We start from the raw sequence: 111079 nt of genomic DNA on the forward strand, positions 1-111079 counted from the left end.
TCGACTTGATGGCGCTGGCTGTGGGATTGTGGGTGGTGAGCTCGGTGGCGGGGAAGGTCGAGATGCGCACGCTCATCAATGTTCCCGACCAGATCCAGGCCCCGCCGCCGCTTCCCGTTTCCGGCGACCCCACGAGGTTCCAGATGCCTGACTACACCGAGACCCCTTCCGAGCCCGAGTATTCGCGCCCGCCTGAGCCGCGGACGCCGTTCGCGCCCGACACCGCTGCCACGGGGAGTCTGCCTGCGGTGCCTACGATCCCGACCGACACGCGTCCTGGCTGGGTCTTCCAGGACCGGGGGACCGGGGCTTTTTATGCCGCGGTGGCGCAGAGCCGGGGCGGGATCAGTCTGCTTGCGCTGGACGACTTCACGATCGCCCGGACGGCTTCTCTGGTTGGGCCGCTTGAGCTCGTGGGGTCGGTGGAGGCCACGGTGTGGCCGCTGGAGAACGGATCGGAAGCGGTGCAGTAGGTCTCAGGCGAGGCGGGAGAACGAACCGAAGTCGTCCGCGCCCGGATTCGGCACGTGCAACTCCCACGGGGTGCCGTCGCGAGTGACGAACTCGTGGACCGAGCCATAGGCGGTCAGGTCGGCGTCGAGATCGGCGGGGACGAGCTCGGTCGCCGCCGTCGCCCGCTCCAGCCAGGTGAGGAACCGCAGGTATCGGCCCCAGCTGCGGAAGCCGGTGACCGGACGCAGCCCGCCGACGACGTCCCAGTCCGAGCCCTGCCCGCTCGCCGCGTCCAAGCGGAACAGGCTGCCCCTGGCCGGCGGCTCCGGCTCCTCAAGGCACCACACCTCGCCCGCGGGGCCCTCGAAGTGGTACAGGTCGGAATAGGCCGCCTCGGGTCCACCGGCCGGGATCGGTTGCAGCGCACCGCCCTCCACGAGCCGGTCCACTGCCCGCAGCGCCTCGCGGTACTCGTCCCAGCCCCGAAACCCATTGACCGGGCGGAGATCGAAAGTCATGATGCAGGCCTTTCGCTAGGGGTGAAGGTGTGGTGGGCTCGTGTTAACGTGTGTTCGAGTTGTCACCATCCAAGGGGGCGTGCCTTGTTCGGTCTCATCATGGTGGAGAGCCAGGCCATTCGCAGTGCCGGGCAGCAGATGAAGCAGTTCGCGTCGCAGGCGGGGAGCCTGCCGCAGAGTGCGGTGCAGGCCGCGCAGAGCGCCGAGAGCGCCAATCGCGGGTTCATGTGCGCCGACGGGGCGAAGGACTTCGCCGACGACCTCGAAGCGGACATGAAGGACCTCCAGGCGCACTGGGAGGACACGGCCGAGGTGCTCGAGGACATCGCCGAGCACTGGGACAAGGCCGATGAAGAGGGCGCGGCCGACTTCAAGCCGATCGAGTCGGACCTGTCCGGGTTCAAAGTCCCCACGATCCAGGGCGGGTAGTCATGCCTACATTCCAGCAGTGCCTCGACGCCAACCCGGCCGAGCTGATGTCCCTCGGCATCTCGATCGGGGCGGCCGCCGCGCAGTTGACCGCGCTGGGGACGAGTTACGGCTCTACGGTCGCGGGGCTGGCCGCGTCATGGCAGGGCGAGGACTACCAGGCGCTCGTCAAGTGGTCGATCGAGGTCGCGACGTTCATCGGGCGCAGTGACGCGGCGATGCTCACCTGCGCGGGCGGGCTCGAAGGCGTCGGGGCTTCACTCATGGCGACGTGCATCGCGATGAAGGCGACCAAGCAGGCCGCCGAGGCCGCCGGGTACAAGGTGCTGCCGACGCCGTTCGTGATCCTCGGGCCGAGCCAGTGGTCGCAGGTGTCGGCGGCCACTGTGGGCGCTCCGGCGGTGCTCGCGGCATACCAGGCCGGGGCGATCGCGTTCACCACCGCGCTGGTCTCGATGTACACGGCGATCATCGCCCAGGACACGGCCGGATACGCGGTGATCAGGACGGCGCTGGCGCTGAGCCCCTCCTAGCCGAAAGGTCGACCTCCCCCGATGACCACCGGCAAGCACGACGGACCCCTTCCGAGTAGCTCGCGCCGCCGTTCGAGCGCGAACCCCGGTTCCACCGCGCCGAGCTCCGACCGAATGAGCAGCGTGACCGCCGCGCAGGACCGCGCTACGCTTCGCCAATCGCTGCGCGACAAGATCGACGAGGTCAGCCAGCCTGGCGGGTGGAGCGGCAAGAAGCGCAAACCCTGCATGAGCGCGGTCATGGACCGCACGACCGGCGACATCTACTACAACCACAACGTCAAGGACGCGGTCGACCCCGACGACCTCGACCCGCTGCTGCGCGAGCGATACGACAAGTGGCTGAACAAGGACAACGGCAGCGGGTGGAGGCAGCTGGAGGAGAACCAGTCGATGCACGGGGTCCCGGGCCAGCACTCCGAGGTGCGCGCGCTCAACGAAGCGCTCAAGAATGCCCGGAGCCAGGGCCGCGAACCGAAGCTCAGCGACTTCATGGTCGAGAACGCCAAGGTGACCAGGGACGACCTGCCTTCGCACAAAGTGCCCATGCCGTGCTGCGCGAACTGCGCGCAGATGGTCGACGGCACCGACGGAGCCTGGGGCGGCTGGACCGAGCCGTTCGGAACGAAACTCGAGATGTGGGACAGGAGTTAGGGTGATCGCGTGAGACCAGACTATGACCCCGTCGCTCAGATGGTGCCCGAGGACGAAGTGGACCTTGACAACGACCAGGTGTACTGGCGGGCGGGGGCGCGGTTGGACGGGGTGCTCGGGGAGAGGCTCGGCAACGGGAACTTCGAGTACCTCACGTACCGCGACGGGATTCAGGACGGGCCCGCCGGGGAGCTGACTCCGGACGGCGACTTCGTGTACGAGGAGTGGTACCGGGGGAACTTCCGGTACGGGATCACGCGCTGGTTCCGGCCGGACGGGACGATCCGGCGCGCGGCCTGCTACGAGTACAGCGTCGAGGTCTGGTCGGTCGAGTTCGCCGAGGACGGGCGGCGGTCGACCACGTTCCGCGACCTGAGCGACGCCGACCGGCGCGTCATCGAGATCTTCCGCCGCGACGCCCCGCTGCCGCCGATTCCGGGGCCGGAAGCGGCCGGGGACCTGGCGGTGCATTGATGATCCGGGAGGGGCGGCTCTCGCCGGAGCTTCGCTCGGCGCTGGTCGAGGCGGGGTGGAGCGCGGGGCGGAAGGTCGACCTCGCGGGGCTTCGGGCGGAGATGGACTCGTACGGGTACCGGATGTCGGGGGCCGCGGCGTCGCTGCTCGAATCGTTGCACGGGTTGAGGATCGAAGGGTATGTCGGCGAGGCCGACCCGCTGGTCGTGGACCCGACCGAGGTCGGGCTGGAAGGCGGGCGGGATACCGAGCGGCTCGAGTCGCGGTTCGGCGGGCACTGGTTCCCGATCGGGACCTGGCTGTACAACGGCGACGTGTACATCGAGGACGGCGGGCGGATGGTCTTCACGTTCAACCTCCAGTGCTGGAACCTCGGCGACACCGCCGAGGAGGCGCTCGAACTCGCGATCTGCCTCGACCGGCCGCTCATGCCAGCGCCCGGGGACTGACCTTGGAGCACGCGAGCGTGGACGAACTGGTGGCGGTAGCCGACCTGGTCACCGATGTGCTTGCGGCAGCGGGGATAAGGTCGACGTTCGACTCCGGCCCGGGCTCGGAGGGCCGGGCGTACCTCATCATCGACGACGGGGACAACGGCCGAGGCGTGTACGTGACCTGGACGCCCGCCGAGGGCGAACCGCGCGCTTCAGGCGGCGAGTCGGTGACGGCGAACGCGGTGGAGCGCCTTCAGCGTGTCCTGCGCGCTGCCGGGATCGACGCCGAGGAGACCGACCCCGACTTCTACCCGTACTACCTCGAAATCCTGAGGGTCCCCGGCCCTGGCGCGGGCCATGCCGGGTGATCAGTCGGGGGCGGTGACGACTTTCAGCAGGTAGGGGTCGAAAGGATTCTCGGCGTCGATGGCTTCGATGGCCGCGTTTCGGAGGGTTGAGCGGAGGCGTTCGGTTGCGGCGGTCATCTCGGCGTCGAGGGCGACGGGGCTCGGCGCAGCGCCGGGGCGGTAGAGGGCCTCGTGCGAGGGGAGTCCTCGATCCCAGGTGACGAAGACGCCTCGGTCGGCGTCGTCGCCGTGGTCGACGGTGATCTGCGCGGCCGCGAAGTCCAGTAGGCGCTCACTGAACTGCCACTGGATCCCGGCGGCCTCCAGCGCGTCCGCGACCAGGTCGCGGACGCGGTCCAGTGCTTCATCGTTCGCGTCGTCGAGGTTCACTTGCGGCCCTTCGGGTCTGGGCCAGGGCGGAGGGGCGATCGCGAGGCGGCGGTATCATCGTGTTCGTCCCCTTCCCCGGCGTGATTGGAGTGGCGATGAGTGAGGCTAAGCCTTTCGCCTATGAGGTTCCCGAGGACTATGAGCGGTTCATCGAGGAAGGCCAGGCCGGGCTCGACAAGGTGCCGCGCAATGAGAATTGGGAGATCGCCCAGCGGGTGCTCGCGGAGGCTCCCAGCCGTGAAGAGGTGGCCGCCGCGCAGCGGCTCGCCGCCGAGGCCATGAGCGCACTCGCGGAGTTCCAGCAGGTCGAGCACACCGGGTACGACCCGGAGCAGCACGTGAAGGTCGTGCTCGACAACACCGGGCGGCTCTCGGGGATCGAGCTCGACGCGCGCGCCGTGCGGATCGGGAACAACGGCATCGCCGCCGCCTTCACGGCCGCTTGGACCGAGGCCGAGACCCGCCGCGAGGAGCACGCCAGCGCGTTTGCCGGGCGGTCCGTGGGCGGCGTCGCGTCCGAGGTCGAGCAGGTCATGCGCGACGCCGAAGCCGCGCTCGCCGCGCGCGAGCACGAGCGGTTCGAGCAGGCCACCGAGGACGGGCTGGGCCGGGTCGCCGTCAACCTGCGCGGGCGGATCAGCGAGGTCGTGTTCCTCCAGAACAACGTCCTCAACCTCACCGACCGCCACACGCTCGCCGAACAGCTGCTCGCGGCCGTGACCGCAGCTCAGGGGGCCGCGGCCGCGGCGGCCGACGCCGTCACCGCGCCGTATTACCACAGATTGGGGTAGATTACGGTCCGCACAGGTTCGCTATCCTCGGAGTGAACTCCACCGAAGTGAGCCCGTATCTTGAATGATCCCGAAGGCATTCTCACCGATCTCGACGACAATGTGAAGTTGCGGGTCGACGAGGGGAAGATCCTCGTCGAAGTCACCGCCGCCGGGTTCCGCCAACCCCTGGGCGTGATCGCCGGACTCATCGTCGAGGTCGCGGCCGAGCTGCCCAGGCCCGGGGCAGGGGCCGAGGGCGCGCTGAGCGCCGGGATCGAGACCATCGGGCGCTTCCAGGAGGCCGCCGCCACCGGCGGGTACGACGCGATGGCCGCGATGATGCGAGGGCGCCTGGGGATCGAGACGCCCGACAACAACCTGGGCCGCGACCCCGAACTCGACCGGATCATCGCCGGGCGGCTCGACAGCGTCCTCAAATCCATGCGCAGCGCCACCGCCGTCCAGGACGAGCCCCGGCGCGAAGTGCTCACCGCCGAAGTGACCAGCGCCCAAGGCGACCTCAGCGTCACCTCCAGCACCGACCGGGTCATCGCCGACGTCCACATTGGACCTGATGCGCGCGGGCGCGGCATCGACGGACTCGGCGAAGCCATCACCGAACTTGTCGCGGCGGCGCAAGATGAACTCAAACGCCGCTCCCAGGCCGCCGTCCGCGAACGACTCCCCGAGGGCATCGCCGAGACCATCGACGCCGCCCCCGCCGCCGCCGAGAGCGCCGCCCGCGAGAGCGCCGACATCTTCGACATCGCCCGAGGCTTCGGCGACGACGTGCAACGAAAGGCAGGCAGGGAATGAGCAGAGTCTTCGACCCCGAGTTCGTGCGCGGCCTCAGCGCCGGCATCGACGCCGACGTGGTGCCGATCCTGGAGTCCACCAACGAGATCCTGCCCGAACTCGGCGCCATCGACCGCAGCCTCTACACCGTCACCACCATCTCGATGGCCGTCGCCTACACCGCCGCCCACGCCACCGTCGCCGAATCCATGCAGGGCGCCGGGGAATGCTTCCGCGAACTCAACGCCGCGCTCGACGCCTGCGTGACCGACATGGAGGACGCCGACGCCGCGTGCGCCTCCGAATTCGGGAGCGCCTAGTGACAGCAGGGGAATCGCTCTTCGCGACGGGAGAAGCCATGTCGCCGTACTTCAACGGCGTCATCAAATCCTGCGCCACCGCGATCATGCCGCCCGCGGTCGTGCTCGGGCCAGCCGTGCAGGCGCTGGCCACGAGCATCTACATGAACCAGTGCAACCCAGGCGATCTGATGAAGGCAGCCGGGGCTTGGATGACGCTCGCGGAGCGGAACTGGGACGCCGCAGAGGCACTCCAGGCGCAAGTGGACACTGTGGACGGGACCAACTGGAACGGGGACGACGCCGACGCGTTCAGGGCCAAGGCCGGGGACTTCGGCGCGCAGCTTCAGGAGCTGGCGCTGAACGCGTGCCTGCTGGCCGCCGAGCTGATCGTCCTCGCGGTGACGTTCGCGGCGTACTGGGCGTACCTCCTGACCTGCACGATCGCGATGGACGCGTACCTGGTGGCGTACCTGTCGGCGATGGCGACCGGGGTGGGCGCGCCCGCGGCGGCGGGCATCCAGGCGAGCGCGAACGCGACCGCGGGCGCGATGGTCGGCTACGCGAAGACCACCGAGGGCGTGATCGCGACGATCTCGCACACGTGCGCGGCGCTGTGCGGGGCTTTCACCGTGTTCACGTTCGCATTCCAGAAAACCAAAGGGAACCCGGCGAACCCGTTGGACATCGCCGGGGCCGGGATCGTGGACATGCTCGAAGGCCTGACCACGTACTACGCGCGCAAGTTCACGATGACCCCGGCCGGGAAGCACCACCAGACCGCTTGGTGGCAGCACGGGGTGCAGGCGGCCACGAATGTGTTCCCGACCTACCAGGGCGGGGACCTGTTCGACTCGGACAACTGGAACGGCGGATTCGACGGCGGCGGGGCCGGACTCGGCGCGGCTGACGGGGCGATGAACGGGCTCGATCAGTATCTGCCCGAAGGGCTTTCGAATCCCGACGAGGTGAAATGGACCTGATCCACGGGGTGAGCCCGCGTTTCCGCGCGCCGCTCTCGGGGTGGGAGATCGCGCCGCTCGGCAAGGGGCCCAAGGAAAGACGCGAGGGCGACGGGGAGCTGCGGCTGCGGGTCGGGTACTGCGCGGCCTATCCGGCCGCGACGATAGCGGAGCGGATGATCCGCGTCCAGAAACTTCGGCAAGACGGCGATCCCATTGTGACGCAAGGGCATCTGCGGTCGAGCCTGGTGCCGGTGGTGCTCGTCGACGGCGAGGCGGTGGCGTCGGGGTGGGGTTCGATCACGGTGCCGCTCGCGCCGGGGCGTCACCTGGTGGAGGTGCAGAGCCAGCATTCGCGGGCGTGGCGGGCCGTCGAGATCTCGGCCGGGAAGGCCGCGCGGATCGACTATGTGGGGATGCTCGGCGACCAACATCGCGCGTACGGCGAGCTTGAGGTGCCGAGGCGGTTGCGGCACTTGAGCGGGCATGCGCTGGGGCCGCGGGGGCGGTTCAACTATTGGCAGTACCTGCCCGCGAACGCGCGCGAGCGGCGGAGCTTCATCGCCGCGATCCTGATGATGTTCTTGGCCCCGTTGACGTTCTATGGTCTGATCCGGGTCGGGGTGTTCGAAGACGGCGCATTGTCGCAGGAGGCCGGGTTCGCGATCGCGTTCGGGCTGCCGATCTTGGCGGTCGGGTTCTGGGGACTGCGGGTGCTGTGGACGTACTTGCGGTACAACCGATGTCGGCCGGAGCCGCCGCTTGAGCGGGCCGGAGGGCCGGTCGTGCTCGATCGCGAGGGCGAGGTGCCTGAACCGAGTCCCGGCGCGGCTGCACTGCTCATTGACGCCCGGTTCTTGAAGGCTGACTTGACCTCTGCTGATCTGGCCAGGCAATTTCCGCAGGGGCAGACGGTGATCGACCGTTCGCAGGCGCGAGCGCTCAATCGGGTGGGGGAGATCGTGCCGGTTGCGCACCGGTTTGCGGTGCCGTCGCCTCGGATCGAGCTCGCCAAGTCTGTGGGCGGCTTGCCGCTTTTCAGCCAGGAGATCGCCGCATCCTGGACTCGCATGTGGATCGAGGTGCCGCCTGGGGAGTACACGATCACTGCCCGCACTCCGGCCGCGCCTTTGCCGGTTCGCGGTGTGACGCGTCCTGAAAACGTCAGGACCGAGATCGTCAAGGTCGGGCCCGGAAAGGTCGCGACCTGCGATCTCGTGGTCGAGGTGACGGCTGTGCCCGATCCTGCCGAGCGCGCGCTTCACCTGTGGCAGTGTGCGATCGCCACTCTCGGTCCACGGGACGAGCCGAAGTCGCGGCGGGCGCCGCGGGTCGACGTGCGCGGCGGGATGCGGCGCATGGTCAACGGGCGGTATTGGGAGAGCGGTGACGGGCGGTGAGGTTCCTTGAACTGGCGCTCTGTTGCTACCGTGAAGGGAACCGCCGGTCCGCTCCAGTCGTGAGGTGTGTATGAGCGACAGCTCCTCCGAGCCCTATCAGGGCCTCGACGGTGCCACGCCCGCCGCGGGCGCGCCCGCTTTCGGGGCCGCTCCGCCCGCGCCGCCGCCCCCGGCGCCGCCGAGCGGGCCGATCGTGACGCTGCCCGGGGAATACCCCGAGGCGCCGCCGTTCCAGCCCTCCGACCCGATCGTGACGCTGCCCGGTGAGCCTGAGGTGTGCCTTCCGGCGCGGATGGGCTGCTCGAACGCCGAGTGCGGCAACCCGACCGCGCATCCGGCCGAAGTGGACTGGCAGCGGCTCGTTTCGGCCGTCCCGGTCGAAGGGCAGCTGTACCGCCTGCGGCCCAAGGAAGCCGGGATGTCGTTCCCGAGCGAGACGGACTTCCGCTCGGCGGTCTCGGCGGTGCGGCCCGAAGACCCTGACGCGCATGCGATCTCGCGACTGCGCGAGGCCTGGACCGGCGAGGTCGCGGGGAGGCTCGCGGACTGGTCGGAGCGGATCAAGTCGAACCTGACCGACCTGGCGGAGGGCTGGTCGGGCACGGACTTCGAGGCGTTCGAGACCGCGTGCGACCAGACGCGCGAGCTGGTCGACGACGTTATCGACGACATCGACGCCACGGTGACCAACCTTCAGTCCACTGAGGAGACGCTGTACGCGATCCAAGGCGGCGACTCCGGCGACATCCCCTATCCCGCGGCGCAGGTGTGGATCGACGGCGACTGGCACAGCTGGGTGTCCGTCCACATCAGACCCGCTTGGTGGCACGGCGACTGCATCGAGTACACCTGCCAGGACGCCGAGCACGTGCTCGCGCTCGGCGGGGCCGAACCCGAGATGGCCACCGAGATCATCGACTACATCGACGAGCGGGTGCTGCACTACGTCGACTTCTACTCCAGCCCTGTGAACATCGACCGCGACGGGCTCGACCCGCGCGGCATCACCGTGGACGAGGCCAAGCAGTTGGCCATTGTGGATGCTATGGAGCAGTACTCCACTCAGGTCACGCAGGCGTTCACCTCCTACGAGGGCAGGCAGAACGAGGTCAACGAAGACATCGGGCAGCGCAGCACCGACACCGACGGTGAAGAGCGCACGATGCGCACGATCCGCAGCGACAAGGACTATCCCGCCGTCGCCGACCCCGCGTACATGGACCTCGAACCCCCGGCGATGGACCCGCCGCACGGCACCCAGTCGCCGCTGGCCAGCGACGACCCCTCGCTCGAACCTCCGGCGGGCGAGGCTCCCGACACGAGCGATCCCGTTGCGCCAGAAGAAGACGACGATGACGAGGTCAGCGGTGGCCTCGCCTCCGGCGGCCCCGGATTCGGCGGCGGTGGTGGGATGCCCGGCTCGCTGCCGTCGGCTCCCGCCGCGACCTCGACTGCCGGCGGCGTCGGGCCCGGGGCGGGGATGGTCGGCTCGGCCGCGGTACCCGCCGCGGCCGCCGGCGGCGCAGCGGCTGCCGCGGGCTCGCGGGGCTCGGCGGCGATGATGGGCGGTGCGGGCGGCGGGATGCGCGGCCCCGGATCGTCCGAACAGGACAGAGAGCCCGATGTGGACCTCGTCGAGCACGAGAACATGTGGGGCTTCGTCAACGAGGACGACGACCCCTACGCCTAGGACAAGGAGCACCGAATGGCAACGCGCGCTTTCGATCCGGCCGCGCTCGAACGCTACCGGCAGTTCCTCGTCGAACTGCTCGAAGAGCTCGAGGGCGACATCATCCCGTCCCTTCGCGAAGGCACCCTCAAGAAGGCCCCGGCCTTCGGCTCCAGCCCCGGCGCCACCGAGAACGCCACCGTCGAATACGCCGACTTCCACGCCACCACCTGGCGCAACCTCCAATACCTCCGAGGCACCCTCCACGGCCTCATCGCCGGCCTCCAATCCGCGATCGAAAACAACGGCACGGTCGACCACCAGGTAGCAACAGACCTACTCCGCCTGACAGAAGGCGACGACCTCTACACCTGACCAGGCGGCATCGCCGGGCGAATGGGGCAGGGGCGGACATCAGTGACGGATGCCACCCCAGAAGGGGCGCGCTGGGGTGTCGGCGGGTGTGGATTGGTGGGTGGAGGGTCGGTTTGACCTGGGTTTTTCCTGCGGTTTGCCAGGACTGCACAGGTTGCGAGCCTTTGCTAACCTGAAAAATGACCTGAAACCCCAATCCCCTGGCCCCGGAGGACCCTAATGGCAGAGCGCAAGTTCGACGCTGACGCGGTAGCCCGGTACCGAGACTTCCTGCTGTATTGGCTTGAGGACGTACTCGAAGCCGAAGGCGGCCCGATCGACACGATCAAGACCGGGGCGCTGAAGAAAGCACCCGGGTTCGGTACCACCAGCGAAGGCATCAAAGCCGCGCAGACCTATTCGACGTCGCATTCAACGGCGTGGGGGAACCTCCAGGCGCTGCGCCAATCGCTGTTCGGCGTCATTCAGGCGCTCAACGCGGCACTCGAAGGTTACGAGACCTCCGAGGACTACACCGTTGACGACTTCAAAACCCAGTACGAAGAGATGTCCGCCAGTAGCAACCTGTTGTCCGCCGGTGAGATCGGTTCCGAAGCGGGGAACAACAGCGCCACCACGGAAGACTACTCGGATGCGCTGGGGTAATCGAGTTATGACCAGCGGGGCGACTCGCCAGTTTCGAAACATTTCAAGGAGTGCTGCATGAAGATCCGCAATGCAACCGGTGCCGCTGCGGTCTCGCTGGCATCCTTGCTGTTTCTCGGAGCCTGCGGCTCGGACGGCGAGAATCCCCCTCCGCCGGGCAGCAGCACCGACGATTCGAGCTCGACTGAAGGCGGGGCCGATACTGATGCCGCTGCTGTCTATTCCGAGATGCGGAGTTGGGACCCTTGCGAGGTTCTCGGTGACACTTACAGCGATCTGACTGAAACGCTTCGCGCGTTCTCCATTGACGAGGATTACATCAGCTCGGCGCCTGGTGGCGGGACACCGCCCGACCACGCCATGTGCTCGAACCTCGTGGAGTGGTCTGAAGAGACTGAGGACAATCCCGGCCTCGCCTCCGGCTACCTGGACATTTCGTATGTGCCTAAGCCGAATGAGGAGGAGGCCTCCGCGCGCTTCACCGAGCTGTCAGACATCGCGCGGGACCTATACGGCGAGGGCAACTATGCAGAGAAGGAAATCACAGGCTGGGACGAAGGTGTGCTCTTCCTGGGGAACTACGGGGTAGGGGATGCCTTCAAGCTTTATGTTCGCGATGGGGCCTACCTGATCGTGATCACGCTGGAGACGGGGAGCGAGCTCGTCACCGGGGGCCCGGGCAACCAAGCCGACTTCACGGTCGACGAAGCACGAGACTATCTGCTTGATGTGGCACTGCCCAGCATTCAGAGCGCCGTATCTGAACGACTGGAAGAGACGGGAGTGAGTTCCAGTGAGTGACAGAGGACCGACATTCGACGACAAGTTCGACGAGGACACTAAGCCGGTCGAACTCGACACCCTCGGGCATTCCGGTGACACGACGACGTTGCAGAACATCAACAACGAATCGTCGAGTTCCACGTGCGGTGAAGACGGATGCCCGCTGAAGAACAACACCGAGGTCGAGCTGGCTTGGCAGAACCTGATGTCCGCCGTGCCGAGGCGGGACGGTGCCGACGGTTCGTATCTTTATCCGGAGAACGACCTCTCCCACGCGATGCCTGATCCGGAAGACCTCCGCCGCATCATTCGGTCCGTCCGCCCGACTGGTGCCGAAGACCATGCCTTGGACAGCCTTTCGGAAGCATGGGACCAGCAAGTCAAAGTTCCGCTGGCGGAGCTTCCCGGCCTGCTTCATACCTATACGACCCAACTCGCCGAAGAGTGGACCGGCGACGACTTCGACGCGCTTGAAAGCAACATCGACGAGTTGAAGAAGATTGCCCAAGAGGTCGTCGACAGCTCGACCGAGCTTAGGGACATGCTCAAGAAGGAGTCTAAGGAGATCTGGGAAGCCCAGGGGGGTGACGAGGGTTTCATTCCCTTCCCCGCGCCCCAGTTGTGGACCAAGGAGCAGAACTGGTTCGTCGGGCTCTTCAAAGACGACTACGCCCACTGCCGCCCGCCATGGTGGAGCGGTGGGGAGTGCACACACATCACTCCCGACTACGCCTTGCAGATGGTCGGTTTCCCTCAAGGAACGATGGAGGAGTACAACAACACCATCGACACCGAAACCAGGCGTCGGCAGCAGGAGAACGAGGCTTACAACGAAGAGGTTCGCCAATACGTCCAAGACGGCGGCAACCCGCTCGCATACCCGCTCAAGCCCACCGACTGGGAGAAGCTGTACGTCGACGTTCGCGACGAGTACCTGCTCGAGAACGAAGAAGCCATGAGCAAGGTCAACACCGACTATGTTCAGGCTTCCGAGGACATCAACAACGACATCGTCGGCCGCGAGTACAACGCGAACACCACGTTCTCCTCGCACAGTGACCCGACCACGCAGAAGACCGCCACCACCGTCACCGACAAGGACCCCAACTTGAACGGCGGCGGCGGTCCCGGTGGCGGCGGTGGCATGCCCGGCGGTGGCGGCGGGCTGCCTGGCGGCGGTGGCGGTCCTGGCGACTACCCGGGCCTCGACACCCCCACTCCGGGCAGCATCGACGGCTCCGACCTCGGCAAGCCCGGCGCGTTCGAGCCCAACCCCAACAAGGACCCCAAGCTTCCCGGGACGGGCGGCTCCAACCCCTGGAGCCCCTCGACCAAGCCCGGTACCGGTGACCTGCCCTCCGGTGGTCTCGCCTCTGGCGGTGGCCTCGGTGGTGGCGGGCTCGGCGGTGGGCCCGGCGGCGGCCTCGGTGGGGGCGCCGGTGGCGGCCTCGGCGGCGGTGCCGGTGGCGGCATCCCCGGTGGTGGTGCCGGTGGCGGCATGGGCGGCGGCATGATGGGCGCCGGCGGCATGGGCCGCGGCGCCGGTGGTGCCGGTGCCGGTGGCGCCAAGGGCATGGGCAAAGGCATGGGCGCCGGAGGCGGTCGTGGCGGCATGATGGGCGGCGGCATGATGGGCGGCGGCGGTCGCGGCATGGGCGGCGGCCAAGGTGAGAACCAGGGCGAGAACAGCACCTTCCTCACCGAAGACGACGACGTCTGGGGCATCGGCAACGAAGACACCGACCCCTACGCATAAGCACCACAAACGATGCCGAGCCGCGAACCCCGCGGCTCGGCATTGCCTTTACCCCCGATCTGCGAGGCGAGTGTGCTCCCGAAGCGGTACTTCCTGCGAGGCTTCCGAAGCCCGAAGACCGCGTACGTCGGGATGAACACCGTGCTCTTCATGATCCCGGCGTCATTCGTCATGTCCCTCGTGCTCTGGTACTTGTCCGCGCCCGCCGACGAGGCTTCCGACCACGGTGCAGTGGTGTCGATCGAGAGCTGCGAGCGCGACATGATGAGCCTATGGTTCGGCAGGTCGTGCCAAGCCGAGGTCGAATGGTCCGAAGGTGAACGCGACTCTGTCGAGGTGAGCCGGGTGAACCGACTCGCCGAAGGCGACCGCGTCGTGGACACCACGTTCGGCATCGCACCCGCCGCCACGATGGAACGGCCCGACCTCAACATGTGGGTGGCATTCGCGGGGATCGGTCTGGTCGTCGGAGTCATCTGGTGGCACGTGCGGCGGTGGAACGCCCAGGATTGAGGAGCGACCCATATGAGCAACTGGGCCTCGCGCAGAAGCCGCCCGGGCAGGAGATATTGATGGTCAAGACCGACCGCAAGGCCATCCCCAAGAATCTGGAGCGGTCCTACCGGCGTTACCCGCACCGGCATAAGGATCTGCGCGGGCGGCGGGTGCGGGCGCGGCCGCTGTTCCACCGGGACCCGGCTCTCGAGGTGCTGCCCTCTCGGTTCGAGACGTTGCAGCGCAACCCGATCGCGACCGAGGACGGGACCGGGCGGCTCGAACTGGTGCTGGACGCGGCGGCCACGATGCCCGTGGCGCTGGTCGACGGCGAGGCCGTCGCGGTCGGGGAGGGCGACGTCCACGTGGTGCTGCCGGTGGGCACGCATGTGGTCGAAGTCCAAGGGGGCGTGGCCAACAGCCCCATCGTGGTCGAGATCGCCGAGCAGCAGAAGACGACGCTCACCTGGCTGGAGGAGGCCGACCGGACCGCCGTGTTCGGCCCCGATGTGGGCGAGTTCCAGCTCCCGGCCTCCAAAGTCTTCCTGTACGAGTGGCTCTCGATCGTGTTCCTCCTGTGTGGACTTCCAGCTGCGGTGGCGGTGAGCTTCGACATCGACCCGTCGCGCCGCCGAAGGTGCGCATTGACGGGCTCGAACAGCCCGCGACCTGGGGCAACTGGTGGTACCCGCTGGACCCTGGTACGCACACGGTCGAGGTCGACTTCAACACGGTGCCGCCCGGGTTCGCTGCGCCGCAACGCATCACCGGACGCTGCGAGTTCGAGGTGCGGGCGGGCGAGGTGGCCGCGGTGCGGGCCGACGCGCACCTCAACGTCGACCGCGGGCCCGGCGAGACCGGTCCCGTCCAGGTCCGGGACGGCCTGCTCTACGTCGAACCCGAAGAGTTCCAAGCCGAATGGATGGACGACCCCGTCAAACGGCTCGCCTATTGGAAGACGCCCGTCTGAATGCCAACGACCGTTATCGTGAGCGAACCCCTTGCACTGCGGTGCTGAACTCGAAGGAGCCCCTCCATGGTCGAGTTGTTGTTCGAAGGACTCGTGACCTCCGGGGTCGACTCGGTCGACCGCCGTGTCCACGCGAAACGAACCGCCCGATTCGCCGAGAAGCACGGCCTGCGTTACGAAGCGGTGGCCGAGGCGCCGCGCATCGCCCAGGCGTTCGGCGAGATCGGGACCGGGGCGCTGCGCAACCTCGTCTCCGGGCAGTTCGACGGCGGGCACGTGCTCGCCTGGGAGCGCACGGTCGCCGTGCCGCTCGGGGAGGACCACGTCGAGCATCAGAACCTGCACCCCGGCGGCGCGTTCATCGCCGTGCCGCTCGCGCGGGCCCGGCCCGGGGTCGTGGTGCGCAAGTGGGTGCCCGTGTTCACCAAAGACGAATGCGGTTGGCTCCCAGGCGGAACCAGGGTCCACCTCCAGGACGCGACCGCCGAGCGGCTCATGCGGGTCTCGGCGGTCGAGCACGCGTTCGCCCGCGCGCTCATCGACGAACGCGCGCTCCTGGCCAAGCCGCGCCGCTCCTGGGCCGTCCTCGGCGGGTGGGTCGTCGCGTGGGGCGAGGAGCGCCTGCGCCGCCGCGGCAAGCGCGGGCTGCACGCCGAAGTCGCGTTCCTGCGCGAGCTGGCGGCCCGCTGCGACCGGCTCTGAGCAGGCCCCCTGGGGGCCGTGGCAGCTTCGTTTTATGCTGGTTCGAACCGGTGGAAGCGCAGGCTCAGCGCTTGCGCGCAGGCACGAACCCCCCTGGAGGACAGCATGTCGGGACTGGGAGTGAACCCGGACGACCTGACCGCCGCGGCCACGAAGCTGCGGGAGGCGATCTCGTACGCGGACAAGGCGTCCGAGTACTCGACCGAAGCCGACCCCGAGTGGTGGATGTGGGGCGTCGCCGGACTGGTGACCGCACCGCTCTACTTCGCGCTCGCCGACGGGTGGCGGGACCTGCTCAAGGAGACCGGGGAGGCCATCGACGGCCTGAGCCAGCGCCTCGAAGACAGCAAGGACGGTTACGTCGAGATCGACTCGACCATCGGCGAGGGCTTCGCTTCGCTGCTCACCGACCTTTCGGGCGCGGCGGGCGACTACAAGAGCAACACCCAGAACGACCCCATGATCACCCAAACCTGAGGATCGGCCCGCGATGAGCGATCACGGAATGCAAGACTTCTCGGACTCCCCGAACCAGGGGAGCTTCGGCGAGGACTCGAACGGCAACGTCGCCGACGTCGGCAACGGCGCCTTGAACGCCCTCGACCACCAGACCCTCGTGAAGACCCCGAGCGCGATGAACCTGGCGATGAACGCCGGGACGTACTCGCAGGGTTTCAAGGACATGGGCAGCGACCTCAGGAGCGGCGGCTTCGGGCAGCTCGGTGCCAACCTCAAGATGGACTGGAACGCCATCAACAGCGGTACCAGCGGCGTCCAGAGCGGCATGGGGGCCAACCAGGGCAAGTACGAGAACTTCCTTTCGAAGTCCAAGGGCGCGGTCGGCCTCGACCCGCTGAAGTGGCTGGTCGGGACCCTCGTGGACTTCCTGGTGCAGACGTTCCAGCCGCTGGAGGACATCCTCGGCGTAGTCACCGGCAACGAGGCGCGCATGAACGTCTCGGCGAACATGTGGCAGGAGGTCGCCGGCGCGATGCCGCCGATCGCCGATTACATGAACACCGTGGTCGACGGCGAGCTGGCCGACTGGGAGGGCGACGCCGGTTCGGCCGCGCGCGCCCGCGTCATGGAGCTCGGGCTGATGATCGACGCGATGGGCTTCCTCGCGTACGGCATGCAGGGCGTGCTCCAGATGTTCGCCGGGATCGCCCAGGCGCTGCGCCAGTTCGTGCAGAAGCTGATCACCGACGGGGTCTGCTGGGTCATCAAGACGATCGCCCCGCAGGTCGCGGCCAGCATCGCGACGCTGGGCGCGTACGCGCCGGTCGCGATCGCCATGACCGTCGCGAAGATCGCCGGGCTCGTGCTCGACGCGATCCAGATGATCCAGGCTGCGATCCAGGTCTTCCAGGGCCTGGGGGACCTGCTGACCCTGATCCAGGACGTCTTCGCGATCTTCAAGCCGTTCATCGCCGAGCTCGTGAACGTGCCCAAATTCCAGGTGACGTAGTGGACTACCCCTACGGGCCGCAGAAGAGCAAGATCGGGCGCGCGCTCGACGTCGCAGGGAAGATCTACGAGCCGATTCCCGATCCGTTCGACAAGCCGCCGCCTACGCCGCAGGAGGTCGCTGCCGCCGCGGTGCGGATGTGGGAGGAGTACTCGCGGGAGCGGGGGCTGGTGTGGCGCGGCGCGCTTCCTGAGGGGGCTATCGCGGCCGACGCTCGGCTCGCGGCGCAGTTCGGGGAGCTGCGGGGGCTTCGGTACCCGCTCAACCAGGTTGACGGGTATTGCGAGGGCGTCTGGCAGGGCGTCCCGTTCTTCAGCTACACGGTGTTCAACCACGGCGAGGGCGGCAGCTTCTGGCCGTACCGGTTCGTGGGCACTCGCTTGCCCGAACCGGTTCCTGACCTGGTGTTCGACCAAGCGCTCGGCGCGAAGCGGCCGTACCACCTCGACTGGTACCCGTCGAATTACGAGGCGGTGCCCGGGCCGGTCCAGCCGATGCCCAAGGCCGATCCGAAGGCGGGGCTGCTCAGCCGGACCGTCGGCCGGGGCATCCAGCGGGCCGTCGACAAGGCGTCGGGCATGACCGCGCCCAGGCTGTACTGCGCGCCGGGGACCGGCTCTGCGGCGCTGGCGGCGCGGCCTTATGTGCGCGAGGTGTTCGTTCGCGGTTGGGGCGCGAGGGGGCACTGGCTGGTGATGTTCGAGCGCGAGGACCGGTATTTCCGGCACGACCGCCACCCGATCGAGACGTACCTCGACGAGTTCCTCGCCGTCAAACGTTTCGTGGACCACCCGTGACCACCGCCGACGTACCGTCCGAATCCGGCCACTGATCGAATCGAGTGGGGCCGCGAGCGCGGCTCCGGGAGGGAGTCCCATGGACCAGGCAGGGGAGATGCGCCAGCGCGCGCTCGACATCCAGCGGATGGCCACCGAGGCGCAGGCCGAGGTGGTGAGCGAGGAGGGCGAGGTGCGCGTCGTGAGCGCCCCGGGCGGGCGCGTCAAGGAGCTCGACCTGCGGCTCAACGCGTTCCAGTTGAGCGGGGTGGAGCTCGGCGAGCTGATCGTGGAGACCCTCCACGCCGCCGACGCGAAGGTCACCGCGGAGCTGACGGCCGCAATCACGAGGAGCATGAGCGGGGTCGACACCCTGCTCGGCGAAGGGGAGGAAGCATGAGCGACAAGCCGGGTCCGCAGGACATGATGGCCCGCCTGGAGGAGATCCAGCGGCAGGCCGAGACCACGCTGCGCCGTTACGAGGACCTTCAGCAGCAGCTCGGCGACCAGCAGGTCGAGGTGTTCTCCGAGGACGGGCGGATCGCGGTCAAGCTCGACAAGGACGGCAAGGTCGCCGAGATCCGCATCGACGAGTCCGCGATGCGGATGCGCCAGACGCTGAGCCCGACCATCGTGCGGCTCATCGGGGAGGCGCAGACGATCCACGAGGAGAAGAGCGCCGAGCTGGCGAAGCAGTTCCTCGGCGGGGACCCGAACCTCGCGGGCTGGCTCGACCGGATTCCCGGCTCGCAGCCGTAGTGCCGCTGGGTGACCGGATGGTTGCCCTGTACCTGTATGTTGCTCGCATGGGTATGAAAGACCGCCTTGAGCAGATGAAGCAGCGCGCGCAGGACGCCGGGAAGATGGTCGTCGACGTGGGCGTCGAGACCGCCCGCGAGAAGCGCGACGCCGCGACCGGGTTCGCGCGCGACAAGCGCGACGCCGCAACGGGTTACGCGGCCGACAAGCGCGACGCGGCGCAGACGTTCGCCTCGGACGCCAAGTCGGCGTTCAAAGAGGGCGACATCGAGGAGCTCCTGGGGCGGCTCCCGCTGCCGATCTCCCCTGTGGCCCAGGAATGGCAGTGGAGCCTTGGCAAGCTCATCACCTCAGGGAACAAGCCGCCCTTGGGAACCGGGATGCTGCTGGGGCTGCTCGACAACTTCGGCACGATCGACATCGGCCCGAAGGAGGTCGGGTTCGACGGCTCGACCGCCAAGTGGCACAAGGTCAAAGCGATCCGTACGCGTTCGCTCGACGGGATCGTGCAGAAGCTCTCGACCGACTCGTTCACCGACACCATCGCCAACCTGCTGCCGCCGGTGCCCGGGCGCGGCTGGGTTTCGGAGAAGGCCACGTCGGCGATCTTCACGATCTGGGCGATGGTCGCCGACCTCGCGATCCGCGACCCCGAAGCCGGTCGCCGCCAAGTGGTGTGCGAAATCGAGTACAAGGGCTGGATCCGCACCAAGGAGGCCGAGACCGGCTACTTCACCGCGCCGGTGATGGCCCTGCTGCCGAACCTCGACCAGGTGTTCCGGGAGGAGGCCCGGCAGCGGGGGATCGTCGTCGAAGAGGCCGAGGAGACCGCGATCGTCAACGCGGAGAACCGGGTCGCCTGGCTGCGTGAGAAGCACGCGGGCATCGTGGCCAAGCGGGAGGCGGCGCGCAAGGAGATCGAGTACTGATCCCCTTGCGGCACCGCTACTTCGGGTGGGTCTCGCCGGGGTAGCGCAGCCCGATCTGGGAGCGCACCTCGTCGAGGATGTCCATGACTTCGAGGGTGCTCTGCGGCGGCACGAGGGTCGACTCCAGGCGGCCTTGACGCAGCGCGCGGTGGACTTCGAGCGCCTCGTGCACGTAGCCGTGGCCCACGTACGGGGCCTCGAACTCGCGCGGCGCCTCGTTGTAGCGGACCAGCGTGTACCCGCTTGGGCGGTAAGCGAAGTCGCGCAGTTCGATGCGGCCTTCGGTGCCGGAGATCGTGACGTCGTTCGCGGCGCCGCCGCGGATCGAGCACGACAGCTGGGCGACCGCGTTCGGGTAGCGCAGGGTCATCGCGGTGTACGCGTCGACGCCCGTCGAGTCCATGACCGCGGTGGCGGTGATCGACTCGGGCGCGCCGAGGGCCAAGTGCGCCAACGTCACCGGGTAGACCCCGAGGTCCAGCAGGGCGCCGCCGGCGAGCTCGATGTTGCGCAGGCGATGACTGGGCGGGAAATCGCCGGAGAGCGCGAAGTTGCCGTGCACGGACACGACCTCGCCGATCATGCCCTCCTTGATGGCGCGGCGCATCTCGCGGATCGCGGGGTTGCAGCGAGTCCACATGGCCTCCATGAGGAACCGCTGGTGCTCGCGGGCGACGGCGAACATGGTGCGGGCCTGGGAGGCGTTGTAGGCGAAGGCCTTCTCGCACAGGACGTGCTTGCCGGCCTCCAGGAGCTGGAGCGTGGGCAGGTAGTGGTGGGAATGGGGGGTGGCCACGTAGACGATGTCCACTTCATCGTCGGCGGCGAGGGCCTGGACGGAATCCCAGGCGTGGGGGATGTCGTACTTCTTGGCGAACGCGGCGGCGCGCTCCGCCGATCGAGAGGCCACAGCAGTGACGCGGCAATCGTCGAGGAGGGCAAGATCTTCCACAAAGGTCGATGCGATTCCACCGGTCGCCAGGATTCCCCATCGGATCGGTTCAACCATGGACGTAAGCACATCACAACTTCCGGCGATCGTCAACACGAGGGTCAGCGGTACTATCTCCGCCAACCGGGCGATTTCCGTGCATCACGCGCACTGTGCGTGATGAGCGGGCACGAGTTGTGTAGTCGGTGTGACGCAGTCGCCGCGGGTTCGAGGCGCGGCCGTGGCCCGATCGCCGCTCGCGGTCAAGGGCAGTTGACCCATTCGTCGGTGCCGTCGTCGAAATGCTGGTGCTTCCAGATCGGCAGGCGCGCCTTGACCTCGTCGACGAGGTCGGCGCACGCGTCGAACGCCTCCTTGCGGTGCTCGGCGGCCACCGCGGCGACCAGGGCCGGGTCGCCGATCGCCAAGTCGCCCACGCGATGCGAGACCACCACGCCGCGAACGCCGGGGCGGGCCGCGATCTCCTCGGCGATCTCGCGGAGCAGCTCACCGGCGGAAGGGTGGCCCTCGTAGGAGAGGGAGAGGACGCCGCGTCCGTGGTCGTGGTTGCGCACGTTGCCCGAGAACGACACGACCGCACCGGCTTCGGCCGAGGCCACGGCCCGCTCGTGCTCGGCGGGGTCGAGCGGGGCGTCGAGGACGCGGGCGCGGATCATGACGAGACTCCTGGGACGGTGGCGAGTTCGACGGCGTCGCCCGCGGCGGCGGACGCGTTCGGGGGGATCACCGCGAAGCCCGCGGCCCCGGCCAGGCCGCGGAGCATCGCCGAGCCGTGGTGGGCGAGGCGGCGCCCGGCGGGGTCGAGCAGCGCGAGGTGGGTGAAGTCGCCGCGGCCGGGCACGTCCTCGGCCAGGTGCGCCGAGCGCAGCGGCGGCAGCGGGAGGCCCCTCAGGCCCGCCAGGAGCGGGGCCACGACCGTGACGACCGCGATCACCGCCGATTGCGGGTTGCCGGGGAGCCCGGCGATGAACTTGCCGTCCGCGGTGCGCGCCAACAGCATCGGGAAGCCGGGGCGGACCGCGACGGTGTTGAGCACGTACTCGGCGCCGATCTCGGCGAGGGCGGCGTGGAGGTGGTCGACCGGGCCGACCATGGTGCCGCCGGTGGTGCACACGAGGTCGGCGCCCGAGAGCGCTTCGCGGAGCGCGGCGACATGTGAGTCCAATGTGTCCTCGACCGGGCCGATGCTCGGCCCCGCGTCCGCCCCTGCGGCCGTGAGCATGTGGGGGATCATCGGGCCCAGCGAGTCGCGCACGCGGCCTTTGGCGGAGACACCGCTGGTCAGGAGCTCGTCACCGAAGACGACGACGCGCGCGGAGGGGCGGCCGTGCGCGGGGAGGGTGAGGTGTCCGGCGGCGGCGGCGAGGCCGATCACCGGGGGCGTGACGGGCGTGCCCGCGGGGAGCAGCTCCTCTCCGGCGCGGGCCTCCTCACCCGCGTCGCGCCATTCGCGCGCGGTCGGGCCGGTGACCAGGCCGTCCTCGACGGTGCCGTGTTCGAGGCGGATGAGGCTCTCGGCGCCTTCGGGGACCTGGGCGCCGGTCGCGATCGTGACCGCGCGGCCCGGTTCGAGCGGGTCGGGAATCTGCCCGGCGAGGACCGCGCCCTCGACGCGCCACGGGCCCGGCCCGGCGACGGCCCAGCCGTCGATCGCGGAGGTGGGGAACGCGGGCAGGTCGGACACGGCCGTGAGCGGCGCTGCCAGCGCCGAACCGGCAGCCTCGGCGAACGGCAACTCGCTCGCGGCCGGCCGGGCCGAAAACCCTGCGGCCCAAGCGGTCTCGCGGGCCTGGTCCCAACGGATCGGATCGGTCATCGGACGCGGGCCTCCTCGGCCGGGCGGACTGTGGGCGTTGCGGTCTGGGCTGTCCCGCTGATGGCGGGGCGGGCAGAGGTTCGGCGGGACGAGGTGATCATCAGGTTTCGGCCTCCGCGCCGGTCTCGCCGCGCGGGTGTTCGCCGCCGTCCTCGGCGCGCGTGTGATCGCCGTCGTGGAGCTGCGTCACCGCGTGGCTCACGAACTCGGCCGTGAGGACCGTGAGTGCGTCCTTCGCCGCGCCTCGCGAACCCGCCAGGTTCACGATCAGCGTCTTTCCGGCCGTCCCGGCGATCGCGCGGGACAGTGCGGCGTGCGGGGTCTTCGTCAGGCCCACCGCCCTGATCGCCTCGGCGATGCCGGGGACTTCGCGTTCGATGACGCGCCGCGTCACCTCCGGGGTCAGGTCCTGCGAGGTCAGGCCGGTGCCGCCGGAGGTGACGACCAGGTCGAAGCCGTCGTCGACCGCGTCGCGGAGGGCCTGCTCGACCTCGTCGCCGTCGTGGACGACCAGCGGGCCCGCAACGCCGAAGCCGCTGGCGGCGAAGCCCTCGATGAGGATCGGGCCCGACTCGTCGGCGTACACCCCGTCGGCGGCCCGGTTCGAGGCCACGACGACCAATGCGCTCACGCTCATGCGTCTCCACCTTCCTGCGGGGCGCGGCGCCAGACGCCGGTCTTCCCGCCGAGTTTCTCCTCGACGCGGACGTCGGCGATCACCGCGGCCGGGTCGAGAGCTTTGACCATGTCGACCAGTGTCAACCCCGCCACCGACACCGCGGTGAGGGCCTCCATCTCGACCCCGGTGCGGTCGGCGGTCTTGACTCGGGCGGCGATGTCGACGCCCGCGTCGGTGACCTGGAGATCGACCTCGACGCCGCTGATGGCGATCGGGTGGCACAGCGGGACCAGGTCGGGCGTGCGCTTCGCGGCCATGATCCCGGCGATGCGGGCGGTGGCCAGGGCGTCGCCCTTCTTGAGCGAGTTGCCCCGCAGCGCGGCGACGACCTCGGGCGTGGTGACGAGATGCCCGGTCGCGAGCGCCGAACGCTGCGAGCGCTCCTTGCCGGAGACGTCGACCATGCGGGCCGCGCCGGTCGAGTCCACGTGGGTCAAGTCGGTCATACGCCGAAGTCTAGTCTTGCGAGCGCTTCCGGACGCGCGTGCGACGCGGGCGCCGCTCACGGTGCGGCGGGCGCGCGGGCGGGGCTCGGCGGGGCTGTATTAGCGTCAGGTGCGTGATCGAATGGCTCTACCTCGCCGTCCAGGGCGCCGCTTTGGCGATGAGCGCCTGGTTCTTCGTGGAGACGGCGCGTTCGCAGCGGGTCGCGCGGCGGCATTTCGCGGGGATCGCGGCGCTGGTGGCGCTGCTGCTCGTGCAGCTCGCGGTGTCAATCGCGATCGTGCCGGGCGAGGCGGGCGGCGGGAAGGCGATGTTCTTCTCTTACCTGGTGACCACGATCCTGGTGCCGGTCGTGGCGAGCTTCTGGGGCTCGATCGACCGGAGCAGGTGGGGGATCGGGACGGTGGCCGCGTCGGGGCTGGTCGTGGCGGCGCTGATGCTGCGGCTGCACCAGATCTGGACGGTGCAGATCCATGTCTGAGGTCGGCGGGTCGCGGCCGCTGGCGGCCGGTTTCGGGCGGTTGATCGTGCTCGTGTACGTGGTGTTCGCGGTCTCGGCGGGGGCGCGGGCGCTGTTCCAAGTGGCGACGAAGTTCGGCGACGCGCCGGTGAGCTTCGCGCTCAGCGCGATCGCGGCAGCGATCTACCTGGTGGCCGCGATCGCGATCATCCGGGGGGCGGCGCGGCTCGCGCTGATCGCGGTGGCGATCGAACTGGCCGGGGTGGTCGCGGTGGGCGCTTTGAGCTTCGCGGTGCCGGACCTCTTCCCCGAACCTTCGGTGTGGTCGCATTTCGGCTCGGGCTACGGCTACGTGCCGCTGGTGCTCCCGGCGGCCGGGCTGGCTTACCTGCTGAAGCGGCGCCGCCCGGCTTAGGGCGTGCCTTGTATGGGGGCTCCCACCGCGATGCGGTGGGAGCCCCATACGAGGCGAGGCCTCAGTCGAACAGGTCCTGGATGCGGTCGATGCTCAGTGCTCGATCGGCCCAGGCTTCTAGCTGGTCGGTGTCGTCGCACTCGCGGATGCGCGCTCGAGAATTCGGGTCGATGACGACGCCTCGTGCGTCAAGGATGCGCAGCAGCATCCTCGCCTCACCCTCGGCCTTGCCCTCGGCCTTCCCCTCGGCCTTGCCTTCGGCGAGGCCCTCTCGGTACTTTTCCCCCAACAGGCCCAGCCTGTACGTGTTGGGGAGCGCGGCGTCGCTCATGATCATCTCCTGCAAGCTCATGAATTGCTCTCCTTGCAGCGCATTCAGCGCATACTCAGCGTATCGCGACCAGAGGGTCCGGTCGAATCCTCGGATGGTTTCGTAGTAGGCGCGCATGACCGCCGGGCCCTGCGGTCCGCTCCCGTGGGCGATGAGCGACAGCAGCGCGACCGAGACGTTGTCGCGGCCCTCGGTCGGATCGGTGATCATCGGGATCATCGCGGGACCGATCACGAGCGGGATGAGTACGAGCCCGGGATGGCCGTAGACGATGGGTTCCCTCGCCCACGCCTCGGTTTTCTCATCGAAGGTAATGACCACCAGGAACACCGGACACCGGAACCGCTGGTACGCCGAAGCGATGTAGTCCAGCCAACTTGAGTGCTTTCTCTTGTCGGGGTTGCGCTGGACCTCGAACAGCAGAACGGTGATCGGTTCTTCACCGTCGTAGAACACGGCCACGTTGTCGCAGTTGCGGATTACGGCCTCGCCAGCGCGGGTCATCGCCTCAGAGCCTGGTTTGACGCTGGTGTAGGAGGGAAGTCTTTGCCCGAGCAGCCCGCAGTAGAGTTCTTCCGCGAACTTCGGGTTGTCCTGAAGCAGCCGCAATGGTGCCTCGTGCTCATATGTGGTCACCCGAATGACGATATGAGGGCTCGTTCGAACACGCGGCGAGCGACACGCGACGGCAGTTCTCGTCACCTGTGGGGAAGGCGACAGCCATTGCGTCTCAGGAGAAGAAGCCCATGAAGGCGACTATGAGGGTCGAGCCGCAGAGGACCAGGCCGAGGCGGTAGTTGCGTTCGAGGCGGGTCGACTCGTCTCCGATTCGGGGGCGGGCGGCGATGCCGATCGTGAGCCAGCCCAGGAAGAACGCCGCGAGCGGGAGGCCGATGAGGAGGCCCGCCAGGGCGAGGGCGGCCAGGATGTCGTCGGCTCGGAATTCGCGGAGCACGAGCAGTTGCGCTGCGATGCAGAGCGCTCCGAACAGGCCGTAGATGAGGCCGTTGCGCTCGTCCGAGCGCCAGCGCGGCAGCCACGGGGGGCGGTGGGCCAGGTAGCGGGCCTCTTCGAAGGACGTTTCGGCCGCCTCGAGGTCGGCCTCGGCGGCCGCGAGGTCGGTGAGGGGGTCACCGGTCGGGGGCGGGACCGCTGCTCGTTGCGGCGGGGCGATCCGGGCGGCTCGGGCCAGTTCTTCGACGGCCGCGCGCTGCTCGGCGGCGCGGTCGCCGAGGCGTTCGGCGCGCTGGCCGAGCGTCTCGGTGGCGGTCGCGGTGCGCGCGGCCGCCTCGTCGGCGGTGCGGCGGGCGTCGTCGAGGCGGCGGATCTGCGCGAGGTAGTCCTCGAAGGCGCTCACTGGCTGGTCCTCTCGACGTGGGCTCGGGCCGCGCGGGCGCGGGCGGTTTCCCCGACGTGGGCGGCGGCGAAAGGCGAGTGCGCAGGCGGCTCGACGGCGCAGGACGTGGTGTCGTGCTTGCTCACGTACGGCGCAGCCGCAGTGCGGGGCATGGCGGCGTACTCGCTCACGGGCGGCGAACCCGCGACGCGAGTCGCGGTGGCACCCACGGGCGGGAATGCGGCGGGGACTGTGGCGGCGTGCTTGTTCATGTTCCCGTCCTCTCCATGCTCGTGGACTCGCCGCTTCGTTGGGGGCCTGGGCCTTGCGGCTCTGGGCGGGAGAAGGGGACCACTAGGCGGCCGTTCGCGTCGGTGTGGCGGTCGATGAGCAGTGCTCTTCCGGCCCTTGGGTTCCAGTGTTGGAACTGGGTGCCGAAGTGGGACATGATCTCGCCGCCGGGGAGGTTGAGCACGAGTGCGCAGGCCACGTCCTCGCGTCCGGCGCTGCCTCCGATGTCGTCGGTGAAGCGGCGGAAGCCCCGCCACCAGCCCAGGACGTGCACGCCCCGCGCGGGGCCGGTGCGCAAGAGGTCGCGGAGGGCCTTCTGGCCCTTGGCGTCGAGCGCTGCCGCGTCGAGGCCCCAGGCGGCGATCACGGTGTCGTCGGGGACCTCGGCGAGTTCGGCCGCGAACGACTCCGGAGGAATCCTATAGGATATATCGTGCACGATCGCGGCGCCGGTGAAGTCGACGGCGCGGATCTGGGAGCCGCCTGCCGCCAGTGCCTCCACGGCCGCTTCGAGGGCTTCGCCGCCGACCGGGTCGGAGCCGAGGATCGCGAGGTTGCGGCCCGGCCTGCGGTCGAGGTCGACTCCGGCCACGTCCAGGCGTAGGGACACGTCACGGCCGAGCAGCGCTCGCCTCGGCGGACGCTCGCCCGGCAACGCGTCCCTCAGATGCACCGGCCGGTATCCATAGAACACGCGCGGCGCTCCGACGCCCGCGTGCGCGGCGCCGAGCTGGTCGCGGAGGCGCTGCATCACCTCGGTGTCGGTGTCGGGGAACCGCGCGATCCGGTCGGCCCCGGCCACGCCGCCCTCGGTGTTGATCACGACCTGCCCCAGCGAGATCCGCGAGGCCGCGTCGTTGGTCGGCTCCAGCACGGTCCGGGCCCCCGGGAGTGCGGCGCGCAGCGGGAACTGCCCGAAGATCGAATCCTTTTTGGACCACAGGGCTTCGATCCCCGAGATCGTCTGCGACGCGAGCACGAGGTGCACCCCGTAGGACCGGCCCTTGCGGGCCAGGTTCTCCAGCAGCGCGACCGCTTCGGTCGCCACCCGGTCGTTCCCGGCCAGGAGCACCTGGAACTCGTCGGCCACGCACACGATCCGCGGATACGCCTCGTGGGCCCGCAGGCCGGCGAACGAGGCCACCCCGTGGCGCTTCATCACCGTCGAGCGCCTCGTCATCTCCTCGTTCAGCGCGGAGAGCACCGCCAACCCGTACTCGCGGTCGGACTCGACGCCCACGGCCCGCGCGTGCGGAATGAACGACGGGTCGCGGTCGGTGGGGATGAACTCGGTGAACGACACTCCCTCTTTGAAGTCGAGCAGGAACAGCGCCAGATCCGCTGGGGCGTAACGGGAGGCGAGCCCGTAGAGCACGTCGAGGAGGAACACGGTCTTGCCGCCGCCGGTGCGGCCGCCCACGAGCCAGTGCGGGGTCGCGTCGTCGAAGCGGAGCCTGACCTCCCCGGCCGCGTCGCGTCCGATGAGGACTTCGAGACCCCTCGACGGGTCGCCCGACTCTGGGGCGGGTGGAATGAGGTCGGCGAAGGTGAGCGTCGCGGCGTCCTTCGCGCGATCGGCCAGGCGGCGCGATTCGCCTGCGGCGTAAGCGGAGTCGATCGGGTCGGGCCAGGCCACCGGGGCGGCGAGGCGCTCGCCGCGGCCGAACGGGGCCGCGGGCGGGTGGGTGATCTCGACGTGGTTGCCCGCGTCGTGCATCACCGCGGCCTGCGGCAGGTCCGGCAGCCCGCAGCCGAGGACCGTGACCCCGTGGGCCAGACCGGAGCGCGCGAGCGCGTCGATGCGCTCCACAAGGGATCGCGGTGCGTCGCCGAGCGAGGCCACCGCCAGGAGCATCCGGTCGCTGCGCCTCCCTGCGATGTGCTCGGCCACTTGGGTTTCGGCCAGGACGACCGCGTCGGCCGCGGCCCGGGTGTCGGTCGCTACCGCTTCGATCACGCCCGCGTCGGCGAGCGGACGCAGCGGCGCGAACGCGGCTCCCAGTGTGGCCGTGTCGATCCCGACCACCCGCAGCCCGCCGGGCTCGCGCGAGGCCACGGCGTGGAGCACGGCCAGGCGCGCCAGGTTCGCGACCCCGTCGACCCGAGCATCCACATTGGTCGCGAGGTGTCCCCTCTCGCCGAAGGGCACCAAGAGCGGCATCCGGCGTCCCTGATGGAGGATCACCGTACCGGCTTGCAGGAGTTCGGGATCGGTGCGCAACTGCTGGGCCGAAGCGGTGGCCGCGTCGGCGATCTGGCGTTCGGCGGCCAGCAGCGCGGGGTCGACCGGCGTCTGGAAGGCCGTGTCGCCGAGGCGTTGGGTCACCGCGGCGAGCTTGGCTGAGGCCGCGTCGCAGGCCGCCGCCGCTTGTGCGAGCACAGTCTGGAAACCGGGCACCGGGCCTCCCCTTCTCGCGGGTCCGCGGGCGGTCGCCGCGGCGGGCCGCCCGCGGGACCGGAGCGCCCGTGCGGCGGCTGTTCAACCGGTCACACCATATCGCGTTGGGGCACTGCGCGGCCGACCCCGCCGCACCGGGAGACGGCCGCGAACCGCCGGAGCGGCGGGACCGGGGTTCGCGGGCGGGGCGACGGCGAAGCCTGCCGGAGGACGACCGGCGGATTCGGCGTCCGCCGGTTCGCTCGCGGTGCTCATCGACGGTTCGGGAGCGGTGTGGAACGGACAGCGAAGCGGGGCAGGGCGACGACCGGGGGCGCGGGTTCGCGGGCGTCGCGAGACGGACAGCGAAGCCGGCCGGGCGATGACCGGGACCGGTGCCCGGCCCGCTCGCGCAACCTTCCACGGATGGGGAGCGTGCATTACTCTGAAGGCAGGGTTAGGCGGTCTTCACGAACCTCGACGGCCGTTATCGGGCCCATTCGCCCGCTCGCTTCGTTGTCGGCCTTCCCGATCCAACACCGGGATCGAAAAGGCCTTCCGCGGCCTCGGCGACGCTTGCGAGCCGTAAGTGAGCCCAGCGAGCGCACGAATGGACTCCGATACCGACTCGCCGCGAGTTCATGAACACCGCCTGCTGACCCTGATGCCCGAGCCCGCAATGACCCGCCCGCCCCGGAGCCCCCGGAGGCGGCGGTAAAGAAGACCGGTCGACGCCCGTGCGCCGTCCGCCGGATCCGCCCAGAAGGACCCGTGCCCCATGACTGAGTTCCTGGACATCGCCCTCTCGTTCCCGCCGATCGTATTCACGTTCGGCCTCATCCTGGTGGTTCTGTACTGGATCACCGTGATCATCGGCGCCCTCGACGTGGACGTGATCGACGTCGGCGCCGAAGGAGGCGAGGTCGAGGGCGGCGTCTGGTCGGCGCTCGGATTCGGCGCGGTCCCGTTCACTGTCGTACTCTCCCTGTGGATCACGCTGGGCTGGATCGTGACCATGCTCGGCACCAGCTGGGTGCGCGGCTCCGAGGGCTTCCTCCCGGCCGCCGCCACCGGTACCGCCGTGCTCGTGGCCGGGATCGGGGTCGGGATGCTGGGCGCGAAACTGCTCACCCGCCCGCTCTCGAAGCTGTTCGAGGACGCCCCGGCGACCTCCCACCGCGACCTTGTGGGCAAAGTCGCAGTCGTGCGCACCGGCACCGTGGCGCTCGACTCGGGCCAGGCCGAGGTCGTCGACGACGAAGGCGCGGTCCTGCTCATCAACGTCCGCCGCTCCCCGCACGAACCCGAAGGGCTCGACGACGCCCAGTTCGAGCGGCACTCGAAAGTCGTCGTGTTCGACTACGACGAGGTCGACCGGGTGTTCCTGGTCGTCCCGGTGGCCCTGCCGCCCGACGTCATGGTCGAACCCTGAGCCCGTCTCCCGGATTCGTGCCGAGCCGCAGCTCGTGTACCCCGGATCCGGCGCGGCCCGGTTATGGTGTGGGCACGCCCGCCCGGCACCGCTGACAACTCCCGTCCCCCCCCCGAAGCCTCGTTAGGAACGATCTATGGTCAACAACTCGACGACACTGATAGGCCTCGTGGTCGCCGCCCTGGCCTTCCTGGGCATCCTGGTCATGGTCATCAGGCTGTACCGCAAGGTCGCGCCCGGCCAGGCCCTGGTCGTGACCAAGCTCAGCAAGCGGAAGGTCTCCTTCACCTCCGCGCTGGTGCTGCCGATCATCCACCGCGCCGAGTACATGGACATCGCGGTCAAGACCATCGAGATCAACCGCGCCGGCAAGGACGGGCTGATCTGCCAGGACAACATCCGCGCCGACATCTCGATCACGTTCTTCGTCCGGGTCAACGCCACCGTCGAGGACGTGCTCAACGTCGCCAACTCGATCGGCACCAAGCGCGCCTCCGACCAGGACACGCTCCAGGAGCTGTTCAACGCCAAGTTCGCCGAGGCGCTCAAGACCGTCGGCAAGCAGCTCGACTTCACCGACCTGTACACCAACCGCGACGAGTTCCGCGACCGCATCCTCAACGTCATCGGCACCGACCTCAACGGGTACTCCCTCGAAGACGCCGCGATCGACTACCTCGAGCAGACCCCGATGGATCAGCTCGACCCCAAGAACATCCTCGACGCGCAGGGCATCCGCAAGATCACCGAGCTGACCGCGCGCGAGTCGGTGACCACCAACGAGCACCGCCGCCACGAGGAGAAGGAGATCAAGCGCCAGGACGTCGAGGCCAAGGAGGCCGTCCTGGAGCTGGAGCGCCGCGAGGCCGAGGCCGAGATCCGCCAGCAGCGCGAGATCGAGACCCTGCGGGCCCGCGAGGGCGCCGAGGTCCAGAAGGTCCAGGCCGAGGAGCGCCTCAAGTCCGAGACGGCCCGCATCAAGACCGAAGAGGCCACCGGCATCCAGCACGAGAACCGCCTGCGCGAGATCGCCGTCGCCGAGAAGAACCGCGAACGCGTCATCGCCGTGGAGACCGAGCGGATCGAGAAGGACCGCATCCTCGAAGTGGTCGGCCGCGAGAGGGAGGAAGAGCTCGCCCGCATCGCCGCCAACAAGGAGCTCGAAGCCCAGAAGCGCGACATCGCCGACGTCATCCGCGAGCGCATCGCCGTGGAGAAGACCGTCGCCGAGCAGGAAGAGGGCATCAAGCGCCTGCGCGCGACCGAAGAGGCCGAGCGCGAGCGCCAGAAGGTGATCATCCTGGCCGAGGCCGAGGCGCAGGAGAACCTCGTCAAGGACATCAAGGCCGCCGAGGCCGCCGAGCAGGCCGCCAAGCACCTGGCCCGCCAGCGCCTCACCGAGGCCGAGGCCGCCCAGCAGGCCGCCGAGCTCGAAGCCCGCGCCAAGATCCGCCAGGCCGAGGGCGACCAGGCCGTGGCCGCCGCGCCGGGCCTGGCCGAGGTCCAGGTCCGCGAGGCCGAGGCCGACGCGATCGAGAAGAGCGGTCTGGCCGAGGCCAAGGCCGCCGAGGCCAAGGGCCTGGCCGAGGCCGAGGCGTTCTCCGCCATCGGCAAGGCCGAGGCCACCGCGACCGCCGCGAAGGGCACCGCCGAGGCGAACGCCCTGCGCGAGAAGCTCGTCGCCGAGTCGGCTGGTCTGACCGAGAAGGCCGCCGCGATGGACGCGCTGTCCGAGGCCTCCCGCGGGCACGAGGAGTACCGCCTCCGCCTGGAGATGGAGAAGGACCTGCGCGGCGCCGAGATCGAGGCCCGTCGCTCCATCGCCGAGCAGCAGGCCGGCGTCATCGCCGCCGGGCTGTCGAAGGCCGACATCTCGCTGGTCGGCGGCGACACCCAGTTCTTCGACCGGGTCGTGGGCGCGATCGGCTACGGCAAGGCCGTGGACGGGTTCGTGTCGCACTCCGAGGTCGCCCAGACCGTGGCCGCCTCGTGGGGCAACGGCTCGACCTCGTTCGCCGAGGACCTCAAGGGGGTCCTGGCGGGCATCGGCACCGAGGACGTGAAGAACCTGACCGTCTCCGCGGCGCTGGTCAAGCTGATCCAGCGCGACGGCGACTCGGGCGCGCTCTCGGGCCTGCTCGACAAGGCCAAGGAGCTCGGCGTGGCCGAGAAGCCGGCCTTGGAAATCGCCTCCCGTTAGTTCGTGACCGGGACCGCGGGCCTCGCAAGGGGTTCGCGGTCCCGCCGCCGTCGCCGCGCTCTGGCGCCGCCCGCCGCGCACCCGCGGTCCGATCGGCACCGCCGGATCGTGCATCATATTTCCTATAGGAAACGCGCCTTACCGGCCTGGATCGCATAGGATATATCCTATAGGATATACGATCCAGATTGAGCCTTCCGACTCCCAACGCTCCCAGGGGAACCCATGGCCGAAGAGACCACCGCCGTCACCGAGCCCGCCGAATCCGCCGCGCTCGACGCGGGGACGTACGAGGTCCTCTCCAAGCGGCTCGCCGACTTCGCCGCCGAGCTGGCCGACCGGGCCGAGGCGCTCAACGGCGCCCGCACCGACGCGTTCGGGTCCACCGAGCTGTCGCTGCTGGGGACCACGCGCATCCGCACCGCGAACAACTGCGTGCCCCGCGACATGGCGCGCGTGGGGGACCGGCTCCTCTTCGGCTACAACGTCCACATGGGACTCAAGTCGACCACCGACGTCGGCGACGTGTTCGCCCTCCACGACTTCGCCCGCGAGGACGGCAACTTCACCTTCACCGAGGCCACCGAGCCCGGGCACCTCTTCGACGAAGCGCGCTTCACCGCCGACTTCACCGAGATGTACCGCTACTACCGCTCCACCGAGCTCCTCCAGGTGCGCGAGGTCGACACCCGCCTCCTGGCGGTCTTCCGCATCGGCGAGAACCTCGCCGACCAACGCGTCATGCGCTGGGAGCTGGGCCCCGACGGCGAAGCGACCTATATGGACGCCCGCGGCGAGGCCGACGCGATCTGGCCCGCGCCGCACGACTTCGAGTGGACCCCGACCTCGCGCGAGCAGCACGTCACCGGCCGATTCCCGCACGTGTCCATCGAGGACGAGATCTTCGTCGAATGCGTGGGCGGCGACCTCACCGTCAAGATCGAGGACAACACCGACTCCGGCGAAGGCGTCTACTCCGAGCCCGTGGCCGAGCCGCTCCAGTCCCTCGCCGACGCCGAGATCGCTTACGCGCGAATCGGACCGCTCATCCTGTTGCGGATCCTCCCCTACAAGGAGACCGTCACCCGCTACCTCGTCTACAATACCCGCACCTCCACTGTGGTCCGAGCCGACGCGATCGGGGCCGCGTGCCGCCGCCTGCCCGAAGACCACGGCATCATCTTCCCCGGCGGGTACTACCTCAACGAGGGCAAGCTCAAGACCTTCGACCAGGACACCGAGGGCCTGCGCTTCAAGAAGGTCATCCGCTCGCCCAACGGCGAAGACGTCCTCTACGTCTTCTACAACCAGGTCGAGGGTCGCTCGCTCCTGTTGCCGTACAACGTGATCCGCAAGGAAGTCGCGGCGCCGATGAGCGTCCACGGCTACGCGATCTTCGACGACGGCACCCTCGTGGCGTTCCGCTTCACCGGCGACGAGGCCACCCGCGTGCACCCCGTGCAGATCTGGGCCACCCCGTTCTGCTCCGAGTCCTATGCCGCCCAAGCAGAATCGGGCGACTCCCCGATCCACCGCATCGGCAACGCCGAAGCCGTGCGCGCCGTCTCCGACGCGTTCTCGGTGGCGCGCATGGTCCGCGAGATGGAACCGGCCCAAGCGGTCTTCGAGGCGCTCATCGCCGCGGCCACCCGCTGCCTCGACGACTACCCGTGGCTCGGCGACGAGGGCCTGTTCGACCTCGACGACACCCTCAAGCGGGTCCGCGACACCGCCGAATCGGTGCTCGACGAGTACGCCACGGTCGCCGAACTCACCGGCGAGGCCGAGAAGTCCCTCGACCAGGCCCGCACCGACACCGTCAAGCTCCTGCGCCGCGCCCGCGGCGAGGCCCCCAAGTCCGCCGAGCAGTGGGTCGAGCTGCTCACCGAGCTGCGCAGCGCCGGCGGCCACCTCGTGACCCTGCGCGAAGTCCGCTACATCGACCTCGCCGCCATCGACGGACTCGCCGCCGACGTGGACGAGTCGCTCGCGTCCACCGGCCGCCGCGCCGTGGCGTTCCTCGAACGCGAGGACGCCTTCACGACCTATTTCGAGCAGATCGCCGACCTCGAACGCAAATCCGAGGTCATCGAGACCGTGGCCGAGGCCAATCCGCTCCTCGAAGACCTCGATGCGAGGCAGCGGGGCCTGGAGAACCTGACCGAGGTCGTGGCCGCCCTGGAGATCGGCGACGCCGTGGTGCGCACCGCGATCCTCGGGCGCGTCTCCGAGGTGCTCGCCGCGGTCAACCGCGCCCGCGCCACGCTCGCCGCGCGCCGCCGCGAACTGGCCGTCGGCGAAGGCAAAGCCGAGTTCGCGGCCGAGTTCGCGCTGCTGGGCCAGTCGGTGACCGCCGCGATCAGCGCCGCCGACACGCCCGCGGCGTGCGACGAGCAGCTGGGCCGCCTCCTGCTCACCGTCGAGAACCTGGAGACCCGCTTCGCGGACTTCGACGAGTTCCTGACCCAGTTGGCCGACAAGCGCACCGACGTTTACGAGGCGTTCTCCTCGCGCAAGCAGCACCTGCTCGACGAGGCCGCCCGTCGCGCCGAGCAGCTCGCGGCCTCGGCCGACCGCATCCTCGAAGCGGTCGCCCGCCGCACCGCCGCACTGTCCTCACTGGACGAAGTCAACACGTACTTCGCGACCGACCCGATGGTCGAGCGCCTGCGCAAGGTCATCGCCGAGCTCCGCGGCCTGGACGACACCGTCCGCGCCGAGGAGATCGAAGGCCGCATCGCCGCCGCTCGCGCCGAGGCCGGGCGCGCGCTCACCGACCGGCTCGACCTGTTCGACGGCGACGCCATCAAGTTCGGCGAGCACCGCCTGCCGATCAACACCCAGCCGCTCGACCTCACGCTGGTCCCCTCGGGAGACTCGCTCGCGTTCTCGCTCACCGGGACCGACTACCGCCACGTGGTCGACGACCCCGAATTCGCGGGCACCAAACCGTTCTGGCAGCAGTTCCTGCCCTCGGAGAACCCGCAGGTCTACCGGGCCGAGCACCTCGCCTCGACGCTCCTGGCCGAGCACGGCCCCGCCAGGCTCGGCGCCGAGGACGACCTCGCGAAGTTCGTCTCGGCGGCAGCTGCCGAACGCTACGACGAGGGCTACGAGCGGGGCGTCCACGACGCCGACGCCGCCGCGATCCTCGCCGAGGTCCTGCGCCTCCACAAGGCCGCCGGGGTCCTGCGCTACCCCAGCGCCGAGCGGGCGCTCGCGCAGCTGTTCTGGAACTCAGGTGGTCTCGAAGGCAAAGAGCGCCAGGCGATCTGGTCGGCGCAGGCCCGCTCGCTCGCGCGCGTCCGCGACACGTTCGGCCGTCCCGACGCGATGGCCGGGCTGATCCAGGACGTCGTGTGCGCGCTGTCCGACTTCACCGCCGCGACCGGCCTGGGCGGCCACCCGCAGTTCCCGCTGGAGGCCGACGAGCGGCTCGCCGTCGAATACCTCGTGGAGGAACTCGCCGCGACCGGGACCTTCGCGGCCTCGGGGCGCGCGCGGGACCTCATCGCCAGTTTCGCGAACCACATCGGACCCACCGCGAAGGCCGGGTTCGACGAGGACCTGCGGGCCGTCGAGAGCGACACGCCTGCCGACCTGCACCGATCCGTGTTCCTCAAGTGGGGGCTGGCCTGGAACTGGCTGGACGCGTTCCTGGCCGGGACCGAAGGCGAGAAGTTCGACCGCACCGACCTGCCCGAGGCGATCGCGCTGCTCATCGGCTCGGTCGAGACCTACGAAGTCGAAGCGGACCTGACCTCCGAGGTCACCGGCCTGCTCGGCACCCACCCGCGCGTCGACAACCGCGTCCTGCCACTGCGCCTGGACGAGTTCCTCGCGCGCACCGGGCACTTCCGGGAGACCGTGCAGCCCGCGTACCGCGCCTACCAGCGCAAGCGCGCCACCCTCATCGAGACGCACCGCCGCAGCCTGCGCATCGAGGAGTTCAAGCCCAAGACGATGGCCGGGTTCGTGCGCAACCAGCTCATCGACGACGTGTACCTGCCGCTCATCGGCGCCAACCTCGCCAAGCAGATCGGCGCCGGTTCGGGCGAGGGCCGCCGCACCGACCAGTCGGGGATGCTCATGCTCATCTCCCCGCCCGGGTACGGCAAGACCACGCTCATGGAATACGTGGCCGACCGGCTCGGGATGCTGCTGGTCAAGGTCAACGGGCCCTCGCTCGGGCACGAGACCACGTCGGTCGACCCCGCCGACGCGCCGAACGCGACCGCGCGCGCCGAGGTCGAGAAGATCAACTTCGCGCTCGAATGCGGCAACAACGTGCTGCTGTACCTCGACGACATCCAGCACACCAACCCCGAACTGCTCCAGAAGTTCATCTCGATGTGCGACGCGCAGCGCAAGATGGAAGGCGTGTGGAACGGGCGCACCCGCACCTACGACCTGCGCGGGAAGCGCTTCGCGGTGTGCATGGCCGGGAACCCGTACACCGAGGCGGGGCAGAAGTTCCGCATCCCCGACATGCTCTCCAACCGCGCCGACGTGTGGAACCTCGGCGACGTGCTCTCCGGGCGCGACCAGGTGTTCGCCCAGTCCTACATCGAGAACGCGCTGACCTCGAACCGGGTGACCGCGCCGCTGGCCGGGCGGGACCGGGCCGACGTGCAGCTGCTCATCCGGCTCGCGTCGGACGACCCGACCGCCGCGCCCGACGGGCTCAAGCACGCCTACTCGGCCGGTGAGCTCGACCAGGTGCTGTCGGTGCTGCGCAAACTCGTGCGCATCCAGAAGACGGTGCTGGCCAACAACCTCGCGTACATCGCCTCGGCCGCGACCGACGACTCCTCGCGTACCGAGCCGCCGTTCCTGCTCCAGGGCTCGTACCGGAACATGGGGCGGCTGACCGAACGCGTGGTGCCGGTGATGAACGACGACGAGCTCGAAGCGGTGATCGACGACCACTACGCAGGTGAGGCGCAGACGCTCGCCTCGGGCGCGGAGGCGAATCTGCTCAAACTCGCCGAGCTGCGAGGGCGACTCGACGAGGAGCGCGCGGCCCGCTGGGAGGCGGTCAAGGAGGCCTACCGGAGGGAGCAGACCCTCGGCGGTTCCAGCGACGATCCAATGTCGAGGGCGGTCGGCGCCATCACGCTGCTCTCCGACCGCGTCGGGGGAATCGAAACCGCGCTGCAACAAAGGAGCAGCACGAAGCCGCAATAAAGTCTCTCCGCTCGGCCGTCCCGACCCGATGACCCGGTACGCTTCTGACAAAAGCTTGGCGCGTAGCCCGTAGTGCCCCTGCATGCCGCTATCCATCGAATAAAGGGAGGTCCCCGTGCCGACGAAGACGGGAGAGAAGGTCCGGATCATCGTTTTGGGTACCGGCCCGGATGCCGAGATCGCTCGCGCGATCGCCGAGTCCGACGCCGATGTCGCGCTCGCCAAACAGTTCACCAAGACCGTGACCCACCTGGTCGCCGACGACACCGTCAAGGCCACCGAAGCCCGCTTGAAGAAGGCCGAGGAGGCCGGCGTCCCCGTCCTCACCGTGGCCGAGTTCCGCGCGCTGCTCGTCGCCGGTGCCGAAGACGAGACCGACGAGGTCGAAGAGGCCGAGGAGGCGACCCCCGCCGCCGAGGTCGAGCCGGTTGTCGAAGAAGCTCCGGTCGTCGAGGCCGAGCCGGAACCGGTGGTCGAAGCCGTGGTCGAGCCCGAACCCGAGCCCGAGCCCGCCGTCAGCTCCATCGAGGAGACCCAGACCGTCAAGGTCGAGGCCCCCAAGGCCGCTGAGGCGGTCGAGCCCGAGCCCGAGCCGGTCGAACAGGCCCCGGTCGCCGAGGCGATCGAGGACCCGGAGCCGGCCGCGGCCGACCCCGAGACGACCGTCCCGTCCCAGGCCAACGCCCCGGAGATCGAGTCCGAAGCCAAGGACGAGACCCCCGCCAAGCCCGGCCTGATCGCCAAGATCAAGTCGATCTTCGGCCTCGCGGGAGCCAAGAAGTAAGCAAGCGACAAGGAGAGCCCCGGGCCCGCGCCCGGGGCTTTCTCGCGTCAGAGGTGGTGTGACGCTTACCGAACCGATGGTGAGCCCCCGCTACTATGAGCGGGAACGACTGCGACCCCATACCCCCTGGAGGCCGTTCTTGAGCACCCCCATCTCAGTCGACCCTGCCCAACTCCGCTCAGCCTCAAGCGATCTCGCAGGTCAAGCGCCCGACGCCGAACGGCTCCCCGACGACCTCGAACGCGAGGCCCGGCAGGCGAGCCGGTCCAACAACGGGTTCATGACCGCTTCGGCGGTCGAGAGCTTCGCCGAAGAGGCCAAGGGCGTCATGGTCCACTACCGCGAGCACCTCGACTTCGAATCCGAGGCGATCGGCGCCTGTGCCGACGCCTGGGAGGCCGTCGACGAGGAGGCCGGGTCCAAGTTCGACGACATCGGCTCCGAACTGGCCACGTTCACCGTCCCCCGGATCGCCGGAGGGGCCTGAGGATGCCGACGTTCCAGCAGTGCCTCGACGCCGACCCGTCCGGGTTCACCCAGCTCGGATCCAAGATCATGTCCACCGCGGGCGAGATCAACTCGCATGCGCAGCAGTACGCGCAGACCATCTCCGGCCTGGAGTCGTCCTGGCAAGGCGACGACTACAAGGCCCTGATGCGGTGGCAGGGGATCGCGACGGCGTTCAACACCATGAACCAGGCCGAGTTCAACGTCGCCGGCGCGATGCTGACCTCGATGGGCGCGACCATGATGGCCAACGTCCAGACCCTCAAGCTCACCAAAGAGTCCGCCGAGGCCGCCGGGTACAAGGTCCTCCCGACCCCGCTGGTCATCCTCGGCCCCAGCCAATGGCAGCAGGTCTCGGCCGCCAACGTGGGCGCCCCCGCGGTCCTCGCCGCCTACCAGGCCGGCGCGATCGCCTTCACGATGGCCCTCATGACCCAGTACGGCGCGCTCATCGCCCAAGACGCGGCCTGCGCGGCCACCGTCCGAATCGCGGCGGGGTCCTGACATGCCACTATCGATCAACCGACCCTTCAAGCACAAGCCCGGAGTCCCCTGGACGCCACCGCCGAACCCGAGCGCCGACCGCGGACCGCAGATCCACAGCAAACCCGCCTTCGTCGAGTCCGACGACGAGGAGTACCGCAAGGGCTGGCCGCCCGAAGGCGAACAAGGCGAGAACTACCGCTGGGAGACGCTGCGTCCCGGCACCACCATCGACCGGTTCGGCAGCGACCAGGGGTCGTGGCTCTCCCCGGTCGGCACCACCTTCGAGAAGCGGGCCATCGAGGAATCCTCGTACGGCAAGGGCTACTACGTGTACGAGGTCGTCCGCCCGTTCAACACCATGAGCAGCGACATCACCGAGGCGCAGGGCTACCCTGGGGGCGGGATCCAGCACGACATCCGCCCGCTCAGAGTGCAGGACCTCCTGAACGCCGACCCCCCGTTCCTCCGCGAAGTCCAAGTGACGAGATAGGTGGCCAATGCGAGTATCTGAACTGCCGGAACGCTTGTCGGCCATGGGCATCGGCACCGACCTCTACTCGATCGGGACCGCCCGCGAGCAGAGCCTGTGCATCGAGCAGGTCGGGCGGGCCTGGGTGGTCTACTACCGCGAGCGCGGCCAGTGGAACAACACGCACAAGTTCGGCGATGAGGAAAGCGCGGTCGAATACGTGATCGCCTCCTTCGAGGAGATGCTCGAATCGCGCCGATCGCGCGGGTTCCCGACCAGCGACTTGGCTCGCAGCAGAACCAGCGTCGAGGACCGCATCCGGGCCCTCGGCGTGGGCACGGCCCACTACCGGATCGGGTCGGTCAGCGACAACGCGTGGAGTCTGGTCGAGGAGCACGGGCGCTGGCTGGTCTTCCGGACGGCGAACGGCGAACGCACCAGGGTCCTCGACTACGGCGACGACTTCGACTCGGCCGAGTCGGGCCTGTTCAAGATGTTGAGGAAGTGGCAGCGGGAGCAGACCGCCGCGGGCGTCTCGGCCGAGGCACTGGCGGCCGACCGGTGACCGCATCTGGTGAAGGAGCCGACCATGCGCATGGATGAAGCCGAGCCGAGACTGCGCGAGCTGGGCATCGGGCGCTGGCACTACTCGATCGGTGCGGCCGTCGAAGGCAAGTTCTGCGCGGTCGGAGCGGGCGACGCCTGGGAGCTGTTCTTCCTCGCCAACGGCCGCAAGGAGGAGCTCTACCGCCCGATCTCCGAAGAAGACGCGGCCCGCTTCTTCGTGCAACGCTTCGAAACCCAACGCGCGCACTACGTCCGCATGGGCATGGACCTGAGAAGACTCGCCCGGGACGAGTAGGTTTTGAACCGGGCAGAGCTTCGGGCGGAACTGGAGCGCAACGGGGTGCCCGAGTGGGCGTACAGCCTGAACGGGGGCAACCGTCCCGAGAAGTACTGCATCGACGAGGGGCCGGACGGCTGGTCGGTGTACTACTCGGAGAAAGGCAACCGCAACGACGAGGTCGTGCTTGAGACCGAGGACGAGGCCTGCCGGAAGCTGCTCGAGTGGGTCCTGGCTGACGACTCGGTCATGGGCCGCTAGCGCGAGGAAGGGCGCCGATGAGAACCGCGGACCTACCGGAGCTCCTGCGCGGCTTGGGCGTTGGATCCGCCTGGTATGCCGTCGGTGTCCCGCACGAGGGCAGTTGGTGCATCCAGGACATGGGATCCTGGTGGGCGGTCTTCTTCCTGGAGCGGGGCACCTGGGGCGACATCGCCAAATTCGGCAGCGAGGACCAGGCGTGCCGGTACCTGCTGGGCCGGTTCACCGAACTCGCCGACGCCGGCACTCCCGGTCTCGGGCGGGACCGGAAGACCCACTCGGAGCGGATAGAAATGCGGGACTAGCGGACACGGAAGGAGACCAATGCAGATCGAAGAGCTCCCGGCCCGCCTGGCCGCAATCGGCGTCGGCCGCTGGCACTACTCCATCGGCGCCGACCAGGACGAGCGGTTCTGCGTCGTCCGCCCCGAAGGCGAGCGCTGGCACCTGTACTTCCGGCTGAGAGGCGAGAAGCAGGACACGATCTGGGCGTTCAGCGAGGACGAGGCCTGCCAGTACACACTCGACCGCTTCACCCGGCTGAAGGAGCGATACGTCAAGTACGGCCTCGATCTTCGCGACCTCGCACGTGACCATTGACCGCCGCACCATCGCCGACCTGCCCGCGTACTTGCGTGCGCGCGGGTTCGGGAGCGCGCATTACTCGATCGGGGTGGGGCGGCGGGATTCGGTCTCGGTCGTGACGGACGGCGACGCGTGGGTGGTGTGCCCCAAGTTCGAAGGGCATATGACCGGCGTGGGCCGGTTCCGGGACGAACATGAGGCGTGCAAGCACGTGCTTCGCCTGCTCCAGGAAGAAGAGCATCGTGCCGGGCCCGACGGGGCCAAAGCGAACGGGTACCTCCAGGAGTACTTCGCGCGTGAGCGCGAGCCGATCGAGGACCGGATCCGGGCGCTCGGCGTGGGCAGCGCGCACTTCAGCGTCGGCAAGGTCCGAGACGGCGCCTGGTGCCTGGTCGACCAGGATGGGCGTTGGTTGACGTTCCTGATGCAGCACGGCCGCCGCACTCGGGTTCGCGACCACCGTTCGGACTACGCCGCCGCCGAGTCGGCCTTCGTCTTCCAGATCAAGCTGTGGAAGCGCGAGCGACTGGCCGCGAGGAAACGCAGACAGCGCTTAAGGAGCTGGTCGAGGACCGCGTGAAGGGGCCCGTCCCAGGGGCGCTCGGGGTGTTCGCGGTTGGTGGCATTCTCGCGTTACCTTGGGATCTGGCCGCATACGCGAGAGGGGCAGCGGATGGATGAATCCCCAGGTCAGTCGCATACTGATGACGACGGGCACGTGACGCTGCGCGTCGGGGGCGACGGGGGCGTCGTCATCGAAGTGTCGCCGACGGGCTTTCGCCTGGCGCCCAGGGAACTCGCGCGGCTCATCGTGGAGACGGCCGATCGGCTGCCGAATCCCGCCGATGAGGGCCGCGACGCACTCCTGTCCGCGACCGACTCGATCGCCGACCTCCAGCACGTCCTGGCCACCGGCGGATTCGAGGCCTTCAACGCCGCGATGCGACGCAAGCTCGGCATCCCCGAGCCCGAGACTCCGCCGATCCGCTCCGGTGAACGCGACGCAGCCCTCGCCGAGTCGCTCGGTTCGACGATCAATGGGATGCGCCAAAGCCCGACCGCCGAACCCGAACCCGACCAGGACCTCGAGGTCGTGGCCTGGTCCGACGAAGGCGACCTCGGGATCGCCACCTCCGCCGGGCACGTCATCGCCAACGTCCAGATCGACGGCTCGGCGCGCCAGCGAGGCGTCGAAGGGCTCGGGCAGGCGTTGACCGACCTGCTGCGAAAGGCCCGCGCCGACCTGCACGGGCAATCCGAAACCAGGCTTCGGGCCGACCTGCCCGAAGGGGTCGCCGAGACCATGGACCAGGCCCCCGCCGAAGGCGCGCGCGCCGGACGCCTCGGCCAGGCGATGCTCGACGACATCGTCCACAAGACCGAAGCCCTCAGACGAAAGGCGGGCCAATGACCGACATCGTGTGCGACACCGAGTTCGTGAAGCAACTCGGCCCCGACATCGAGAACGAGATCGCCCCCATCCTCGAAGAGGCCAGCGACATCCTCCCGGAGCTGCGCGCCCTCGACCGCGGCCTCTACACCGTCGTCACCCTCCCGATGGCCGCCGCCTACACGACCGCGGTGACCACGGTGACCGAGTCGATGCAGGGCGCCTCCGAGTGCTTCAAGGAGATGAACGACGCCATCTCGGGCTGCGCGGCCGACTACGAAGAGCTCGACCGCGTCGTCGCCCAAGCCTTCGGTGGGGAGAGCTGAGCCGCCATGTCGATGGGACAGGACATCTTCGACGCCGGCAATGAGATGTCGCCGGTCTACGAGGACATCATCTCCGGCTGCGCGATCGCGATCATGCCGCCCGCGCTCGTCTTCGGGCTCTCGGTGCAGGCCGTGGCCACCAGCATCTACATGAACCAGTGCAACCCCGGTGACATGTTCAAGGCCGCCGGGGCCTGGATCGTGCTCGCCGAGAAGAACACCGAGGCCGCCGAGGCGCTGGCGGCCCAGACGGCGCGGGTCAACGACGAGAACTGGAAGGGCACCGACGCCGAGGCCTTCAAGAACAACTCCAGCGACGTCCAGGCGCAGCTCCAGCAGCTCGCAATCACCGCGTTCCTGATCGCCGCCCAGCTCATCGCGCTCGGCATCGCGCTGACGGTGTTCTGGGTGTTCCTGCTGGCCGTCACCGTGGTCATGGACGCGTTCCTGGTCGCGTACGTCGCCGCCTACGCCGGGGTCATCACCGCGGTCGGGGCCGAGGCGATCCGCGCGAGCTGCCTGACCGTCGCCTCGGCGCTGCTGGCGACCACGAAGAGCTTCGAGGCGACCATGTCGGCGATCTCCTCCGGGTGCGCCGCGGTGACCGCGCTGCTCACGGTGATCACGTTCGCCTACCAGGACGCGAAGGGCAACCCGGTCACGATCGAGGAGATCGCCAAGGGAAGCCTGACGAACCAGCTGCTCGGCCTCGGCACCTTCGCCGAGCGCGCGCTGCTCATGACGCCGGGCGGGAAGCATGCCTCGCTCGGGGCCACCGAGGCGTTCAAGCACGGCGTCAACTCCCAAGGCGGGTTCGGCATCGTCGACTCGCTCGCCGAGACCTACTACGACGACAACGAGAGCCTCCCCGAGGACTGGCGGGACCCCACCGACGACGAGATCAGCTGGACGTGACCTGCGGTTTGGAGCGGATCATGACGGTCCAGACCGCGGCGGCCCCCGCGCCGAGCGGCAGCGTCCACCACAGGTAGGCGCACAGCCAGTACGGCCAGTCCCAGGTCGCGAACGCGGGCCGGAGCGGGAACCACAGGGCGATCGCCACCGCGGCGCCGATCGCGGCCGAGGCGGCGGCGGCCTTCGCCGAGCGGCGCACGCGGGGTCGCAGGGCCGCATCGCGTTTCGCCCTGCGCAGGTTGCCGCGCAGCGCCAATGCGGTGACGGCCAGGAACACCAGGTAGATGATGGACGCGCCCATGAACAGCGCGCGCGGCACGCCCGCCGGGTCCTCGAAGATTCCCGGCAGCATCGCGCCTCCCTCCTCGGATTCGCCGTCCGAATCCGTTTCAGCATTCCGTTCCCACCCTAAGGGCCGCGTCGCGCCGCGGGAAGTCCAGGCCGTTGCGCGTGTCGGAGGCGGTGTGCCGGTGGGGGACTTACGCTATGAGCGAATCCGAATGGCTTGGAAAGTTGAGCCGGGTAGACTCAACCTCGCACTCGCGTTAGGAAGGCACAGACCTGTGGACGTCAACCGCTTGACCACCAAGAGCCGCGAAGTCATCGCCCAGGCCGCGCGCACCGCCGCGGCCGGGGGCAACCCCGCCGTCGAGCCCTGGCACCTGCTCGACGCGCTCCTGACCGTCGACGGATCGACCGCGCCCGGACTCCTCCAGCTCGTGGGCGTCACCCCCGGCACCGTCTCGGCCGAGACCGAGCGCCGCATCGACGAGCTCCCCTCCGCCACCGGGCCCTCGGTGTCCGAGCCCTCGATGGCCCGCGAATCCCTGCGCGCCATCAACACCGCCGACAACATCGCCACCAGCTACGGCGACGAGTACGTCTCCACCGAGCACCTCCTCGCGGGCCTCGCCCAGGCCGGCGGCGAGGTCGCCGCGCTGCTCGCCGAGCAGGGCGTCACCGAGAAGACCCTCATCAGCGCCATCCCCACCCTCCGCGGCGGCGACCGCAAGATCTCCACCGCCGACCCCGAAGACGGATACAAGGCCCTGGAGAAGTACGGCGTCGACCTCACCGAGACCGCCCGCTCGGGCAAAGTCGACCCCGTCATCGGCCGCGACACCGAGATCCGCCGCGTCGTCCAGGTCCTTTCCCGGCGCACCAAGAACAACCCGGTCCTCATCGGCGAACCCGGCGTCGGCAAGACCGCCATCGTCGAAGGCCTCGCCCAGCGCATCGTGGCCGGCGACGTGCCCGAATCGCTGCGCGACCGCCGCGTGATCCTCCTCGACCTCGCCAGCATGATCGCCGGAGCCCAGTACCGCGGCCAGTTCGAGGAGCGGTTCAAGTCCGTCATGGAGGAGATCAAGTCCTCCGACGGCGAGATCATCCCGTTCATCGACGAGCTGCACACCATGGTCGGCGCGGGCAAGTCCGAAGGCTCCCTCGACGCCTCCAACATGCTCAAGCCCGCCCTCGCCCGCGGCGAACTCCACATGATCGGCGCCACCACCCTCAACGAGTACCGCGAGCACATCGAGAAGGACGCCGCACTGGAACGCCGCTTCCAGCAGGTCTACGTCGGCGAACCGTCCATCGAGGACACCGTGGCGATCCTGCGCGGCCTCAAGGAGCGCTACGAGGTCCACCACGGCGTGCGCATCACCGACTCCGCGCTGGTCGCGGCCGCGCAGCTCTCGGCCCGGTACATCCCCGACCGGCAGCTCCCCGACAAGGCCATCGACCTCGTCGACGAGGCCGCCAGCCGCCTGCGCATCGAGATCGACTCGCGCCCCGAGGAGATCGACCAGGTCGAACGCGCCGTGCGCCGCATGGAGATCGAGGAGACCGCGCTCCAGAACGAGACCGACGACCCGGCCTCGGCCGAGCGCCTCGCGTCCCTCCAGCGCGAACTGGCCGACGACCGCGAGCGCCTCGCCGCGCTCTCGCGCCAGTGGGAGTCCGAGAAGGACCGCATCTCCAAGGTCTCCGACCTCAAGGAAGAGCTCGACGACCTCCGCACCCAGGCCGAAAGGGCCGAACGCGAATACGACCTCGAAAAGGCCGCACAGCTGCGCTACGGGCGCGTGCCCGAACTGGAGCAGCAGCTCGCCGACGCCGAAGCCGAACTCGCCTCGGCCGACACCGACCCGGCCTACCAGCCGATGCTCAAAGAGGAGATCGACGCCGACGAGATCGCCGACGTCGTCTCGGCGTGGACCGGCATCCCCGCCGGCCGCCTCCAGGAATCGGAGACCCACAAGCTGCTCAACGCCGAGCAGCTGCTCGGCGAACGCGTCGTAGGCCAGACCGAGGCCGTCACCGTGGTCGCCGACGCGCTGCGCCGCGCCCGCGCCGGGCTCTCCGACCCCAACCGGCCCACCGGCTCGTTCATCTTCGCCGGGCCCACCGGGGTCGGCAAGACCGAGCTGGCGAAGGCGCTGGCCGAGTTCATGTTCGACGACGACCGCGCGATGATCCGCATCGACATGGGCGAGTACACCGAGCAGCACTCCACCGCGCGCCTCATCGGCGCGCCGCCCGGATACGTCGGGTACGAGGAGGGCGGCCAGCTCACCGAGCCGGTGCGGCGCAGGCCGTACTCGGTGGTGCTGCTCGACGAGGTCGAGAAGGCCCACCCGCGGGTGTTCGACACCCTGCTCCAGGTCCTGGACGACGGACGGCTGACCGACGGGCAGGGCCGCACGGTCGACTTCCGCAACGTCATCCTCATCATGACCTCGAACCTCGGCTCCTCGGCCCTGGTCGACCCGCTCCTGGAGGAGACCGCCAAGCGCGACCAGGTGCTCGCCGCGATCCGCGGCCACTTCAAGCCCGAGTTCCTCAACCGCCTGGACGACATCGTCATCTTCCACGCGCTGGAGCACGACCACCTCAAGTCGATCGTCGGCGTGCAGCTGCGCCACCTGGAGCGGCGGATGGAGGCCCGCCGCCTCAAGCTCACCGTGGACGACGCGGCGAAGGGCTGGCTCGCCGACCGCGGCTTCGACCCGGTCTACGGCGCGCGGCCGCTGCGCCGCCTCATCCAGTCCTCGATCGGCGACCCGCTGTCGAGGGAGCTGCTGGAAGGCAAGGTCACCGACGGCGACACGGTCATCGTCGGAGTCTCCGAGCAGGGAGACAAGCTCATGGTGACCAAGGCCTGAACTCCCCGATCTCGCTTAGATCTCGTCTTAGTAAGATTGAATCTTACTAAGACGAGATCTAAGCACGGTCCCGCCATCGTGGTGCTCGACGAGCTGCCCTGGCTCCTGGAGCAGGACAAGACCCTGGAGGGCGTGCTCCAGACCGAATGGGATCGCAGCCCCAGTCGTCGTCCAGTGGTGCTCATCCTGGTCGGCAGCGATCTTCGGATGATGGAGTCGTTCTCCGGATACGACAGCCCGTTCTACGGCCGAGCCGATCCGATGCTCGTCCAGCCGTTGGACCCGGGAGACGTTGCGCAGATGACCGGGCTCGGCGGCGCTGAGGCCTTGGACGCCTATCTCATCACCGGTGGGTTTCCGGGTCTGTGCAGAGCATGGCCGGCCGGCATGGTTCCCGAGGCGTTCCTTCAGCAGTCCTGCAAGGACCCGTACAGCCCACTGTTCACCTTGGGTGAGGTAATGCTCGCCTCCGAGTTCCCCGCGCCCGACCAGCACCGCAGGGTGCTCACCGCCATCGGCAGCGGCGAGCGGACGTTCACGAACATCGCTCGATCCGCCGGGTCCGGACCGGGAGCGCCGGTCCAGTCCGGCACCCTCGGACCGGTACTGCGGAGCCTGGAGCAGAAGCAGGTCGTCGCGATCGACCAGCCCTTGGCGGTAAGTCCGGGGAACGGTGGCAAGCTGTATCGGGTGAGCGATCCATATCTGCGACTGCATCTGTCGATGCTGTCCGGCGCTCATGAGGACATCAAACGCGGGCGGCCCGAGTTGGCCGTCGCGAAGATCAGACGGCAGTGGAAGAGCTGGCGCGGCCGCGCGATCGAGCCGGTCGTCCGCGAAGCGCTGTACCGTTCCGTGGTCCAGGCGGGGTTTCCCTGGCCCGGGGCCGAAGCGGTCGGCGGATGGTGGCCCCGAAGCTTCGATCCAGAAGTCGACCTGGTCGGAGCGGATCGAGGGCCCGTGGCCAAACGTGTCTTCTATACCGGTTCGATCAAGTGGATCGGGACGCCGTTCGACCGGCACGACTTTGCGGCGCTCGTCAGCGGCTCGGCGAAGGTGCCCGGCGCCGAACCGAGTCAGACCGGTTTGGTCGCCGTGAGCCTCTCCGGCGTCACCGAAGGCATCGAGGCCGACCTCGTCTGGGGGCCGCAAGAGGTGCTCGCGGCTTGGGAGTCCTAAAGTCACCAGCAGCACTGTGCGCCCAGAAGCCATACCACTATGGAATGAATCTGCGCGGTTCGCCGAAATGAGGCGGCACCATTGGTCATAGTGCTCGCATGGCCCTTTTCGGATCTTCGGGCGGATCGGCTCGCCTGACCCGTCGTACCGTCCTCAGCGGTGCGGCGGCCCTCTTCGCCGGCGGGGCGGCTTCCGCCCTCGTCCCAGCTCACGCCCTCGCCGCCGAGCTGCCGCAGCTCCGCGCGGCCGCCACCGGTTGGACCGGGCGGCACGGCGAGCTTCTCGTGCTCACCGCCGACCGCGTGACCGAGACCGACTACGCGATCCGCGTCCTCGACGCCGTCCTGCCCGAAGGCCCTTCGGATGCGAACGGCGCGCCCGAGGCCACCGGCGAACTCGGCCCGCCGCTCGACGTGCCGCTGCCCGCCGGGTTCCACCCGCACTCGATGGCCGCGCTCGGTCCCGCGCTGTGGATCACCGGCGCGCTCGAAGAGGGCCACGACGCTTCCCGGCCCGCGCTCGTGCGCATCGAGGACGGCGCCGCCGAATACGTCGACCTCCCACTGCCTCCGCAGATCCGCTCGGGCATCGCCGCCGCGATCGCGCCCGTCGGGGAAAGCGGGCTGGCCGTGGTCATGGAAGGCTGCCCCGACCCGCACCTGGCCCTCGTCACCCGCTGCCACCTCGCCCTGAGCGAGGACGCGGGCCGCACCTGGACCGAGCAGCTCATCGCCGAGAACCTCGGCGAGGGGTACGGCACGGTGCTCGCCGAGACCGACGAGGGCCTGTTCGCCGTCGTCGGCGACGGCGCCGACTCGCAGACCATCCACGTGGGCGAGCGCTCCGGCGACCTCGTCCTCGCGCCGGTCGCGAACCTGCCCGGGGCCGGGCGGCCGATGGCCGTCGTGGCCTCCGAATCGCACGTCAGCGTGTTCTCAGACCAGGAGGGGGCCGTCGCCGAGACCCGGTTCACCGCCGAAGGCGCCCCGCTGGAGACCGCCGCCGACTGCGCGTGCCGGGGCGAGATCCTCGCCGTGGCCGGGCGGCGCGGCCTGTGGCTCGAAACCGACGGCTCGGCCGTCCGCATCAGAGGCGACCGATAACGAACGGAAGGAGGAATGATGGCGTTTCCCAGCAGTAGCCAAGCGTTCGCCCGCTCCACGTGCGACCTCCCCGACATCACCCGCGACTGGTTGTACAAGTCCGCCTGGAAGATGCGCTACCGCACCGCGTACAACAAGGACGGTTACGGCGTCCACCCGTCCACCACCTCGTTCACGATGCACGAGGAGACCCACACGCAGGCGGGGAAGGTCGCCAACGACCTCCACAACCTCGGCCAGGCCTACGCCCGCAGCGACGGGCCCTGGCCGTACTCGTGGACCGGCATCGCCGGGACGAAGGTCTGCAAGCCCGGCTACCACCGCTACGGCGCGGCCATCGACTTCACGAGGTTCGACTGGGGTTCGGGGCACTATGTGGACACAGCCGTCCACGGCAAGTCAAGCAGTAGGTACCTGAGGCGCCGCTACCTGGCGGTGATCGCCACTTGCCGCAAGCACTTCGGCACGGTCCTGCACTGCCACAACGACCCAGACGGCTCGCACTGGAACCACATCCACGCCGACCGGGGCCGCCAGGCCGTGGCCCTCAACTGGAACTACGGCACCGACACCACGATCATGCAATGGGCCGCAAGGGATCTGGCCGGGATGACCGCGATGGTCATCGACGGGATCTACGGCCCGCAGACCCGCGAGGGCTACAACCTGTTGCGGGACCGGTTCGGGGCCAAGTCGATCGACCCCACCAAGTCGGCGGCGAACCTGCGGCTGTGGCTCACGCTCATCGGCCGACACGGCATGGCGGACAAGGACGCCGGGACCTACAAGGCCACCGAGTCGATGAAGGCCGAAGCCCTGGATGAATGACCGCCCGTCCGGAAGGAGCACGACATGACCCTGAAGCATCGCGCAGTGGCCCGGGCCTGCGCCGCCGCAGCGGTTCTCGTGCTCGCGGGCACGGCGGCCTGCGACTTCGACCCGGTGTCCGGCAACGGGAACGACACCGGCGAAGGGGTCTTCTACGGCCTCGGCGACGACCACAAGCTCTACCGCTGGGACGCCGAGGCCGACCCCGAGGAGGCGCTCGACCTCTCCGGGGTGTGGGAGGGCCTGGGGGACGTGGGCACGGTCATGCGGTCCTCGCTCAGCATCAGCCCGACCGAGCGCTACGCGGCGTGGATCTCGGGCGCGAATCCCGATGCGTCGCTTGAGTTCGGGAATCTCGAGACCGGCGCGATCTCGACCGGGGTCGAGTACCCGCTCGACCACGCCTGCCTCGACCCGTCCTGGCTCGCCGACGGCTCGGCGCTCCTGGTCCACCGCGCCCCGGTCTGGGGCGAGTCCCTCACCCAAGGCGAGATCCCGCTCCCGGTCAAGACCTGGGGTCCCACCGAGTGGTACTCGCCCGACGTGGGCGCACTGCCGACCACTGTAGAGCTTGGTGAGGAAGGCTGCCGACTGCGCTGGTACACCAACGAAGACGGCGAGGCCGAGGGCATCTACCACGACCTCGACGTCCAGAAGCTGTTCCGCGTCAACACGACCGGAGACACGGAGGAGATCATCCTCGTCTCCAGTCTCCACGGCACCGAGTCGCGCACGATCGGCATGTTCGACATCGACCCGACCGGACGCTACGTGTGCCTTGTGGACTCATACGGCCCATACGGAGCCCTCAAGGGCGGCTTCACGATGCGCGCCGAATCCGGCACCCGCGTCATCGACCTCAACACCGGCAACGCAGTCCAAGCCGACGACGCCTCCTGCATCTCCATGCACGAAAAGGGCTTCATCACCCGCGACGGCGCCGAAGTCGCCTTCATCGACTACAACGGCAAGACCCGCTGGGAAGACGAACTCCCCGCCACGATCGCCGAATCCCCAGTGCTCTTCTACTTCCCGCCGAAGGATCAGTAGAGGTTCGACAGCGCATGGAGCACCGGAACCCGCAGCACCGGTCTCGCGCCGCCGAGGAACCGCGTCACGGCATCGGCCAGATGCGCCTCGTCGGTGAACAGCACCGGGGGCGCCCCGGGGTCGACGCGCACGAGCTGATCGTCCCGTTCGGTGGCGGGCACCAGCACGAAGGCGCAGACCTTCGCGCCGGGCACGCGCTGGTCGACCTCGCGCACTTTGGCGAGCGACGCCGCCGCGTCCCGTTCGTCTTCGGCATAGAGGGTCCGGTTGTGCGTGATGTCGTCGAGCCTGCCGCTCAGCCTCCACCGTGCTTGGAACTCCTCGTCGACCACGACGGCGATCCGGTTCCCGTTGGCGATCAGCAACCGGCCCAGGCCGCCTCGGCGGGTCGCGGCCTTGAATCGGGCCGCGGGCAGGCGCAGGACCGGGGTGACCAGGTCCCGCAGCGGCTGCGCCAGGTCGCTCTCGTCGTCGTATCCGATCCAGCGTCCGTGGCGCAGCCTTCGGATCACCCACTGCCGCCGCTTCCGCCGCCGCCGGCCGCGCACGACCAGCACGATCGCGAGCACCGTCAACGCGAGCTGGCCCCCGAACCAGTACCAGAACGCGGGGTCGTCCAGGGGCAGAAACGCGCCCCCCACGATCAGCAAGAAGAAGCCGGGGAAACCCAGCAGTCCGGCGGCCCACCCTTCATCCACCATGATGCCGAAGCCGATGAACACCAGGCCGACGAGCGCGCTCAGGAACGCCAGGACCGTCCAGCCGCTGCCGGTGTTCAACACCAGCGGTACCCAGCCGAGGAGCCAGGCGAGCACCCCCAGTACGGCGGGGACGGTCGCGTTGGCCGGGCCCGGCCGTATGCGCAGGCGCCCGCGCTTCGTCCGCGGCGGCCTCGGCGCGTGCGTCCACGTCGTCTTGGCCTTGAGCTCCCTGGCGCGTTTCGCGGTGCTCTTCTGGGCGGCGTGGCCGAGCGCGATCGAGGCCGCCGCGGCGAGCAGGACGGCGGCGAGTCCGGCCGCGAGCCAGGTGAGCCGCTGCCCCTGCGGCACCGACGGGTCCTGCCAGTACCACTGGGCCGCATAGTTCAAGCCCGGCCCCACCACCGCGAGGACGACCAGTGCCGTGGTGGCGGTCGTGGAACTGAGGGCGCGGACTCGGGCCATCTGCGGTCCTCTGCGCTAGCGGGGGCCAGGGATCGACGCGGCCGAGTGACCGCGCCGCGTCGAATCCCTTTGTAGCAGAGCGATAACGCGTTGTCGACCGCCCGAACCGGCAGAGGTTCGTGCCCGAGCGTTCTAGTTGTACGCAGTGGAGTAGTAGCGGGCCTTGTAGAACTCCGCGCCCGACCTGGTTCGGTTGGCCGACTGGGAGAACACGACCGTGGGGCTGCCCCAGGTGCGGGAGCCGGCGTTGTCGCCTCGGACGTAGAAGTACTCGCCGGACTTCATCTTCACGTACGACTTGATGCGGGTCGTGGTGTGGAGGGTGGTCTTGGCGAGGGTCGACTTGTTGATCGAGTAGACGCCGTGGGTGTCGGAGACGAGGAGGCGCCCGGTGTTGGAGTAGTCGGGCTGGAGGTCGTGGCCCAGGCCCGAGAGGGTGACCTTTTTGGAGTGTGCCTTCAACCGGATGTTGCGGTAGGTGCCGGTGACCGAGTACGCCTGCACGATCTTGTTGCCGCAGGCCCACAGCAGCTTGTTGTTCGGGTCCCACAGGACCCCGTGCGCGCCTGCGAGGTTCACCGTCTGGACCTTCGCGAGCGTCGACGGCTTGGAGATCGCGGTCGGCGCGTAGACGGTGAGGAAACCGTCCGACGAGGCCGACACGAACGCCCCGAGGTCCGGGATGCGTTCCAGCGCATGCGGGTTGCCGCCGGGGGTGGCGCTCCACAACACGTCGTTCAGCTCCTGGTCGAGCTCGGACGTGATGTCCCAGATCCCGACCCTCCCGCCCGAAGCGGCCGCGAGCCCGATGACGCCGAACTGCGCGGTGTTGCGGATGCGGCAGTCCGAGAGGTTCGACCAGCCGCCCTTGCCCGGGCTCCACGACTTGTACCGGTTCGCGTTGCTGAACGACTTGTTCTTGTCGAAGACCATCACCTTGTTGGTCTCCTGCTCGGTGGCCATGATCTTGAAGTTCGCGGTATCAGCCGCCGCGACCCCGATCCCCACCACACCCGCAGCGGCCAACGGAGCCCCAAGAGCCACCGCCCGCAGCAGATTCCTTCTTCTCAAGTTCGGCTTGCTCACGCATCACCCCTACGAGTCAGAAAGCGCCGGAACCGATCCGGTCTCCAGCACCCCCAGTGTGCCCCATCACAACCACCCGCGAATCGCGGGCGGCACGAGGCTCGGTGCGAGGCGATCTAGACACTTTGGGGGAGGGGGTGTGTCTTGCGTTGATTTAGCACAGGAGTTGTGTCAGGGTTGCAAAACGTGGTTTGTGTTCACTCGGGCACGAACCGCAACATCCGAATATCAACGCGGGCCACCGTCCCAATCGCCAAACCAAGTCGGTGGCCCGCTACCAACCAGAGAGGTGAACCTCCCATGGTCAGCGACAGCCTACGCCAAAACGGCGGCGGCACACCAGAGCGAAACCCGTTCGGGCCCGGCGACGAGGACGAAACCGTCTACTCGCCGATGCCCTTCACCCCCGGCAGGACCCCCGCCGGGTGGACCGAGACCCGCACCCGCGAGCGGGGCTGCGACCAGTGGCCGCACCCCGAGAACCCCGGCCTGATCGCCGATTCGGACGGCTATTACGACTGGGCCGGTCGGCGGCTCTTCCTGCCCGACGGCTCTCCCGACCCCGGCGTCTCCGGGGCCTATCGCTACCAGACCCGCCCGGACCTGTGCGACCCGAACGCACCCGACTCCGAACCGGTCTCCCCGCGCTACGAACCGATGTGGCTGCGCCACAAGCCGGGCGACACCTGGATGATCGGCGGCAAGCCGTACGATCCCGACGACCCCGGCCCCTATGGCAACCCGCTGTGGCGGCCCGACCGCCGTACCGGGCGTCACCGCCGTGGCGAACGCCCCGACCCGATCGCGCCCTGGGAGTGGCGGGAGGGCGACCCCGAACCGCCGGACTTCGCCCGCACCCGCATCCGCTGGGACGCGCACGGCGACTGGACCCCCGACCGCATCGAGGCCTCCGGCAGGCCCGAAGACGGCGCGGGAACCGTCCCTGAGCGAGTCGCCTACGCCCCAGCGCCCGGTTGGCTCAGCGGGAGCTGCCCCGACCCCGGCTCCTACGATGCGCGCCAAGGCGACCGACCCGGCCACGGGCCTCGGCGCGACACCGATTGGAAGTTCATCCACCGGTACTCGACCGACTCGGACCAGGCCGAGCTCGATAGGGGCCGCAAGGAGCGCGACACCGACCGCGACGACGAAAACCCCGGGTCGGGCCGCTCCTCCGGTTCCGGCGAGGCACGTCGCGCTTGGGCCGAGCGCGAACCCTCCGGGCCCCAGGAAGCGCCCGCCGAGCGCCAGAGAGCCGCCGACCCCCGGCCCGCGCCGCGTCGCCCCCGCCATCGGGACGAGCGGGAACCGGACCAGGGCAGACACTACAGGTCCGGACGCCCCGGACCGGACGCCCGAAGCGAACCCGCACCGGACTCGAAGGGCTGGAACGCGACCGCCGCACCGGCCGCCGAGGAGCCGTACCGCCTCCCGGGTCTGCGGGAGCGGGCGTGGTCGGAGTTTCTCGCCGATTCCCAGGCTTTCTACGAAGAGCACCTTGAGCCGCCCGAGCCGGATTTCCGCGACCGCTTGGCGTGGCTCTTGCGTTGCCTGGTCTGGATCTTCGCCCTGGGCGTGACGCCGATGCCGCGACTCCGCGCCGAGTCCACCGGTCGCAGGCTCTCGCCCGCACCGCAAGCGACGCAACCCAAGGTGCCCAGGCAGACCCGGACGCTCCCCGAAGCGAACCGGACCGCAGCCCTCCCAGGAGCGGCGGCGGCGATGTTCCGGGCCGGGGCCGCGCGAGGCCGCCTCGCGGCCCGAGCCTCCCAGGCGGGTCCACCCGATTCGCCACTGCCGAGGCTGCACTTCGATCTCAACGCGGGCTACACGGCGACGGCGGCATGACCGTGGACACGCTGACCGCCAGGGCCGAGATCGGCCAACGTCAACTGACCTTTCAGGCGATCTTCTCCCAGCATCGACTGAGGGTCGTCTTCACGGGGATGGAACCGCCCGTCCTCGGATCCGTGGTCTACCTCGACACCGATCAGCCCGGGCTGCGCATCTCGACCCCGCTCCACGTCGAGTGGGCCGCCCGCCACCATGAAGCGATCATCGAAGAGGCAAAACGAATCTGGGGCGTGGCCATCCGAGAATGCGATGGTTAGACCGGTCCGACCGGTCAGTGCCGGACGGCGGCATGCCGGGGCCCGATCGCATCGCGATCGGGCCCCGAGGTCATTCGAGCTCGGCGCGGCCCCGAGAGGCCAATACAATGGGTCCCCTCCCGACCCCAGGAGTTCCCATGGCCGACACGCCGCACAGCGGACGGAAGCTCCGCGAGCGCGCCCGCACGCAGGTCGCTCGTGCTCGTGAGGTGTTGCGGCAGTATGAGAGTCTGGCTGCTGCGCCGATGCGGTTGCGGGGGGCGGTGCGTGGGCATGTCGCGGCGTTGGCGAGTGAGGATGTGTCCGTTCGGCTTGCGACGATGCGGGTCACGGAGCTGAAGAAGGTCGCAAAGGGACTGCGGCTGGCGAAGTTGGAGCAGGCTGGGATCACCACTGTCGCCGATGTGCTTCAGAACTCGCATGAGCAGTTGACGCGGATCCCGGGGGTCGGCGCGCAGACCGTTGACGAGGTCAAGGCCGCCGCTGCGCTGTTCGCTGAGCGGTCGCGCGTCGATGCCGGGCTTCGGTTCGATCCCGAGCGGCGCGACCCGCGGCAGACCCGGATCCTGGCGCATCTTCAGGCCGAGCGGGCCGCGACGGAGGCCGTCGGTGAGCTTCAGAAGTCGGTGTCCCGCTTCAGGGAACGGGCGCTGCCGTATTTCGCGGCGGCCGACCGGGTCGGCAGCAGGCTCGCGATGCTCTTCTCCAGGCGCAAGCGGAAAGCCGAGACGCTGGCCCGCTTCGCGATGCTCGAAGCGGTCTGCGCCGAAGACGAGACGCGGGTGCTGGAGCGCGACCTGGCCGCGGCGCTCGACGAGGCCAGGCCCGAGCGTTGGACCACCGACGAGCTTTGGAGGGACTACGAGCGCCAGGCCGCGAGCGTCAACACGCAGCTCGCGAAGATCACCGGCACCGACGAAGAGGACGCCGAGCGCGCCGAGGACTTCGTCGGGCATGATCTGCGGCAGGCGATCGAGACGCTGCCGTTCGACAGGTCGCTGCTGCGCACCGACCTGCGCTTCTATCAGCTCTTCGGCGCGAAGTACGTGGTCTACCAGAAGAGGGCGATCATCGGCGACGAGATGGGCCTGGGCAAGACCATCCAGGCGCTCGCGGTCGCCGCGCATCTTTCAGCGAAGGGCCAGCGCCGCTGCCTGGTCATCTGCCCGGCGAGCGTGGTTCCCAACTGGCTCAAAGAGATCCGCAAGCACACCCAACTCGAAGCGTTCGGCCTCCACGGGCCGAGACGAGAAGAGGAGACCCGCAAGTGGCTGCGCCGCGGCGGGGTCGCGGTGACCACGTTCAACACGATCGACCGGCTCGAAGCGCTGCCGCCGCGGGCGAAGATCGCGCTGCTGGTCGTGGACGAGGCCCACTACATCAAGAACCCGAACGCCAAGCGCAGCATGGCCGTCGGGGACGCGATCGGCCGCTCCAAGCGGGCACTCCTGTTGTCCGGCACGCCGATGGAAAACCGCGTCCAGGAATTCACCTCGCTCATCGGCCACCTCCGGCCCGACCTCGCCGAGCAGGTCGGCGAGGCCGACGACGTGGTCGGGGCCGAGGAGTTCCGGCGGATGGTCGCTCCGGTCTACCTGCGGCGCAACCAGGAAGACGTGCTCACCGAACTTCCCGAGAAGATCGAAGTCGAGGAGTGGGTCCAGTTCAACGCGAGCGACGAGGACGAATACCGCGAGCAGGTGCGGCGCCGTAACCTCATGGGCATGCGCCGCGCGTCCTCGGCCACGGCCGGATCGGCGAAGCTGGAGCGCCTGGCCGAACTCGTCGAAGACGCAGGGGAGGAGGGCCGGAAGGTCATCGTGTTCTCCTACTTCCTCGACGTGCTCAAAGCGGTAGGAGAACGCCTGGGCGACAAGGCGATCGGTCCGATCACCGGGAAGGTCGCGGCCGCGAAGCGCCAGGCCATGGTCGACCAGTTCGCGCAGCGCGAAGGCCCCGCGGTGATCCTGGCGCAGATCGAGGCCGGGGGTGTGGGCCTGAACATCCAGGCGGCCTCGATGGTGATCCTCGCTGAGCCGCAATGGAAGCCGAGCATCGAGCAGCAGGCGGTCGCCCGGGCCCACCGCATGGGCCAGACCCGCCGCGTCCAGGTGCACCGGCTGCTGGCAAAGGACGGTGTGGACGAGCGGATCCGAGAAGTGCAGGAGCACAAGGACCTCCTGTTCGAGCACTACGCGCGCCACTCCGACGCGAAGTCGACCGGCGCGATGGCGACCGCCACCGCCGTGGCGTCGCCGGGTGACGATTCGATCCCCTTGGAGCAGCGCATCATCGCCGCCGAACGCGCCCGCCTCGGCCTCGACCGCCCGTGAGTGCTCGGGGCGGTTGCGTCCCAAGGTGATCAGAGGGATGATCGGGGCCGCGCCGTCATCTGCGGTCGCGGGGACTTCGAGGTGAAGGGGTGGTTCATGAGACTGCTCGTCCTGGGTGGAAGCCTGTTCGTGGGGCGCGGGATCGTCGCCGATGCGCTCGCGCGCGGGTGGGAGGTGACCGTGTTCAACCGGGGGAGGTCGGGCACTGATCTGCCCGGCGCCAAGGTGATCCACGGGGATCGCTGGAACCGGGCGGACCTGGAGCGGCTCGCCGCGTCGGGGCCGTGGGACGCGGTCGTGGACGTCTCCGGGTACGTGCCGCGGAACGTGCTCGAAGCGGCCTCGGTCCTGGAGCCCGCGACGGGCAGGTACCTGTTCATCTCGACGCTCTCGGCCTACCAGGGCTGGCCGATCGAGCCGTTGTCCGAGGCATCGCCCATTCTGGAGTGTCCGCCCGACGCCGACGATACGTTCGGCGAGGACGTCAAGGACGGGCCGAGCCGGTACGGGTACCAGAAGGCCGGCTGCGAGCGAGCGGTGCTCCAGGTCTTCGGGCCAGGGCGCAGCACCGTCCTGCGCCTCGGAGTCGTGCTCGGCCCCGAGGAGTACGTCGGCCGCCTCCCCTGGTGGCTGCTCCGCATCGCCGAGGGCGGCCGGGTCGTCGCCCCCGAACGCTCCGACCGGAGCATCCAACCGGTGGACGCCCGGGACGTCGCCGAATTCGCCGCCGACGCCCTCGCCCGCAGCCTCGACGGCGCGTTCAACGTGGCCGGATCCGGCGAGGCCACCTTCGGGGACTTCCTCGGCGCATGCGTGAAGGCCACCGGATCCGACGCCGAACTGGTCTGGACCCCCAGCGACGTCCTCACCGACCACGGTGTGCGCCAATGGAACGAGCTGCCGCTGTGGCGAACCACCCCCGGCACCTGGAACACCAGCTCAGCCAAAGCCAGGGCCGCGGGCCTGACGACCCGCCCGATCGCCGACACCGTCGCCGACACCTGGACCTGGGTGACCGAATCCGGCCTGACCCGGGACCAGATCCCCGAAGACATGGGCATCGCACCGGAAAAGGAACGCCGAATCCTCGACCGGTGAACGCTTCAGTCCACACAGGTCACAGCCAGGCGAAGCACACGGTGTACGAGTACTCGGTGAAGACCGCGTTCTGCCATGTGGCCCAGCCGTAACCGTCGCAGAAGGACGTGTCGCGGCCGGTGGTGCGGCCTACGACGTAGACATTGGAGTAGGCGCAATCGGCGAACTCGAAGGTCATGTCGTCGTCGGGACCGCTGGCGTACAGGCAGTGGTCGGTCTGGGCGTATCCGATGTCGTCGGGGTACTGCATGCGCATGCACAGCAGGACCGGAGGCGAGTCGGGATATTCGTGGAAGCTCAGCGACCCGTTGTAGAACTCCCATTCGGAGCAGTACGCGGAGTCGTCCTTCCCCTGGAGGCGCTCCAGGACCAGGAAATTGCCCACGTCGCAGTACGCGGGGAAGTAGTAGTCGTCGCCGTCGGCGGTGACGCACTCGCCGACCGAGACGTCCGCAAGCACATGGGGTTCCGGCTCGGGTTCGGATTCGGATTCGGATTCGGATTCGGAGTGCGATTCGCGCTCGCTCTCGTCGTCCGGTTCGCTCTCGTCTCGGGGCTCGGTGCTCTCCACACCGATTCCCGAGGTGGTCGGGGTGCTCGAAGGGCTGTCTTTCACATCGGTGTCAGCGCCGGGGTCGAGCCCGAGCTTGAGCGAGAGGATCGCGATCACGACTCCCGCCACGACCTCGACGACGATCGCGGTGCCGAGGTGCTTGAACCGGCGGTCGGGAGCGAGTGCGCTCCCCGAACCGGCGGCGCTGTTCGAAGGGGCGTTCATACTGGCCTCGGATTCTCCCGCCCCACCGGCGGGAAGGATGAAGCGGCGCGGCGGTGTGCCTTGGCCGCCGCGCCGCGGTCCCGGTTGCCTCAGGGATGCTGGAGTCGGGACATCACCAAGGGGATGAAGTGGTCGAAATTCGCTTGGAGGCAGGCGAACTGGGCGTGCTTGCCGGTACACCCGGCGGCCCAGTCGCTCCCGTCTCCGTAGTCGAGGAAATCGTGCTCGATGCCCGCGGCGGTGAGGTTCGCCGAGGCCACCGCCGTGGTCTGGCGGGCTCGGTGCTCGACGATCGCCTGGACCGGGTCGACGGCGAGATCACCTCCGTTCCCGGAGTACAGCGCGATCCCCATGCCGCGCAGCGACTCCACATGCTGCGCCGGGCTGCGCTGGTTCCAATTCCAGTCCAGGGGCCAGATGGGCGAGCCGAAGATCGCGTCCGGCGCGACCGTCGGATAGCCGTACGCCGCCAGTTGCGTCGAGCCGACCACGGCCGCCCGCATTTCCAGGTTGAGCAGATCGAGCCCGCCCGAGAAGCTGCCCACATAAGTGAACAGGTCCGGTCGGCGTTCGGCGTAGCTCATCGCCCCGTAGCCGCCCATCGAGTGGCCCGAGATCGCGCGGCCCTCCTTCGCGTCGACGGTCGCGAGGTTCGCGTCGATGAACGGGATGAGCTGCTCCAAGTGGAACGTCTCCCAGTTCTGGAGCCCGAGCGAGCCGGGGTACACCCAGTCGGTGTACCAGCCGCGTCCACCGCCGTTGGGGGCCACGGTGATGAGCGGCTCGTGCGCGGTGGACTCCTCGATCGCCTGTCGAAGCCACGGCGCGTTCGGGTAGTCCCCGCCGCCGTGGAGCGTGTAGTGCACCGGGTAGGACTGGGCCGGGTCGTACCCGTTCGGGAGCGTCACCGACACCACGTGCTCGCCCGAGACCTGCCCCGGCATGACGGTGAACGCCGGAACCTCCTCGGTCGCCACGGTGAAGGTGAACGTGCGGTCGCTGCCCTCGGCCCATTCGGGCTGCGCGATCACGGTGAGCCCGAACGCGTCCGCGAGGTGCGGCGGTGCGATCGCCGCTTGCGCCTCGGGGACCGCGACGATCCCGGAGGCCAGGGTTCCCGCAAGCATCGCGGTCGTCAACGCGCGCGCGTTCATGCCGACTCCTCGCACAGCGCCGCGTCGACGACCTCGTAGCGGGTCGGCGGGTTCTCGTTCGCCGGGAACGCGTTGGTCACCAGCGACGCGAAGCGCCCGTCGTCGGTCGTCATGGTCACCGACGAATGCCCGGTGGTCAGGTTCCCGGCGTGTCCCCACGCCTCGCCGCCGCACGAGAGGTCGAGCTTGAACAGCCCGAGCCCGTAGTCCACGCCCAGCGCGGGAGCGTCGACCGTCGTGCGCATCTGGGCCAGGGACTCCTCGGAGACGACCTCGCCCGCGGCGAGCGCCCGATAGAACTCGGTCAGGTCGCCGAGCGTCGAATTGACCGCCCCGGCCGAGGAGGCGCGCGACATCTCGAAGCTGAAGGTCACCTCGGTCCAGAAGCCCACCGGACCGACCCAGAAGCCCTGGTAGCCAGGCAGGTACGGGCTTGCGAGCGAGTTGTCGCCGGGTGCGGGGAACGAGGTCTCGGCCAGCCCCAGCGGGACGATGATGCGCTCGGTGACCGCCGCGCCCACGGCCTGGCCGGTGACCTCCTCGATGAGCATCCCCGCGATGAGGTAGCCGATGTTGGAGTAGGTCCAGCCCTCGCCGGGCGCGTAGAGCGGCGGCTGGGTCAGTCCCGAGCGTACGAGTTCGGCGAGCGTGAAGCTGCCGTCGGGTTCGGCGGCGGGGTTCTGGGCGTCGCGCGGGAGTCCGGCGGTGTGCTGGAGGATCTGGCGCACCGAGATCGCGTCCTCGTCGTATCCGTCGCCGTCCACGACGCCGGGGAGGTACGCGCCGATCGGGGCGTCGAGGTCCACCGCGCCCTCGTCGACGAGCTGGAGCACCACGGCGGCGGTGAACGTCTTGCTCTGACTGGCGATCCGGAAGTGGTCGTCCTCGGTGATGGGGCGGGTCGGGAACAGCGTCGCGGTGCCGCTGGTGAGCGTCCACGCCTCGTCGGCGTCGCCGGCGTGCACGGCCGCGCCGGGGCCGGCCTGCGCCTGGTACCGGTTCAGCAGCGACTGGGGGGCTTCGTGGTCAGCGGCCTGCACCGGTGTCGCCGGGAGCGTCAACGCCACTACTGCGAATGCGATGACCGGCAGCCATCGTCTGGTCTTTCCTGCCATGTTCGGGCCTTTCCTCGTCGAGGGCGGACCCCGGGCGCCTGCCTGGGCCGTTCGGTCCGCCGCGCCGGTCGTGTGGCCGGCGTCGTGCAACCGATCATGTGGACAAGCCGTGAAACCGACAACGAAGGAATGTGGTCAAAACAGGTGATATCGCTCCGGTCATTTCATATGACCAGCCCGCTGCCCGGGCCTCACCTGCGCGAACGCCTCCGGGCGTTTTCCTTGTACGCCAAGGCCAGGTGCTCCTGAAGCTGGGCGTGGCGGAACTGGTAGACCGCTCCGGAGCGGCGCAGCACCCCACGCGCGCACGCGTCGTCCAGGAACACCGGGAGCGGCCACGGCAGCCGCCCCGTCAGCGGCAGCCACAGCCGCCCGAACACCAGCCACTGACCCCAGCCGGAGAACGCGATCACGTAGCCGATCGTGGCGAACGTCCCGGCGTACCCGCCGAGGATCGCCGCTTCCGCAGGAGCCCAATGCCATTGCCCGAACGAGGGCGGAAGGAGCCGCAACAACTGGATCTGGCTCCAGAGGGCGAAGGGGAACGCGACCGCGAGCACAGGAGCGAAGATCAGGGCCTGTGTCAGCAGCGTTCGACGGCTCGCCCGCATCAGGTCGGTTGGAGTGGGCACCGATTTGAGGTCGAGCGGCCGCTCCAGCAACGCGATGACCACGAGCCCGATCCCACCGCAGAGGCCGCCCGGGATGCCGAAGCCGAGCGTGTCGACCACGGTGTTGACCGCGATCTGTGCCGCGCTGAGTCCGTACTCGGTGCCGAGCACCACCTCGCGGACGACGGTGAAGCCTACGGGCAGCAGCAACCCCGCGAGGAAGCCGAGGCTGAACCGGCGGCCGACATCGCCCCAGCTCAGCGTCGGATTCCCGCGCAGGCGCATCTGCACGCGTGAGGGCCCGAACCCCTCGCTCCGGGACCGGGCGAGCACCCCGTGCGCGATCGCGAACGAAGCCGCGACCGCGAAATCGACCGCGATGCCGACCGGGAGAATCGTCCGGCCGACGACCATCATGGCGATCGAGTCCAGGAACGCCAGGAGCAGTCCCAACACCGCGGTCATGACGGCCATTCGCTCCCAGATCCCCAGGGACGTACCGATCTTCCACCACGCGAGGTCGTGCTCCCCGCGTGACTCCAGGTGGTGGGCCAGGTAGCCGAGCCAGTGTCCGGCCCGCACCGGTTCGAACCGCGCGTCCTCGGTCTGGTCGCGGTACGCGGTGGGCACCAGCCTGCCGAGCAGGTGCCGCTCGACCGATTCGGCGGTCGAGAACGCGCGGGTGTCGAGCAGCTCGACCGGATCGCGCCCGCGGCGACTCCCGTACACCTCCTTCGCGAGTGACACCATCAGCGGGGTCGCGAACGCCCGCGCCAGGTGCCCTTCGGGTTCGCTTCTCACCGCGTCGAGCACCGGCTGCCACCGGCTCGCAGGGCGCGCGGCCCGCGACAGGTATCCCGCGACCTGGTCGGGGCCGAGGTCGACCAGTTCGACGACCGCGCTCCGCGACAGCGGGAGCCCCGTCTCCTCGACGGCACTGACGAACTCACCCGGTCGGCTCGTCAGCGCCAGCGGGCCCGAGCGCTGGTTGAGCTGTCGGAACGCCTTGGGGTGCAGGCCCTCCGCCATCTCGTCGAAGCCGTCCAGGATCGGGAGGACGAGCCCGGCGGTGAGCAGCGCCGCCGCCGTGGTCGAGCGGTTCGGCATGAGCCGCAGCAGGTGCGGATGCTCGTTCTCGAGCTGCGTCGCCAACCACTCCTGTAGGTCGACTCGCGGATTCCAGGATTCGAGCCGGAACACCACCGGCACCGGGGAGGGCGCCTCCCAGGTGTCGAGCAGGTTGAGGGCCAGGCGCGTCGCCACCACGGACTTCCCCGACCCGGCCCGGCCGAGCACCACGAGCCTTCCAGAGGGGATGCGGCCGTACACGGACTCCAGGTCGGCCAGCGACCCGTCGAGGTCGAGCGGCGGGACGGTCGCCCCGGCTTCGGCCTCGGCGATGTTCTCCCAGTGGTCGACCGCGTCGGTGTCGACCGTGCGCCAACCGACCGGAATCGCGGAGGGATTGCGGAGGTCCTGGCGCTCCTCCTCCTGCTCGAGCTTCGCCCTCACCTCGAACGCGAGCTTGTCGGCCGCCCGGTGCAGACGCCGGCGGATGATCGACGGCTCCTCGGTGCGGGAACGGTGAGCGGCGGTGTGGAACTCCTCGTACTCCTCATCGGTGAGTCCGAAAGCGACCTTGAAAAGCAGCAGCGTGGCCTCTCTCGGCCGCGCCACCATGCCGTTCTCGTACCGCCTGACCGTCTTCTCCGCGACCCCGGCATGCTTCGCAAGGGCCTCTTGGGAAAGGCCGGATCGCTCCCGGTGTTGCTTGAACAGCCTGGCGAACTCCGGTTTCAAGACCAAACGGGGTTTTCTCGGGGGCACGGCGACAATTGTAGGTTCGCGGTACACTTCCGACGCCCCTCACAACACCACAGCCGCCCCACCCGCACCAGCTGTCGGGAATCCGACAGGAGCCGCTCAAGTGGAGTCGCGCTCGGCCGTGAAAACGAGAAAAGCCGAGTCCGCAGACTCGGCTTTCTCTCTATGGTGCGCCCCGAGGGATTCGAACCCCCAACCTTCTGATCCGTAGTCAGATGCTCTATCCGTTGAGCTAGGGGCGCATCTTCGGCTCGGTGGTGATCACCTGGCCGGGCATAACCTTACCCGGGTCGGAAACCGGCGTGCAAGCGGGTATGCGGTTGTGGGCTGGGTCATTCGCGTGGTCAGCAGTTGTCGAGGACCGTTCGCGTGAAGTCGCGCCAGGCCTCGGGGAGGCGCTCGGCGCGCTCGGGATGCATGATCGCCGCCGCGGCCCAGACCGCGGTCTCGGCCTCCAGGACCTCCGCTTCGAGCAGGTAGCGCTCGACGGATGCCGCGCGGTGCTCACGGCCGGGGAAGAAGTGCCCGGCCGCGGCGAAGAACGCCACGTAAGCGCGATGCAGCCCGCTGGTGAGCGTCTCGGCCAGCTCCCACGGGTCCTCCGTGTCGCTCAAGCGCTTGGCGATCGCCTCCGACTCGGCCGCGACCGCATCGCGCGCCGCGTCGGCCAGGGCCTGCGGAAACTCCGTGACCTCGGCGCGGGCGCGCGAGCCCAGCTCGGAGTCGTCGGCCAGGAGGATGCCCTCGGCGAACCGGGAGATGACGCGCAACGGCTCGTCGCCCGGCTCGCGCCAGCCCTCGCCGTTCTCGAGCGTCTCCAGCAGCGACTGAAAGCGAGCCACCGTGAGGTTCGTCGCCTCGGCGCTGGCCTCGTCGGGCACCGCGTCCGTCTCCCATACGCACACCAACTCGGCGTCCTCCCCGAAACCGGACAGGGCGGGCCCGTGCGCGTAGGCGAACGCCAGTCGCTCGTCGTCGTTGATGTCGGCGAGCACGTCGGTGGTGAGCCTGAGTATCGCGTTCGGAAGGGACATTCCTAAATTGTGGCGGTTGTTCGCAACCGCGTCTACTCAAGTCAGGAAGGTCATCGAAGGAGTTTCGCGCTACACGATCAGCGGCGCGCCTCTGTCGCCCCCGGCGACTAGCATGAGCCCATGTCGACTCCCAACGGCGACTTGACGCCCGCGGCCATCGCGGCCTGGCGCGCCCGCTCGCAGCGGCTCTGGGGCACCCCGCTCGCCACCCCGATGGAGGCGTTCGCGCACCTCGGGGCGGTCCAATCCCAGGAGATCCAGCCCTCCAAGCTCACCCCCGCGATGCGGTCCGCGCCTGACGGCCCGGGCCGCGCCTTCGCCGGCGTGGGGAGCGTCGACGCGCTGATCGAGAGCGGCGAAGTGATCCGCACGCACGTCCTGCGGCCCACCTGGCACACCGTTCCGGCCCTCGACCTGCGGATGATGCTCGCCGCGACCGGCGCGCGGGTCCAGCAGCTCGCGGCCGGGCAGTACCGCGAACTGGGCCTGGAGGCCTCGGTGCTCGAACGAGGTGACAAGGCCCTCGCGGCCGGGACGGCCGGAGGACGGCACCTCGCCCGCGAGGAGGCCACCGAGGTCCTCGCCGAGGCCGGGATCGCCGACCCGACCGGCCGCAGGCTCATCCACCTGCTGTTCCACGCCGAGATCGAGCAGGCGATCTGCTCGGGCACGCCCGCGGGCGGCAAGCAGACCTACGCGAACTTCGACGAGCGCGTCCCCGGCGGTCCCGTCCCGGTGGACGAGGCGGTCTTGGCGCTGGCGCGGCGGTTCTTCGTCTCGCGGGGCCCGGCCACGCTGAAGGATTTCACCCGTTGGGCGTCGCTCAAGGTCGCGGACGCGAAGGCGGCCGTGGCCGAGCTGGAGCTCAACGAATTCCATGTGGACGGTCGGGTGCTGTACGCGGCCGAGGAGGCGCCCGAGGCGGGCCCGAGCGGGCCGGTGGTCGACTTCGTGCAGGGGTTCGACGAGATGCTGTGCTCCTACACCGACACCAAGGACTGGGTGGTGCACCATTCGATGCCGCGCTCGGCCTACCCGGACCGGCCGCGGTTCAACTCGGCGATCCTGCTCGACGGGCAGGTCATCGGGCACTGGAAGGCCGCGGTGAAGAAGGAGCGGCTCGTGGTCGAGACGCTGCGGGTGCGCGGGTTCACTGCGACGGAGGTCGCAGCGCTGCGCCGCGGCGCGGAGCGCCTGCGGGTCTGGTTCGACGCCGAGGAGCTCGACCTCCAGCTCGACAGTCCCGCTTGAGCGACGCCTTGCGAGGCCGGGCGGCGCGGAAGCGCTGCGAGAGTGGGGCGCGGCCGGGGTTTGGGCGCCCGCGGGGGCACGGCGAGGGAACCGCGTGCGGGCATGCGAACGGGGGCACCGCGATACGGACAAATCCGGAATGCCGGATATGTTCCGAACGCAGCGCCCCCGTTCTATAACCAGTACCTCACGGGTGCGACATTCAGGGCGTGTGAGGACTTTTCGCTACAGGCGCGCCAGTGACTCGGCGAAGGGCGTCAGGCCCATCGAGCCGAGGTTGAGCGCGTCGGAGTGGAACTGCTTGAGGCTGAAGGACTCGCCCTTGCGGGCCTTGTAGTCCTCGCGGGCCTGCATCCACAAGCGCTCGCCGACCTTGTACGACGGGGCCTGGCCGGCCCAGCCGAGGTAGCGGTTGACCTCGAACTTGAGCATGTCGTCCTCGACCGTGCGGGTGTGGGCCCGCATGAACTCGAACATCTTCTCGCCGTCCCAGGCCTCGCCCTCGCGCCAACCGAACGGGTTGCCCTCGGGGATCGTGAACTCGCAGTGGAGGCCGATGTCGACCACGACGCGCGCGGCGCGGAAGGCCTGGGCGTCGAGCATGCCCAGGCGCCCGGCCGGGTCCTCCTCGTAGTACCCGAGCTCGTCCATGAGCCGCTCGGAGTACAGCGCCCAGCCCTCGCCGTGGCCAGAACACCACATCAACTGGCGCTGGAAGCGGTTGAGCAGCTCCAGACGCGCCATCGTCTGCCCCACCTGGAGGTGGTGGCCCGGCACGCCCTCGTGGTACACCGTGGACTTCTCACGCCACTTGCCGAACAGCGCCTGGCCCTCGGGCACCGACCACCACATCGCGCCCGGACGCTTGAAGTCCTCGCTGGGCCCGGTGTAGTAGATCGCCCCGTCCTCGGTCGGCGCGATCTTGCAGTCGATCGCGCGGATCTGCTCGGGGATGTCGAAGTGCGTGTCCGCGAGGTCGGCGATGGTGGAGTCGGCGAGCTCCTGCATCCAGTCGCGGAACTCGTTCTTGTCGGTGAGGTTCTGCGCGGGGTCCTGGTCGAGGAACGCCACGGTCTCCAGGATCGACGCGCCCGGCTTGATCCGCTCGCACGTGGCGCGCATGTCCGCCTCGATGCGGGCCAGCTCCTGCCAGCCCCACGCGTAGGTCTCGGCCAGGTCGATCTCGGCGCCGATGAAGTACCGCGACGCACGCGAGTAGCGCTCGCGACCGACCGCGTCCTTCTCGGGCGCCTGCGGGGCCAGCTCCTCGCGCAGGAACAGCGCGAACTGCGTGATCGCCGCGCGCGCCCAGTTCGCGCCGTTGCTCAAGGCGATCCGCAGCGGACCGGACGTGATCGGCTCGCCGTCGATCGTCACGCCGTTCGCCAGGCCCGCCCAGAAGTCGGTGTCCTTGCCCTTGGCGCCGTTCCAGTTGTCGCAGTGGGTGGCGATCTCCAGCACCTGCCGCTTCGCGGCCACCCGGCCCGCGGCGGCCTCGGCGCGCAGCGTCTCGGTGTACTGCTCGACCGCGGCCGGGACGGCGGCCAGGCGGGCCGCGATGTTCTCGGCGGCCTCCTTGCCGTCCTTCTCCATGAGGTCGAAGATCTGGCGCACGCTGTGGACCGGAGAGGCCAGCACGTTCAGGCTCAGATAGGTGTCGCCGGCCTCGTGACGCTCCAGGCTCAGCCGCAGCCGCTCGAGGATGGCCTCCTTGGCCACGCGCTCGCGCTCGTCGACCGGCTCGGCGGCCTCCAGCGCGGCGATCGTCCTGCGTTCGAGGTCGGCGGACTTCGCCAGCCCCGCGGGGGAGAGGTCGTCCAGCTCGTGATCGTGCCCGGGCACACCCATCGCGGTGGCTTCCATCGGGCTGAGGGCGATCACGTCCTCGACGTACTGGTCGGCGATCTCGTCGATGATTCTTCTCATGGAGTGGACTCTACGCGAGGACGCCGGACGAGCGCGACCTCACTTTCGAAGCCCTCGACCCACCCCCCGGCAGCGCCCAAGGCCACGAGGGCGTCCCGCTCCAGCGGCATCTCCTCGACCTCGCCAGGCCCCGGCGGCCAAGCCGCGCGAACGCGCCGCGAGCGCTCGAACCACTCCGCGACCACTCCGGGCAGGGCCGGTCCGTCGGCGATGCGGCGGCGCGCCTCGGCCAGTTCGGCGCCCAGGTCATCGAGTGCCGCGAGCAGTTCGGCCCGGTTGCCCGCGGCCATCCCGGCGAACAGCCCGGTCGGGCTCGCGGCCACCCGCGTGCCGTCCCGGAACGAACCGGCCGCCAGCGCCAGCGAGAGCGGGTCCCCGGCGACCTCGACCAGCGCCGCGGCGACCGCGTGCTCCACATGCGAGATCCGCGCGGCCGACCGGTCGTGGTCGGCGGCGGTAGCGGGGACGACCCGGGCGCCGACCGAGGTCCACAAGCGGGCCAGCGCGGCCCAGTCGTCCAGGTCGGTGCCCGCTTCCAGGCACAGCACCCACACGCGGCCTTGGAACAGGCCCGCTTCGGCGGAGGCGAACCCGGCGGTCTCCTTGCCGGTCATGGGGTGCCCGCCGACGAACCGCGGGTGCTGCGCGAAGAGGCGCGCGGCCTCGGCCTTGACCGAGGCGGTGTCGGTGACGATCCCGCCGTAGCCAGGAGGGAAGGTCTCGGTCGCGACCTCGGCGAGGCGGCTCATCGGGGCCGCCACGACCGCGATCTCTGCGTCCAGGAGCGCGGCCGGGTCCGAAACCACGGAGAACTTCGAGGCCGCGGCCTCGCGAGTCGCATCGTCGGGGTCGTAGCCGATCACCTCGTGCCCGGCCTGGGCCAACGCGAGCGCCGCCGAGCCGCCGATGAGCCCGAGCCCTGCGACCGCGACGCGCATCAGAGGTAGAGCCCGGTGCCGTCGTTGTCGACGCGCCCCGCCGCGACCGCGTGGATGTCCCGCTCGCGCAGGAGGATGAACGTCTTGCCCTGCATCTCGACCTCGGCCTTGTCCTCGGGGTCGAACATGACGCGGTCCCCGGCCTCGACCGAGCGCACGAGCGGGCCGACGCCCACGGCTTCGGCCCAGTGGAGCCTGCGGCCCATCGCGGCGGTGGCGGGGATGACGATCCCGGCGGCGGAGCGGCGCTCAGAGTCGGGGTCTTCGCGCACCAGGAGCCGGTCGTGCAGGAGCCGCACCGGCAGGCCGGTCGTGGAATCCAACGGTGTATCGGTCACAACGCCCCAGCTTAGCGCTTGTCGCTGACGCACCGGCATCCCGCGCCGGGCCGCCGTGGTCGCGGGAGCACACCTCGCGTTTCCAACGGGCCCCCGGTTTCAAGGCTGCCGGAGGGGTACGACAATCCAGCCCGGGCGACCGGGCGCCGCCTGCCGGAGGTGGCGCCTGCGGGACCGGTCTCGGTGGCGCCTGCTGGATGGGTCCTGTCGCCTCGAACCGGTACGGTACGTGTTGACGTTGCACCCACCTCCTTTCGGAGGAACCGTCCTTGGAGTTACCGTGAGCCGATTCCGCCGCACCACCGCACGTGCCCGACAACTCTGGATCGGCATGCGGCTCAACCCGGTCGCCGAGCGGGCGCTCGCGGCCCGGGTCACGATCGCCGAGGAGCCCCCGCCGCCGGTGGTGGACGACGCGGGCGGCGGCGGCCTACCCCCCGAACTCGACCAGTCCGGCGAAGGCGAAAACCCCGAACGGCGCTACGTCCCCACCGGGCTCGCGATCGGGGCGGCCTGGTCGTGGCGGATGCTCGTCATCGGCGCGGCCGTCGCGGTGGTCCTGTACCTGCTCAGCCAGATCACCATGGTCGTGATCCCGGTCGTGATCTCGTTCCTGCTCGCGGCCATGCTCCAGCCGATCGCGCGCTGGCTCATCGGCCACGGCTGGAACAAGTCCCTCGCCTCGATCGTGGTGCTCATCTCCGGCCTCGCGGTCGTCAGCGCGATCCTCACGTTCGTGGTGCAGCAGTTCATCGCGGGCATCCCCGACTTCTACGACTCGATCGTCAAGGGCCTCAAAGACGCCCAGACCTGGCTCGAATCCGGGCCCTACGGGCTCGACGGCGCGCAGATCGCCGAGTTCCTCGCGGGCATCCAAGGCAACATCACCACCTGGTACAGCGACAACCAGGAGACGATCGTCCAGACCGGACTCGACGTGGCCGGGTCGACCGCCTCGGGCCTGGGCAACTTCGTCACCGGCCTGTTCCTGGTCCTGTTCACCACCTACTTCTTCATCCGCGACGGCCGCCGCATCTGGACCTTCCTCACCGGCATGCTCCCCAGGCCCGCGACCGCGGCGATGCGCTACGCGGGCGGCGCGGGCTGGTCGACGCTCGTCCAGTACATGCGCACCGTGGTCGTCGTGGCGGCCGTGGACGCGATCTTCATCGGCCTGGGCCTGTGGCTGCTGGACATCCCGCTGTGGCTGCCGCTGACCACGCTGGTGTTCCTCGGCGCGTTCATCCCGATCATCGGCGCCACGGTCTCGGGCGCGGTCGCGGTCGTGGTCGCGCTGGTCGGCACCGAGAACGGCCTGATCAACGCGCTCATCGTGCTCGGCATCGTGCTGCTCGTCCAGCAGCTGGAGTCGAATCTGCTCCAGCCGTTCCTGATGAGCCGCGCCGTCAAGCTCCACCCGCTCGCGATCGTTCTCGCCGTGACCGCGGGCGGCTTCGCGTGGGGCATCATCGGCGCCCTGGTCGCCGTGCCGCTCCTGGCGATCGTCAACGGCACCGTCCGGGCCCTCAACCGCTTCCGCGCCGCCCGCCGCGAAGCCCAAGAACGGGGCCTCGACACCGAGGCCGCCACGGACGCCGCGGCCACCGAAGGCGGCACCGACGACCCGATCGACGCGGGTCGACAGGCGGCCAAGGAGCTGTGACCACCGCAACCACCACCACAGCCGCCGACACCGCGCTCGCGATCCTCGACGCCGCCGTCGCGGCCACCCCCGGCGGCCAGGCCCGCGAAGGCCAGCGCGACATGTGCCGGGCCGTGGCCGAATCCGTGCACTCGGGGAAGCACCTGCTCGTCCAGGCCGGGACCGGGACCGGGAAGTCCCTCGCGTACCTGTGCGCCGCGCTCGCCGCCGGCAAGCCCGTCGTGGTCTCGACCGCGACGCTCGCGTTGCAGCACCAGCTCGTCGCCGTCGACCTCCCGCGCCTGGTCGAGGCCGTCGCGCCGGTCCTGGGCCGCAAGCCGTCCTTCGCGCTGCTCAAGGGCCGCCACAACTACGCGTGCAAACGCAAACTCGCCGGTGAAGAAGACGAGGACGACGGCGCGCTCGAAGGCACCGAGCAGCTCAAATGGGCCGGGCAGCAGGCCAGCTTCGCCAAGCAGGTCCAGCGGCTCTTCGACTGGGCGAACGACACCGACACCGGCGACAGGGACGACCTCGACCCCGGCGTGTCCGACCGGGCCTGGAAGCAGGCCTCCACGACCTCCTCGGAGTGCCCGGGCGCGAAGGACTGCGCGCAAGGCCCCGACTGCTTCGCCGAGGCCGCCCGCGCCAAGGCCCACGAGGCCGACATCGTGGTCACCAACCACGCGCTCCTGTCGATCGACATGATGAACGAGCGCTCGGTCCTGCCCGAGCACGCCGTGCTCATCGTCGACGAGGCGCACGAACTGGTCGACCGCGTCACCAACGCCGCGCGCGCCGAACTGCACCCGGCCCGGCTGCGCTGGCTCGCGCAGCGCGGGCGGCGCCTGATCGACACCGACGTGGCCGACCAGATCCGCGAGGCCGCCGACGCGCTCGAAGGCGCGCTCACCGCCGCGGGGGAGCGCCGGTTCTCCGGCGAGCTGCCCGCGCCGCTGACCGAGGCGCTCAACCTGATCAACGGCGCGTGCGTCAAGGCCACCGTCCACTTGGGCTCGCTCGACGCCGAGACGAAGAAGCAGCTCTCGGCCCAGCAGCTCAAGGCTGGGCTGGCCGAGACGATCGAGACGGCCGGGCGCTGCGTCGGCCCGGCCGGGGACGACGTGATCTGGGCCGAACCGAACGGCCCGCAACTGGTGGCCGCGCCCTTGTCGGTCGGCGGCCTGCTCTCGGCGATGCTGTACGAGGACCGCACGGTCATCGCCGCTTCGGCCACGCTCACGCTCGGCGGGAAGTTCGACACGGTCGCGCGCGGCCTGGGCCTGCCCGCCGACGGGCACGGCTGGACCTCGCTCGATGTGGGCTCCCCGTTCGACTACCCCAAGCAGGGCATCCTCTACGTGGCCGCCTCGGTGCCGCGCCCGACCGCCTCGGGGCTCTCCGACGAGGCCGGGAAGGAACTGTTGCGCCTGGTCGAGGCCAGCCGGGGCGGGACGCTGGGACTGTTCTCCTCCAAGCGGGCCGCCGAGGCCGCGGCCGAACTGCTGCGGGCCAAGACCGACTACAGCATCCTCCTGCAAGGCGAGGAGACCCTCGGGAGCCTGGTCAAGCGTTTCAAGGAAGAGGACTCCACGTGCCTGCTCGGGGTCATGAGCCTGTGGCAGGGTGTCGACGTGCCGGGCATGACCTGCCGCCTGGTGGTCGTCGACCGCATCCCGTTCCCGCGCCCGACCGAGCCGCTGACGGCGGCCCGCTCGGAGGCCGCCGACGCGGCCGGACGCTCGGGCTTCGCCGAGGTCTCGGTCCCGGCCGCGGCGATCCGGCTCGCGCAGGGCGCCGGGCGGCTCATCCGCCGCACCACCGACCGCGGCGTGGTCGCGATCCTGGACTCGCGCCTGGAGACCAACCGGTCCTACGGGAAGTTCATGCGCGACTCGCTGCCGCCGTTCTGGTACACCACGAAGTCCGATTCGGTGGTGGGGGCGCTGGGACGTCTCGCGGACACCGCCACAAGATGAACAAAAGATGAACTTCAATAAAATCTTTGTATAACCCCAGCTTAGAGCGGTTTCGTGGAGTCTCACACAGGGGACTTCACAAGCTTGTCTCGTGTTCACCTGGATGTTAACTTCGCGGAGACGATTTCCAGCCGTCCCCTGGGCCGATCGGTACAGTGAGGACAGACAAAGCGACCGAAAGCAGGGGTGCCCAGTGCGGTTCTCACTGAAGCCTCAGGACGACGCGTTCTACGCCTTCTTCAACGAGGCGGCCGAGAACATCCGCCGCGGGGTGGGAATCCTGGCCGAACTGGGCGACGACAAGCCCGACTACCAGAAGATCTCCGAGCGCCTCGTCGATGTCGAGCACGACAACGACCAGCTGACGCACCGCCTGTTCAACAAGATCAACTCCACGTTCGTCACCCCGATGGACCGCACGGACATGTACCACCTGGCCGGCAAGCTCGACGACATCCTCGACCACATCGAGGCCGCCGCGAACCTGGTCTACCTCTACGGCCTCTCCGAGCTCCCGGTCCTGCCCCGCGAGATGATCGAGCAGATCACCGTCCTCTCGGCCCAGGCCGACCTGCTCGTGGAGTACATGCCCAAGCTCAAGGGCCTCAACTCCAGCATGAAGGAGTACTGGGTCGAGTGCAACCGCCTGGAGAACGACGGCGACCGCGCTTACCGCATGCTCCTGGTCCGCCTCTACTCCGGCGAGTACCCGGCCCTGACGGTCATGAAGCTCAAGGAGGTCGGCGACGAGCTCGAGGCCGCCTGCGACTCGTTCGAGTCGGTCTCCAACGTCGTCGAGTCGGTCTACGTCAAGGAATCCTGAACGTGGACAGTGTGTTCATCGCGGTCTCGATCTGTATCGCCGCGGCCCTCCTGTTCGGCTACACGAACGGGTTCCACGACTCGGCGAACGCCATCGCCACCTCGATCTCGACCCGGGCGCTGCGCCCGCGCGTCGCGCTCGGCATGGCCGCCATCGGCAACTTCATCGGCGCCCACCTCGGCGGCAAGGTCGCCGCGACCGTCGCGTCCGGCCTGGTCGAACTCCCCGGCGGCCTCGACGGCATCCTGATCGTCATCGCCGGCCTCCTCGGCGCGATCACCTGGAACTTCATCACCTGGTACTTCGGCCTGCCGACTTCGTCCTCGCACTCCCTGTTCGGCGGCATGGTCGGCGCGACCATCGCCGGCGGCGCGGTCGTGCTGTGGGGCGGCATCCTCGACAAGATCGTGCTGCCGACCCTGATCTCCCCGCTCGTGGGCTTCGCGCTCGGCTTCCTGTTCATGATCGCGGTGTACTGGCTGTTCAAGAAGGGCCGCCCCGACAAGCTCAACCGCGGCTTCCGCCACGCGCAGACCGCCTCGGCCGCGGCGATGTCCCTGGGCCACGGCATGCAGGACGCCGCGAAGGTCATGGGCATCATCGTGCTGGCGCTCAGCGTCGGCGGCTACTACGACCCGTCCGAGCCGATCCCCGAGTGGGTCTACCTCGCCAGCGCCGCCGTCATGGCCGCCGGCACCTACGCGGGCGGCTGGCGCATCATCAAGACGATGGGCCGCCGGATCATCGACCTGGGCCCGCCGCAGGGCTTCGCGGCCGAGACGGTCGCCAGCGCCGTGCTGTACGCGAACACGTTCCTGCTCGGCGCCCCGATCTCGACCACCCACACCATCACGTCCGCGATCATGGGCGTCGGCTCGACCGGCGGCAAGCGCGCGGTCCGGTGGGGTGTGGCCCGCTCGATCGTGATCGCGTGGATCATCACGTTCCCGATCGCGGCCCTGGTGGGCGCGCTGTTCTACCTGCCGATCCAGTTCCTCGGCTGACGCGATCGTGAGTACGGCCCGGCTCCGGCCGGGCCGTCTCCGTTTCGGCCGTTGCGGCCAGTACCTGGGGTTGCGTGGGCTAGCGTGAATGGCATGTCCATTCAGCGCTACGGGAAGTGGGACTTTCGAGCGGTCGACTCCGAGTCGGCCGCTCGCGCACTCACCCGACTCAAGGAGCAGGGCGCTCCGGCCGAGCCCGAGCGCGCCGCCGCCGTCGTCCTCCTACGCGAGGCGCCCTTGCGGGTGTTCTTGCTGCGCCACGCCGCGAAGGAGCCGTTCGGGCTCCCATCGGTCGGCCGGGCCGACCAGCCCGCGATCACCGTCCGCGAGCGCTGGGCGCACCTCGACATCGACGGCTACCAGACCAGCGGCCCCAAGGGCGCCCGCTACGGCTTCCCCGGCGGGCGGCACAAGCCCGACGACCCCGACGTGGCGATGACCGGCGTGCGCGCGGTCGAGGAGGAGACCGGGGCGCTCGTGGCGTTGCAGCGGGCCTGGGCGCGTTGGGTGACACCGGAGTTCGAGCCGGTGCGGTTCGACTCGTGGATCTACGTGGCCACGCTCGCCGAGGGCTTCCAGCCGCGAATCCGGGTTCGCGAACCGGAGTACGCGACCTGGATCGGCCCCGAGCAGGCCGTGTGCCAGTACGGCGGCCAGATGTCGATGCCCGAGGCCACCACGCTCGCCGAGCTCTCCCGCTACTCGACGGTCGGCGAGGTCTTCGCCGCCGCCGAGCAGCGGGACATGTCGCCGATCCTCCCGCGGGTCGATTTCGAGGGGGCGGGCGCGCGCCTGGTCATGCCCGGCGAAGAGGGCTACCCGGCGGACGCGTTCGCCGCGGCCTGAGCCGTCCGCGAGTCGTGTTCGCATTGCAGGGTTGTCGGACCTTCCAGGGATCATTGATTCGGGGGCAGTCGAGTTTCGACACGCCCGACCGCAGGGGCCGACCCCCGCGCTCGGGAGTGTCGCGAAGCAAGCGCCCCCGATGCAAATGATCGCGCGAGCCACCGACACTCCGCCGCCCGGTCTTGCGTCCCTCGGTCTTGCGCCTCACCCGAGCGGCTTCGACCACTGCACGTCGGTTCGCACGATCGCGAAACCCTGCGAGCGGTAGAGCTCGACGGCCTTCGTGTTCGACTCGTCCGCATACAGGTCGACCTGCTGGATGCCGTGCGCCGCAAGGTGGGCCAGGCCCGCCAGCGTGAGCGTCTTGCCCAGGCCCGTGCCCTGCGCCCGGGGATCGACGCCGAGCACGTACACCTCGCCCACCCCTTCCTCCACTTTGGTCCAATGGAAGCCGAGCAGGCCCTCCTCGTCCTCGGCCACGAGCAGCCCGTCGGGGTCGAACCAGACCTCCTCCTGGCGCGCGCGCAGGTCCTCAGCGGTCCAGCGGCCCTGCTCGGGATGGTCGGCGAACGCCGCCGCGTTGACCCGCAGCCACTCCGCCTCGTCGACGCCGGTCCTGAACGGCCGCAGGCGAACACCGTCTGCCAGCGTCGCGGCCGCACCGTCCCCGGTCGGCCAGTTGCGTCCGATGCCCTCCGGCCACGCCGAAGGCCACGCGAAGCCCTCCAAGTCCCGCGAGAACTGGAACAGCGCGCGCGAGCGAGCGAACCCGTTCGCGGTCGCGAACCCTTGCGCGGCGGGCAGGTCGCCGTGCGACCACACCCGCAACTGCGTGATATCCGACTCAAGCCAGTCCAGAATCGAACCGAGCAGCCGCTTCCCGACGCCGCGTCGGCGATGGGCCGGATCGACCGCCAATTCCGCTTCGGCACCGCCTTCGACGACCTGCGCGCCCGCGTACGCGATCACTCCATCGCCAAGGCCCACAACGAAATGGCGCCTGCGCTTGTCGGGGTTGCGGGAGAGCCCGAGAGTGGTCTCCTCGTTGAACGGCGCTATCCCGTCGGCCTCTTCGCAACGACGCGCCATCGTAACGATTCTGTGAATATCCCGACCCGGAAGTGAAGCATGTTGCACCATGGGGTTACCCTAATCGTGGACTCAGCACCGTGCCGGGGTGCTGAGTCCTTTTTCATGCCCGCACCTCCCGCCGAATCCGGGGCGGGGCAGGTGAACAGCGGGCGAACCGGCCGCTCGATGCGCGACCGCCGCGATGGCGGAGAGGGTGGGATTCGAACCCACGGTGAGCTTTGACACCCACGGCGGTTTTCAAGACCGCTGCACTAGTCCACTATGCGACCCCTCCAGGGCCCGTGAAGGCAAACGCCAATCTACCAAACGACCACGCGTGCGCTAGTGCTGCTCGGGGCGGACGCAGCAGGTGGAGCAGGTGCGGCCGCCTTCGATCGTCAACGCCAGGCAGCAGGTGCGGCGCTGGTAGACCAGGCGGCCCTCCTCGTCGGTGGCGATGTCCACGAGGTGGCTCACGTCGAAGGCGTCCAGCAGGGTCTTGGCGATCACGTCGGCCGGTTCGGGCACGACCTGCGCGGTCGAGGCCACCGCGTACGCCAGGCCCGAGGCGATCGAGCCCATCATGGTGCGGCGGCCGACCCGGACCCGGGCGAGGAACGCGTCCAGGACCGGCCCCAGGTGGGCCTCGAACACGTTGGCGCGCATGCGGTCGAGCAGGTCGCCCTCGTTCGCGCAGACCTCGGCGTCGGGGTGGCCCGCGCACGGGTCGTGCGGCAGGACCAGGAACTTGCGGCGGACCTGGCGCACCGAGAACATCGGCACCCCAGGAGGCTGCGCCTCATAAGACACCGTAAAAACAGTGTTCGCCGCGTCCATCACCGGGACGCGCCGCGCGGCCACGTAGCCGAGCACCGCGGGGGCTAGCGTCCAATAGCAGTAGGTCTTCCACGCCAGAGCGGCGTTCGCGTGCGGGGAACCGCCCCACAGCGCCGCGGCGGCGGTCATGAGCTCCTCGACGCGCTCGCCGGCGGCCAGTTCGGCGGCCGGGAAGTCGACACCGGCGACGGCCTCGCCGTCGATCCAGTGGCGCAGACCCGCGAGAGGATGGGGACCGACCTGGTGATCGATCCGATCGGCCACGGCGCGCAACGCGTCCAGCGGCTCGGGAAGCAACGCGAGTCCCGAGCGGCGTTCGATCGCGGTCGCGCTCGGCATCAGCGCGCCCCCGCAGTCGTGGGCCGCATAGGGTACCCCTCTCAGGTAAGGACTGGCTAACCTTACCTGATTCTTTCGAGCGATTGTCAATAAGCCGACAGCCGCCACGCGGGCACTGAGCGTAGGAGAGCGAGGTGCTGTGAAGGTGAGCGTCGCCGAGTGGGATGAGGTTCACAGCACCTCGCCTCGCCTGATGATCATGCCCCTGACAAGGGTCGACGCGTCGCACACGCGGTGCGACCATCGCCTTCGCAGGGCTCTGGCACTCTGGTGCGCATGTCGAACCCCACTGCGTCGAGCAGCCCCGAGGCCCTAGTCCTCGCCCCGCGCGTGATCCGCCGCGAGATCTGGATCGTGCTCGCGCTCTCGCTCGGCGCTTCGGCGATCTGGTCGATCGTCAGCATCCTCGGCACGCTCACCGAACCGGGCGGCCTGGCCGACTCGGTGCAGTCGATGAACACGGCCAAGGCCGAGGCCGAGCGGCCCTGGTACGACCTCGCTCGGCAGCTGGTGAGCCTCGCGCTCGCGATGGCCCCGGTCGCTCTGGTGCTGCACCTGCTGAGCCTCGACCGCGGCGATCCGTTCCGCCGCATCGGCCTCGACCTGCGCCGCCCGGGCTTCGACCTGCTCGGCGGGGCGGCTCTGGCCGCTTGCATCGGCATCCCGGGGCTCGGGCTGTACCTCGCGGCCCGCGAGCTCGGCGTCAACGCGACGATCGCGGCCGCGAACCTCAACGACGTGTGGTGGGCCGTCCCGATCCTGGTCCTCGCCGCGCTCAAGAACTCGATCCTCGAAGAGGTCATCGGGGTGGGCTATCTCATCACGCGGCTCCAGCAGCTGGCGTGGAAACCGGTGCCGATCGTCGTCACCCACGCGCTCCTGCGCGGGACGTACCACCTCTACCAGGGCTTCGGCGGGTTCATCGGCAACGCGGTCATGGGCGCGGTGTTCGCCCTGTGCTTCCTCAAGTGGAAGCGCACCGGCCCGCTCGTGGTCGCCCACCTGCTCCTCGACATCGTCGCGTTCGTCGGCTACCTCCTCGTCGCACCCCACGTGAGCTGGCTCTGAACCACACCAACCCCCTTGGCCCTGCGCCGCGCCTACCGGTATGCTCGATGCTCGTACGTCTCGTGCGGCTCTTGGAGGATTCGCATAGTGGCCTAGTGCGCCCGCCTGCTAAGCGGGTTTCGGGTGATACCCGATCATGGGTTCAAATCCCATATCCTCCGCCACGAAGTGGAGGTCCGAAAGCAGGGCCTCCGCCACGCAGCCCCGCTGAACCTGGTTCGGCGGGGCTTCTCGCTTTCCTCCGCTTTTCCTTGTACCCCAGTGCAAGCGTGAGAACGGTACGATGGCGAGCGCTTTACAAATTCATGAGAAGGAGGCGTTCTGTTGCCTACCAGCACCTCTGGGCACGCGTCCCGCCCCACCCCGGCCGGAGCACACCGGTGAGCGAGATCAGGGTCGATCCCGACGAACTGCACGCCGGTGCGACGAAGACCAAGGCCACCGCACCGAAGATGACCGCGATGACCTCCGCGCTCAACCGGGGGGCGGGGCAGGCCGATCGGGCGAATCGCGGGTACCTCACCGGTGAGGCCTCGCAGCAGTACGCCGAGCGGTTCGACGAGGCCATGACCTCGATCAAGGACAGCGTCGAGACGCAGACCGATCTGATCAAAGACGCCGCCGACGCATGGTCCGAAGCCGACGAGGCGGTCGCCAAGGACCTCAAGGACATCGCATCGAACCTGGAACGATAGGACCCCGGCATGCCGACATTCCAGCAGGCGATCGACTCCAAGCCCGGTAAGTTCGAGGACTTCGGAGGCGACCTCACCGACGCCGCGGACAAGGTCAAGAGCGCCCGCCGCGCCTACACCAAGCAGATCGACAACTTCAGAGGCTCCGACCAGAGCGTCAGATGGAAAGGCGACGACTCCGAGGCCCTGATGCGGCAAGTCGACCGACTCGCCTTGACAGCGAACACCAACCGAGTCATGACCGAGGCCGCGGGAAACGCGCTGAAGGTCCTGGGCACGACCATGAAGGCGACCGCGGAAGCGCTCGACAAGGCCGAGGACACCGCCGACAAGGCCGGATTCCGAGTCCTGCCCGCGCCGTTCGTCATGCCCGGGCCGAGGCACTACCAGCAGGCGTCGCAGGCCGGAGTCGCCGCACCGGGGATCATCGCCGCGTACTGGAGCATCGCGGGCGTCTACACCTCGGCGCTCTGGGCGGGCATGACCGCCCTCCAGACCCAGGACGCGGGCGCCGCCGCGCAGCTGCAAGGCTTCGCGATGTCGCTCGGCACGACCGACGTCCTCTCGCTCGACACCCCGATCGGCGCCTATGTGCCGACCACCGTGCCGCAGAACCCGAGCGACCTCGCAAGGAGCGCGGTCGACTCCTACTGCGAGCAGCAGGACCTGCCCCGAACCGAGGTCGACCCGCGCACGACCGCCGCGATGGTCGACCCCAACGGCAACATCACCTACGGCCCCAGCGTCCGCCACCAGCGGATCAACGACCCGGCCGTCCAAGCCGCGCTCGACAACATCAACCCTGACGATCGGTCGCGGTCCCACGGGTTCTGCGCGGAGATCGGGGCGCTCAACGCGGCCCAGCCCAGCGTCAACGACGTTCGAGGGAGCACCATCGCCACCATGAAGAATCGCGGACCTGCCTCATCCGAGCACCGCACCGCCCACCCGCCTTGCGCCTCCTGCTCTCAGGTGCTCGACCATTTCGGAGTGACCTATGCCGACTAGCTTCGCGCCCCTGTGGGAGAACCAGTACGTGCGCGCCGCATTGCAGATGTCGGGGTGGAGTCCGGAGCGGCGGGTCGACCCGAGCGCCGCGATCGACAAGCTCGTTGACGCCGGCTTCACCAGCAATCCGCACGCCTTCGAGATCCTCCAGAGCTTCCACCGGATCAGGATCGACCGCGAGGAGCCGAAGGTGCCCGGCGCCAAGTTCGGGCGGGCCCGCGTCGCCTTCCGGCCCGAAGGCGACGCCGTCGACTTCGTCGAACTCGTCTCCGGTATCGAACGGGACCTGGGAACGACGCTCTTCCCGATCGCCGACACCGACGACGGACTCGGCTTGCTTCTGGTCGCCGACGACGGCCAGGTCTACAACTCCGGGCAAGGCCAGTTGTTCAGGGAGGGCGTCGACTTCAACGAAGCGCTCATTCGCATGATCACCAGGTTCGACTTCCCGGACTTCCTCGGAGGCTCATTGCCTCCCTGGTGGATCACCAAAGGCCTGGCCAAACCCAAACCGATTGAAGGCAAGCGATGACCGACCACGATGACGACGAGTACTACGACGACCCCTACGAGGACCGGTACCTGCCCGGCGGCTCCCCGGAGGACGCCGCCGCCATCGCCGCGCGGTGGCAGCCACCGACCGACAGCAGCCATGCCGAGAAGCTCGCGTTCATGCGTGAAGCAGCGGAGACACTGCCGCCGCATATGCGGGACGCCGCCATCGCCCAGATCGAGGCCCTGCCCACCGCCGAGGAAATCGACGCGATGAACGCGCAGGCGAGTGCCCTGCAAGAAGCGACCGCGGGACTCGCCGACCGGCGGTACGACGGCTGGGACCAGGCGAGGTCGACACGTTTCACCATCGGATTCGACGGCGAACCGGTGGAACTGGAGTTCACCCAGGTCGCAGTGGCCGCGCGCAGTGCCCAGGCGCTGTCGGCCGCGCTCGTCGAATCCTGGAACGCCGCCGTCGCGAACCGAGACGAAGCCGCAGTCGAGATCAATCGCGAAGTCGCCCGCATCACCGGAGAGAGCCGATGACCGAGTTGGAACGACGGTACCGAGAGTCGATGAACCAGGTCGAGCAGGCCCAGGCGGTCATCGCCGCCGAACACGGCAGGACGTTCGAACGCGTCTCGGAATCGGGCCTGTGCCGCGTGATCGTCGGCCTCGACGGCAACCTGCGCGACGTGATCTTCTTCCGCAACGACGTCTTCGGCATCGAGGAGTCCTCGATCGTGGCCCAGGAGCTCCTGGCGACCATCAAGGCCGCGAGGGCTGACGCGTTCGCCGAAGCCGGGCAGATCGTCGAGCGTTTCGCGCCACCCGAATGAGACGGCACCTCAAGGGCCCCGATGACTTTCGGGCTTGCGGCTCGTCTGGATGAGTGCGGCCCCTGGGCCGCCTGATCGGAGGAGTGGTTCATGGACGTCAAGCTCGGGGTCGAGCACTTCGGTGACTCGGCAGCGCCTTTGGTGCTGCTCGTGGGCGGGGTGACGATACTGTCGTGGCCCGATTCGCTCTGCCGGGCCCTGGCCGACGGGGGACGGCACGTCGTGCGCTTCGACCTGCGCGACGCCGGTGCGTCGACGACCGTCGACCCCGATGCGCCCGCGTACACGCTGCGCGACCTGGCCGCCGACGCCGCCGCGCTCGCCCGGGAACTCACCGACCAGCCTGCACACCTGGCGGGCATCGGGGTCGGGGGCATGGTCGCCCAGGTCGCCGCGCTCGACCACCCGGAGGCGTTCTCGGCTCTCACCCTCGTCGGAACCCGTTCCGTCGCACCGGGTCCGGTCGATGAGGACCTGCCCGACCACGACGCCGCGACCATGAATCGGCAGTTCGCGCTCCCGATGCCCGACTGGTCCGACCGGGAGGCCGTGGCCCGGTTCGCCGCCGCCGACGCGGAGATCCTCGGCGACGACCCGGACGAGGAGCGCACGAGAGCCGAACGCGTCTTCGACCGCGCCGCGAGCACGCAACCGGCCGTCCAGATGGCCAACCACCTGGGCATGGTCTTCGCCAGACTCGACTGCCAACCCCGCTGGCGGGAACGCCTGCCCGAGCTCGCGCTGCCGACCCTGGTGGTACACGGGCGTCACGACCGGTTCTTCCCCGTCGGCAACGGCGAAGCGCTCGCACGCGAGATTCCCGGCGCTCGGCTGCTCGTGCTCGACGCCGCCACCGCGCTCCCCGAAGCCGCCGCCGACGAGGTCGCCGCGGCCATGCTCGCGCTTTAGGGCGTGTTCGGGAACCCCCGACGGCCGCTATCGGGCCCGTTCGCCCGCTCGCTTCGTTGTCGGCCTTCCCGATACAACAGCGGTATCGGGAAGGCCTTCGGCCTCCCGAGCGAACGAATGGACTCCGATACCGACTCGCCGCGAGCCCTAAGCGGCCTGCTTGCGGTAGGCGAGCGGGCTGTCGCCGTAGTGGCGCTTGAAGGCCGTGCTGAAGGTGAACTGGTCGCGGTAGCCGACCTCGGCCGCGACGCGGAAGACCGGCGCGTCGTCGCGGCGGAGCCGGTCGGCGGCCAGGGCCAGGCGCCACGAGGTCAGATAGGACATCGGAGGTTCGCCCACGACGGTGGTGAACCGCCGGGCGAACCCGGCCCGCGACAGACCGACCCGCCGAGCCAAGGACGCGACGGTCCACGGCTCGGCGGTCTCGTCGTGCATGAGGGCCAGGGCCGCCGCGATGACGGGGTCCGCGCCCGCGCCGAGCCAGCCCGGAGGCCGCTGCGCGGGGGAGTCGACCCAGTGGCGGATCGCGGTGACCGTGAGGCCGTCGAGGAGCCGGTCCAGCAGGCTGGCCTGGCCGACGCCCTCGCTCTGGATCTCCTCGGCGAGCACCGCGATGAGCCCGGTGCGGTGGTCGGACCCGTGCACATGGACCGTGGACGGCAGGACGCGCAGCAGCCGCGCCCCGGCCTCGCCCACGTCCGGATAGGTGCCCACGAGCATCGTGTCGCGGCCCTGCGCGGCGTTGCCCCAAGTTCGAACCCCTTGCCGCATAGGAAGTTCCAGGCTCGCCCCGGTGGGCGTCTCGCACCGGCCCCCGGGCCGGATGACCGCCTGCGGCGGCCGGTCGGGCTCGTCGGCGAACAGGTACGGGTCGGGCCTGGCGATGAGCAGCAGGTCGCCCGGGACCAGCCGGACCGGATCGCCTTCGTCAGGCACGTAGCAGGCCGAACCAGACGTCACGGCCACGACCGTCAGCGGCGCCTCGTCCTCGATCCGCACCGACCACGGCGGCGACATCGTCACCCGCAGCAGGAACGCGCCCTGCGCGCGCGGGGCGTCGAGGAGCGCGGTGATCGGGTCCATCCCACCGATGGTAGACGAATTCAAATGAAATCGCGCTTACGTGCCATGGATGATCGCACCCTGACGGGCTTTGATGAGAACATGACAACCGCACCGAACACCCTCACCCGCCCGACCCACCCGCTGCGAACCGCGACCCTGCTGCTCGCCACGATCACGACCGGGCTGACCGCCGGCGTCTACACCGACTGGTCGAACACGATCATGCCCGGCCTCAGCGAGGTCGACGACCGCACGTTCGTCGCGGCGTTCCAGGCGCTCGACGCGGCCATCATGAACCCGCTGTTCCTCGGCGTGGAGTTCACCGGCTCGCTGCTGCTCATCGCACTCGCGCTGATCCTCCACCTGCGCTCGGGGCAGCGCGCCGTGCTGGTGTGGCTGTCGGTGGCGCTGGCGGCCTACCTCGTGTCGGTCGTGATCACGATGGGCGTCAACGAACCGCTCAACCAAGAGCTGCGCTCGATGACCGACCTCAACTCAGACGCCGACTTCACCACAGCCCGAGCCCTACTCGACGAAGCCCGCTGGACCGCCTGGAACACCATACGAGCCCTGGCAACCCTGACCGCCTTCGCCAGCCTCGCCTGGTCCCTGCTCCTCCACCACCGCCGATGACAGGAGAGAATAAGACTGCCAAGCCGAGTGCCACCCCTCCAATACCGCACCCCGAGCAGCGACAGCGGTCGCCTTACCGATTGGATGTGTCCGAATTCCCTCAATCATCCCAATTCTCATGTTCCTGCTTGCGGCATCAGGATCGGCTGTCCTCACCTTCCATATCTTGCCGCTTCATTGGCGAGGGCAATACAGGGAAGGGGATTCGGAGTTGGCATTGATGTATCCGTACAGCGAAGAGTTCCAATCGGGGATTCGGAGGCTGCTGCCACTGATAACTGTTTCGGCATGGTGTGGAACGTATACGGCTATCGGGATCTGCGCCGAAGTGGTTTTCGGAGTCAGCGATGATGTTCTGAAGTTCGTGTATGTACCTGTCGTTTGCGTCGTGTTCGTGATACTCATTCTCGCGCACTTGATCATCTACCGAAATATCCCGAAGTTCTTGGTGGCTCCTATTTACCGAGCTGACTTGGGAGTTGTCGAGGTGCGGCGAATGAAGGGCACGTTGTGGAAGGGTCGAGTCCGAAGTTTTGTGGTTTTGGTAGGTGTACTCACTGTGCTCGTGGGAGTCGCCTTCATTACTGAAGCCTTTTGAGCGCAGTTGTTCAGGCAGTTGGGTTTTCGGTACGGGAGGCTTCTGCCACTGTTAGTAGGGCCAGGGTTTTGTTGTGGCCGTTCGGGAGTGATGTGGCGATGCTTTCGGCTCGGGCGGGGGAGGTTTGGCTGAGTTTCTTGACGAGATCGGAACGTGCCCGTATGCGCTGGTTCTCGTTTTGTATCAGTAGAAGCATTCGCTCGGCTCGTCGGGGGTCGAGGTCCGCCATGGCCAGGATTGCTTTTTTGACGTGCAAGTCGTAGTGCGACCATTCTGAGGGGATCTTCTGCGCGAGCTCTTCGGAGCGCCGCGGGGCCACGGTCGCCCAGGCGATCATGAGGTCGGCGAGGTCCCCTGACCGATAGTCTTTATAGCTGTCTTCGATCGCGTCGGCGTGCCGCTCCGCGGAAGTGAAGAGCCTCGCAGCTTTCGACGTGTCGAATGCCGCATATGCTTCACCGACCAAGCGCGTCACCTCTGCCTTGGTCATCTCGTCATCCGGAAGTTCGTCGAGGAGCCGTTCGGCCTCGGACAGAAGGCTGAGGGCGCGTTTCGAAGAGTGGAGGCATCTCGCTACGGTTGCGAAAGCGATGATTTTCTTGTCGAGGTCGGAGTTTCCTCGGGGAATCTGCCTCGCCAGCGCCTCCGCCGCTTCAGGATCGCTCGGCACGAGCGCAAGTGCGGCGGTGCTGAGCGCGTCGCCGCGGTGGTGCGGCCCTTCGATGCCGCGTGCGACCTCGGCCGCGGCGGCGGGTGAGTCGGGTGCGAGGGCCTCGACGACATTTCCGAGTACGGAGAATCGGTCGAAGTCGTTCTGCAATCGGGAGGCGAGCTTGATCGCCCGATGGGGATCGACCTTGGCGACTCCTATGTAGATGGATGCAATCTGGTCGTCGAGGTCGCCACTCGCTGGGAGTCCGGCGATGAGCGCATCGATCCGCTCCGGTGCGGTCTTGGCGACAACGGCTGCGACGTATTGGAGCGTCACACTGATGCTGGATTCCTGGTACATACTGTTGATGATGCGGAGTGCGTCGTTGACGCTGAAGGCTGCGTAGGCAGTTGCAACGCGTGACTTGGCTCGATCGCGGGCCTTCTGGTCCGAGATCGCGACGGCCGTGCGCTCGGCCAGTGCCGCCATCCTCCTTGCTGCCTCGATGTCGACCGGCGCTGCACGCAGGCAGGTGTCCTCAATGCTGTGCAGCATGCTGTCGTGCTCGGTGAGCAGGAGCAGCCGTTCAGCGATTTTCGGCAGTGTTCCCGCCAGCTCCTCTGCATAGTGCCTGAGCGTCCAGACGGTGTCATCGTCGTCCTCGGCCGAAAGGAGTTCGGCTTCATGGAGCAGCAGTTCGTGAAGAGCGGAGTCGGCAGGGTCCGACTCCTGCAATTGAGACAGCAACGCTTCTATGAGGTCGTCGTCATTGGAATCTGCGTGCATCCGCCGGTTCGCGACCCTGAGCATTCGGTAGGAGTACGACGGGTCCTTTCGGTGGACCGCGGCGGCAGCGGCTACGAGGTCGGACAATGAGGCGTAGGCGAAGGCGGAGTACGGGAGCAGATCCCCGTCTTGAACGAGGAACTCAAGGGCGACACCGGGAATCAGCGGAGCGAGCCGGACCCCGACTTCGGCCAACGCCAAAGGCTTGGTCTCCACCGGCGTCTTCCGGGCCGCTTCACGAAGCCTCGCGAGGAGCACTGGATACCACAGTTCCTTGTCTGTAAACGCGGCCCGCATTGCCAACAACAGTGATGGAGGAAACTGCTCGGGGTCGACCTTGGCCGCGAACCTCGTGTCATTGGCGGCCAGTAGCGCCAAGATCAGCGTGGTCAAGCCGCGGAGGCTGAATCGGTCGCCGTCCATTTCCTTGGTTTCGTCCGCCGCACCTCGCAGCAGCGTCGACGCCATGTTGACCCGGCCGTCGCCGAGGCCGCGAACTGCGGCAATCCTGGCGGTGATGCTGAATGGCCATGTTGTGAGCAGGGAGTATTTGCGAGAGATGCGGTCACTGCCGAGGACGGCGATGCCTTGAACGAATCCCTCGACCGCCGCCTCCTTGATCTCGTTCGGCGGCATGCCGTTCAGGGCCTGGGTGCACCAGTGCTCGTCCAGGACTCCGGCCCGTCGGAAGAATTCGAAGACCGTGATTGGTGCCTGGTCGGCATCCTCTTCCAACGCTGACTCCAGCGCGCAACGGAGCAGATTAGTGGTCTGGTCCCTCGCGGGAGGTAGCACGAGCTCGCTCGGAGCGAGGTTCGGGATCGGCTGAGGGGTAACGGATCGCCGGATCGCCACCTCATCTTCGGTTCGTACCTCTGCCGGTCCCGCATCACGACGGGCCAGGACAATCGAGCCTTCGCCGTCGAAGCGGAACTGGGGTCGCGCGGTTCCCGTGAGGCCGAGGGTGCGTTCTATGTAGTGGTACAGCTGCTGGGCCGTCAAGTGGCCGTTGGCTTCTGCTCTACGCAGGCCCTCGACGAACGCGGTGGTGAAAGGGCTGGGACTGTCAGGGCGCGCTTCGTCCGTCGCGAGCTGGTCGGCGCCGGCGCTCGTCATCACGCAGCGGCCGCGGCCGGTGGCGGTGATGGCGACCTCGCCTCGGAATGCGCCGCTGTGGCAGGAGTCGATGACGGTGACGATGGACGCGGCGGGGGACTGTTCGATGAGGGCTTCGATGTCGGCGGTGTATCTGAGCGAGGTCGAGTAGAGGCGACTCGTCTGCGAGTCGAGGGCGCACAGGTGCAGCCTGCCGTTGAGGTCGAGTTTGCCGTGGCCGCTGTAGTACAGCAGGAGGGTGTCGTCACGAGTGACGTCGTCGAGGAAGAAGCGGTCGAGGTGCTCGCGGAGTTCTTGGACGGGGCGATCGAGGAGCGGGTGGATGTCGTCGGGTTCGAAGAGGCCGACGACGGGATCGGTGAGCGCTTCATAGAGCGCGGCGACATCGGCCCCAGGGCCCCTCAACCTCGGGAGGCCTGCCGGGTCGCGGAGGTAGAGGGCGTTGCCGATCAACATGGCTCGATGTCGGTTTGGGGCCATCAGCGGATCTCCAGGGGCGCATGGTGTTTGAAACCTGTCGGATATCCGACTCAAAAGGACACGCCAAGCACAGGTGAGTCGATCTTCTCACAAAGTGAGTACTCTATCGAAACTCCGTGAGCATGACGGATCCCGATGAGAGCCTCCCCGCCTCCACTCATGGAACTCGCGCGGATACTCGTATCGGAGCGGATCCGACCCCGTCGCCAGCGCCCGCGATGATCGTCATCGACGGCCGCCGCGCCACGTGCGCCCGCCCTAGTCCGGTTCCGGTCGGTCGCTGTATTCCCGTTTGGGGCCGGGCTGGGTACCTTCTTGTCTGGGGGCTTCACTGTCGGTCGGTGACAGTCCGGACTGCCCGGGGCTCCGCCCGTCGATCGGCACGCTCCCGCCGTCGCCGTCTCCGTAGATGTACCGCGGATTGTCCGGTCCGGTGCCTTGGAACCCCTCCCCCGGCGTCCGCACTTCCCCATGGGAGCTGAGGTCGAACTGCGGCGACGCCTGCGCCGAGACGGGAGCACCGAGGTCGCCGACGGACTGGCCGACTGCTCCAGCGATCCTCAGCATCCCCTGGTCACCGGTGAGTTCGGCACCCGCGATCAGGAACGCGAGGCCGATCTCGCCTGCGCGCTGTCTCAAGGAACCGGACGAACCGGACGTTCCGGAACCTACCTCGACCTCCGCCTTCCGCTGGGCGGCCCAGGCCTCGACCGCCTCATGAGCGTCCACGCGTCCGGAGAGTTCCTCCGCCTCAGCGAGCACGCGGTCCACTTCCGCCTTCAGCTCGGGAGTCCCCGTTCTCAACTCGTCGAACTCGGGGTTGCGAAGGATCTGCTCGGCGAGCGGATTCGGCTTGCCTGTCAGCATCGATTGCAAGCCACCGCGGAGATTGGCGATGGTCTGCTGGAACGGACTGAGCGGCTTCACCCCGAGCTGGTCGGCCATCTGCTGCGTGGTGAGCTGGTTGCCTTCGCCTCTACCCATGGCAGCTGCGTTGATGGCATCCCTGACCCTGCCTTGACCAGCAGTCACATTGTCCACAGTCGATACAGAAGCACCGTTAGCGCCACCGGACCGTCCGTCCCCGTCGTTCGACGGTGTGTACAGGTCGGCGTCGGGATCGCCGTCGAGTACGTTCACTTTCATGCCGTCGACATCGATTGTGGTGGTGGGAACGATCGTTCCGCCGTCAACGAAGTCGAATCCGCCCCCCGAATTGGGAGAGAGGTCGACGGTGAGGTCCGGTGATAGATCCGGTGAGAAACGTGCCATTTTCGCGCCTTAGAAGTCGATGAGTTTCGCGAGATTCTGGATGCTCGAAAGCAGGAGCATCACATAGGACATGATCGTGCCGACCCATTCGACTACCGCCCCGATGATGCCCGCGGCGACCACTGGAATGGTGACGACCAGCGCCGCTTCGATCGCCCACACGATCACCTTCGCGACGAGGTCGGCGATGATCTCTCTGACGACCTCGCGCACGATCTCGACCAGGCCTCCGGCCCCCTCGGTCGCCGATGCCATCGCCAAAGCGATCGCCCCCAGGCCGCCGATCGCGTCCACGTTGTTGGTCATCTTCTCCTGGTAGGCCTCGGAGGCGTCCCCGGTCCACTCGGACAGGTCATTTCCCAGGCGGCCGTTGAGGTCCTCGGCGATCGAGAACAATTCCGCCGCCATGTTCCGCCAGGTGGTCGCATGGGAGGCGACCACGTCGACCTTGCCGGTCAGCCAGTCGAGGATCTCCCGCAGCGGTTCGAAGAACTCGATGGCCCAGCCCAGACCGTTCGACAGCAGCGCGCTGAACGGATCCAGCGCCGCCCCGGCCCCTTCGAGCACCAGACCCAGACCAGCGAGGGCGTCGTCGACCCAGCCCTCACTCTCGATGGCTATGATCAGGCCTTCGATGCTGTCGGCGATACCTGAACCGGTCCAAGGCTTCCGGGTCGACTCGACCTCGGCGATCAATGATGTGTCAGACATGTCTCCGCCCTCATTCCCACAGTCGGCTTTGGAGTTCGTCGAACGCGGAACCGTTCTGGCCGTCGGTGTCCTCGTAGTCGTCTGCACTGGCGCGCAAGGCTTCAGCGGCGCTCGTCAGGTTCGCGGCGACCATGCCGATCAGCTCGTCTTGGGTCTGGTGGCGCCCCTCGAGGATCGTGGAGATCCATCCGCAGAAGAACCCGTACGCTTCCTCGTCCTGTTCGATGTGCTGGCTCGCGGTCAAGACCGCTGCGAAACGGCCCTCGATCTCCAGAAGGTGCGAGGCGTGGGTTCGCAACTGCTCGGGTTCGACGGAGTAGCCCTGCCCCATCCCGGTCACCGCCGCTCGGAATCGTCGGACGGCATGAGCTGGTCGCGCACTCGTTCGGCGATCGCCCGACCTGCCGCGGACTCGGTGCCGAGCGTCGAGGCCACGATCTGCCCGGCCTCATCGGCGAGCTGCCGCTTCGCGTCCTTGAGCGTCTCCATGACGATCTGCGAGAGGTCCTCGACCCGCACCTGCTTGATGCGCTGGCTGAACTCGATGCGCATGAGGCCGCCACTGGAATCGACGGTCACTTCGACCAGGTGGTTCGGGTCGTTCACCGTCATGCGGAGTTCCCGCATCCGCTCGCTCAGTGCCTCGGCGTTGGCGGAGAGCTGATCCGCCCGCCCCTTCCACGCGGCGAGGCGTTCCTTCGCGTCTTCCACGTCGAGTATCCGGTTGTCCATGTCGCGCTTCCTCATTCCGGGCGTGCAGACCAGCGCGACGATGCCGCGCGGAGCCGTCGCGTCCAACGCTCGGAACTGTAGGCGGTGGATCTTGTCATTCGCTTGCCATCGGGTTCTCATGGCGTGCGCGGGGCCGCGCCTGCCCCCTCGGCGGACGTACGTGAGGTGTTTTCGCTGGTGGGTGGGGTTTGGTGGGGGTGGGGTTGACACCGGGGATTGTTGTGTTAAGTTATTTGCATGCACATGCAGAGAGATGGAGCGGGAGAGAATCCCGGGGGTCTCAGTGGGTCTTGGGCGGCCATCGCGGCCTTCGCTTCGGCGGTGGACGCGGGGTTGGACAAGTGGCTGGCTGAGCGGTATCGGATCGGGTTGACCGATTATCGGGCGCTGACGTTGGTGGCGCGGGCTCCGGAGAAGGAGCTTCGGGTCAATGACCTGGCGCATCGGGTGGGGCTGAACCAGAGTTCGGCTACGCGGCTGGTGAGTCGGTTGGAGGGCAAGGGTTTCGCGAAGCGGGATCTGTGCGAAAAGGACGGCCGCGGCGTGTACGCGGTCATCACCGAGCAGGGCGAGGCGCTCGTCCGCGAGGTTCGCGAGCCGTACGAGGACCGGGTCCGCGAGCTGATCGAGGCCGCGGCGCAAGATCTGCCGCAGCTCGACGCCAAGGGGCTCGCCCGAGCGTTGACCGAGGTCGGCACCCTCATCGCCTCCTGATCTCCCGCAAGACCCCACCCCGGCACGCACAGGACCTTGGGTCCCGTCTGCCTTCACAAAACATGTATGTACAAGCACTTAAGTAAGCATTCTCGAAAGGACACCTCCCATGAGCTGGCTCTTCCTCGCCATCGCCGTCATCTTCGAAGTCGCCGTCGGCATCGCCGCGGGCAAAGCGCAAGGCTTCACCAAGCCGTGGTGGACCGCCGCGACCCTGGTCAGCGGCGCGATCGCCACCTTCTTCCTCAGCCTCGCGCTCCTCACCTTCGACGTCGGCGTCGGCTACGCCCTCTGGACCTCGCTTGCCGGGGTCGGGATCGTGGTCATCGGCGCGCTCTTCCTCTCCGAGCGCCTCACCTGGCGCAAGTTCGTGGGCATCGCGGTCGTCATCATCGGCGTCGTGGGCCTCAACCTCGCCGGCGGCGGGCACTAGAAGCCCGCCCCACCTCGACTTCTCCTCACCACATTCTTGAAAGGAACCACCATGACCACCAACGCCTCCACCGCCAAGACCACCGCCAACAAGAAGAACGCCGCCTGGATCGCCCTGCTGCTCGCCGGAGTGTTCGAGGTCGGCTACGCCCTCAGCGTCAACGGCAGCGCCGGGTTCACCATCCTCACCTGGTCCCTGACCGCGATCGTGTTCTTCCTGCTCACCCTCTACTTCCTCAGCGTGGCCCTCAAGAAGATCGACGTGGGCATCGGCTACGCGGTCTGGGCCGGCATCGGCGCGGTCGGCGCGGCGGTCTTCGGGCCGATCTTCTTCTCCGAGACCTTGACGCTGGCCAAGGCGCTCTGGCTGGCCGTCATCATCGCCGGGGTGGTCTGGCTCAAGCTCGCCGACAGCCTCGCCGCAGCGGCCGCCCGCAAGGCCGAGCTCGCCGCCGCCTGAACACGCCACATAGGACGACACCGAAACGGCACCCGCCTCGCGCCGGGTGCCGTTTCGGTGTTCAGATCTCGGCGAGCAGCTTCGCCGTGGCCTCGGCGAGGCGAGACGCGTTGGCCCGGTTCAGGGTCGGGAGCGTCAGCGGGAGCTCCCTGCCACGATCGTTCGCGGTGAGCCGCGCCGCCGGAGGGCGGTCGAGGAAGCCGTGGATCGGCGCGACGGACCGCTCGACCGAATGCGCGGCCACACCCGCGGCCAGGCGGAGCAGGACGCGCCCGGCGGCCGGAAGCGGACTGAGGTCGCCGCTCTTGGTGAAGCCCGGGTGGTACAGGACGTACTTGGCCGGGCCCGCCGGTTCGGCCGCGTAGGCGACGCCGAGGAGATCGTTGGCCCGGCCCGCCTGGAGCTGCGCGGCGATCATGCCGTACCCGCGGGAGAGTTGCAGGTCGTCCCAATGGATCTCGCCCTTGGTCATCCCCACACCCGCGACGTTGACGATCACCGGATTCCGGCTGCGGCCCAGCAGTGGCCCGAGGCCCCGGCCGAGCAGGTGGCGGCTGAGGTAGTAGAGCGCGAAGGTCCGCTCGAGTCCCTCAGGCGTCTCGGTTCGCTTGGGCGACTGCCGGTTCGCGAAGAGACACAATCCATCCACAGTGGTGTGATTCTCGGCGATCGTGTCAATGACCCTCTTAGTCTCGGCGACGCTGGAGAGGTCGGCCTGGAGGAACTCGACGCGGCCGTTCGCCTCGGCCAAGAGTCGAGTCCCCTTGTCCGCGTTGCTGCCGATCGCGACGACGCGGTCGCCCCTCGCGGCGCGGGCCAGCGCGAGGGCGCGGCCCATCCCGTCGGTGCCGCCGCTGATGACGACGGTTCGGGGGTGGTGTGGCTCGGACATGGCAGGATTCCTTAAGTGGTTACCGATAGTGCGCACCCTCATCTTCGGTAACCGCTGTCGCTCGCACAAGGAGGCAGTTCGATGTCAGGTACGCACACGGAGGTTCCCGTCCTGGTCAGCGCCCCGCTGCCGGACCCGGTGCCCGCCGAGGAGTACGAGCGGTGCCCGGTGACCGACGTGCTGCGCCGCATTGGCGACAAGTGGTCGATCCTGGTGATCGTGCTGCTCGGCAAGCGCCCGTACCGGTTCAACGAGCTGCATCGCGGCATCGAGGGCATCAGCCAGCGGATGCTCACCCGCACGCTGCGCGGCCTGGAAGCCGACGGGCTCGTGCACCGCGAGGTGTTCCCCACGAATCCGCCGAGCGTCGAGTACCGCCTCACCCCGCTCGGGCGCACGCTGCTCGATCCCCTTTCGGCCCTTGCCGAATGGGCCGTGGAGCACGCCGGTGACATCGCGGCGTCGCGTTCGTCCTATCAGGCCGGATAAGTCGGTGAAGCCCGCGAGCGCCTTCCCCAGGCGACGGGCGCCTTCGGTGAGCTCGGTGAGGTCAGCCGGGGCGGCGAAGCTAATCCTCAGGTGCGGGGCCTGCGCTTCGGTGGGGAAGTAGCGGCTGCCGGGGCTGACCGTGACGCCGAGCCCGCGGGCCGCGGCGGCCAAGGCGGTGTCGTCGGTGCCCGCGGGCAGGCGCGCCCACAGGTGCAGGCCGCCGGTCGGGAGGCGTTCGACGGCCGCGCCCGGGGCCTGGCGATGCAGCGCGGCGGCCAGGGCCGCGCACCGTTCCCGAAGGGCCGCAGCCAGTCCGCGCACATGCCGGTCCCAAGACGGGGAGCTCACGACCTCCAGCGCGGCCTCTTGCAGCGGGCGGGCGATGAAGAAGTCGTCGATCATGCGCACCGCCCGCATGCGCTCGGCGACCGGCCCGCGGGCGGTGAGCGCGCCGATCCGCAGGCTCGGCGCGGCGGGCTTGGTCAGGGAGGTCACGTGGACGACGGTGCCGTCGCGGTCGTCGGCGACCAGCGGTTTCGCCAGGGCCCCACCGTGTCCCAGGTCCCGCGCGAAGTCGTCCTCGATGACGAACGCGCCCGACGCGCGCGCCACGTCGAGGATCTGTTCGCGCCGATGCGGCGCGGTCACCGTGCCGGTCGGGTTGTGGAACGTGGGCTGGGCGTACAGCAGCCGCGCGCCGGTCATCGCGAACGCGTCGGCGAGCAGGTCCGGCCGCAGGCCCTCCGCGTCGATCGGGACCGGCACCGGCCGCAGCCCCGCGGCGCGCATCGCGGCCAGCGCGAGCGGATAGGTCGGCGACTCGACGAGGATCGGGCTGCCCGGGCCCGCGATGGCACGGAACGCGATCGACAGCGCGCTCTGGCCCCCGGCGGTGACCAGCACGTCCTGGGCGGTCACGTCGCCGCCGATGCGCCGGGCGAACACGGTGCGCAGCGCGGTGAGGCCGCCGACCGGCGCGCGGTCCCACGCGTCGGGGCGGCGCGCGGCCCGCGCGAGGGCCGCGCCGAGCGCGCGGGCGGGCTGGAGCGAGTGGTGGAGGTAGCCGCCGTCCATCGCGATGGTCCCGGCCGGGGGCGGCGCGAGCCGGTCGGCGACGAGGCCGGTGTCGACGCTGCGGTCGGTCAGGGCCACGGTCTGCCACGCGGTGTCGGCCTCCGCGGCCCGGCCCTGGCTCCTCGGCGCGGCGAACGTGCCGCTGCCCGGGCGCGTCACCACCGCGCCTTCGGCCGCGAGAGCGGCGATCGCGCGCGTGACGGTGGCCGGGCCGACCTTGTACTCGCGCACCAGCTCTCGGCTGCTGGGCAGCCGGTCTCCGGGCGCGAGGCGGGCCACGAGCGCGCGCAGCCGGTCGGCCAGCTCGCCAGAAGTGCTACTCTCGTACATGAGAGACTATAATAGCGCTACTGGTTCGAATCGAGAAGCACTTCCGGCCCTGGACGTGGCCGCGCTGCGGGCCGACACCCCCGGCTGCGAACGCGTCGTCCACTTCAACAACGCCGGTTGCGGCCTGCTCGCCGCTCCCGTGCGCGACACCATGATCGAGCACCTCCGCCTCGAAGCCGAGATCGGCGGCTACGAGGCCTCGGCCGCTCGCGCCGACGGAGTCCGCGAGTTCTACACCGAGGTCGCCGCGCTCATCAACGCCGGGCCCGACAACATCGCGTTCGCCGGCAGCGCCACCCACGCGTACGCCAACGCCCTGGCCTCGATCCCGTTCGAGCCCGGCGACGTCATCCTCACCACTCGGGACGACTTCGTGTCGAACCAGATCGCGTTCCTGTCCCTGCGCAAGCGATTCGGCGTGCGCATCGTCCACGCCCCGGACGCCCCCGAAGGCGGTGTGGACGTCGAGGCGATGGCCACGCTCATGCACGCGCTGCGGCCCCGCCTGGTCTCGGCCACGCACGTGCCCACCAACTCCGGGCTCGTGGCCCCGGTGGCCGCGATCGGCCGCCACTGCCGCGAACTCGACCTACTGTACCTTGTGGACGCGTGCCAGTCGGTGGGCCAGTTCACGATCGACGTCGAGGCCATCGGCTGCGACTTCCTCACCGCGACCTGCCGCAAGTTCCTGCGCGGCCCAAGGGGTTCGGGGTTCCTCTACGTGTCCGACCGCGTGCTCCGCGAGGACTACGAGCCGCTGTTCATCGACATGCACGGCGCGCGCTGGACCGCGCCCGAGGAGTACACGCCCGTGGCCACGGCCGCCCGCTTCGAGGAGTGGGAGTTCCCTTACGCCACAGTGCTGGGCAGCGCCGCCGCCGTGCGCTACGCCCGGGACGTGGGGATCGAGGCCGTCGAGCAGCGCACCCCCGCGCTCGCGGCCCGGCTGCGGGACCGGCTCGCCCCGATCGAGGGCGTGCGGGTGCTCGACAAGGGGCCGTTGCTGGCCGCGCTGGTCACGTTCACGATCGAAGGCTGGGAGCCGCAGCCGTTCAAGGCCGCGGTCGATGAGCGGGACATCAACTCCGCGTTGAGCTTCCGCGAGTTCGCGCAGTACGACTTCGGCGACAAGGGCGTCGACTGGTGCCTGCGGCTCTCCCCGCACTACTACAACACCGAGTCCGAAGTGGATCATGTGGCCGCGGCGATCGCCGAGCTCGCGTCCGAGGGCCGCCGATGACCGCCACGGCCACGCCTCCGGCCCCGGCGCAGTACAAAAGCCTGTGGCGCAACGGCGACTTCCTCAAGTTCTGGCTCGGCGAGACGCTCTCGCTCCTGGGTGCGCAGGTCACCAACCTCGCGCTGCCGCTGACCGCGATCCTAGCGTTCAACGCCTCCGACGAGCAGGTCGGCGTCCTGCGCTTCCTGCAACTGGTCCCGTACCTCGGGCTGGCCCTGATCTTCGGGGTGTGGGTCGACCGGGCCCGGCGGCGCCCGATCATGCTGGGCGCCAACTTTACCCGGATGATCCTCATCGCGCTGGTGCCGATCCTGTACTGGGTCGGCGTGCTCGACATGGTCTCGCTCCTGGTGATCGCCTTCGCGATCGGGGTGGTCTCGGTGCTGTTCGACGTCAGCTGGATGTCCTATGTGCCCACTCTGGTGAAGGACCCGAAATACTACGTCGAGGCCGGATCCAAGCTCGGGATGAGCGCTTCGGCCTCCGAGGTGGCCGGGCCCGGGATCGCGGGCGTCCTGGTCGGGGCGCTCACCGCCCCGATCGCCTTGATCGTGGACGCGTTCTCGTACCTGGTGTCGCTGATCTCGCTCATGCTCATCCGCTCCCCAGAGCCCAAACCCGAGCAGACCGCGCGGCGCCACTGGCCGAGCGAGCTGCGGGACGGCCTGAAGTGGGTGCTGGGCAACCCGATCCTGCGCTCGCTGGCGCTGATCGGGTTCTGCTGCAACCTGTCGATGGTCTCGGTGTGGACGATGTTCCTGCTGTACGGCACCCGCGACCTGGAGCTGTCCTCCACCACCCTCGGCGCGATCTTCGCCACCGCTTCCGTGGGCGGCCTCATCGGAGCCGTCATCTCCCGCAAGGTGATCGGGCGCTTCCGTCTCGGCATGGTCTACCTCGTGGCCCAGTCGATGCTGCTCGTCGGGCCCACGCTCATCGTGGTCGCGGGCGGGCCGCAGCCGGTGATGATCGGGATGTTCGTCCTCTCGTTCTTCACCACCTACCTGGGGCTCGGCGTGGCGGGCGTGGTCATCGTGAGCCTGCGCCAGGCCAGCACCCCGCAGGCACTCATGGGCCGGATGACCGCCGTGTTCCGCACGCTCCTGTTCGGCGGCGGCGCGCTCGGCGGCCTGTTCGCGGGCCTGCTGTCGGGCCGGATCGGGGCACACGGCGCGCTCACGGTCGCGGCCGTGGCCTCCGCCGCGGTGATCATCGCGCTCGTGCTCTCCCCAGTGATCCGGTTGCGCGAGTTGCCCACGCCGCCACCGAATCCGACGTAGCGCGGTTCAGCGCGCGAATTCCCGGATCGCCTCGGCGAGTGCCTTGGGCTGGTCGAGCGGGATGAGGGTCCCGCACTCGTCGAGCTCGACCAGCTCGGCGCCGGGGATGAGCTCGGCGAGCCTGCGGCCGTGCTCGGGCGGCATCATGCGGTCCTGACGCCCCCAGACGATCAGGGCCCGGCCGGTGTACCCGCGGAGCGCCTCGGCGGCTTCGAGCATCGCGTCCCGGCGCGTGTTCCGCAGGTATTTGACGAGGTCGGCCCGGACGGCACGGTCGCCGCGCAGCGGCGCGAGCCACGCGTCGGTGAGTTCGTGCGGCACCTCCTTGGCGGTCATGACCGCGAAGCCGGTGCCGGGGACGCGGCGCAGCGGCCGCGGGGTGAGCGCCAGACTGAGCGCGTAGATCCCGCCGGGGACCTTCGCGGCGGCCGTCATCAGGGTCCCGCCGGATTTCGGCGGGTAGTTGTCGAAGGCCTCGCAACCGGCGATCACCATGCGGCGCACCCGTTCGGGCCGCTCGGCGGCGAGCTGCTGGAGGCGCCCGGAGTCGTTCTCGACGAAGACGGCGTCCTCAGGGAGCTCCAGGGCGTCGGCGAACTCGCCGATGAGCAGCGCCGCGGTCCGCGGGCTGAAGTCCGCGTCAGGACGCAGCGGCAGCCGGTGCGATCCGAAAGGGAGGGTCGGGACGATGACGCGGTGGTCGGCGGCGAGATCGGCGGCCACCGCGCGCCACACGTCGCCGTTCTGCAACAGGCCGTGGATGAGGAGTACGGCCTGACCGGTGCCGTTGTCCTCGTAGGCGATCGGTCCGAGGGAGAGTTCTGCGGTCGGCATAGGACACCCTTTCGCTCACGGGCAAGTGTAGGTCGCCGCCTGCGATTGCGGGGGTCATAGGATCGACTCGGGCGCCCGCACGGGCCCGATCCGGTCTCCCCCGACTGTCGTCATTCGAGAGGACCCCACCCCCACATGAACAGTGACCGCACCACACTTGCATTTAAAGTTGTAAATGTCGGTATGACGCCGACGCTGCGTTCGCGCAAGGACCCCGACCGGGCCTGGGCCAAGGCCGTCCAGCGCGCCGAGAAGACCGCCGGGAGCCGGGTCGACGAGGGTGACGCGCAGTGGATCGAGGACTTCCGGTTCCTCACCGGCTGCGTGGCCGAAATCCCGAACCTCTCGCCGATCGGGTGGTTCACCACGCTCATGGACGCCCAAGCGCGCCTGGTGAACCGGCTGCGCATCCGCGACCTGCATCGGGCCCACCCCGAGATCGCGAAGGAGCCGATCGAGCGGCCGGTGTTCGTGGTCGGCCTGCCGCGCACCGCCACCACGCTGGCCCACCAGGTGCTCGCGCGGTCCAAGGAGTGTCGCGGCCCGCGCCTGTGGGAGATGGTACGCACCGACCTGCAACGCGACGCGTCCGAAGAGGACAAACTCGCCAAGGCCGTGTCCAAGCAGTTCTCGGCCACACGGTTCGCGCCCGACTTCGACCACATCCACCCCGTGGACGCCCGCAAGCCCGAAGAGAGCATGTTCCTCTTGCCGCACGGGCTCTACCACCTGCTGTTCCACGCGCCGATGCCCGAGTACCGGAAGTGGTTCGCCGAACGCGACACCACTGTGGACTACGAGTATTTGAAGTCGGCGCTCCAGGTGCTCCAGTACGGCCGCCCGCGCACCGAAGACGGCGCGGTCCACCGCTGGGTCCTGAAGTACCCCATGGACTTGGGGCAGATGCCCGCGATCCGGCAGGTCTTCCCGGACGCGACCTTCGTGTGGACCCATCGCAGCCCCGTCACCGTCATGGGCTCGCTGTGCAGCCTCGCCGACCTCGCGCAGAGCCTCTTCGTATCCAAAGTGGATCGCATCGAGCTCGGCAAATACGCGATGGAACTCATGTCCGAGATCGTGGAGTCGGGCCGGGCCTACCGCCAGAAGCACCCCGAGGCCGTGGTCGACGTGCCCTACCACCGCCTCGCGGACGACCCGTACAAGTTCGTGCCCGACCTGTACCGCCAGCTCGGCCTGTCCTGGTCGCTCAAGGACGAGGGCCACCTCGGGCAGGCGCTCGAACGGCCGCTGAGGGACCGCAAGCACGAGTACACCCTCGGGGCCTACGGCCTCGACGACGACATGGTGCACCGCGCGTTCGCCGACTACGAGGCCATGGTCAGTGCCCAGAACTTCTACTCCCGGCGGGTGCGCTGAGGTGACCGCTCGGCGGTGAACGCGGCGGCGGTGAAGGCCTCCACCGCGTTCACCACGGCCTCGAAGCGCGGCGAATGGAACAGGTCGAACCCGTGCTGGCCGCCAGGGAGCTCGGCGTGGACGACCGGCTGTCGTGAGACCGCGCGAAGTCGGTCGGCGAATCGCCGCGCGTCCGCCGGGTCGGCCACGGTGTCGCCAGCGCCGTGCACGATCAGGAACGGCGGCGCGTCCGGCCGGGCCAGGTCGGCCGGATCGGTCTCGGGGCGGTGGAAGTAGTGGCCCCAGTAGCCGCCGAGGCCCACGACTGCGGACACGGACGTGTCGACGTGCTCGAACCCGGGCTGGTACTCGGGCTGGTCCGGGTTGAGCGCGGCCATGGTCGACATGTGCGACCCGGCCGAGGAGCCGGACAGCACGATCCGCTCGGGGTCGGCCCCGAAGTCGGCGCCGTGGGTCCGCACCCAGGCGACCACGCGCTTGACGTCGATGATGTGGTCCTCAAGGGAAGCGTCGGGGCGGAAGCGGTAGTTCGCGCTGACGCACACCCAGCCCCGCGCGGCGAGCCGGTGGAGCAGCGGCCGGGCCTGGGTGTTCTTGCGTCCCATCGTGTAGAAGCCGCCGTGGAAGTGGATGAGCACCGGCGCGTTCTGTGGGGCGGAGCGGTGGCGGTAGACGTCGAGCAGGTTGCGCTTCCCGGCCGGGCCGTAGGAGAGGTTCGCGATCCGCTCGACCTCGCGGGGCCGGACGGCGAACGGCATCGACAAGATCCGCCACAGCGGCAGCCGCGTCGACATCAGCGTCGGCCCCATCGCGTCTTGGAGCACCCGCGGGGCGCGCAGACCGCGCCACAACGTCAAGACCGCGCACGAGCCCGCGACCAGGGCCGCGACGATCGTCACCGGGGAGGTCAGGTCGCCTTGGACGTAGGCGAGCGCGGTGCTCGCGGCGAAGACCGCGACGGCGAGGAACGGCAGCTCCAGGACCGCGATCGTGGCCAGGAAGACCGCCGTCCCCGGGCCCATCGGCAGGCGCGGCAACCGGACCGCCGCGACGACGAAGAGCAGCAGCCCCACCAGGTACCCGTACGGAACGCTCATCGCCGCACCAGCTTCGGGATCACCGCGGCTGCGACCGGAGTTCTGTGAATGTTCATGCCGCCCAGTCTGGTCCGCGCGAAGGCCCCGCACATCGGCCGCGAAGCCGCGGCCTGACCTGCCTTGGAAGGGCCCGTCTCCTACTTTCGTAGGTGACCGGCGGCAACCACTCGTGGCTAGCATGGCCCGGTGACCGAGCCTCGTTCTCCCCGCCGCGCCGAGATCGCCGGGATGGCCGCGGGCGCGGGCCTGCTGACCGGCCTGTCCCTCGCGGCGCGCCCGGAGCTCGGGCCCCTCGACTACGCGGTCGCCGTACTCGCCCTGGCCGCCGCGATGGGGCAGCTGTGGCGACCGGTGAGCGGCGCGCTCGCCGCCGCCGTCCTGGCCGTGCTCTCCCCGGTCGCCACCCCGGCCGCGACGATCGGCGCGCTCCAAACCGCGTGGCGGCGCAGGTTCACCGCGGCCCTCACGGTGGCCGCCGTCGGGATCGGCGTCCATCTCCTGCAATGGATCTGGTACCCCAATCCCTCGCTGACGTTCGGGTGGTGGGCGCTCCTGGTCTCGGTGGCCTACGGCGGGCTCGTCGGGTGGGGCGCCCTCGCCCGCTCGCGTCAGCTCCTCCTCATCTCCCTGCGCGAACGCGCCCGCCGCGCCGAGGCCGAGCAGGGCCGCCGCGTCGCCGAGGCCCGCGCGGCCGAGCGGCGCGGCCTGGCCCGCGAGATGCACGACGTGCTCGCGAACCGCCTTTCACTGGTCGCCACGCACGCGGGCGCGCTCGAATTCCGGCCCGACGCGCCGCCTGAGAAGGTCGCGCTCGCCGCCGGGGTGGTGCGCGACGGCGTCCACCGGGCCCTCGAAGAACTCCGCGAGGTCATCACCCTGCTCCGCGAGGACGACGAGGCCGCGACCGCCGGGCCCCCGCCGAGCCGGGACGACCTGCACGCGCTTCTGGCCGACACCCGCGCCACCGGCCGAGAAGTGCTGCTGTGCGGCGACTTCCCCGAATCGCCGCTGCCGCCCTCGTTGGGCCGCAACGCTTACCGGGTACTCCAAGAAGGCCTCACCAACGCCCGCAAGCACGCCGCGGGCCCCGTCGAGGTCACCGTGACCGGCGAGCCCGGCGCGGACCTCGTGATCGAACTGTCCAACGCGCTGCCCGAGCCCGGCACGGCCGGGACGATCCCCGGCGCGGGCCTGGGCCTGGTCGGTCTCACCGAACGGGTGCGCCTCGCTGGCGGCGAGCTCGACCACGAGCGCGCGGAGGGCCGATTCCGGCTGCGGGCCCGGCTACCATGGCCTCTGTGATCCGCGTGCTCCTGGTCGACGACGACGCCCTCGTGCGCGCCGGTCTGTCCATGATGCTCGACGGCGTGGGCGACATCGTCGTGGTCGGCGAGGCCGGGGACGGCCGCGAAGCGCTCACCGCCGCCGACGCCCACCATCCCGACGTGGTCCTCATGGACCTTCAGATGCCCAATGTGGACGGCATCGCCGCGACCCGGCGGCTGCGCTCGCGACCCAATGCGCCCGAAGTGATCGTGCTGACCACGTTCGACACCGACGAGCACGTCCTCGACGCCCTCCGCGCCGGAGCGAGCGGGTTCCTGCTCAAGGACACCCCGCCCGCGCGCATCGCCGACGCCGTCACCCGCGTCGCCGCCGGAGACCCCGTACTCTCACCCGAGATCACCCGAAAGCTCATGATGCGCAGCGTGACCCAGACCGGCGCGTACGAACGCGCCCGCACCGCACTCGCCGCGCTGACCCCGCGCGAGCACGACGTGGCCGTGGCGATCGGCAACGGCCGCAGCAACGCCGAGATCGCGACCGAACTGGCCATGAGCGTCACCACCGTCAAGTCACACGTCTCGAGCATCCTCACCAAGCTCGGCTGCGACAACCGCACCCAGATCGCCCTGCTCACCCACGACGCCGACCTCGTCTGACCGGGCCCGAGCCGCGCGGCCGCCCGGACGTAGGCTGGCGCGGTGAACCACACCGCCCCACCGCCCCCGGCCGTCCGCCTCGACGGCGTGACCCGCGTGTACGGCGCGCACGGCACCGCCGTGCGGGCCCTCGACGGCGTCGACCTCGCGTTCCCCGCCGGTTCATGGACCGCCGTGATGGGCCCCTCCGGCTCGGGCAAGTCCACGCTGCTGCACTGCGCGGCGGGCCTCGAACGGGTCACCTCGGGCCAGGTCTGGATCGGCGAGGAGGAGATCACCGACGCCTCCGACGACCACCTGACCCGGTTGCGCCGCACCGAGGTCGGGTTCGCGTTCCAGGCCTTCAACCTCATCGGCGCGCTCACCGCCGAGCAGAACGTGGCCCTGCCGCTGCGCCTGGCCGGGCGCAAGCCCGACCGCCGCGAGGTCCACCGCGTGCTCGACGCCGTGGGCCTGGCCGAGCGGCGCAGGCACCGCCCCAGAGAGCTCTCGGGCGGCCAGCAGCAGCGCGTGGCCATCGCCCGCGCGATGGTCACCCGGCCCGCGGTGCTCTTCGCCGACGAGCCGACCGGCGCGCTCGACACCAAGGCCGCCAAGGACGTGCTCGCGCTGATGCGATCCATGGTGGACGACCACGGCCAGAGCACCGTCATGGTCACCCACGACCCCGCCGCCGCGGCCAGCGCCGACCGGGTGGTCTTCCTCAAGGACGGCCGCGTGATCGACACGCTCGACGGTCCGTCCACAGCGGATGTGGCTGATCGCCTCGCGCGGCTGGAGGCCTGAGGTGCTGCTCCTGGCATGGCACACGTTCCGCGACCGCTGGCAGGTCTTCGCCGGTGCGGTGCTCACCGTGTGCCTCGGGGTGGCCTTGGTGCAGTCCTCGCTGCTGGCGCTCGTGGCCGCCGCGACCGCGCCGATCCCGCCCGGGCTGAGCGAGGAGGCGGCACTGGCGTTGAGCTGGGCCTACGACGGGGCGATGACGCTGTTGTCGCTGGTGCTCGGCCTGGCCTCGTTCGTGGCCGTGTTCATCGTGAGCTCGACGTTCGGGTTCGCGGTGGCGCAGCGCCGCGGTGAACTCGCGCTGCTGCGCATGACCGGCGCGGGACGCGGGCAGGTCCGCAGGCTCCTGGTGGGCGAGGCGATCCTGTTGGGCTTCATCGGGTCCGTGCTCGGCATCGCGGTGGGTCTGCCGGTGCTGCGTCTCCAGGTCTGGCTGCTCGACCGCTTCGAGCTGGCCCCGCCCGGCTTCGACGTGCCTTGGCGGCCTTGGATTCTGGTGGTCTCGATCGGGTCCGGGGTGCTCATCGCGGTGCTCGGGGTGCTGGCCGCGTCGTGGCGGGCCTCGCGGGTGCGTCCGCTTGAGGCCCTTCGGGACAGCGGCAGCGCGTCACGGGTCATGACCGCCTCGCGCTGGACGATCGGCCTGGTGTTCCTATGCGGCGCAGCGGTGCTGTTCGCTCTGTTCCCGGCCGGGTCGGCGCCGCAGCCGGTGTGGTTCGTGCAGATCACGCCGTTCCTGGTCTCGGTGCCGCTGATCATCGGTTTCAGTGCTCTGGCCCCGCTGCTCGTGCCGCTCGTGGGCGGACTGTTCGGGCTGGTCATGCGCGGCCGGTTGGGCGAGTTCACGGTGGCGAACCTGCGTTCGGACGCCCGCCGCAGCGCTTCGACCGCCGCGCCGATCATGGTGCTGGTGGCGTTCACGGCCAGCATCGGCGGCACGCTCGTCACGATGAACGAAGCGGCGAGGCAGGAGCAGTCGGCGGCAGTGGACGGGGATCTCGTCGTCACCACGGCCGACCGCGACCCTGGTGTGTCGCAAGTGGATGGCGTCACGGCGGTCTCGGCGGAGGCCGAGATCATGTTCGAACTGCGCTTCACCGTGTACGAAGACACGTGGTACGAGCCTCGGTTCGGCCTCGTGGTCGACCCCGAGGCCTACGCGCAGACCCATGCCGTGGAGGTCGTCGAAGGCGACCTCGCCGACCTGACCGGGCCCGCGGTCGCCGTGAGCCCCAGCGAGGGAACCGAACGCGAATGGCGCGTGGGCGACGTGCTGCCCGCGCGGCTGGACGGCGAGGACGTCGAGGTCCGGATCGCGGCCGTGCTCGCGCCGACCGTGGCGGGCCCGAACTTCCTGCTCTCGCCCGACCTGGCCCCACCCGAGGCCGGGCCGTGGCAGCACGTGGTCCAACTCGACTCGGGCGCGGACGCCGACGTGGCCGCCTGGCGGCTCAGCGAGTTCGGCGAGGTCGCCACCGTCGAGGCCTGGGTCGACCGGGCCGCCGCCGAAAAGGAGCGCCTCACCCGCGACCTCATGATCGTGCTGCTGGGCCTGACGATGCTCTACACGGTGATCGCGATCGTGAACGCCGTGGTCATCGCCGCGTCCGGCCGCCGCCGCGAGTTCGCCGCGGCCCGCGTCACCGGCCTCACCCGCGGCCAGGTGGTGCGATCGGCCGTGGCGGAGTCCCAAGCGGTGGTGCTGATCGGGCTGCTCCTCGGCGGTCTCGCCGCGTCGGCGTCGGTGCTGGGCGTCTCGATCGCGATCCGGAACCTCATCGGCCTCAACGTGATCGAGGTGCCGTGGCCGCTGTTGATCGCCCTCGCGGCCGGCACCGCGGTCGTGGTCGCGGTGACGAGCGCGGTGACGGCGTGGTCGGCGACGCGCACGCCGCCGATCCGTCTCGTCGGCGCCCGCGAGTGATCAGCGTTCGCGGGCGCGGCCCAGGAGGACCGTGAACCAGCCGGCGAGGACCAGGGCCGCAGCTGTCCACAAGAGAATAGGGCCGCTCGCGGCTTCGAAGACGACTCCGCCGACGAGCGCGCCGAGGGCGATGCTCGCGTTGAAGACCCCGGACCACATGGCCGAGCTCTGCTCGACGTGGGTCGGGTCGGCCGCGCGGATCCATGCTCCGGTGGACGCGGTGATCGACCCGTACACCAAGCCCCACAAGGCGACCGTGATCAGTGCGGTGATCGCGTCGGCGACCGCGAACGGCAGCAGCGCTGCCGCGATCACGATGCCGCCCACGGCGATGAGCAGGGCCCGGCGCGGTTCCCTCGCCGCATAAGCGCCGATGATGAAGTTGCCGACCACGCCCGCGCCGCCGAAGGCCACGAGCGCGGCCACGATGAACCCGGGCGTCATGTCGCCGGACTCCAGGACCGGGCGCACGTACGTGTAGCCCGCGAAGTGTCCGATCACCACGAGCGCGGTGATGAGCAGCCCGGTCGCGACGCCGCGGTGCCGCCACGGGGAGAACAGGCCGCGCAGGCTCGCGCGCTCGGCGGCGGGCAGGCGCGGGAGGCGGGTCAGGACCAGGACCGCCGCGGCGGCGCTGAGGGCCGCGAGGCCGATGAAGGCCGCGCGCCAGTCCAGCAGGCCCGCGGCGAAGGTGCCGAGCGGGACGCCCGCGACCATCGCGATCGAGACGCCGGAGAACACGATCGTCATCGCGCGGCCCACGTGCCGCTCGGGCGCCAGGCGCGGGCCGATCCCGGCCGCGAGGGACCACACCACGCCCATCGCGACGCCGATGAGCACGCGGCCGAGCGCGAAAAGGGCGAAACCGGTGGCGACCGCGCTGAGAGCGTTGCCGACCGCGAGGACGCCGAGGAACGCCGCGATCACGGTCCGGCGGTCGGATCGCCCGATGAGCGTGGGCGTGAGCGGGGCGAGGACGGCGGCCACGATGCCGGTGATGGTCAGCGAGGTCCCGGCCAGGCCCGGGGCCACGCCGAGGTCGGCCGCGATCGGGGTGAGCAGGCCGACGGGCATCATCTCGGCGGTGACCACGCTGAAGGTGCTCAGGGCCACCGCCAGGACCGGGATCCAGGGGAACGGTGGCGCGTCCGGGCGGATCGCGGTGCTGGTGGAAGTCATGGGTTCGGGTCGTCCGTTCATCGAGGGCGGAATTCGCATACGCCGTGTATGCGAATGACCGTAACTCGCATACGCGACGTATGCCAATTGACATGCGTCACGTATGTGAATGAAACCGCAGGTCACCGACTGCACTACGATGGACACATGCCCAAGACCGAGCGCCGCACCCGCGCCGAGATGCTCGACCGCACCCGCGAGCGGCTCATCGCCGCCGGGCGCGAGCACTTCGGCGACCGCGGATACGCCGCCACGTCGATGGACGACCTCACCGCCTCGGTCGGGCTCACCCGCGGCGCGCTCTACCACCACTTCGGCGGCAAGAGCGGGCTGCTCGAAGCCGTGGTGCGGACCCTCGACGACGAGCTGTGCGTGCAGCTGCGCGCGATCCTGCGCGCCAACGAGGACCCGCTGGCGGCGCTGGCCGAACGCGCGCGGGCGTACATCGAGCTGACGCAGACCGCGCGGTTCCAGCGGATCATGTTCACCGACGCGCCCTCGGTGCTGCCCGACGCGATCGAGGAGACCTCGGCCGCGTGCATCGCGACGCTCACCGAAGTGGTCGAACAGGCCCGGGCGCGGGGCATCGTGGCCGCGGACGTGTCGCCGATCGCGCTGGCCACCATGATCAACGGGGCGATGGCCGACGCCTCGCGCTGGGTCGCGGCCGCCCCCGAGGCCGAGCACCGGGCACGCCTTGAGGAGGCGACCCGATCGGCGGCGGCGCTGGTCGAGGGGCTGCGCATCTGACGCCGGGCGCACTGGGCGGTTCAGTATGGTGGCGGTGTGGCCAATGAAACGATGCGCACCAATTGGGCCGGCGGCGCCGCCGGATGGGTCAAGAACGAGCGGATCTTCGACGCGGTGTTCGCGCCGGTGACGGAGAGGATCCTCGCCGCGGCCGAACTCGGTGCGGGGCAACGGGTCCTGGACGTCGGGTGCGGGACCGGCACGCTGCTCAAGGCGAGCGTGGACGCCGGGGCCGAGGTCTGCGGCGTGGACATCGCCGAGGGGATGGCCGAGGCCGCGCGCCGCAGGGTCCCTGAGTCCACTGTGTTCGTCGGCGACGCGCAGACCGTCGATCTGCTCGAAGTGCTGCCGGGCAGGCCCTTCGACCGGGTGGTCTCGCGCTTCGGGGTGATGTTCTTCGACGACTCGGTGGCGGCGTTCGCGAACCTTCGGCGAGCCGCCGCTGCGGGCGCGAAACTCGCGTTCGCCTGCTGGCGAACCGAGGAGGAGAACCCGATGTTCACGGTCGGGAACAGCCTCCTCTACGACCGCCTCGACCCCAAGCCCGCCGAGCCGGGCCCGGGCGAGCCCGGCCCTTCCGCGCTCGCCGATCCTGAAAGGACCGCCAGGATCTTGAGTGACGCGGGGTGGTCCTCGGTCGCGGTCGAGCCGCTGGACTTCGTGTGCGACTACGGGATCGACGGCAGCGACGGAGTCGAGGAGCGGCTCGCGGGCGTGCTCAACACCGGCGTGGGACGCCTCGCGCGCGAGCAGTTGGTCGAGCGCGTGGGCGAGGACGGCTGGAACGCGGCGGTCGAGGAGGTGCGCGAGGCCTTGCGCGCGCGCCGGGTCGACGGCGTGTTCCGCGTGCCGGGCGCGGTGTGGATCGTGACCGCCCGAAACGAGTAGGCGAACGAACCACCGCCCGCCGGGCGGGCGCAGGCGGCCTCCCTAACCCGCCGCGACTTCGCACGCCGACGCCCGCCCACCGCATCGGCTGCGCCACAACCACAAAGCCCCCGGAGTGAACTGAATGAGCCCCGCCAACGCCGAAGCAGGCGACCGCCCCGAAGCGCCGCACGCGAAGCGACCGGAAGTGCCCGGCCAGAGCGGTGTCGCGGACGCCGCCGAGGTCGAGGCGACCGCGAGCGCGGACGGTTCGGGTGAGGCAACGGCGGCGTCGGCGGGCGAAGCGCCGCAGGCGGAGCGGCCGGGAGTCTCTGGCTCGCGCGGTGTCGCGGATGCTGCTGAGGTCGGTGCGGTCGCGTCGCCCGCGATTGCGGGCGACGCAGAGAAGAACCCGGAGCGTGAGGCGCCGCACGCGAAGCGACCGGAAGTGCCCGGCCATCGCGGCGCCGCGGATGCCGACGAGGTCTCCTCGCTCGCGAGCGAGGACGACGCAAAGTCGGGCTCGGAAGGTGCAGCGCCGCAGGCGAAGCCGCCGGGAGTTTCCGGCCAGCGCAGCGCTTCCAATGCCTCCCGCACCCCCTCTCGCCGTGCCGTCCTGCTCGCCGCTGCCGCTCTCATCGGTGCGACGCTGTTCTGGGCCGGGAACTACCTCGTCGGCGCCAGCGCTGTCGCGACCATCGAACCCCTCAGCCTCGTCCTGCTGCGCTGGGGGATCGCGCTCGTGCCGCTCCTTGTCATCGCTCAGATCGTCGAGCGGCCCGACTGGCGTGCCGTCTTGCGGGCGTGGCCGTGGCTGCTCGTGCTCAGCGAGTTCGGAATGCTCGGGTACAACCTCTTCCTCTATGCGGCCCTTGAGCACACGACCGCGCTCAGCGCCTCGCTCGTCAACGCCTTCAACCCCGCGCTCATCACCCTCGCCGCCGCCGTGTTCCTGCGCGAGCGCCTCACCCCGCTCGCCATCGGCGGCGTGGTCATCGCGCTCGTCGGCGTCCTCGTGGTGCTCGGCGACGGCGACCCTGCCACGCTCCTGCGCGGCGGGTTCGGACTCGGCGAGACCCTCATGCTCGGGGCGATCGCCGCGTGGACCGCGTACACCGTGATCGGGCGCCGCGGCCCGCGGCTGCCGCCGGTCACTTCGACTGCCGTGCAAGCGTTCATCGCCGTCGTCGCGCTGGCCCCGATCAGCCTCGCGACCGGCGGCCCCACCCTACCCGCGAGCGGCGGCGCGCTCTGGTCGCTGCTGTTCATCGCCGTGTTCCCGTCGGTGCTCTCCTACCTGCTGTGGAACCACGCCCTGACGGCCATCCCGCCCGGCCGCGCGGGCGTGTTCCTCAACCTCATCACCGTCTTCACCGCCGCGTTCACGATCCTCGCGGGCGACCCGTACACGGCGTCGCAGATCATCGGCGGCACGGTCGTCATCGGCGGCGT

116 protein-coding genes, 3 tRNA genes and 1 pseudogene (2 of these 120 only partly in view) are annotated in these 111079 nt (G+C 69.2%); 83 read left to right on the forward strand and 37 right to left on the reverse strand.

Annotated elements, in window-relative coordinates:
- Positions 1–473 carry the 3' portion of a hypothetical protein gene (locus tag AB0B28_RS02100; RefSeq protein WP_360115009.1) on the forward strand. 280 nt of this gene lie to the left of the window's left edge, so only the last 473 of its 753 coding nucleotides appear in the window; its start codon lies off the left edge, out of view; the stop codon is at positions 471–473.
- 3 nt (positions 474–476) lie between these two features.
- Here the strand turns inward: AB0B28_RS02100 and AB0B28_RS02105 are convergent, their stop codons facing one another.
- The gene (locus AB0B28_RS02105; protein ID WP_360115012.1) at positions 477–971 is read right to left on the reverse strand and encodes a hypothetical protein; all 495 of its coding nucleotides are present in this window, start codon (positions 969–971) and stop codon (positions 477–479) included.
- A gap of 84 nt (positions 972–1055) precedes the next feature.
- Here AB0B28_RS02105 and AB0B28_RS02110 point away from each other — a divergent pair, with 84 nt between their 5' ends.
- The 6 genes from AB0B28_RS02110 (at position 1056) to AB0B28_RS02135 (ending at position 3863) form a co-directional block, all read left to right on the forward strand.
- Entirely contained in the window at positions 1056–1400 is a 345-nt protein-coding gene (locus AB0B28_RS02110) for a type VII secretion target (RefSeq protein ID WP_360115015.1), read from the forward strand.
- A gap of 2 nt (positions 1401–1402) precedes the next feature.
- Positions 1403–1933 carry a hypothetical protein gene (locus AB0B28_RS02115; RefSeq protein ID WP_360115018.1) on the forward strand — a complete coding sequence of 177 codons (531 nt, stop codon included), beginning with the start codon at positions 1403–1405 and terminating at the stop codon, positions 1931–1933.
- A gap of 123 nt (positions 1934–2056) precedes the next feature.
- Entirely contained in the window at positions 2057–2587 is a 531-nt protein-coding gene (locus AB0B28_RS02120) for a YwqJ-related putative deaminase (RefSeq protein ID WP_360115021.1), read from the forward strand.
- Positions 2588–2596: 9 nt separating this feature from the next.
- Positions 2597–3061: a hypothetical protein gene (locus AB0B28_RS02125; RefSeq protein WP_360115024.1), complete on the forward strand. Its 465-nt coding sequence runs from the start codon at positions 2597–2599 to the stop codon at positions 3059–3061.
- Positions 3061–3510 (forward strand): SUKH-3 domain-containing protein, encoded by a 450-nt coding sequence (locus AB0B28_RS02130; protein ID WP_360115027.1) that lies wholly within the window; start codon positions 3061–3063, stop codon positions 3508–3510. Before AB0B28_RS02125 ends, AB0B28_RS02130 begins: the two co-directional genes overlap by 1 nt.
- 17 nt (positions 3511–3527) lie before the next feature.
- Complete coding sequence (locus AB0B28_RS02135; protein WP_360115030.1) at positions 3528–3863, forward strand: hypothetical protein; 336 nt, start codon at positions 3528–3530, stop codon at positions 3861–3863.
- On the opposite strand, the gene AB0B28_RS02140 is transcribed toward AB0B28_RS02135, so the two are convergent.
- Positions 3864–4232: a hypothetical protein gene (locus tag AB0B28_RS02140; RefSeq protein ID WP_360115033.1), complete on the reverse strand. Its 369-nt coding sequence runs from the start codon at positions 4230–4232 to the stop codon at positions 3864–3866.
- A 95-nt stretch (positions 4233–4327) separates the two neighbouring features.
- On the opposite strand from AB0B28_RS02140, the gene AB0B28_RS02145 reads away from it, so the two are divergent.
- From AB0B28_RS02145 to AB0B28_RS02235, 19 genes are all read left to right on the forward strand, one after another.
- Positions 4328–5023, forward strand: coding sequence for a YbaB/EbfC family nucleoid-associated protein (locus AB0B28_RS02145; protein WP_360115036.1), 696 nt, complete (start codon positions 4328–4330; stop codon positions 5021–5023).
- A gap of 60 nt (positions 5024–5083) precedes the next feature.
- Positions 5084–5821 (forward strand): hypothetical protein, encoded by a 738-nt coding sequence (locus AB0B28_RS02150; RefSeq protein WP_360115039.1) that lies wholly within the window; start codon positions 5084–5086, stop codon positions 5819–5821.
- Positions 5818–6120 (forward strand): hypothetical protein, encoded by a 303-nt coding sequence (locus AB0B28_RS02155; protein ID WP_360115042.1) that lies wholly within the window; start codon positions 5818–5820, stop codon positions 6118–6120. Before AB0B28_RS02150 ends, AB0B28_RS02155 begins: the two co-directional genes overlap by 4 nt.
- Complete coding sequence (locus AB0B28_RS02160) at positions 6120–7082, forward strand: hypothetical protein (protein ID WP_360115045.1); 963 nt, start codon at positions 6120–6122, stop codon at positions 7080–7082. Before AB0B28_RS02155 ends, AB0B28_RS02160 begins: the two co-directional genes overlap by 1 nt.
- Positions 7073–8461 carry a hypothetical protein gene (locus AB0B28_RS02165; protein ID WP_360115048.1) on the forward strand — a complete coding sequence of 463 codons (1389 nt, stop codon included), beginning with the start codon at positions 7073–7075 and terminating at the stop codon, positions 8459–8461. The genes AB0B28_RS02160 and AB0B28_RS02165 overlap by 10 nt, the downstream gene beginning before the upstream one ends.
- A gap of 70 nt (positions 8462–8531) precedes the next feature.
- Complete coding sequence (locus AB0B28_RS02170; RefSeq protein WP_360115051.1) at positions 8532–10151, forward strand: hypothetical protein; 1620 nt, start codon at positions 8532–8534, stop codon at positions 10149–10151.
- Between the two features lie 15 nt (positions 10152–10166).
- Entirely contained in the window at positions 10167–10505 is a 339-nt protein-coding gene (locus tag AB0B28_RS02175) for a hypothetical protein (RefSeq protein WP_360115054.1), read from the forward strand.
- 219 nt (positions 10506–10724) lie between these two features.
- Positions 10725–11150, forward strand: a complete 426-nt coding sequence (locus AB0B28_RS02180; protein WP_360115057.1) for a hypothetical protein — start codon at positions 10725–10727, stop codon at positions 11148–11150.
- Positions 11151–11207: 57 nt separating this feature from the next.
- A complete protein-coding gene (locus AB0B28_RS02185; RefSeq protein ID WP_360115059.1) occupies positions 11208–11951 on the forward strand; it encodes a hypothetical protein in 744 nt (247 codons plus the stop codon).
- Complete coding sequence (locus AB0B28_RS02190) at positions 11944–13689, forward strand: hypothetical protein (protein WP_360115062.1); 1746 nt, start codon at positions 11944–11946, stop codon at positions 13687–13689. The genes AB0B28_RS02185 and AB0B28_RS02190 overlap by 8 nt, the downstream gene beginning before the upstream one ends.
- A gap of 132 nt (positions 13690–13821) precedes the next feature.
- On the forward strand, positions 13822–14202 hold the full coding sequence (locus AB0B28_RS02195; protein WP_360115065.1) for a hypothetical protein: 381 nt from the start codon (positions 13822–13824) through the stop codon (positions 14200–14202).
- 619 nt (positions 14203–14821) lie between these two features.
- Positions 14822–15154, forward strand: coding sequence for a hypothetical protein (locus tag AB0B28_RS02200; RefSeq protein WP_360115068.1), 333 nt, complete (start codon positions 14822–14824; stop codon positions 15152–15154).
- Positions 15155–15220: 66 nt separating this feature from the next.
- Positions 15221–15856, forward strand: coding sequence for a hypothetical protein (locus AB0B28_RS02205; protein ID WP_360115071.1), 636 nt, complete (start codon positions 15221–15223; stop codon positions 15854–15856).
- 105 nt (positions 15857–15961) lie between these two features.
- The gene (locus AB0B28_RS02210) at positions 15962–16333 is read left to right on the forward strand and encodes a hypothetical protein (RefSeq protein WP_360115074.1); all 372 of its coding nucleotides are present in this window, start codon (positions 15962–15964) and stop codon (positions 16331–16333) included.
- A 13-nt stretch (positions 16334–16346) separates the two neighbouring features.
- On the forward strand, positions 16347–17324 hold the full coding sequence (locus tag AB0B28_RS02215; RefSeq protein WP_360115077.1) for a hypothetical protein: 978 nt from the start codon (positions 16347–16349) through the stop codon (positions 17322–17324).
- Positions 17324–18121, forward strand: coding sequence for a hypothetical protein (locus AB0B28_RS02220; RefSeq protein ID WP_360115080.1), 798 nt, complete (start codon positions 17324–17326; stop codon positions 18119–18121). Before AB0B28_RS02215 ends, AB0B28_RS02220 begins: the two co-directional genes overlap by 1 nt.
- A gap of 79 nt (positions 18122–18200) precedes the next feature.
- Positions 18201–18500: a YbaB/EbfC family nucleoid-associated protein gene (locus tag AB0B28_RS02225; RefSeq protein WP_360115083.1), complete on the forward strand. Its 300-nt coding sequence runs from the start codon at positions 18201–18203 to the stop codon at positions 18498–18500.
- Positions 18497–18859, forward strand: coding sequence for a YbaB/EbfC family nucleoid-associated protein (locus tag AB0B28_RS02230; RefSeq protein ID WP_360115086.1), 363 nt, complete (start codon positions 18497–18499; stop codon positions 18857–18859). Before AB0B28_RS02225 ends, AB0B28_RS02230 begins: the two co-directional genes overlap by 4 nt.
- Positions 18860–18906: 47 nt before the next feature.
- Positions 18907–19788 carry a hypothetical protein gene (locus tag AB0B28_RS02235; RefSeq protein ID WP_360115089.1) on the forward strand — a complete coding sequence of 294 codons (882 nt, stop codon included), beginning with the start codon at positions 18907–18909 and terminating at the stop codon, positions 19786–19788.
- A gap of 16 nt (positions 19789–19804) precedes the next feature.
- Here the strand turns inward: AB0B28_RS02235 and AB0B28_RS02240 are convergent, their stop codons facing one another.
- The 5 genes from AB0B28_RS02240 to moaC all read right to left on the reverse strand — a co-directional run bounded on the left by AB0B28_RS02240 (position 19805) and on the right by moaC (position 23681).
- Positions 19805–20797, reverse strand: coding sequence for a Gfo/Idh/MocA family oxidoreductase (locus AB0B28_RS02240; protein WP_360115092.1), 993 nt, complete (start codon positions 20795–20797; stop codon positions 19805–19807).
- Between the two features lie 185 nt (positions 20798–20982).
- Entirely contained in the window at positions 20983–21396 is a 414-nt protein-coding gene (locus tag AB0B28_RS02245) for a molybdenum cofactor biosynthesis protein MoaE (RefSeq protein WP_360115095.1), read from the reverse strand.
- Positions 21393–22556 (reverse strand): molybdopterin molybdotransferase MoeA, encoded by a 1164-nt coding sequence (locus AB0B28_RS02250; RefSeq protein WP_360115098.1) that lies wholly within the window; start codon positions 22554–22556, stop codon positions 21393–21395. The genes AB0B28_RS02245 and AB0B28_RS02250 overlap by 4 nt, the downstream gene beginning before the upstream one ends.
- A 100-nt stretch (positions 22557–22656) precedes the next feature.
- Positions 22657–23193, reverse strand: coding sequence for a MogA/MoaB family molybdenum cofactor biosynthesis protein (locus AB0B28_RS02255; RefSeq protein ID WP_360115101.1), 537 nt, complete (start codon positions 23191–23193; stop codon positions 22657–22659).
- On the reverse strand, positions 23190–23681 hold the full coding sequence (moaC, locus tag AB0B28_RS02260) for a cyclic pyranopterin monophosphate synthase MoaC (RefSeq protein ID WP_360115104.1): 492 nt from the start codon (positions 23679–23681) through the stop codon (positions 23190–23192). Before moaC ends, AB0B28_RS02255 begins: the two co-directional genes overlap by 4 nt.
- Positions 23682–23794: 113 nt before the next feature.
- Here moaC and AB0B28_RS02265 point away from each other — a divergent pair, with 113 nt between their 5' ends.
- Both AB0B28_RS02265 and AB0B28_RS02270 read left to right on the forward strand, forming a co-directional pair.
- Positions 23795–24160: a hypothetical protein gene (locus tag AB0B28_RS02265; protein WP_360115107.1), complete on the forward strand. Its 366-nt coding sequence runs from the start codon at positions 23795–23797 to the stop codon at positions 24158–24160.
- Positions 24153–24554, forward strand: a complete 402-nt coding sequence (locus tag AB0B28_RS02270) for a hypothetical protein (RefSeq protein ID WP_360115110.1) — start codon at positions 24153–24155, stop codon at positions 24552–24554. The genes AB0B28_RS02265 and AB0B28_RS02270 overlap by 8 nt, the downstream gene beginning before the upstream one ends.
- A 61-nt stretch (positions 24555–24615) precedes the next feature.
- Here AB0B28_RS02270 and AB0B28_RS02275 read toward each other — a convergent pair whose 3' ends face one another.
- From AB0B28_RS02275 to AB0B28_RS02290, 4 genes are all read right to left on the reverse strand, one after another.
- Complete coding sequence (locus AB0B28_RS02275; protein ID WP_360115113.1) at positions 24616–25521, reverse strand: hypothetical protein; 906 nt, start codon at positions 25519–25521, stop codon at positions 24616–24618.
- 94 nt (positions 25522–25615) lie between these two features.
- Positions 25616–26242: a hypothetical protein gene (locus AB0B28_RS02280; protein ID WP_360115116.1), complete on the reverse strand. Its 627-nt coding sequence runs from the start codon at positions 26240–26242 to the stop codon at positions 25616–25618.
- The gene (locus tag AB0B28_RS02285; RefSeq protein WP_360115119.1) at positions 26239–26493 is read right to left on the reverse strand and encodes a hypothetical protein; all 255 of its coding nucleotides are present in this window, start codon (positions 26491–26493) and stop codon (positions 26239–26241) included. The genes AB0B28_RS02280 and AB0B28_RS02285 overlap by 4 nt, the downstream gene beginning before the upstream one ends.
- The gene (locus AB0B28_RS02290; protein ID WP_360115122.1) at positions 26490–28910 is read right to left on the reverse strand and encodes an FtsK/SpoIIIE domain-containing protein; all 2421 of its coding nucleotides are present in this window, start codon (positions 28908–28910) and stop codon (positions 26490–26492) included. Before AB0B28_RS02290 ends, AB0B28_RS02285 begins: the two co-directional genes overlap by 4 nt.
- Positions 28911–29667: 757 nt before the next feature.
- On the opposite strand from AB0B28_RS02290, the gene AB0B28_RS02295 reads away from it, so the two are divergent.
- From AB0B28_RS02295 to AB0B28_RS02370, 16 genes are all read left to right on the forward strand, one after another.
- Complete coding sequence (locus AB0B28_RS02295; protein ID WP_360115125.1) at positions 29668–30321, forward strand: hypothetical protein; 654 nt, start codon at positions 29668–29670, stop codon at positions 30319–30321.
- A gap of 136 nt (positions 30322–30457) precedes the next feature.
- On the forward strand, positions 30458–32521 hold the full coding sequence (locus tag AB0B28_RS02300) for an SPFH domain-containing protein (protein WP_360115128.1): 2064 nt from the start codon (positions 30458–30460) through the stop codon (positions 32519–32521).
- A gap of 225 nt (positions 32522–32746) precedes the next feature.
- Positions 32747–37708, forward strand: coding sequence for a DNA repair ATPase (locus AB0B28_RS02305; RefSeq protein ID WP_360115131.1), 4962 nt, complete (start codon positions 32747–32749; stop codon positions 37706–37708).
- A gap of 115 nt (positions 37709–37823) precedes the next feature.
- Positions 37824–38492 carry a hypothetical protein gene (locus AB0B28_RS02310; RefSeq protein WP_360115134.1) on the forward strand — a complete coding sequence of 223 codons (669 nt, stop codon included), beginning with the start codon at positions 37824–37826 and terminating at the stop codon, positions 38490–38492.
- Positions 38493–38631: 139 nt separating this feature from the next.
- Positions 38632–38979, forward strand: a complete 348-nt coding sequence (locus tag AB0B28_RS02315) for a type VII secretion target (RefSeq protein ID WP_360115137.1) — start codon at positions 38632–38634, stop codon at positions 38977–38979.
- Between the two features lie 2 nt (positions 38980–38981).
- Positions 38982–39503, forward strand: coding sequence for a hypothetical protein (locus AB0B28_RS02320; RefSeq protein ID WP_360115141.1), 522 nt, complete (start codon positions 38982–38984; stop codon positions 39501–39503).
- 1 nt (position 39504) lies between these two features.
- Positions 39505–39975: a TNT domain-containing protein gene (locus AB0B28_RS02325; protein ID WP_360115144.1), complete on the forward strand. Its 471-nt coding sequence runs from the start codon at positions 39505–39507 to the stop codon at positions 39973–39975.
- Between the two features lie 7 nt (positions 39976–39982).
- Complete coding sequence (locus AB0B28_RS02330; protein ID WP_360115147.1) at positions 39983–40519, forward strand: hypothetical protein; 537 nt, start codon at positions 39983–39985, stop codon at positions 40517–40519.
- Positions 40520–40543: 24 nt separating this feature from the next.
- Complete coding sequence (locus AB0B28_RS02335) at positions 40544–40816, forward strand: hypothetical protein (protein ID WP_360115150.1); 273 nt, start codon at positions 40544–40546, stop codon at positions 40814–40816.
- A gap of 3 nt (positions 40817–40819) precedes the next feature.
- The gene (locus tag AB0B28_RS02340; protein ID WP_360115153.1) at positions 40820–41059 is read left to right on the forward strand and encodes a hypothetical protein; all 240 of its coding nucleotides are present in this window, start codon (positions 40820–40822) and stop codon (positions 41057–41059) included.
- A gap of 17 nt (positions 41060–41076) precedes the next feature.
- Complete coding sequence (locus AB0B28_RS02345) at positions 41077–41364, forward strand: hypothetical protein (protein ID WP_360115156.1); 288 nt, start codon at positions 41077–41079, stop codon at positions 41362–41364.
- Positions 41365–41383: 19 nt separating this feature from the next.
- The gene (locus AB0B28_RS02350; protein ID WP_360115159.1) at positions 41384–41659 is read left to right on the forward strand and encodes a hypothetical protein; all 276 of its coding nucleotides are present in this window, start codon (positions 41384–41386) and stop codon (positions 41657–41659) included.
- Entirely contained in the window at positions 41649–42224 is a 576-nt protein-coding gene (locus AB0B28_RS02355; RefSeq protein ID WP_360115162.1) for a hypothetical protein, read from the forward strand. Before AB0B28_RS02350 ends, AB0B28_RS02355 begins: the two co-directional genes overlap by 11 nt.
- A gap of 93 nt (positions 42225–42317) precedes the next feature.
- On the forward strand, positions 42318–43055 hold the full coding sequence (locus AB0B28_RS02360) for a hypothetical protein (RefSeq protein WP_360115165.1): 738 nt from the start codon (positions 42318–42320) through the stop codon (positions 43053–43055).
- A complete protein-coding gene (locus AB0B28_RS02365) occupies positions 43052–43360 on the forward strand; it encodes a hypothetical protein (RefSeq protein WP_360115168.1) in 309 nt (102 codons plus the stop codon). The genes AB0B28_RS02360 and AB0B28_RS02365 overlap by 4 nt, the downstream gene beginning before the upstream one ends.
- Positions 43361–43366: 6 nt before the next feature.
- Positions 43367–44275 (forward strand): PPE domain-containing protein, encoded by a 909-nt coding sequence (locus tag AB0B28_RS02370; protein ID WP_360115171.1) that lies wholly within the window; start codon positions 43367–43369, stop codon positions 44273–44275.
- Here AB0B28_RS02370 and AB0B28_RS02375 read toward each other — a convergent pair.
- Complete coding sequence (locus tag AB0B28_RS02375) at positions 44262–44627, reverse strand: hypothetical protein (RefSeq protein ID WP_360115174.1); 366 nt, start codon at positions 44625–44627, stop codon at positions 44262–44264. The two genes, AB0B28_RS02370 and AB0B28_RS02375, sit on opposite strands and share 14 nt — an antisense overlap.
- A gap of 211 nt (positions 44628–44838) precedes the next feature.
- Between AB0B28_RS02375 and clpB the strand changes: the two genes are divergently transcribed.
- From clpB to AB0B28_RS02400, 5 genes are all read left to right on the forward strand, one after another.
- Positions 44839–47442, forward strand: coding sequence for an ATP-dependent chaperone ClpB (gene clpB, locus AB0B28_RS02380; RefSeq protein WP_360115177.1), 2604 nt, complete (start codon positions 44839–44841; stop codon positions 47440–47442).
- A 78-nt stretch (positions 47443–47520) separates the two neighbouring features.
- Positions 47521–48621 carry a DUF234 domain-containing protein gene (locus AB0B28_RS02385; RefSeq protein WP_360115180.1) on the forward strand — a complete coding sequence of 367 codons (1101 nt, stop codon included), beginning with the start codon at positions 47521–47523 and terminating at the stop codon, positions 48619–48621.
- A gap of 98 nt (positions 48622–48719) precedes the next feature.
- Positions 48720–49724, forward strand: a complete 1005-nt coding sequence (locus tag AB0B28_RS02390) for a hypothetical protein (RefSeq protein WP_360115183.1) — start codon at positions 48720–48722, stop codon at positions 49722–49724.
- Between the two features lie 18 nt (positions 49725–49742).
- A complete protein-coding gene (locus AB0B28_RS02395) occupies positions 49743–50552 on the forward strand; it encodes a hypothetical protein (protein ID WP_360115186.1) in 810 nt (269 codons plus the stop codon).
- A 24-nt stretch (positions 50553–50576) separates the two neighbouring features.
- Positions 50577–51602: a hypothetical protein gene (locus AB0B28_RS02400; protein ID WP_360115189.1), complete on the forward strand. Its 1026-nt coding sequence runs from the start codon at positions 50577–50579 to the stop codon at positions 51600–51602.
- Here the strand turns inward: AB0B28_RS02400 and AB0B28_RS02405 are convergent.
- Positions 51596–52765 (reverse strand): hypothetical protein, encoded by a 1170-nt coding sequence (locus tag AB0B28_RS02405; RefSeq protein ID WP_360115192.1) that lies wholly within the window; start codon positions 52763–52765, stop codon positions 51596–51598. The two genes, AB0B28_RS02400 and AB0B28_RS02405, sit on opposite strands and share 7 nt — an antisense overlap.
- Positions 52766–52897: 132 nt before the next feature.
- A complete protein-coding gene (locus tag AB0B28_RS02410; RefSeq protein ID WP_360115195.1) occupies positions 52898–53851 on the reverse strand; it encodes a DUF6528 family protein in 954 nt (317 codons plus the stop codon).
- Between the two features lie 300 nt (positions 53852–54151).
- On the opposite strand from AB0B28_RS02410, the gene AB0B28_RS02415 reads away from it, so the two are divergent.
- The 4 genes from AB0B28_RS02415 to AB0B28_RS02430 all read left to right on the forward strand — a co-directional run bounded on the left by AB0B28_RS02415 (position 54152) and on the right by AB0B28_RS02430 (position 59393).
- Positions 54152–55699, forward strand: a complete 1548-nt coding sequence (locus tag AB0B28_RS02415) for a hypothetical protein (RefSeq protein ID WP_360115198.1) — start codon at positions 54152–54154, stop codon at positions 55697–55699.
- Positions 55696–55962, forward strand: coding sequence for a hypothetical protein (locus AB0B28_RS02420; protein ID WP_360115201.1), 267 nt, complete (start codon positions 55696–55698; stop codon positions 55960–55962). The genes AB0B28_RS02415 and AB0B28_RS02420 overlap by 4 nt, the downstream gene beginning before the upstream one ends.
- Positions 55963–56282: 320 nt before the next feature.
- Entirely contained in the window at positions 56283–58295 is a 2013-nt protein-coding gene (locus AB0B28_RS02425) for an SNF2-related protein (protein WP_360115204.1), read from the forward strand.
- Positions 58296–58391: 96 nt separating this feature from the next.
- Positions 58392–59393: an NAD-dependent epimerase/dehydratase family protein gene (locus AB0B28_RS02430; protein WP_360115207.1), complete on the forward strand. Its 1002-nt coding sequence runs from the start codon at positions 58392–58394 to the stop codon at positions 59391–59393.
- A gap of 19 nt (positions 59394–59412) precedes the next feature.
- On the opposite strand, the gene AB0B28_RS02435 is transcribed toward AB0B28_RS02430, so the two are convergent.
- The 6 genes from AB0B28_RS02435 to AB0B28_RS02460 all read right to left on the reverse strand — a co-directional run bounded on the left by AB0B28_RS02435 (position 59413) and on the right by AB0B28_RS02460 (position 65909).
- Positions 59413–60171 (reverse strand): hypothetical protein, encoded by a 759-nt coding sequence (locus AB0B28_RS02435; protein ID WP_360115210.1) that lies wholly within the window; start codon positions 60169–60171, stop codon positions 59413–59415.
- A gap of 89 nt (positions 60172–60260) precedes the next feature.
- Positions 60261–61325 carry an alpha/beta hydrolase-fold protein gene (locus tag AB0B28_RS02440; protein WP_360115213.1) on the reverse strand — a complete coding sequence of 355 codons (1065 nt, stop codon included), beginning with the start codon at positions 61323–61325 and terminating at the stop codon, positions 60261–60263.
- Positions 61322–62440, reverse strand: coding sequence for a serine hydrolase domain-containing protein (locus AB0B28_RS02445; protein ID WP_360115215.1), 1119 nt, complete (start codon positions 62438–62440; stop codon positions 61322–61324). The genes AB0B28_RS02440 and AB0B28_RS02445 overlap by 4 nt, the downstream gene beginning before the upstream one ends.
- A gap of 191 nt (positions 62441–62631) precedes the next feature.
- Positions 62632–64905 (reverse strand): helix-turn-helix domain-containing protein, encoded by a 2274-nt coding sequence (locus AB0B28_RS02450; RefSeq protein WP_360115218.1) that lies wholly within the window; start codon positions 64903–64905, stop codon positions 62632–62634.
- A 136-nt stretch (positions 64906–65041) separates the two neighbouring features.
- Positions 65042–65117: transfer RNA gene (locus AB0B28_RS02455), tRNA-Arg, on the reverse strand.
- Between the two features lie 102 nt (positions 65118–65219).
- Positions 65220–65909 (reverse strand): hypothetical protein, encoded by a 690-nt coding sequence (locus AB0B28_RS02460; protein WP_360115221.1) that lies wholly within the window; start codon positions 65907–65909, stop codon positions 65220–65222.
- Positions 65910–66029: 120 nt separating this feature from the next.
- Here AB0B28_RS02460 and AB0B28_RS02465 point away from each other — a divergent pair, with 120 nt between their 5' ends.
- The gene (locus AB0B28_RS02465) at positions 66030–67160 is read left to right on the forward strand and encodes a winged helix DNA-binding domain-containing protein (protein ID WP_360115224.1); all 1131 of its coding nucleotides are present in this window, start codon (positions 66030–66032) and stop codon (positions 67158–67160) included.
- Between the two features lie 225 nt (positions 67161–67385).
- On the opposite strand, the gene AB0B28_RS02470 is transcribed toward AB0B28_RS02465, so the two are convergent.
- Genes AB0B28_RS02470 through AB0B28_RS02480 form a run of 3 tightly spaced genes read right to left on the reverse strand, consistent with a single transcriptional unit; the run spans position 67386 to position 70401 of the window.
- Entirely contained in the window at positions 67386–69086 is a 1701-nt protein-coding gene (locus tag AB0B28_RS02470; protein ID WP_360115227.1) for a DUF885 domain-containing protein, read from the reverse strand.
- Entirely contained in the window at positions 69083–70024 is a 942-nt protein-coding gene (locus tag AB0B28_RS02475) for a prephenate dehydrogenase/arogenate dehydrogenase family protein (RefSeq protein ID WP_360115230.1), read from the reverse strand. Before AB0B28_RS02475 ends, AB0B28_RS02470 begins: the two co-directional genes overlap by 4 nt.
- Positions 70024–70401 carry a co-chaperone GroES gene (locus tag AB0B28_RS02480; protein ID WP_360115233.1) on the reverse strand — a complete coding sequence of 126 codons (378 nt, stop codon included), beginning with the start codon at positions 70399–70401 and terminating at the stop codon, positions 70024–70026. Before AB0B28_RS02480 ends, AB0B28_RS02475 begins: the two co-directional genes overlap by 1 nt.
- A gap of 241 nt (positions 70402–70642) precedes the next feature.
- Between AB0B28_RS02480 and AB0B28_RS02485 the strand changes: the two genes are divergently transcribed.
- From AB0B28_RS02485 to AB0B28_RS02505, 5 genes are all read left to right on the forward strand, one after another.
- A complete protein-coding gene (locus AB0B28_RS02485) occupies positions 70643–72025 on the forward strand; it encodes an AI-2E family transporter (RefSeq protein ID WP_360115236.1) in 1383 nt (460 codons plus the stop codon).
- Between the two features lie 101 nt (positions 72026–72126).
- Positions 72127–73983: an ATP-dependent DNA helicase gene (locus AB0B28_RS02490; RefSeq protein WP_360115902.1), complete on the forward strand. Its 1857-nt coding sequence runs from the start codon at positions 72127–72129 to the stop codon at positions 73981–73983.
- A gap of 193 nt (positions 73984–74176) precedes the next feature.
- Entirely contained in the window at positions 74177–74806 is a 630-nt protein-coding gene (locus AB0B28_RS02495; RefSeq protein WP_360115239.1) for a DUF47 family protein, read from the forward strand.
- Positions 74807–74808: 2 nt separating this feature from the next.
- Positions 74809–75810, forward strand: coding sequence for an inorganic phosphate transporter (locus AB0B28_RS02500; protein ID WP_360115242.1), 1002 nt, complete (start codon positions 74809–74811; stop codon positions 75808–75810).
- 93 nt (positions 75811–75903) lie between these two features.
- Positions 75904–76656: a hypothetical protein gene (locus AB0B28_RS02505; RefSeq protein ID WP_360115245.1), complete on the forward strand. Its 753-nt coding sequence runs from the start codon at positions 75904–75906 to the stop codon at positions 76654–76656.
- A gap of 204 nt (positions 76657–76860) precedes the next feature.
- On the opposite strand, the gene mshD is transcribed toward AB0B28_RS02505, so the two are convergent.
- The 3 genes from mshD to AB0B28_RS02520 all read right to left on the reverse strand — a co-directional run bounded on the left by mshD (position 76861) and on the right by AB0B28_RS02520 (position 78903).
- Positions 76861–77796, reverse strand: coding sequence for a mycothiol synthase (mshD, locus tag AB0B28_RS02510; protein WP_360115248.1), 936 nt, complete (start codon positions 77794–77796; stop codon positions 76861–76863).
- Positions 77797–77930: 134 nt separating this feature from the next.
- A tRNA-Ser gene (locus AB0B28_RS02515) sits at positions 77931–78022 on the reverse strand.
- Between the two features lie 47 nt (positions 78023–78069).
- Positions 78070–78903, reverse strand: a complete 834-nt coding sequence (locus AB0B28_RS02520) for a hypothetical protein (RefSeq protein WP_360115251.1) — start codon at positions 78901–78903, stop codon at positions 78070–78072.
- 276 nt (positions 78904–79179) lie between these two features.
- On the opposite strand from AB0B28_RS02520, the gene AB0B28_RS02525 reads away from it, so the two are divergent.
- The 8 genes from AB0B28_RS02525 (at position 79180) to AB0B28_RS02560 (ending at position 83917) form a co-directional block, all read left to right on the forward strand.
- Entirely contained in the window at positions 79180–79971 is a 792-nt protein-coding gene (locus tag AB0B28_RS02525; RefSeq protein WP_360115254.1) for a type II CAAX endopeptidase family protein, read from the forward strand.
- Positions 79972–80044: 73 nt separating this feature from the next.
- Positions 80045–80135, forward strand: a tRNA-Ser gene (locus tag AB0B28_RS02530).
- Between the two features lie 216 nt (positions 80136–80351).
- A complete protein-coding gene (locus AB0B28_RS02535) occupies positions 80352–80666 on the forward strand; it encodes a type VII secretion target (protein ID WP_360115257.1) in 315 nt (104 codons plus the stop codon).
- Positions 80667–80675: 9 nt separating this feature from the next.
- Positions 80676–81674 carry a YwqJ-related putative deaminase gene (locus AB0B28_RS02540; protein ID WP_360115260.1) on the forward strand — a complete coding sequence of 333 codons (999 nt, stop codon included), beginning with the start codon at positions 80676–80678 and terminating at the stop codon, positions 81672–81674.
- Positions 81664–82206, forward strand: a complete 543-nt coding sequence (locus AB0B28_RS02545; protein ID WP_360115263.1) for an SUKH-3 domain-containing protein — start codon at positions 81664–81666, stop codon at positions 82204–82206. The genes AB0B28_RS02540 and AB0B28_RS02545 overlap by 11 nt, the downstream gene beginning before the upstream one ends.
- On the forward strand, positions 82203–82715 hold the full coding sequence (locus AB0B28_RS02550; RefSeq protein ID WP_360115266.1) for a hypothetical protein: 513 nt from the start codon (positions 82203–82205) through the stop codon (positions 82713–82715). Before AB0B28_RS02545 ends, AB0B28_RS02550 begins: the two co-directional genes overlap by 4 nt.
- Positions 82712–83008 (forward strand): hypothetical protein, encoded by a 297-nt coding sequence (locus AB0B28_RS02555; RefSeq protein WP_360115268.1) that lies wholly within the window; start codon positions 82712–82714, stop codon positions 83006–83008. Before AB0B28_RS02550 ends, AB0B28_RS02555 begins: the two co-directional genes overlap by 4 nt.
- Before the next feature lie 90 nt (positions 83009–83098).
- Positions 83099–83917, forward strand: a complete 819-nt coding sequence (locus AB0B28_RS02560; protein ID WP_360115271.1) for an alpha/beta fold hydrolase — start codon at positions 83099–83101, stop codon at positions 83915–83917.
- 147 nt (positions 83918–84064) lie between these two features.
- Here the strand turns inward: AB0B28_RS02560 and AB0B28_RS02565 are convergent, their stop codons facing one another.
- Positions 84065–85000: an AraC family transcriptional regulator gene (locus AB0B28_RS02565; RefSeq protein WP_360115274.1), complete on the reverse strand. Its 936-nt coding sequence runs from the start codon at positions 84998–85000 to the stop codon at positions 84065–84067.
- Positions 85001–85081: 81 nt separating this feature from the next.
- Here AB0B28_RS02565 and AB0B28_RS02570 point away from each other — a divergent pair, with 81 nt between their 5' ends.
- Both AB0B28_RS02570 and AB0B28_RS02575 read left to right on the forward strand, forming a co-directional pair.
- Entirely contained in the window at positions 85082–85615 is a 534-nt protein-coding gene (locus AB0B28_RS02570) for an anthrone oxygenase family protein (protein WP_360115277.1), read from the forward strand.
- A 118-nt stretch (positions 85616–85733) separates the two neighbouring features.
- Positions 85734–86213, forward strand: a complete 480-nt coding sequence (locus AB0B28_RS02575) for a hypothetical protein (protein ID WP_360115280.1) — start codon at positions 85734–85736, stop codon at positions 86211–86213.
- A gap of 10 nt (positions 86214–86223) precedes the next feature.
- Here AB0B28_RS02575 and AB0B28_RS02580 read toward each other — a convergent pair whose 3' ends face one another.
- The 5 genes from AB0B28_RS02580 to AB0B28_RS02600 form a co-directional block, all read right to left on the reverse strand.
- The gene (locus AB0B28_RS02580; RefSeq protein ID WP_360115283.1) at positions 86224–89223 is read right to left on the reverse strand and encodes a caspase family protein; all 3000 of its coding nucleotides are present in this window, start codon (positions 89221–89223) and stop codon (positions 86224–86226) included.
- A gap of 282 nt (positions 89224–89505) precedes the next feature.
- Positions 89506–90519, reverse strand: coding sequence for a hypothetical protein (locus AB0B28_RS02585; RefSeq protein ID WP_360115286.1), 1014 nt, complete (start codon positions 90517–90519; stop codon positions 89506–89508).
- Between the two features lie 9 nt (positions 90520–90528).
- Entirely contained in the window at positions 90529–91230 is a 702-nt protein-coding gene (locus AB0B28_RS02590) for a hypothetical protein (RefSeq protein ID WP_360115289.1), read from the reverse strand.
- A gap of 10 nt (positions 91231–91240) precedes the next feature.
- On the reverse strand, positions 91241–91561 hold the full coding sequence (locus tag AB0B28_RS02595) for a type VII secretion target (protein ID WP_360115292.1): 321 nt from the start codon (positions 91559–91561) through the stop codon (positions 91241–91243).
- Between the two features lie 5 nt (positions 91562–91566).
- Positions 91567–92028, reverse strand: coding sequence for a YbaB/EbfC family nucleoid-associated protein (locus AB0B28_RS02600; protein ID WP_360115295.1), 462 nt, complete (start codon positions 92026–92028; stop codon positions 91567–91569).
- A gap of 267 nt (positions 92029–92295) precedes the next feature.
- Between AB0B28_RS02600 and AB0B28_RS02605 the strand changes: the two genes are divergently transcribed.
- The 3 genes from AB0B28_RS02605 (at position 92296) to AB0B28_RS02615 (ending at position 93568) form a co-directional block, all read left to right on the forward strand.
- Positions 92296–92676, forward strand: coding sequence for a MarR family transcriptional regulator (locus AB0B28_RS02605; RefSeq protein ID WP_360115298.1), 381 nt, complete (start codon positions 92296–92298; stop codon positions 92674–92676).
- A 109-nt stretch (positions 92677–92785) separates the two neighbouring features.
- Positions 92786–93109 carry a multidrug efflux SMR transporter gene (locus tag AB0B28_RS02610; protein WP_360115301.1) on the forward strand — a complete coding sequence of 108 codons (324 nt, stop codon included), beginning with the start codon at positions 92786–92788 and terminating at the stop codon, positions 93107–93109.
- A gap of 51 nt (positions 93110–93160) precedes the next feature.
- Positions 93161–93568: a multidrug efflux SMR transporter gene (locus AB0B28_RS02615; protein ID WP_360115304.1), complete on the forward strand. Its 408-nt coding sequence runs from the start codon at positions 93161–93163 to the stop codon at positions 93566–93568.
- 61 nt (positions 93569–93629) lie between these two features.
- On the opposite strand, the gene AB0B28_RS02620 is transcribed toward AB0B28_RS02615, so the two are convergent.
- The gene (locus AB0B28_RS02620) at positions 93630–94460 is read right to left on the reverse strand and encodes an SDR family NAD(P)-dependent oxidoreductase (protein ID WP_360115307.1); all 831 of its coding nucleotides are present in this window, start codon (positions 94458–94460) and stop codon (positions 93630–93632) included.
- 81 nt (positions 94461–94541) lie between these two features.
- Between AB0B28_RS02620 and AB0B28_RS02625 the strand changes: the two genes are divergently transcribed.
- The gene (locus AB0B28_RS02625; RefSeq protein ID WP_360115905.1) at positions 94542–94949 is read left to right on the forward strand and encodes a helix-turn-helix domain-containing protein; all 408 of its coding nucleotides are present in this window, start codon (positions 94542–94544) and stop codon (positions 94947–94949) included.
- 24 nt (positions 94950–94973) lie between these two features.
- Here AB0B28_RS02625 and AB0B28_RS02630 read toward each other — a convergent pair.
- Positions 94974–96353, reverse strand: a pseudogene (locus tag AB0B28_RS02630) (PLP-dependent aminotransferase family protein); the annotation flags it as partial.
- On the opposite strand from AB0B28_RS02630, the gene AB0B28_RS02635 reads away from it, so the two are divergent.
- Positions 96352–97593, forward strand: a complete 1242-nt coding sequence (locus tag AB0B28_RS02635; protein WP_360115310.1) for an aminotransferase class V-fold PLP-dependent enzyme — start codon at positions 96352–96354, stop codon at positions 97591–97593. The pseudogene AB0B28_RS02630 and the gene AB0B28_RS02635 overlap by 2 nt on opposite strands.
- Positions 97590–98873 (forward strand): MFS transporter, encoded by a 1284-nt coding sequence (locus AB0B28_RS02640; protein ID WP_360115313.1) that lies wholly within the window; start codon positions 97590–97592, stop codon positions 98871–98873. The genes AB0B28_RS02635 and AB0B28_RS02640 overlap by 4 nt, the downstream gene beginning before the upstream one ends.
- 6 nt (positions 98874–98879) lie before the next feature.
- Here the strand turns inward: AB0B28_RS02640 and AB0B28_RS02645 are convergent, their stop codons facing one another.
- Positions 98880–99707: an alpha/beta hydrolase gene (locus AB0B28_RS02645; protein ID WP_360115316.1), complete on the reverse strand. Its 828-nt coding sequence runs from the start codon at positions 99705–99707 to the stop codon at positions 98880–98882.
- A 183-nt stretch (positions 99708–99890) separates the two neighbouring features.
- On the opposite strand from AB0B28_RS02645, the gene AB0B28_RS02650 reads away from it, so the two are divergent.
- Entirely contained in the window at positions 99891–101084 is a 1194-nt protein-coding gene (locus tag AB0B28_RS02650; RefSeq protein ID WP_360115319.1) for a sulfotransferase, read from the forward strand.
- On the opposite strand, the gene AB0B28_RS02655 is transcribed toward AB0B28_RS02650, so the two are convergent.
- Positions 101063–102181: an alpha/beta hydrolase gene (locus tag AB0B28_RS02655; protein WP_360115322.1), complete on the reverse strand. Its 1119-nt coding sequence runs from the start codon at positions 102179–102181 to the stop codon at positions 101063–101065. The genes AB0B28_RS02650 and AB0B28_RS02655 overlap by 22 nt on opposite strands.
- Before the next feature lie 186 nt (positions 102182–102367).
- On the opposite strand from AB0B28_RS02655, the gene AB0B28_RS02660 reads away from it, so the two are divergent.
- From AB0B28_RS02660 to AB0B28_RS02675, 4 genes are read left to right on the forward strand one after another with little or no spacing between them, the layout of a single operon-like run.
- The gene (locus AB0B28_RS02660) at positions 102368–103483 is read left to right on the forward strand and encodes a histidine kinase (RefSeq protein WP_360115325.1); all 1116 of its coding nucleotides are present in this window, start codon (positions 102368–102370) and stop codon (positions 103481–103483) included.
- Complete coding sequence (locus tag AB0B28_RS02665) at positions 103471–104124, forward strand: response regulator transcription factor (RefSeq protein ID WP_360115328.1); 654 nt, start codon at positions 103471–103473, stop codon at positions 104122–104124. The genes AB0B28_RS02660 and AB0B28_RS02665 overlap by 13 nt, the downstream gene beginning before the upstream one ends.
- A gap of 42 nt (positions 104125–104166) precedes the next feature.
- Positions 104167–104910 carry an ABC transporter ATP-binding protein gene (locus AB0B28_RS02670; protein WP_360115331.1) on the forward strand — a complete coding sequence of 248 codons (744 nt, stop codon included), beginning with the start codon at positions 104167–104169 and terminating at the stop codon, positions 104908–104910.
- A 1-nt stretch (position 104911) separates the two neighbouring features.
- Positions 104912–106831, forward strand: a complete 1920-nt coding sequence (locus tag AB0B28_RS02675; RefSeq protein ID WP_360115334.1) for an ABC transporter permease — start codon at positions 104912–104914, stop codon at positions 106829–106831.
- Here AB0B28_RS02675 and AB0B28_RS02680 read toward each other — a convergent pair whose 3' ends face one another.
- Positions 106832–108010 carry an MFS transporter gene (locus tag AB0B28_RS02680; RefSeq protein WP_360115337.1) on the reverse strand — a complete coding sequence of 393 codons (1179 nt, stop codon included), beginning with the start codon at positions 108008–108010 and terminating at the stop codon, positions 106832–106834.
- 147 nt (positions 108011–108157) lie between these two features.
- Here AB0B28_RS02680 and AB0B28_RS02685 point away from each other — a divergent pair, with 147 nt between their 5' ends.
- The 3 genes from AB0B28_RS02685 to AB0B28_RS02695 form a co-directional block, all read left to right on the forward strand.
- Entirely contained in the window at positions 108158–108760 is a 603-nt protein-coding gene (locus AB0B28_RS02685; protein WP_360115340.1) for a helix-turn-helix domain-containing protein, read from the forward strand.
- A 51-nt stretch (positions 108761–108811) separates the two neighbouring features.
- Positions 108812–109648, forward strand: a complete 837-nt coding sequence (locus AB0B28_RS02690) for a class I SAM-dependent methyltransferase (protein ID WP_360115343.1) — start codon at positions 108812–108814, stop codon at positions 109646–109648.
- Between the two features lie 124 nt (positions 109649–109772).
- Positions 109773–111079, forward strand: the 5' portion of a protein-coding gene (locus AB0B28_RS02695) for an EamA family transporter (protein ID WP_360115346.1). Its footprint extends 52 nt past the window's final position; 1307 of the gene's 1359 nt are visible here — the first part of the coding sequence; its start codon is at positions 109773–109775; the stop codon falls past the right edge of the window.

It is taken from the genome of Glycomyces sp. NPDC046736 (assembly GCF_040645615.1).
GTDB lineage: Bacteria > Actinomycetota > Actinomycetes > Mycobacteriales > Micromonosporaceae > Glycomyces.

Coding starts and splice junctions, on each gene's coding strand:
- AB0B28_RS02105 (WP_360115012.1), bottom strand. CDS start 971: ATGACTTTCGATCTCCGCCCGGTCAATGGGTTTCGGGGCTGGGACGAG.
- AB0B28_RS02115 (WP_360115018.1), top strand. CDS start 1,403: ATGCCTACATTCCAGCAGTGCCTCGACGCCAACCCGGCCGAGCTGATG.
- AB0B28_RS02130 (WP_360115027.1), top strand. CDS start 3,061: ATGATCCGGGAGGGGCGGCTCTCGCCGGAGCTTCGCTCGGCGCTGGTC.
- AB0B28_RS02145 (WP_360115036.1), top strand. CDS start 4,328: ATGAGTGAGGCTAAGCCTTTCGCCTATGAGGTTCCCGAGGACTATGAG.
- AB0B28_RS02155 (WP_360115042.1), top strand. CDS start 5,818: ATGAGCAGAGTCTTCGACCCCGAGTTCGTGCGCGGCCTCAGCGCCGGC.
- AB0B28_RS02165 (WP_360115048.1), top strand. CDS start 7,073: ATGGACCTGATCCACGGGGTGAGCCCGCGTTTCCGCGCGCCGCTCTCG.
- AB0B28_RS02170 (WP_360115051.1), top strand. CDS start 8,532: ATGAGCGACAGCTCCTCCGAGCCCTATCAGGGCCTCGACGGTGCCACG.
- AB0B28_RS02175 (WP_360115054.1), top strand. CDS start 10,167: ATGGCAACGCGCGCTTTCGATCCGGCCGCGCTCGAACGCTACCGGCAG.
- AB0B28_RS02180 (WP_360115057.1), top strand. CDS start 10,725: ATGGCAGAGCGCAAGTTCGACGCTGACGCGGTAGCCCGGTACCGAGAC.
- AB0B28_RS02185 (WP_360115059.1), top strand. CDS start 11,208: ATGAAGATCCGCAATGCAACCGGTGCCGCTGCGGTCTCGCTGGCATCC.
- AB0B28_RS02195 (WP_360115065.1), top strand. CDS start 13,822: ATGAACACCGTGCTCTTCATGATCCCGGCGTCATTCGTCATGTCCCTC.
- AB0B28_RS02205 (WP_360115071.1), top strand. CDS start 15,221: ATGGTCGAGTTGTTGTTCGAAGGACTCGTGACCTCCGGGGTCGACTCG.
- AB0B28_RS02210 (WP_360115074.1), top strand. CDS start 15,962: ATGTCGGGACTGGGAGTGAACCCGGACGACCTGACCGCCGCGGCCACG.
- AB0B28_RS02215 (WP_360115077.1), top strand. CDS start 16,347: ATGAGCGATCACGGAATGCAAGACTTCTCGGACTCCCCGAACCAGGGG.
- AB0B28_RS02225 (WP_360115083.1), top strand. CDS start 18,201: ATGGACCAGGCAGGGGAGATGCGCCAGCGCGCGCTCGACATCCAGCGG.
- AB0B28_RS02230 (WP_360115086.1), top strand. CDS start 18,497: ATGAGCGACAAGCCGGGTCCGCAGGACATGATGGCCCGCCTGGAGGAG.
- AB0B28_RS02235 (WP_360115089.1), top strand. CDS start 18,907: ATGGGTATGAAAGACCGCCTTGAGCAGATGAAGCAGCGCGCGCAGGAC.
- AB0B28_RS02240 (WP_360115092.1), bottom strand. CDS start 20,797: ATGGTTGAACCGATCCGATGGGGAATCCTGGCGACCGGTGGAATCGCA.
- AB0B28_RS02245 (WP_360115095.1), bottom strand. CDS start 21,396: ATGATCCGCGCCCGCGTCCTCGACGCCCCGCTCGACCCCGCCGAGCAC.
- AB0B28_RS02250 (WP_360115098.1), bottom strand. CDS start 22,556: ATGACCGATCCGATCCGTTGGGACCAGGCCCGCGAGACCGCTTGGGCC.
- AB0B28_RS02255 (WP_360115101.1), bottom strand. CDS start 23,193: ATGAGCGTGAGCGCATTGGTCGTCGTGGCCTCGAACCGGGCCGCCGAC.
- moaC (WP_360115104.1), bottom strand. CDS start 23,681: ATGACCGACTTGACCCACGTGGACTCGACCGGCGCGGCCCGCATGGTC.
- AB0B28_RS02270 (WP_360115110.1), top strand. CDS start 24,153: ATGTCTGAGGTCGGCGGGTCGCGGCCGCTGGCGGCCGGTTTCGGGCGG.
- AB0B28_RS02285 (WP_360115119.1), bottom strand. CDS start 26,493: ATGAACAAGCACGCCGCCACAGTCCCCGCCGCATTCCCGCCCGTGGGT.
- AB0B28_RS02295 (WP_360115125.1), top strand. CDS start 29,668: ATGACTGAGTTCCTGGACATCGCCCTCTCGTTCCCGCCGATCGTATTC.
- AB0B28_RS02300 (WP_360115128.1), top strand. CDS start 30,458: ATGGTCAACAACTCGACGACACTGATAGGCCTCGTGGTCGCCGCCCTG.
- AB0B28_RS02305 (WP_360115131.1), top strand. CDS start 32,747: ATGGCCGAAGAGACCACCGCCGTCACCGAGCCCGCCGAATCCGCCGCG.
- AB0B28_RS02320 (WP_360115141.1), top strand. CDS start 38,982: ATGCCGACGTTCCAGCAGTGCCTCGACGCCGACCCGTCCGGGTTCACC.
- AB0B28_RS02325 (WP_360115144.1), top strand. CDS start 39,505: ATGCCACTATCGATCAACCGACCCTTCAAGCACAAGCCCGGAGTCCCC.
- AB0B28_RS02330 (WP_360115147.1), top strand. CDS start 39,983: ATGCGAGTATCTGAACTGCCGGAACGCTTGTCGGCCATGGGCATCGGC.
- AB0B28_RS02335 (WP_360115150.1), top strand. CDS start 40,544: ATGCGCATGGATGAAGCCGAGCCGAGACTGCGCGAGCTGGGCATCGGG.
- AB0B28_RS02345 (WP_360115156.1), top strand. CDS start 41,077: ATGAGAACCGCGGACCTACCGGAGCTCCTGCGCGGCTTGGGCGTTGGA.
- AB0B28_RS02350 (WP_360115159.1), top strand. CDS start 41,384: ATGCAGATCGAAGAGCTCCCGGCCCGCCTGGCCGCAATCGGCGTCGGC.
- AB0B28_RS02360 (WP_360115165.1), top strand. CDS start 42,318: ATGGATGAATCCCCAGGTCAGTCGCATACTGATGACGACGGGCACGTG.
- AB0B28_RS02365 (WP_360115168.1), top strand. CDS start 43,052: ATGACCGACATCGTGTGCGACACCGAGTTCGTGAAGCAACTCGGCCCC.
- AB0B28_RS02370 (WP_360115171.1), top strand. CDS start 43,367: ATGTCGATGGGACAGGACATCTTCGACGCCGGCAATGAGATGTCGCCG.
- AB0B28_RS02375 (WP_360115174.1), bottom strand. CDS start 44,627: ATGCTGCCGGGAATCTTCGAGGACCCGGCGGGCGTGCCGCGCGCGCTG.
- AB0B28_RS02390 (WP_360115183.1), top strand. CDS start 48,720: ATGGCCCTTTTCGGATCTTCGGGCGGATCGGCTCGCCTGACCCGTCGT.
- AB0B28_RS02395 (WP_360115186.1), top strand. CDS start 49,743: ATGGCGTTTCCCAGCAGTAGCCAAGCGTTCGCCCGCTCCACGTGCGAC.
- AB0B28_RS02400 (WP_360115189.1), top strand. CDS start 50,577: ATGACCCTGAAGCATCGCGCAGTGGCCCGGGCCTGCGCCGCCGCAGCG.
- AB0B28_RS02405 (WP_360115192.1), bottom strand. CDS start 52,765: ATGGCCCGAGTCCGCGCCCTCAGTTCCACGACCGCCACCACGGCACTG.
- AB0B28_RS02415 (WP_360115198.1), top strand. CDS start 54,152: ATGGTCAGCGACAGCCTACGCCAAAACGGCGGCGGCACACCAGAGCGA.
- AB0B28_RS02420 (WP_360115201.1), top strand. CDS start 55,696: ATGACCGTGGACACGCTGACCGCCAGGGCCGAGATCGGCCAACGTCAA.
- AB0B28_RS02425 (WP_360115204.1), top strand. CDS start 56,283: ATGCGGGTCACGGAGCTGAAGAAGGTCGCAAAGGGACTGCGGCTGGCG.
- AB0B28_RS02430 (WP_360115207.1), top strand. CDS start 58,392: ATGAGACTGCTCGTCCTGGGTGGAAGCCTGTTCGTGGGGCGCGGGATC.
- AB0B28_RS02435 (WP_360115210.1), bottom strand. CDS start 60,171: ATGAACGCCCCTTCGAACAGCGCCGCCGGTTCGGGGAGCGCACTCGCT.
- AB0B28_RS02440 (WP_360115213.1), bottom strand. CDS start 61,325: ATGAACGCGCGCGCGTTGACGACCGCGATGCTTGCGGGAACCCTGGCC.
- AB0B28_RS02445 (WP_360115215.1), bottom strand. CDS start 62,440: ATGGCAGGAAAGACCAGACGATGGCTGCCGGTCATCGCATTCGCAGTA.
- AB0B28_RS02460 (WP_360115221.1), bottom strand. CDS start 65,909: ATGTCCCTTCCGAACGCGATACTCAGGCTCACCACCGACGTGCTCGCC.
- AB0B28_RS02465 (WP_360115224.1), top strand. CDS start 66,030: ATGTCGACTCCCAACGGCGACTTGACGCCCGCGGCCATCGCGGCCTGG.
- AB0B28_RS02470 (WP_360115227.1), bottom strand. CDS start 69,086: ATGAGAAGAATCATCGACGAGATCGCCGACCAGTACGTCGAGGACGTG.
- AB0B28_RS02475 (WP_360115230.1), bottom strand. CDS start 70,024: ATGCGCGTCGCGGTCGCAGGGCTCGGGCTCATCGGCGGCTCGGCGGCG.
- AB0B28_RS02480 (WP_360115233.1), bottom strand. CDS start 70,401: ATGCCGGTGCGTCAGCGACAAGCGCTAAGCTGGGGCGTTGTGACCGAT.
- AB0B28_RS02490 (WP_360115902.1), top strand. CDS start 72,127: ATGTGCCGGGCCGTGGCCGAATCCGTGCACTCGGGGAAGCACCTGCTC.
- AB0B28_RS02505 (WP_360115245.1), top strand. CDS start 75,904: ATGTCCATTCAGCGCTACGGGAAGTGGGACTTTCGAGCGGTCGACTCC.
- mshD (WP_360115248.1), bottom strand. CDS start 77,796: ATGGTGCAACATGCTTCACTTCCGGGTCGGGATATTCACAGAATCGTT.
- AB0B28_RS02520 (WP_360115251.1), bottom strand. CDS start 78,903: ATGCCGAGCGCGACCGCGATCGAACGCCGCTCGGGACTCGCGTTGCTT.
- AB0B28_RS02525 (WP_360115254.1), top strand. CDS start 79,180: ATGTCGAACCCCACTGCGTCGAGCAGCCCCGAGGCCCTAGTCCTCGCC.
- AB0B28_RS02540 (WP_360115260.1), top strand. CDS start 80,676: ATGCCGACATTCCAGCAGGCGATCGACTCCAAGCCCGGTAAGTTCGAG.
- AB0B28_RS02545 (WP_360115263.1), top strand. CDS start 81,664: ATGCCGACTAGCTTCGCGCCCCTGTGGGAGAACCAGTACGTGCGCGCC.
- AB0B28_RS02550 (WP_360115266.1), top strand. CDS start 82,203: ATGACCGACCACGATGACGACGAGTACTACGACGACCCCTACGAGGAC.
- AB0B28_RS02555 (WP_360115268.1), top strand. CDS start 82,712: ATGACCGAGTTGGAACGACGGTACCGAGAGTCGATGAACCAGGTCGAG.
- AB0B28_RS02560 (WP_360115271.1), top strand. CDS start 83,099: ATGGACGTCAAGCTCGGGGTCGAGCACTTCGGTGACTCGGCAGCGCCT.
- AB0B28_RS02565 (WP_360115274.1), bottom strand. CDS start 85,000: ATGGACCCGATCACCGCGCTCCTCGACGCCCCGCGCGCGCAGGGCGCG.
- AB0B28_RS02570 (WP_360115277.1), top strand. CDS start 85,082: ATGACAACCGCACCGAACACCCTCACCCGCCCGACCCACCCGCTGCGA.
- AB0B28_RS02575 (WP_360115280.1), top strand. CDS start 85,734: ATGTTCCTGCTTGCGGCATCAGGATCGGCTGTCCTCACCTTCCATATC.
- AB0B28_RS02580 (WP_360115283.1), bottom strand. CDS start 89,223: ATGTTGATCGGCAACGCCCTCTACCTCCGCGACCCGGCAGGCCTCCCG.
- AB0B28_RS02585 (WP_360115286.1), bottom strand. CDS start 90,519: ATGGCACGTTTCTCACCGGATCTATCACCGGACCTCACCGTCGACCTC.
- AB0B28_RS02590 (WP_360115289.1), bottom strand. CDS start 91,230: ATGTCTGACACATCATTGATCGCCGAGGTCGAGTCGACCCGGAAGCCT.
- AB0B28_RS02595 (WP_360115292.1), bottom strand. CDS start 91,561: ATGGGGCAGGGCTACTCCGTCGAACCCGAGCAGTTGCGAACCCACGCC.
- AB0B28_RS02610 (WP_360115301.1), top strand. CDS start 92,786: ATGAGCTGGCTCTTCCTCGCCATCGCCGTCATCTTCGAAGTCGCCGTC.
- AB0B28_RS02615 (WP_360115304.1), top strand. CDS start 93,161: ATGACCACCAACGCCTCCACCGCCAAGACCACCGCCAACAAGAAGAAC.
- AB0B28_RS02620 (WP_360115307.1), bottom strand. CDS start 94,460: ATGTCCGAGCCACACCACCCCCGAACCGTCGTCATCAGCGGCGGCACC.
- AB0B28_RS02625 (WP_360115905.1), top strand. CDS start 94,542: ATGTCAGGTACGCACACGGAGGTTCCCGTCCTGGTCAGCGCCCCGCTG.
- AB0B28_RS02635 (WP_360115310.1), top strand. CDS start 96,352: ATGAGAGACTATAATAGCGCTACTGGTTCGAATCGAGAAGCACTTCCG.
- AB0B28_RS02640 (WP_360115313.1), top strand. CDS start 97,590: ATGACCGCCACGGCCACGCCTCCGGCCCCGGCGCAGTACAAAAGCCTG.
- AB0B28_RS02645 (WP_360115316.1), bottom strand. CDS start 99,707: ATGCCGACCGCAGAACTCTCCCTCGGACCGATCGCCTACGAGGACAAC.
- AB0B28_RS02650 (WP_360115319.1), top strand. CDS start 99,891: ATGACGCCGACGCTGCGTTCGCGCAAGGACCCCGACCGGGCCTGGGCC.
- AB0B28_RS02655 (WP_360115322.1), bottom strand. CDS start 102,181: ATGAGCGTTCCGTACGGGTACCTGGTGGGGCTGCTGCTCTTCGTCGTC.
- AB0B28_RS02665 (WP_360115328.1), top strand. CDS start 103,471: ATGGCCTCTGTGATCCGCGTGCTCCTGGTCGACGACGACGCCCTCGTG.
- AB0B28_RS02680 (WP_360115337.1), bottom strand. CDS start 108,010: ATGACTTCCACCAGCACCGCGATCCGCCCGGACGCGCCACCGTTCCCC.
- AB0B28_RS02685 (WP_360115340.1), top strand. CDS start 108,158: ATGCCCAAGACCGAGCGCCGCACCCGCGCCGAGATGCTCGACCGCACC.
- AB0B28_RS02690 (WP_360115343.1), top strand. CDS start 108,812: ATGCGCACCAATTGGGCCGGCGGCGCCGCCGGATGGGTCAAGAACGAG.